An 82,735-nucleotide genomic window follows, 5' to 3' on the forward strand; every position below is an offset into this window, starting at 1 on the left:
AGCCTCGGGACAACACAACCCGGTACCAGCCGAAGACCCGGCCCACCGGCCGGAACGACCAGACGAGGAAAGACACCCGTGCAACTCGAAGCGCACGCCCCGTCCGTACCGCCTTCCGAAACGATCCCCCCGTCCGGCCTCACGGAGGACCACACCTTGACCCCCCTGACATCGCTCACCGCGCTCGACGACGCCATCGAGAACCTCGGCGTCCCCGTCCCCTGCCGCGCCTACGACCCGGAGGTCTTCTTCGCCGAGTCCCCGGCCGACGTGGAGTACGCCAAGTCCCTCTGCAAGACCTGCCCGCTGGTCGCGGCCTGCCTCGCCGGTGCCAAGGAGCGCCGTGAGCCCTGGGGTGTCTGGGGCGGCGAGCTCTTCGTCCAGGGTGTCGTCGTCGCCCGCAAGCGGCCCCGTGGCCGCCCGCGCAAGAACCCGGTCGCGGCATGACCGCCCTCTCCTGGGAGGCACCCCACAAGGCCCCCAGGCGCACCGGAACGATCGACCACCCCCTCACGCACGATCCCCAGAAGCAGGCCCCGATGACCACGCCCGCCACCGAGCCCACCGGCTCCGCTACCCCCGTCTTCACCACCGCCGGCGCCCCCGCGCTGCGTCAGAACAGGACCCGTGACATGCAACTCATCCCAGAAGCCCTGGCCCGTGCTCATATGCACGAGCGACAGCGTGAGGCCGATGCGGAACGTCAGGCCGCGCGCCTGATCGCCGCCCGGCGCATGCAGCGCCGCGCCGAGCGCGTCTCGCTGCGCGCCCGCCGCGCGCTGGCCATGGCCGTCATGCACTGATCGCCCCACCAGGCGTCCCCGCGGGGGCCGGTCCGAACGGACCGGCCCCCGCGGTGCGTTGCGCCGCCGCGGAGCCCCCGCCGGGCTATCGTCACGAGGATGAACGAGCCCCGCACCGGGGAGGAGCCCGTCGCCTGCGCACGCTGCGGCAGGACCGCCGACACCCTCCCGATCACCTGGACCTGCTCCGTCGAGAACGGCCGCCGCCAGTACTTCTGCGAGGAGTGCGCCCGCACCCACATCCGGGCCATCGAGGGCCGCCTCGACTCCTCCTGGTGGTGACCGGCCCTCAGGCCCCGTCCGGCGCCGCCGGGTCGAAGCCGGGCAGCCAGGCGCTCAGCTCCTCCCGCAGCCGGACCGTCGCGTTCAGCTGGCACAGCACCCCGATCGTGGACAGCGTCACCCGGTGGATCAGCAGGTACGAGGGCGGCAGGTTCAACTGCCGCCCCAGCTGGTGCGCGGGGGAGCGGGGGTCGGCGATCCGGGCCGCCTGCGTCCGCATCCAGTTCCGGGTGAAGAGGAAGGACTCCGCCCCGGCCGGCTCGATGATCGGCCGCAGGTACTCCAGGACCTCGTCCGGGTCGAGCTCCACCGACTCCTTCACGAAGCCCTCCGCCCGCAGCAGCGCGTACACCGGCTCGGCCTCCCCGGCCAGCGCCATCCGCAGACAGGTCCCGATCGTCTCCGGCAGCCCGCCCGGCAGCCGGTCCACCGTGCCGAAGTCCAGGACCCCGAGCCGCCACCCCGCCGGATCGTCCGATCCGTCATCGGCGTCGGCGGGCAGCAGCCGGAAGTTCCCCGGGTGCGGGTCGGCGTGCAGCAGCCCCGTCCGGGCCGGACCGGAGAACAGGAACCGGGCGAGGAGCTGCCCTGCCCGGTCCCGCTGCTCCTGACCGCCCTCCGCGATCACCTCCGCGAGCGGGATCCCCTCCATCCACTCGGTCACCAGGACCTGCTCCGCCTGGTGCACCACCGCCGGCACCACCACGTCCGGATCGTCCGCGAAGACCTCGGCGTGCTCCCGCTGGGCCCGCGCCTCCAGCGCGTAGTCCAGTTCCTCCGCCACCCGCTCCCGCAACTCCGCGATCAGCGGCTTCACCTCGATCCCCGGCACCAGCGGCCCAAGCAGCCGGGCGAACCGGCTCAGTTGCGCCAGATCCGACAGCAGGGCCTCCCCGGCGCCCGGGTACTGCACCTTCACCGCGACCTCGCGCCCGTCGTGCCACACCGCCCGGTGCACCTGCCCGATCGACGCGGCCGCCGCCGGCTTGTCCTCGAACTCCAGGAACCGCTCCCGCCATCCGGCCCCGAGCCGCTCCTCCAGGACCGCGTGCACCGTCCGCACCGGCATCGGCGGCGCCGCGTCCTGAAGCTTCGTCAGCGCCGCCCGGTAGGGACCGGCGAGCTCCTCCGGCAGCGCCGACTCGAAGACCGACAGCGCCTGGCCGAACTTCATGGCCCCGCCCTTGAGTTCGCCGAGCACCTTGAACAGCTGCTCCGCCGTGCGCTCCTGGAGCTCCCGGGCGACGAACTCGGCCGACCTGCCCCCGATCCGCTTGCCCAGGCCCCAGGTCGCGCGGCCCGCGAAACTCAGCGGCAACGCGGCCAACTTGGCGGTCCGGGTGACCGCCTTCCGGGGAAGATCAGACATGCGCCCCTCCAATTCCCAGACTGCCGTGCCGCGCAGAGCCGCGCCCCGCCATTGTGGACCGCGCCTCCCCGGCTGCCGAGGCGCCCACCCCCACCCTGCCCTGTGCGGCTCCGCAGGGACAGGCCGGGTGCGGCACCAGCCGCTCCGACCGCCACTCCCACCACGGCAGCGCCACCTCCCAGCGGGTCCCCGTACAGGCCGGAAGCTCCCCGTCCAGGAAGGCCAGCGCGTGTCCGGCGGCAAGCCCGGCCACCGCCGTCGCCAGCGCCACGTCACAGGCCGGCAGCGGATGCGGCGCGCCCGAGCGCCACTGCGCGAGGAGCCGCGGCCACACCGGGTCCCGGTCCGTCGCCTCCTCCTGGAGACAGCGGGCGCACGCCGTCCCGCCCGGCAGCACCAGCGGCCCCACGAGCCCGGTCGCCTCAAGCACCCCCGCGTACAGATGGGGCACCCCCGCCGCCATCCACGGCTCCGCCGCCACCGGATCCGGCACCAGCACCCCGAGGCCGTCCCGGGGCGTCACCACCACGAGCGACACCGGTCCACCGCCGTCCCCGTCACCCGGTCCGGCCCGGCGGCCCGCCCGCCGCGCGGCCACCGGACCGCGCGCCCAGCGCCCCACGAGCCGCCGGGCCGCCGCCACCCGCCGCTCGCCGACCGCCTCGGCCGGCAGCCCGCCCGGCGCCGTCTCCCACGGCTCGACCCGGCCCCCGTCCACCACCTCCACCCCGCCCACGCCCGCCGCCGCGAGCAGCGCCGCCACCATCGCGCCCACCCGCCCGGCACCCCGCACCCGCACCCGCTGCTCCCGGCGGGCCGCCAGCGTCCGCAGCGCCCGGTCCGGCTCCGGGCACACCACCGACAGCGAGGCCAGATCCGCCCGCAGCGGATCCAGCGCCGTGTCCGCCGCCCCCGCCGCAGGCCCGGCCCGCCCCGGCCGCCCGGCCCCCGCCTCCACCAACAGCCCTGCCGCCGCGAGCCGCCCGAGCAGCGCGTCGAACCGTCCCTCCGGCAGCCCCAGCTCCGCCGCCTCCGCCCGCAGCAGCGCCGTCCCGCGCGTCCCGTCCATCAGCCCGAGCAGCCGGCCCGTCGCCGCGTCCACCTGATCCAGCACCACCGCGTGCGCCGGCGCCACCCCGTACTGCGCACACGTCAGACTCCGCCACGCCCGACGCAGCGCCGGCTTCACCATCGGATGCATCCCCGCTCCCGCTTCCTCGACCCGTCCCGCACGACGTCTCCCGTGACGCCCGCGGGACCAGGCTGCCCGGCCCCGCGGAAGCGCGCCGAGAGTTGTCCACAGGCAGTCGAGTAAGTCGTACTGATCACACGAAGGCGTCGAAAGTGCCGATGGACGTGCGGGGCGCCGGGCGATACGCGGCCGGTACCGTCGGGGGCGTGCCAGCCGACCCCAGCCTCCGCCCCACCGACCGCGCCCCGGGCACCGGGGAGGTCGAGATCCGCAGGAGCGCCCGCCGTACCCGTTCCGTCTCCGCGTACCGCGAGGGGGACCGCACGGTCGTCCTCATCCCGGCCCGGATGTCCCAGGCCGAGGAGCGCCGCTGGGTCGGGGTGATGCTGGAGAAGCTCGCCGCGAAGGAGAAGAACAGGGAGCGGCGCAAGAGCCTCGGCGACGGCGAGCTGGCCGAGCGCGCCCTGCGGCTCTCGGAGCAGTACCTCGACGGCCGGGCCCGGCCCGTCTCGGTCCGCTGGGTCACCAACCAGAACAGCCGCTGGGGCTCCTGCACCCCCGCCGAGGGCAGCATCCGGCTCTCCCACCGGCTCCAGCCGATGCCCGAGTACGTGGTCGACTACGTCCTCCTGCACGAGCTCGCCCACCTCCTCGTCCCCGGTCACGGCCCCGGGTTCTGGCGGCTCCTGGAGGCGTACCCGCGCACCGAGCGGGCCCGCGGCTACCTCGAAGGAGTGGACGCCGCCGCCCGGCTCCCGCACCCGGTGGACGGGGAGCCCGCGCCCTGACGCCCGATGTTCCCGATTCCGTACCGGAACCGTCCCGCCCTGTCTCGATGTCGTTCCCAGCGGTTAGCCTGGCGCGAGCACTCGCCATCGGGATGGGGGACGGTCGTTACGCATGGCCAGGGAATTCCAACGCGGCCACAAGGCCAGGATCAGTGATCTGACCGCGGGCACCGATCTGTACGTGGGCGTGCAGATCGCGGCTCCCGGGCTGACCTTCGACATCAGCTGCTTCGGGCTCGACGCCGACGAGCGCCTGTCCGACGACCGGTACTTCGTCTTCTTCAACCAGCCGAAGTCGCCGGAGGAGTCCATCCAGCTGCTCGGGGCGCAGGCGGGGGACACCGAGTCCTTCCGCGTCACCCTTGACCGGATCCCCCCGCAGATCCAGAAGCTCTCCTTCACCGCCACCATCGACGGCGACGGCCAGATGTCGCAGATCGGCCCCGGCTGGATCCGGATCGTCGCGGGCGGCGAGGAGGTCGCCCGCTACGCCTTCACCGGCGCCGAGTTCTCCACCGAGCGCGCGGTCATGCTCGGCGACTTCTACCTGAAGGACGTGTGGCGGTTCGCCGCCGTCGGCCAGGGCTTCGACGGCGGCCTGGAGGCGCTGCTCCGGAACTTCGGCGGCGAGGTCCTGGAGGAGGAGCAGCCCGCCGCCCCGCAGCCCGCCGCCCCCCAGCAGGCCGCGCCCCCCGCCTTCGGCGTCCCCGTCGAGGCCGCCGCGCCCCCGGCCTTCGGCGCGCCCGCCGCCCCGGCCCCGGCCCCCGTTTTCGGTGCCCCGCAGACCCCGGCCCCGGCCCCCACTCCCGCTCCGGCTCCGACCCCGAATCCGGCCCCCGGCTACGGCCCGCAGGCGCCGACCCCGCCGCCCGCGCCGCAGCCGGTGCACACCCAGCCCACCATGGTCGCGCCGCTCGCCCCCGCCCCGGTGCCGCCCCCGGCCCCCGCCCCGGGAGCCCCCGGCCCGTACGGGCAACCCCCGCAGGCCCCCTACGGGCAGGTCCCGGGCCAGACCCCGCCGCACGGCGCCCCCTACGGGCAGCCGCCGCAGGCCCCGTACGGCCAGCAGCCCGGATACGGCCAGCAGCCGGGTTACGGCCAGCCGGCCCCCTACGGGCAGCAGCCTGGCATGCCCCCCGGGATGCCCCCGGGCATGCCGCAGGGCGGCGTCCCGCAGGGCGCGCCCGCGGCCGGCGCCGGACTCGCCGCCGCGCTCGCGCCCTACAAGGAGACCGCCACCGGCACCCGCTGGGCCCCGCAGAACCAGCAGCTCATGCGGGTCGACCTCGGCATGGGCGGCACCCCCGTCCTCGCCCGCCAGGGCTCCATGGTCATGTACCAGGGCAAGGTCGACTTCTCCTACAAGGGCGCCGGTTTCGCCGGCCGGATCGTCGGAAACGCCACCGGCCAGGAGATGCAGCTGATGCGCTGCACCGGCCGCGGCCAGGTCTTCCTCGCCGAGAACGCCGCCCATCTGCACCCGATCGAGCTCCAGGGCGACGCCCTGTGCGTCTCCGCGGAGAACGTGCTCGCCTTCGACGAGTCCCTCCAGTACGAGGTCCGCCGCATCGAGGGCCACGGCATCCCCGGCGGCGCCCTGTTCACCATGCAGTTCCAGGGCACCGGCACCGTGGTCGTCAAGACCAACGGCGTCCCCGTCGTCCTGCCCGTCACCCCCACGACCTTCGCCGACTGCAACGCGGTCGTCGCCTGGTCGGCAGGCTCGCAGGTCATCCTCTCCAGCCAGGTGCGCCTCCGGCGCAACGCCTACCCGGGCCACAGCGGGGAGACCGTGAACCTCCAGTTCCGGGGCGCCCCCGGCAACTTCATCGTCGTCCAGCCGTACGAGGTCTGAGGGAGCCCGACACCATGAACCAGCAGCTCGCGGGCTACGCCCCGACCCCCATCGCGGCGCGCATGGAGAACCACGGCAGCGCCATGCTCAAGGTCGCCATGACCACCGGCCAGGACCTCTACGCCCGGGCCGGCTCGATGGTCGCCTACGAGGGCTTCGTCAGCTACGAGCCCAACCCGCCCGCCGTCCGTCAGGTCGCCAGGGACTGGCTCACCGGCGAGAGCGCGCCGCTCATGAAGTGCACCGGCGACGGCCTGCTCTACCTCGCCGACTACGGCGCCGACGTCGTCGTGATCAACCTCCAGAACGACGCGATCTCCGTCAACGGCACCAACCTCCTCGCCTTCGACGCCCACCTCCAGTGGGGCGTCGAACGGGTCAAGGGCCTCGCCAAGTTCGCAGGCCAAGGCCTGTTCAACGTGCAGATCAGCGGCACCGGCTGGGTCGCGCTCACCTCGCGCGGCACCCCGATCGTCGTCGACTGCGGCCGCGGCGAGGACGAGACGTACGTCGACCCCGACGCGCTCGTCGCCTGGTCGCCGAACCTCAAGGTCAAGGGCAAGCGCAGCTTCAAGGCGTCCTCCCTCATCGGGCGGGGCAGCGGCGAGGCATACCAGATGGCCTTCTCGGGCCAGGGCATCGTCGTCGTACAGCCGAGCGAGGACAGCACCGACCGCCTGCGGGTCCGGGGCTGAGGGGGAGCGAGAACACACCATGCAGAGCCCGCTTTTCAACCACGCCGAACAGCAGAGCCAGGAACGGTACGTCGTTCAGAACCCGCAGCTGCTGCGGGTCAGCCTCACCGGCCACGACGACGTCCTCGCCCGCAAGGGCGCCATGGTCGCCTACCAGGGCCTCGTCGACTTCGACGGCGAGTACCAGTCCGGCACCCAGCGGCAGACCCGCGCCCGCACCGGCGAGGGCCTCGACCTGATGCGCTGCTCCGGGCAGGGCACCGTCTACTTCGCCAACCTCGCGCAGTACATCCACGTCGTCGAGGTCGAGCAGGAGGGCCTCACCGTCGACAGCGCGTACGTGCTCGCGCTCGACAGCAGCCTCCACACCGAGGCCATCGCCGTCGACAGCCAGTACGGGGTCTCCGGCACCGGCAAGTACCAGCTCAACATCACCGGCCGCGGCAAGGTCGCCCTCATGACCTCGGGCCAGCCGTTGATGCTCCAGGTCACGCCCGACAAGTACGTCAGCGCCGACGCGGACGCGATCGTCGCCTGGTCCACCTCGCTGCGGGTGCAGATGCAGGCCCAGACGACGAACTCCAGTGTCCGCAGCCGCCGCGGCAACACCGGCGAGGGCTGGGAGCTGAGCTTCCTCGGCCAGGGCTTCGCCCTCGTCCAGCCCAGCGAGATCATGCCCCCGCAGAACGCGGTGATCGGCCAGGGCATCGCCGCCCAGTTCGGCGTCGGCCAGCACGGCGCCCACGGCCAGAACCAGAACAACGTCTGGAACTGAGCGGACCGAACGGCACGAAGGGCCCCGGGAGATCCCGGGGCCCTTCGCCGTCCGCGTCAGAGGTCAGAGGCGGGCCAGCGTGCCCTCGAGCAGGCGCACCACCGAGGTGTCCGCGACGGCGGCCACCTCCTCGTACGCGAACCAGCGCAGGTCCAGCGACTCCTCGCTGATCCGCTCCACCCCGTCCGCCGGGGCGAGCGCCGCGTACTGCACGTCCAGGTGCCAGTGGCAGGGCGCCGGGATCGGATGCCGGTCGAGCCGCACCGGACCGCCGGGCAGCAGCGTCAGACCCGCCATGCCCGACTCCTCCGTGGCCTCGCGCAGCGCCGCCGCCTCGACCGTCGGATCGCCCTCCTCGCAGTGGCCGCCCATCTGGAGCCACATGCCGAGCTTCTTGTGGAGGGTGAGCAGCACCCGCCCGCGCGAGGGGTCGATCACCAGTGCGCTGCTGGTGAGGTGCCCCGCCCCGCACGGCTTGTACATGCCGTCCGCGCCGTGCGCCGCGAGGTGCTCCAGATAGGCGTCACGCAGCTCCGGCTGGTCCTCGTACCCCTTGAGGACGAGGACCGCGTCGTCGTGCAGGCTCACTTCTCGGTGTCGTCCTTGCCCTCGTCCCCGGAACGGCCCTCGGCCGCCTCGCCGAGCATCTTGTCCAGCTCGGAGAAGTCCAGCTGCTCGCGGTGGACGAAGCCGTCCGGGTCGTCGAGGTCGGTCGCCGTCGGCAGCATGTCGGGGTGCTCCCACAGGCCGTCGCGGCCGTCCACGCCCCGCGCGTCGGTGAGCGACGCCCACAGGCGTGAGGCGTCCCGCAGTCGGCGCGGACGGAGCTCCAGACCGATCAGGGTGGCGAAGGTCTGCTCGGCGGGGCCGCCGGTGGCCCGCCGCCGCCGCAGCGTCTCGCGCAGCGCGTCCGCCGAGGTCAGCCGGGTCTTGGCGGCCTCGTGGACCACCGCGTCCACCCAGCCCTCGACCAGCGCGAGCGCCGTCTCCAGACGGGCCAGGGCCGCCTTCTGCTCGGGCGTGTCCTGCGGCTGGAACATGCCGGACTGGAGGGCTTCCTGAAGCTGCTCCGGGTGGGTCGGGTCGAGCTGGGAGACGGCCTCCTCCAGCTTCGAGGTGTCGACCTTGATCCCGCGCGCGTAGGACTCGACCGCGCCGAAGAGGTGCGCCCGCAGCCACGGCACGTGAGCGAAGAGACGCTGGTGGGCGGCCTCGCGCAGGGCCAGGTAGAGCCGCACCTCGTCGGAGGGCACGCTCAGGTCCTTGCCGAAGGACTCCACGTTCAGCGGCAGCAGCGCGGCCCGGCCGGCCGGGCCGAGCGGCAGGCCGACGTCGGTCGAGCCGACGACCTCGCCCGCGAGCGCGCCGATGGCCTGCCCGATCTGCTGGCCGAACATGGCGCCGCCCATCGACCGCATCATGCCGATCAGCGGGCCCGCCATGGCCTGCATCTCCTGCGGCAGCACATCGCCCATGGCCGTGCCGACCCGCTCGGCGACCGGGTCCACCAGCTCCTTCCACGCGGGCAGGGTCGCCTCGACCCACTCCGCGCGGCTCCACGCCACCGCCGTGTTCGCCCCGGAGGGCAGCGAGGTGGCCTGGTCCAGCCACAGGTCGGCGAGGCGGACCGCCTCCTCGACCGCCGACTTCTCGGCCGGGCCGACACTGGCGTCCTTGACGCCGTTCGCGGTGCCCTGGGCCACCACCTGGCGGGCGATCTGCTTGGCCATGTCCCAGTTCACGGGACCGCCCTCGTAGCTGAGCATCTGCCCGAGCTGCTGGAAGGCCGCGCCCAGGTCCGTCGGGTTCATCGACCCGAACATCGCGGCGAACGGATTGTCCGCGCCGCCCTGGCCGCCGCCCATGCCGGGGATGCCGAAGCCGAACGGGTTCGCCCCGAAGGGGTTGCCGCCGCCCTGGCCGCCGGACCCCTGGCCACCTCCGGCGGGGTCCTTCTTCTTGCCTTCGTCGCCGTCCTCCGGCTCCTCCGGCGGAAGGCCGAATCCGAATGGGGTGTCACTCACAGGTTTCCTCGGCTCCTAGGGCCACCGGCTTCCCGCCGGCGGCGACTGCCCGCTGCACAACACCAGCGTAGACATCCGCGTCGGATATGGGCTCAAGTCTCCGCAGGGCCGTGCCCTGCGGCAGGATGGACGCCACCTGGTCCGTACGCGTCATCCGCGTACGTACTGAAGACAACCACTGGAGTCGGTCGGTGAGTTCCCCAGATCCGCAGGTTCGCGGAGCGCGAAACCACTCAACCCGGTCCGCCGTGCGCGGTCCCGTCGTCGCGGTCACCGGCGCCGCCACCGGTGTCGGCGCCCTCCTGACCAGGCGTCTCGCCGATTCGGACGAGATCCGCCGGGTCATCGCCATCGACGAGCGGCTCGGCGAGGTCCCGGAGGCCACCTGGCACGTCCTCGACGTACGGGATCCGGCCATCGCGGAGAAGCTGCGCGGCGCCGACGTCGTCGTGCACCTCGCCGTCGACCTCGACCTGGAGACCGACCCCGCCGCCCGAACGGCCTACAACGTGCGCGGCACGCAGACGGTCCTCACGGCCGCCGCCGCGGCCGGCGTCCACAGGGTCGTCCTGTGCACCTCGGCCATGGTCTACGGCGCCCTCCCCGACAACGACATCCCGCTCTCGGAGGACGCAGAGCTGCGGGCCACCGCCGAGGCCACCGGCGTCGGCGACCTCCTGGAGATCGAGCGGCTCGGCCGCCGCGGCTCCCGCGCCCACCCCGGCCTCAACGTGACCGTGGTCCGCCCGGCCGTCCTCGTCGGCGGTACGGACACGGCGCTGACCCGCTACTTCGAGTCGCCCCGGCTGCTCGTCGTCGCGGGCTCCCGCCCCACCTGGCAGTTCTGCCACGTGGAGGACCTGGTCAGCGCCCTGGAGTACGCGGCCCTTGAGAAGGTCGACGGCGAGTTCGCGGTCGGCTGCGAGGGCTGGCTGGAGCAGGAGGAGGTCGAGGAGCTGTCGGGCATCCGCCGCATGGAGCTGCCCTCCGCCGTCGCCTTCGGCGCCGCCGCCCGGCTGCACCGGATCGGCCTCACCCCGTCCCCGGCCGGGGACCTCGCCTACACCATGCACCCGTGGGTGGTGAGCGTCGGCCGGCTCCACGACGCGGGCTGGCGGCCCCGGTGGACCAACGAGGAGGTCCTCGCGGCGCTCCTGGAGGAGGTCCAGGGCCGGCACACGGTCGCGGGCCGCCGCCTCGGCCGCAAGGACGCCACGGCGGCCGGCGCGGCGGGCGCCACGGTGGCCCTCCTGGGCACCGCGGCCCTGGTGCGGCAGATGAGGAAGCGGCGCGGCCTGTAGGACCCTCCTACGGAGGGTCCCGGTCCACCGGTCGAAAACGCTATTCCGGGATGTCGGCGGCGTGCGGCACCATGGACCGCATGACCACGACGCACGATCACCCCGGTGAGCAGGCCGCGGCCGACCCGATCAAGCTGCTCGCGATCCGCGACACCCCGCTCTCGGTCGACGAGGTCTTCCGGGCCGTCGGCGACGACGCCGCGGGTGGGACGACCCTGTTCGTCGGCACCGTGCGCAACCACGACGGCGGGGCCGACGTCGACAGGCTGGGCTACTCCTGCCACCCGAGCGCCGAGGCGGAGCTGCGCCGGGTCGCCGAGAAGGTCGTGGCGAACTACCCCGTCCGTGCCCTGGCCGCCGTCCACCGCGTGGGCGACCTCACGGTGGGCGACCTGGCGGTCGTCGTCGCCGTCTCCTGCCCCCACCGCGGCGAGGCCTTCGAAGCCTGCCGCAAGCTGATCGACGACCTCAAGCACGAGGTCCCCATCTGGAAGCACCAGACCTTCTCGGACGGCACAGAGGAGTGGGTGGGCGCCTGCTGAGCTCTCGCCCCGAGACTGGGGGTCCCCCCGGACGAAGTCTGGGGGAGGGGCGGCGCCTGCTGAAGCCCTGTACCCTGCTGAAGCCCTGTACGAGGATGCAAGGCGGCGCGCCGACGCCCTGTAGTCGAACGCCCGATTTGCGTAACCGGTCCCCAGGCCCGAGCGTTGTTGGCACAGATGAATAATCTGTTGATCGACTCACGGGGAAGGGAGGCCGGGATGGCGGTGCTGGTCTGGTTGTTGATTCCGCTTTTCGCAGTTGTCGGAGCGGCGATATGGGGAAGCTGGGTCCAGAGGAGCAAGACCATAGGCGACGTGGCCGAACTCGCCGGCTACGCCCGTTTCAGGGACGCCATGGAACGCGCCCACCCCGCCGCCCCCGATCCCGCCCCGCTCCGCCCGGTGGCCGAGGCGGCCTCCGCCGAGTCCTGACGACCCCGGCGACGTCCCGTACGGACCGCCCCAGGGGTACACGCACAGACGATTCCCGTACTGTCGTTCCATGCCACGCCGCACCGCGACGATGCTCGCCTCCACCCTGGTCCTGATCTGCCTGCTCATCGCCGGCGTCCTGATCCCGGTGCCGTACTCGGAGATGAGCCCCGGCCCCACGGTCAACACGCTCGGCGAGGCCCGCGGCGAGCCGGTCCTCCGGATCTCCGGCCGCAAGTCCTACCCGACCGACGGCCACCTCAACATGACCACGGTCAGGGTCACCAGCGCGGACTACAAGATGAACATCGTCGAGGCGGTCTACGGCTGGCTGACCCACGACAACGTGGTGGTGCCGCACGACACCCTCTACCCCGACGGGAAGACGGAGGAGGAGTCGAGCCAGGAGAACGCCGAGGAGTTCAGCCAGTCGCAGGAGAGCGCCAAGGTGGCCGCCCTCGACCAGCTCGGCATCCCCTTCACCACGCGCGTGGTCGTCGCCTCCGTCGTGAAGGGCTCCCCGGCGGAGGGCACCCTCCACGCGGGGGACGTGATCAGGGCCGTCGACGGCGTGAAGGTCGTCAAGCCGGCCGACGTCGCCGCCCAGGTGACCAAGCGCGAGCCCGGCGAGAAGGTGGAGTTCACCATCGTCCCGGCCAAGGAGGCGGCGGCCGCCGAGAAGGCGCACAAGGAGGCCACCGTCACCCGGAAGGTGGTCGTCACCACCGTGAAGTCCGAGGAAGGCGACCGGGCGATCGTCGGCATCCAGGCCGGCACCGACCACGTCTTCCCGTTCACCATCGACATCGAGCTGGCCGACGTCGGCGGCCCCAGCGCCGGTCTGATGTTCGCGCTCGGCATCGTCGACAAGCTGACCCCGGAGAGCCTGACCGGCGGCAAGTTCATCGCCGGCACCGGCACCATCGACGACGAGGGCAAGGTCGGCCCGATCGGCGGCATCCAGATGAAGCTGGTCGGCGCGCGGAACGCGGGCGCCACCCACTTCCTCACCCCCGCCGAGAACTGCGCCGCCGCGGCCGCCGACACACCCGACGGGCTCACCCTCATCAAGGTCGACACCATCGACGACGCGACGGCGTCGCTGGAGAAGCTCCGCAAGGGCGACACCGCGAACCTGCCGAGCTGCTCGAAGAGCTGACACCCCCGGTGCGCCCCCGGTACGCCCCCGGTACGCGGCGCCGGTACGGGACCCCGCCCGGGGGCCCCGTACCCGTACGGCTCAGCTCTCGAAGGTCGCCGCGAGCGCGTCGGCGAGCCCCGGCACCAGGTCCGGGCCGGTCAGCACCTCGGTCGGCGAGTCCTTCTCGCGCAGCCGGATCGCGGCCTCCCGGGCCCCGCTCCGCAGCACGGCCACCGTCATCCGGACCTCCTGGCGGTCCGGGTGGCGGGCGACCCACTTGTTCAGCGCCGCGCCGCTCAGGTCCTTGGGGACCTGGGCCTCCGCCGACGGCGGCAGCATCAGCCGCTCCACGGTCAGGGCGCAGCCGGCCACCGCGTCCGGCCAGGCGATCGTGCCGAGGAACTCGTCCAGCGGCTTGTTCGCCGGGATCTCCTCCTGCTCGATCGGGGTGTAGGCGGTGGCGTCCTCGCCGAGCTTCAGCGAGGGCGCCTGGGCCCGCAGCCGCGCGGTGTCGACCAGGGCGAAGAGACGGGCGGGCCGGTCCCAGCCGAGACCCGAGGCGTACTCGTCGATCTCGAGCACCGCACGGGTGAGGGGACTGGAGGCCATCGGCGGGCCCGAGGGGGAAAGGTTGGACATGGCCAATATCCTGCCTCCTCTTCCCCCGGAGACGGGAACTAGGTAAAGCGTCGGTAAGTTGCATCAGTGGGCCCTACGATCGCGGGGCCCGCTTTTCGACGCGTCAGCACCGGGCGCGTCAGCACCGATACGCATCAACACCCAGACGCATCAACACCGAGGGGCTCACGTTGGCTTTCCAGATGCCGGACCGTGGCGGAGGCCCGTCCGGGCCAAGGATCAGAGTCGGCCGGCCGTCCCGGCGGGCCCGCACCCTGCTCATGACACTGGGCGTGCTGGCCGTCCTGGCCATGGCGTTCGTCATGTTCGCCGGGTTCTGGACGGACTGGCTCTGGTACCGCTCGGTCCGCTACTCGTCCGTGTTCACCACCACCCTGTGGACCAAGATCGGCCTGTTCGCCGTCTTCGGCCTCCTCATGGCGCTCGCCGTCGGCCTCAACATCTGGCTGGCGTACCGGCTGCGGCCCCCGCTCAGCGCCATGTCGCTGGAGCAGCAGAGCCTCGACCGGTACCGGATGGGCGTCGCCCCCTTCAAGAAGTGGGTGCTGCTCGCGGTCACCGCCCTGGTGGGCCTGATCGCCGGTGCCTCCGCCTCCGGCCAGTGGCGCACCTGGCTCATGTGGGTCAACGGGGTGGACTTCGGGGAGAAGGACGCCCAGTTCGGCAAGGACGTCGCGTTCTACGCCTTCGACCTGCCCTGGTACCGCTTCCTGCTGGCCTTCGGCTTCGCCGCCGTGATCCTCTCCCTGATCGCCGCGGCGATCACGCACTACCTGTACGGCGGACTGCGCGTCACCAGCCCCGGCGCCCGCGCCACCGCCGCCGCCACCGGCCACCTCTCGGTGCTGCTCGGCGTCTTCGTGTCCCTGAAGGCCGTGGCGTACTGGCTCGACCGGTACGGCCTGGCGGTGAAGTCCAGCGACTTCAAGGCCACCGGCAACTGGACGGGCCTGAGGTACGTCGACGCCAACGCCTTCCTGCCGGCGAAGACGATCCTCTTCTGCATCGCCGTCATCTGCGCCGTGCTCTTCTTCGCCACCCTGTGGCGCCGCACCTGGCAGCTGCCCGTCATCGGCTTCGGCCTGATGGTGCTCTCCGCCGTGCTGATCGGCGGCCTGTACCCGGCGATCGTGCAGAAGTTCCAGGTCCAGCCGAACGAGCAGGCCAAGGAAGCCCCCTACATCCAGAAGAACATCGACGCGACCCGCAAGGCGTACGCGATCGACGAGACCAAGCTGGAGAACTACTCGGGCAAGTCGACGGTCAAGGCCAAGGACAAGCTCCGCACGGACGCGGACTCGGCGGCGGCCTACCGCCTCCTCGACCCGAACATCGTCTCGCCGACCTTCCAGCAGCTGGAGCAGAAGCGGAAGTACTACCAGTTCCCGACGACGCTCGACGTGGACCACTACAAGGGCCAGGACGTCGTCATCGGTCTGCGCGAGCTGAACATCCGCGGCATCCCGAAGCGGAACTGGATCAACGACCACTTCACCTACACCCACGGCTACGGCGCCATCATGGCCCGCGGCACCCAGACCGACGCCAACGGCTCCCCGGTCTTCACCGAGTCGGGCCTGCCGACCACCGGTGAGCTCGGGAAGTACCAGCAGCGGATCTACTACGGCGAGAAGACCGACCAGTACTCGATCGTGGGCGGCCCCCAGAAGGAGCTGGACTACGAGGAGAACGGCGAGAAGACCACCAGCTACGAGGGCGACAGCGGCGTCAGCCTCTCCAGCGCCTTCAACCGCGCCGCGTACGCGGTGGCCTTCAGCGAGCCGCAGATCCTCTACTCCGGGGCCATCGGCGACGGCTCCCGGATCCTGTACAACCGCACGCCCAAGGAGCGCGTCGAGGCCGTCGCCCCCTGGCTGACCATCGACGGCGACGCCTATCCGGCCGTCGTCGACGGGCGCATCCAGTGGATCGTCGACGCCTACACGACCACCAACGGCTACCCGTACGCCTCGCGGACCACGCTCGGCGACACCACGGCCGACTCGCTGACCGTCGGCAACCAGCAGCGCGCGGTCGTCGCCCAGCAGAACCAGGTCAACTACATCCGCAACTCGGTGAAGGCCACCGTCGACGCCTACGACGGCACGGTCAACCTCTACCAGTGGGACACCGAGGACCCGGTCCTCAAGACCTGGATGAAGGCCTTCCCCGGCACGGTGAAGCCCAAGGCCGAGCTCAAGGGCGACCTGCTCGCGCACCTGCGCTACCCGCAGGACATGTTCAAGGTCCAGCGCGAGCTGCTGACCCGCTACCACGTCACCGACCCGGCCCAGTTCTACAGCGGCTCGGACGCCTGGCAGGTGCCGGACGACCCGACCAACAAGGACAACGTGGCCGTGCCGCCGTACTACCTGAGCATGAAGATGCCCGGGGACACGGAGCAGCGCTTCTCGCTGACCACGACGTTCACCCCCAACGGCCGGCCCAACCTGGGCGGCTTCATGGCGGTCGACGCCGACGCCACCAGCAAGGAGTACGGCCGGCTGAGACTGCTCAGGGTCACCGAGGACGTGCCGGGACCGGCGCAGGTGCAGAGCAAGCTCAACGGTCTGCCCGACGTCGCCACCTTCGTCCGCGACATGAAGGGCGCCGACTCGGACATCCAGTACGGCAACCTGCTCACCGTGCCGCTCGACGGCGGGTTCCTGTACGTGGAGCCGGTCTACGCCCAGGGACGGAACGCGCTCTACCCGCTCCTGAAGAAGGTCGCGGTCTCCTACGTGGACGCCGACCAGCCGGGCGGCGACACCACCAAGGACATCACGGTCTTCCAGAACAACCTCACGGACGCGCTCAACGCGGTCTTCGGGGTGGAGGGCACGACCCCGCCGACGACCCCGCCGGACACCGAGCAGCCGCCGACCACCGAGCAGCCGCCGGCCTCGGCGGACGCGGCGCTGAAGCAGGCCATCGCCGACGCCCAGAAGGCGTACGACGCCGGTGAGGCGGCGCTCGCGAAGGGCGACTGGGCGGCCTACGGCAAGGCCCAGGAGGACCTCCAGGCCGCGCTGAAGCGGGCCGCCGACGCGGGCGCGAAGATCCAGCCGTCCGGTGAGGGCGGTGCCGAGAAACCGGAGTCGGGCGGTTCCGGCGGTGCCGAGAAACCGGAGTCGGGCAGCTGACCTGCGGGCTTCACCCCGCGTCGTGATAGTGTGACGTCACCGACGCGGGGTGGAGCAGCTCGGTAGCTCGCTGGGCTCATAACCCAGAGGTCGCAGGTTCAAATCCTGTCCCCGCTACTGAACCGAGGGCCCGGATCCATAAGGATCCGGGCCCTCGTCGCGTGTCGTGGTGACGGGGGGCACCGAAGAGCGGTACGGAAGGGGCGAGTTGAGGCGGAGCGTGTTTGACTTGTCTCTCTGTGGGCATGTCGACAAAACGCTGAGGTGACCTCACGGGCTGCGGTATACCGGGTGTGCGCGGGTTGCGGGTGGTGCGACGATGGTATTTATGGGGGACAGGGCAACTCTGTTGGAGACAGGGCGGTTTGTGCAGCGGCACGCCAGAAATGCCGCGGACGAGATCATCGAGGCAGTGAGGGCCGTCGATGCGGTCGCCCACACCACCGCCGGAACCGACACCACCGCCGGAGCCGGCAGCGTCCCGGACGCCGGACCGGAGACAGAGGCGGAGACCGAGGCCGAGACCGAGGCCCGGCACCGCAGGGCCGCCGAGCGCGGCGACACCGACGCGATGAGCGCCCTCGGCGCCCTGCTGCTGCGCCGCGGCGACCTCGACGCCGCCGAGCCCTTCCTGCGCGGCGCCACCGCCGAGGGCGACCGGGCCGCCGCCAACAACCTGGGCGTCCTGCTCCACCAGCGCGGCTACCCCGACGAGGCCGCCGGCTGGTGGCGGGTCGCCGCCGTCGCCGGCTCCGCGCCGGCCGCGCACGCCCTCGGCCGCCACCACCGCGAGCGCGGCGACGAGCCCGCCGCCGAGTACTGGCTGCGCCAGGCCGCCGAGCAGGGCCACGCCCTCGGCGCCTACGCCCTCGCCGACCTCCTGGAGCACCGCGGCGACATCGGCGCCGAGCGCTGGCTGCGCGCCGCCGCCGAACAGGGCCACCGCGAGGCCGCCTACCGCCTCGCCCTCTCCCTGGAGCGGCGCGCCACCGAGGTCCTCCGCGGCCCGCACGCCTACGGCCCCTCCGCGTCCGCGGGCCGCGCCGGCCACGCGTACGACACGGCAGGCCGCCTGCGCGCCGCCGACCCCCTCCGTACGGACGACGGCCCGCGGCCCGAGGCCGCCGAGCCCCGCACCGGGGAGACCCCCGGCACGGGGCTGCTCGGCGAGGCGGAGCAGTGGTTCCGGCAGGCCGCCGCCCGGGGGCACCGCAAGGCCGCGCTGCACCTGGGGGCGATCCTGGAACAGCGCGGCGAGCTGAAGGAGGCCGGACGCTGGTACCTCAGCTCCGCCAAGGAGGGCGAGGCCAAGGCCGCCTGCGCCCTCGGCTTCCTGCTGCGCGACGCCGGCGACGAGGAGAGCGCCGCCGTCTGGTGGCTGCGCGCCGCCCAGGACGGCGACGGCAACGCCGCCAACGCCCTCGGCGCGCTGCACGCCGCCCGCGGCGAGCAGCAGACCGCCGAACGCTGGTACCGCACCGCCATGGACGCCGGCGACGTCAACGGCGCCTACAACCTCGGCCTGCTCTGCGCCGCCCAGGACCGGCTCCCGCAGGCCGAGCAGTGGTACCGCCGCGCCGCCTACGCCGGCCACCGCGAGGCCGCCAACGCGCTCGCCGTGCTGCTCCTCCAGGCCGGCGACGCGAACGGCGCCGAGCCGTGGTTCTCCAAGGCCGCCGAGGCCGGATCCGTGGACGCCGCCTTCAACCTGGGCATCATCCACGCGGGCCGCGACGACGACCGCACCGCCCTCGTCTGGTACGAGCGGGCCGCCGCCGCCGGGCACACCGAGGCCGCCCTCCAGGTCGGCATCGCCGCCCTGCGCGACGGCGACGAGCAGACCGCCGAGCGGCACCTGCGCTGCGCGGCCGGCGGCGGCAGCGCCGAGGCCGCCTTCCGGCTCGCCACCGTCCTCGACGCCCGCCGCCCCGACCCCGGCCCGGTGGTCCTCGGCGCCCCCGTGGACCAGAAGACCGAGTGCGAGGAGTGGTACGAGCGCGCCGCCGAGCAGGGCCACCGGCGCGCCCAGGTCCGGGTCGGGATGCTCGCCGCGGGCCGCGGCGACCTCACCGAGGCCGCCCGCTGGTACCGGGAGGCCGCCGAGGCGGGCAGCCGCAACGGCGCCTTCAACCTGGGGCTGCTCCTGGCCCGCGAGGGCAGCGAGCGGGAGGCCGCCCTCTGGTGGACCCGGGCCGCCCGGGCCGGGCACGGCCGTGCCGCGCTCCGGCTCGCGCTGCTCGCCGCCCGCCGGGGAGAGCTGTCCGAGGGCCGCGGCTGGTGCGCCCGCGCCGTGGAGCTCGGCCCCGCCGAGGTCGCCGAGCGGGCCGCGCGGCTCAGCGAGGCGCTGCACCAGGAGCTCACGGCGTAGAAGCGATTTGCTCCTGTCACAGGGGTCCCGTAAGGTGGTGTTCACCGACGCGGGGTGGAGCAGCTCGGTAGCTCGCTGGGCTCATAACCCAGAGGTCGCAGGTTCAAATCCTGTCCCCGCTACTCAGTAGCCCGAAGGCCCGGATCGTCTCCGTACGATCCGGGCCTTCGGCGTTCCCGGAAGCAGGCGCCGTAACGGGCGCACGAGAAAAGGGCGCCCCGCGGGACGCCCTTTCCGTCGAGTCGTTACGCCTTCGCCGCGCAGTCCGGGCAGAGGCCCCGGTACGTGACCTCGACGTTCGAGATCGTGAAGCCGAAGCGCTCCGCGGCCGGCAGGTCGCCCAGCGGGTCGCCCGCCGGGTGGACGTCGCGGATCGCGCCGCAGCCGGCGCAGACCAGGTGCTGGTGCGGCCGGTGGGCGTTGGGGTCGTACCGCTTGGCGCGGCCGTCGGTGGCGACCTCGATCACCTCACCGAGCGTCACCATCTCGCCCAGCGTGTTGTAGACGGTCGCACGGGAGATCTCGGGCAGGCGCTCGACGGCGCGGGCGTGCACCTCGTCGGCGGTGAGATGCACGTGGTCGCCGTCGAGGACCTCGGCGACGACACGGCGCTGGGCGGTCATCCGCCAGCCGCGTCCGCGCAGTCGTTCCAACAGGTCGCTCATGGAGGTCAGCGTAACAGCGGGGGGAAACGGGGCGGAGCGGGCTTCCAGCCCGTGGACGGGGCCGTGGGACAGGCCCCGGACCGGCTCAGTCGGCCGCGCTGTGGGCCGGGAGATGGGCCGGGAGCCAGCAGCGGATGATGTCGCGGACCGAGACCATGCCGACCGGGCCCGAGCCGTCGAGGACGACCAGATGGCGGAAGCCGCCGCGGGTCATCGCCTCCGCCGCCTCCTCCAGGGTCCAGCCGGGCGCGGCGAAGACGACCTCGTGGGTGGTGTGGGCGCCGGCCGTCTCGCGGTCCGGGTCCTCGCCGCGGCCGAGGGAGTTCAGGACGTCACGCTCGGTGAGGATCCCGATGCCGGTGTCGCCGTCGAGGACGACGGCCGCGCCGACCCGGCGGACGGACATCAGCCGGGCGGCCTGTCGGAGGGTGTGGGTGGGTCCCACGGTGAGGATCAGCGTGCTCATGGCGTCACGGACGAGCATGGATGTCGGCCACCTCCTCGGTGAACCGCTCCGAGAAGCGGTTCACAAGCGCACAAGCGGGGGGCTCCCAGAGTCGCACCGAGGGAGGGGGTCGGCAAGAGGGCGCGCGAGGCGCTCGGAGAGGCGGCCGGGGGCGCACTCGGGCGCCATGGCTTTCCTCGGTGTCCGCGCTTCCCTCGCGGCCCGCGCTTTTCTCGGGGGCCGTGGCTCCGCTCGGGCAGCCCGCGCTTTTCCCGGGTGTCCGTGGCTTTCCTCGGGTGGCCGTGCTTTCCTCGGCCGCCCGCGGCTTTCCCCAGGCGCCCGCCCGTTCTCCTCGGGCGCCAGCGCCTCCCTTCCTCAGGCGCCCGTGGGCCCCTCGTACCCCAGGCGGCTCAGCAGTTCCTCGTGCAGCAGGCCGTTGGAGGCCGCCGCGTTCCCGCTGTGCGGGCCGGGGAGGCCGTCGAGGCCGGTGTACGAGCCGCCGGCCTCCTGTACGACGATCGCCACCGCCGCCATGTCCCACAGCGACAGCTCCGGCTCGGCGCACAGGTCCACCGAGCCCTCGGCGACCATCATGTACGGCCAGAAGTCGCCGTACGCCCGGGTCCGCCAGCACGCGCGCGTGAGGTCCAGGAAGGCGTCGAGCCTTCCGCGCTCCTCCCAGCCGCTGAGCGAGGAGTACGCGAACGAGGCGTCGGCCAGCGAGGCCACCCGGGAGACGCCGATCCGGGTCCCCGACGCCAGGCCGGCGCCGGTGAAGGCGCCCAGGCCCTTCGCCGCCCACCAGCGGCGGCCGAGCGCCGGCGCCGACACCACGCCGACCACCGGCTGGAAGCCGGTCTCGCCCTCCTCCATCAGCGCGATCAGGGTCGCCCACACCGGCACCCCGCGCACGTAGTTCTTGGTGCCGTCGATCGGGTCGATCACCCAGCGGCGCGGGCCGGTGCCCTCGACGCCGTACTCCTCGCCCAGGATCGCGTCCTCGGGCCGCTCCTTCTGGAGCCCGGCGCGGATCAGCTCCTCGGCGGCCCGGTCCGCCTCGCTCACCGGGGTCATGTCCGGCTTCGTCTCGACCTTGAGGTCCAGGGCCTGGAAGCGGGCCATGGTGGTCGCGTCGGCGGCATCCGCGAGGGCATGGGCAAGGCGCAGGTCATCGTGGTAATCGGCCATGCCCGGCACTCTAGCGCCGCCCGCACCCCGCCCGGCGGACCGTCTCACCCGCCCCGGCGTACGGCCTCCCGCTTCCCGGCCCACCACCTCACCCGCCCGGCGAACGCCCTCCCGCTCCCCGGTGGCCGTGCGCCCTCACCCTTGACAGCACCCGCGCCCCTGCCGACGCTGGGGGGCCATCGTCCGGTCCGGAGGCGCGTATGCCGACCGCCCGCGAGGCCCTCCTCGACGCCGCTCTCGCCGCGCTGGAGCGGCAGCCCTGGTCCGTCGTCCGGATGGCCGACCTCGCTGCCGCCGCCCGGGTCTCCCGGCAGACCCTCTACAACGAGTTCGGCAGCAAGGAGGGGCTGGCCCGGGCCCTCGCCCGCCACGAGGCCGACGCCTACCTCGACGGGGTACGCGGGCTGCTCGCCGCCGCCGGCCCGGCCCCGCACGACCTCGTGGCCCTCGCCGAGTGGACCGTGGACAGGGCCGGCGACCGGCCGGTCCTGCGCTCGCTGCTCACCGGCGCCTGGACCGAGGGCCTGCCCCGGCCCCGCCCGGCCCGGCCGGGCGCCCGCCCCGCCCCCGTACCGGCCCAGCGGCGGGCCGACGCCGGGCCGCCGGCGCCGGGGGAGCTGCTCGCGGCGGCCGCGCTCTGCGCCGGGGAGGAGCGGGCGGCCGACTGCGAACTGGCCCTGCGGCTCGCCCTCTCGTACGTCGTGGCCCCTTCGGGCGGTATGCGGCCCGGCTGGACGGTCCGTGCCGAGCTGTCCAGGATTCTCAGTCAATAACCCTGTGCGTCACCGCGGTTACCACCGGGAAACCTCAAGTTTCGCTCTGAACACCTCAGTTGCTCCTGTGCACGCCGACACGCCCGGTGGAAGATCGCTCCGCGTTCCTTGGCATGCATCAGCCAGCGAGGAGAAGCGGTGTCGCACCATTCGTGGGACCATCCCGCGTACAACGAAAGTCCCCCCGAAGAAGGCTCGTTGGGCCTGCCGAACCCCTCCCGCGGCAGAGCCAGAGCCAGACGGCTGACCGCGGTCGCCGGAGTGCTCGCGGCGGCCCTCGTCGCCGAGACCGCGCTCATCGTGGGCACCAGCGGCGAGGCCGTCGCCGTCTCCCTGTCCACGATGGCGGTCGAGCAGCCCGTGCGGGAGCCCGTCAAGGCTCCCGCCGCGACCGAGGCGGCCGACCTCCCGTCCGCCCAGGTCGCCGCGAAGCTCTCCGGCAAGCGGGTCGAGGCGCTCTCGGAGCGCACCGAGACCACGAGCACCTGGGCCAACCCGAACGGCACCGTGACCCTGGAGGCCGCCTCCGGCCCGCAGCGGTACCGGGACGCCCTCGGCACCTGGCGCGACATCGATGTCGACCTCGTCAAGCTCCCCGACGGCAGCGTCGGCGCCCAGGCGCACCCGCTGGGCCTGAAGCTCGCCGGCCGCACGCCCGCCGCCACCGTCTCGAAGATCGAGGCGTCCGGCGGCCGCGCGGGGGAGAAGAAGACCCCCGCCGTGCCCCTGGTCAGCCTCGACGACGGCCACGGCAAGCGCATATCCGTCCACTGGCGCGGCGCCCTCGCCGAGCCGACCCTCAAGGGGACCGAGGCCCGGTACGCCGACGCCCTGCCGTTCACCGACCTGATCGTCGAGTCGACCCGTACGGGCTACGAGCAGTTCCTGGAGCTCAAGGACAAGCGGGCCGTCGCCGCCAACGGGTCGGTCACCCTGACCCTGGACGCCAAGGGCGTCACGGCACGCAAGAACGCCGACGACTCGGTCTCCTTCCTCGACGACAAGACCGGTCGCGTCGTCGGCACCATCCCGGCCCCCGTCATGTGGGACGCGCAGGTCGACCCGAACAGCGGCGAGCACACCCACACCGCCCCGGTCGGCCTCGCGCTCACCCAGAACGGGAACAGCGTCGACATCACGCTCACCCCCGACGCGGCCTTCCTCGCCGACCCGAAGACGCGGTTCCCGGTCACCATCGACCCCGCGGTCAGCATCGGCGCCAGCTTCGACACGTTCGTCCAGCAGGGGTACGGCACCGACCAGTCGGCGGCCACCGAGCTCAAGCTCGGCAACAACGGCTCCGGCCAGGTGGCCCGTTCCTTCCTGCACTTCCCGATGGCCAAGATCACCGGGAAGGTCATCGAGTCGGCCAAGCTCAACCTGTGGAACTTCCACTCCTGGTCGTGCACGGCCAAGAGCTGGGAGGTCTGGGACACCGGCAACGCCTCCACCTCCACCCGCTGGACCGCCCAGCCCACCTGGTTCAACAAGTGGACGACCAGCACCTCCACCAAGGGCTACTCGTCCTCCTGCGCCGACGGCTGGGTCAGCGCCGACGTCAAGACCCTCGTGCAGGGCTGGGCCAACAACGGCAAGTCCACCAACTCCCTCGGCATCCGGGCCACCGACGAGTCCGACCCGTACGGCTGGAAGCGCTTCAACTCGGGCAACGCCGCCTCCAGCACCCCGTACCTGTCGGTCACGTACAACACCAAGCCGGGCGCCGCCGTCCCGGTCTCACCGCTGTCCGGGGCGTCGACCAACGACACCACCCCGACCATCACCGGCAAGGCCACCGACGCGGACGGCAACACCGTCCAGCTCACCTACGAGATCTGGACGTCGAACGGCACCGCCGCCCTCCTGACCGGCAAGTCGGCCTTCGTCGCCTCGGGCACCAACGCCCCGTGGACCCCGACGACCGCCCTCGCCCCCGGCGCCTACAAGTGGCGCGCCGCCGTCTACGACGGCTCGGCGTGGAACGGCTCCTGGTCCGCCTGGCAGAACTTCACCGTCGACACCACCGCCCCGGCGGCCACGAAGATCACCTCGACCGACTTCCCGGCCGAGACCTGGTCCGGCACCCCGGACGCCAGCGGCGACATCTCCGGCGCGTTCACCCTCACCCCGCCCACCAGCGACGTGAAGGACGTCCAGTACGCACTGGACGGCGGCGCCTGGACCACGCTCGCCACCACCGGCTCCCCGGTCACCGCGAACGTCAAGGTCACCTCCGGCAGGCACACCCTCACCGCGCGCACCCGGGACGCGGCCGGCAACGTCTCCGCCGTCGCCACCCACGTCTTCTACGCCGGTTCGGGCGCCGCCCTGATCGCACCGGCCGAGGGCGACCGCCCCGCGCGCCGCACCGCGCTCACCGCGCAGGGCAAGGACACCTACACCGGGGTGACCTACCAGTACCGGCGCGGCGAGACCGACACGTGGAAGAACGTGCCGCTCGCCCACGTCACCAAGGCCGCGGACGGCTCCGCCGTCACCGCCTGGCCGCTGGCCGCCCCGGCCGGCAAGCCGGCCGCGCTGAACTGGGACATCACCGCCACCCTCGCCGAGGACGGCCCGGTCGACGTCCGGGCGCTCTTCACCGACGGCACCACGTCGGCGGGCTCGCCCGCCAACACCGTCGCCGTCGACCGCAACGCGGGCACCGCGCCCACCGAGAACGTCGGCCCCGGCGAGGTCAACCTGCTGACCGGTGACTTCGTCCTCTCGGAGACCGACACCTCGCTCTTCGACCTGACGGTCACCCGCACCGCCTCCTCGCGGCGGCCGAGCACCGGCGCCTCGCAGGAGGGCCAGGCCGCGATCTTCGGCAAGGAGTGGACCGCGGGCACGGCCGCAGAGGAGAGCGACTCCGACTGGGCGTACCTGAAGCAGACCTCCGCCACCTCCGTCGCCGTCGTCGACGCGGAGGGCGAGGAGCTCGGCTTCACCGCCACCACCGGCGGCGGCTGGAAGCCGGAGCCCGGCGCCGAGGACCTGTCCCTCACCGGGGCGCTCAGCGGATCCCTCACCCTGAAGGACACCGAGGGCGCCGTCACCGTCTTCAGCAAGCCGGACGCCGCCGCCACCGCGTGGCAGGTCGCGACCACCGGCATGGACGGTCTGGCCAACTCCACCACCACGGTGGTCTCCGAGACCGTCACCGTCGACGGCAAGAAGCTGGCCCGCCCGAAGCTGGTCGTCGCCCCGACCTCCGCCGTCTCGGCCACCACCTGCGCCGCCACGCCGTCCACCAAGGGCTGCCGGGCGCTCGAGTACGTCTACGCCACGACCACCACGGCCACCGGCTACAGCACCGGCGCCGACTTCGGCGACTTCGCCGGCCAGGTCAAGGAGATCCGCGCCTGGTCCACCGAGCCCGGTGCCGCCACCGCGACCTCCAAGGGCGTCGCCGTCTACCGCTACGACGCGGCCGGCCGGCTGCGCCAGCAGTGGAACCCCAACCAGGGGCAGGCGACCCAGATCCAGTACTCGTACGACAGCGCCGGACGGATCTTCTGGATCCAGGCCCAGGGCGAGCTGCCCTGGAACTTCGACTACGGCAAGGCCGGCGCCAACCCCACCTCCGGTGAGGGGATGCTCCTCAAGGTCCGCCGTCCGGCCCTCGTCCAGGGCTCGGCCGATCAGACCAGCGGCGAGGCCGCGACGAGCATCGTCTACGACGTCCCGCTGACCGGCGCCTCCGCGCCGTACCAGATGGGCGTGCAGGACGTGGCGGCCTGGGGCCAGACCGACGTCCCGACCGATGCCACCGCCGTCTTCCCGGCCGACTCCGTGCCGGCCGCGCACGCCGGATCCGGTCTTGCCGGCACCGCCTACCGCCGGGCCACCGTCACGTACACCGACGTCTCCGGGCGTCAGGTGAACACCGCCGTCCCGGGTGGGCACATCAGCACCACCGAGTTCGACGAGCACGGCAACACCGTCCGCGAGCTCTCCCCGGGCAACCGGGCCGTCGCCCTCGGACTCTCGGCGAACGACCGGGCCGTGCAGGCCGAGCTCGGCATCGCCCAGCTCGCCTCCGCGGAGCGGGCCGACCTCCTCGCCACCCGCTCGGTCTACAACGAGTCGGGCACCCGCGAGCTCCAGGAGCTCGGACCCCTGCACCGCGCCACCCTGACGGAGGACCTCGTCTCCGGCGGCACCGCGGTGCTGAAGGCCGGTGACACCGCCTCCGTCCGCTCCTGGACCGTCAACGAGTACGACGCCGGCCGCCCCACGGACGGCACGGCCAAGGTCGAGGACAAGGTCACCAAGGTCACCATCGGCGGCCAGGTCCCGCAGTACCCGTCCGTCCACGTCGGCGCCCAGGTCACGCAGACCGTGTACGACTGGGTCAAGGGCCTGCCGGTCAAGGTGATCCGGGACCCGTCCGGGCTCGCCCTGACCACGTCCATGGAGTACGACGCCCAGGGCCGCGTCACCAAGGAGATGCTGCCCGGTGCCACCGGCACCGACGCCGGCACCCGCGTGACCACCTACTGGTCCGCCACCGGCACCGGTACCTGCCAGGGCCGCCCGGAGTGGGCCGACAAGGTCTGCTCCACCGGACCGGGCGGTGCGATCACCGGCGGCGGCACCAACCCGTCCCAGCTGCCCACCGTCACCACCGAGTACAGCTGGTGGGGCTCCGAGGCCAAGGTGACCACGGCCGCCAACGGAGTCACCCGTACCGTCACCACCACCTACGACGGCGCCGGACGGCCGTCGCGCACCGTCACCTCCGGTGGCGTCGGCACCGCCGTGCCCGAGGTCACCACGGAGTACAACGGTGAGACGGGCCGTGAGGTCAAGACGTCCTCGACGACCGGCGGCACGATCTACAAGGCGTACGACAAGCTCGGCCGCCTGATCTCGTACGTGGACGCCGACGGCGGCGAGACGAAGACCGAGTACGACCTGCTCGACCGCCCCGTCAAGGTCACGGACTCCGTGCCCTCGACCGTCACCTACACCTACGACCACGCCGTGGAACCCCGCGGCCTGCCCACCCGGACGACCGACTCCGTCGCCGGTGCCTTCGAGGCCCGGTACGACGCCGACGGCAGCGTGACGAGCGAGAAGCTGCCCGGCGGCTACACCCTCACCGTCACCGAGGACACCACCGGCGCCGCCACCTCCCGGGTCTACACCCGGGACAGCGACGGCCTCGTCGTCGTCACCGACAGCGTCGACGAGTCGGTGCACGGCCAGGTGGTCAACCACTCCGGCTGGTCCACCCAGTCCTTCTCCTACGACAAGGCCGGCCGGCTCACCACGGCCCTCGACACCGTGGGCGACGCCTGCACCCGGCGCTCGTACGCCTTCGACAAGCGCACCAACCGCACCGGCCTGACCACCGCCGAGGGCGCCGCGGGCGCGGCCTGCCCGACCACCGGCGGAACCACCACCACCCACACCTACGACAGCGCCGACCGGCTCGTCGACAGCGGATACGTCTACGACGCCCTCGGCCGCACCACCGCCCTGCCGGGCACCTCGCTGGCCTACTACGCCAACGACCTGGTCCGCCAGCAGACCGCCGGGAACCTGCGCCAGACCTGGAGCCTCGACGCCGACCACCGCTTCCGCGGCTGGACGGTCGAGTCCCTGGCGGACGGGGTCTGGACGCAGACCGAGTCCAAGACCAACCACTACGACGGCGAGGGTGACAATCCCCGCTGGATCACCGAGGACACCGCCAAGGGCATCATCACCCGCAACGTCGACTCGGCCTCCGGCGACCTCACCGCCACCACCGGCTCCACCGGCAACGTCGTCCTCCAGCTGACCAACATCCACGGCGACGTCGCCCTCCAGCTCCCGCTGGACCCGGCCGAAGCCCCGCAGGTGCTCGACAGCGACGAGTACGGCAACGCGCGGACCGGCCAGCCCGTCACCCGGTACGGCTGGCTCGGCGGCAAGCAGCGCTCCAGCGAGACCCTCACCGGTCTCACCCTGATGGGCGTCCGCGTCTACAACCCGGCCACCGGCCGCTTCCTCTCCCTCGACCCGGTCTACGGCGGCAGCGCCAACGCCTACGACTACGTCAACGCCGACCCGGTCAACGCCTATGACCTGGACGGCAAGTGGGGCTGCGGTTGGTGCAAGAAGGGCTGGAACAAGTTCAAGAAGAGCCGCATCGGCAAGCACATCCGCCGTCACCGCAAGATCTACGGCTGGGCCGCGGGCATCGGCATCGGCGTGGTCGGCGCGGCGTGCGTCGCCGCCACGGCGGGCATCTGCGCCGGAGCCGGCGGTCTGATCATCGGCGCCGCGTTCGGCGCGGCCGGTGGTGCGGCCAAGTACCGCATCGGCAACGCACGGCGCAGCCGCTCCGGCTACTACAAGCGGATGGCGCTGGGCGCGGCCGGTGTCCTCGGACGCGGTGTGTACGCCCGCTGGCGGCTGCGCGGCGCGCCGCAGAGCCCCAAGCGCTGGCTCGACAACTTCCGGCGCGAGAAGAGCTGGGGCAAGCACCGCCGCAAGGTCCACGTCAGCTGGGGATTCGGCACCCGCTGGATCCGGTGATCACTGACCGATGACCGCCCGACGCGAGCGGTGACCCGCTAGCGTCACCCCCGGGGGGCCGACCGACCGTGGTCGGCCGGCCCCCCTCTCGTACCGCACAGGGAGAACCCATGACCGACGCCACGCCCTCACGGTTCCTGCGCCTCGTCCTGCGCGCGGACGCCTTCGCCTCGTCCAGGGCCGGGACCATGACGCTGATCCCGGTCCTGCTCGCTCTGGTGTTCACCGAGACCCTCGTGGGCTACGTGGCCGCGGGCGTCCTCTTCGCCGCCTCCGTGGCCGTCGGCGCGGTCGGCCTCCGCCACGAGCGGCTCAGTGGGCGGACCCGGACAGCTGAAGACCGATGACGCCCACGATGACGAAGGTGATCGAGACGATCTTGAGCACGGAGACCAGGTCGCCGAGGAACACCATGCCGTAGATGGCGGTGCCGGCTGCCCCGATCCCCGTCCACACCGCGTACGCCGGACCCACGTCGAGCTTCTTCAGGGCAAGCGTCAGCAGACCGAAGCTGCCGAGGGCGAAACAGGCGAAGGCGATCGTCGGCCACAGCCGGGTGAACCCGTGCGAGAGCTTCAGGCAGACCGCGAAACCCGTCTCCAGGAGCCCCGCGACCACCACCAGCAGCCACGCCATCGTCCCTGCCTCCCACCCGCTCGGATTCATCGCACTTGTGCGGTTATGTCCTTACCGGCCTGGGGAGAGGCGTAAACACCTCACCGCCGCCCGGGCGGATCAGTCGCCCTCGCGGCGCTCCCGGGTGGCGAGCAGCCGCCGCAGCGAGAACAGGCGCGCCGGATCGGCGTGCCCCTCCGCCACCCAGGCGTCCAGGGCGCAGTCCGGCTCGTCGTGGCTGCACGCGCGCGGACAGTTCTCCGTGCCCGGCTCCAGGTCGGGGAAGGCGTGGATGACCCGCGACGGGTCGACGTGGTGCAGACCGAAGGAACGCACGCCCGGCGTGTCGATGACCCAGCCGTCCACCTCGTCCAGCGGCAGCGCCAGCGCCGAGGTGGTGGTGTGCCGGCCACGCCCCGTCACCGCGTTCACAAGTCCGGTGCTCCGCCGCTTGTCTTCCGGCACCAGCGCGTTCACCAGCGTCGTCTTGCCGACGCCGGAGTGGCCGACGAAGGCCGTCACCCGGCCGTCCAGATGCTCCCGCACCCGGTCCGCGGCCCCGCCGTCGTACAGCTCCTCCCGGTTCACCACCACATGCGGGATGTCCAGGTCGCCGTAGAGTTCGAGCAGCTTCTCCGGGGGGGCCAGGTCCGACTTGGTCATCACCAGGAAGGGCTCCAGGCCGCCGTCGTACGCGGCCACCAGGCAGCGGTCGATCAGCCGGGGGCGCGGCTCGGGGTCGGCGAGCGCGGTGACGATCGCGAGCTGGTCGGCGTTGGCGACCACCACCCGCTCGTACGGGTCGTCGTCGTCGGCCGTACGGCGCAGCACCGAGCTCCGCTCCCCGATCCGTACGATCCGGGCCAGGGTGTCCTTCTCGCCGGAGAGGTCGCCCACCAGGGAGACCCGGTCGCCGACCACGGCCGCCTTGCGGCCCAGCTCGCGGGCCTTCATCGCGACCACGATCCGGTCCTCGACCAGACAGGTCAGCCGGCCCCGGTCCACGGTGAGGACCATGCCCTCGACGGCGTCCTCGTGCTTCGGGCGGATGGAGGTCCGCGGCCGGGTGCCCTTGCGGTTGGGCCGCTGGCGGATGTCGTCCTCGTCGGTGTGCCTGCCGTAACGCCGCATGGTTCAGGCTCCGAGTCCGAGCATCTCGGTCCACATCCCCGGGAAGTCCGGCAAGGTCTTCGCCGTGGTCGCCACGTCCTCGATCTCCACGCCCTCCACGGCGAGCCCGATGATCGCGCCCGCGGTCGCCATCCGGTGGTCGTGGTACGTGTGGAAGACGCCGCCGCGCAGCGGACGGGGACGGATGCGCAGGCCGTCCTCGGTCTCGGTGACGTCGCCGCCGAGCCCGTTGATCTCCCGGGTGAGCGCGGCCAGCCGGTCGGTCTCGTGGAGCCGCAGGTGCGCCACCCCGCGCAGGGTCGACGGGGAGTCGGCGAGGGCCGCGACCGCCGCGATGCCGGGGGTCAGCTCGCCGACCTCGCCCAGGTCCACGTCGATGCCGTGGATCCGGCCGGTGCCGGTGAAGGTGAGCCCCGCACTCGTCAGCTCGCAGGAACCGCCCATCTCGGTGAAGATCCGGCGCAGCTCGTCGCCCGGCTGGGTGGTACGGGCCGGCCAGTCCGGCACCGTCACCCGGCCGCCGGTGACCAGGGCCGCCGCCAGGAACGGCTGCGCGTTCGACAGGTCCGGCTCGATCACCAGGTCCCGGCCGCGCAGCGCCGACGGGGTGACCCGCCACACGTCCGGCTCCCCGCCGTGCTCCGGCTCGTCGACCTTCGCGCCCACCGCCCGCAGCATGTCCACGGTCATCCGGATGTGCGGCATCGACGGCAGCCGGCCGCCCACGTGCCGGACCTCCACGCCCTGGTTGAAACGGGCTCCGGAGAGCAGCAGGGCGCTGACGAACTGCGAGGACGAGGAGGCGTCGATCTCGACCGTCCCGCCGTCCAGGCCGCCGGCGCCGTGCACGGTCATCGGCAGGGCGCCGCGGCCCTCGTCGTCGATCCGGGCGCCGAGCGCGCGCAGCGCGTCGATCACGCCGTGCAGCGGGCGCTCGTGGGAGCGGGGGTCGCCGTCGAAGCGGACCGGGCCGTCGGCGAGGGCGGCGACCGGCGGCAGGAAGCGCATGACCGTGCCCGCGTTGCCGACGTCCACCGCGGCGGGGCCGCGCAGCGGGGCGGGGATGATCCGCCACGCCTCACCGGTGCCGTCGGGGCCGACGCCCTCCTCGATCCTCACCCCGAGGGTGCGCAGGCCCTCGGCCATCAGGAGGGTGTCGCGGGAGCGGAGCGGGCGGCGCACCCAGCCCGGCTCGGCGGCGAGCGCGGCGAGCACCAGGGCACGGTTGGTGACCGACTTCGAGCCGGGCACGGTCACGGTCGCGTCGACGGGGCCGCGCGCGTACGGGGCGGGCCAGAGGTCCGGGCCGACGGGGGCGGCGGGCTGCGACGGATCGGGGTGCGCGGGGGAGGCTGCGGTCATGCCCTCACTGTACGGGGGTGTCAGAGACCGAGAAGCCAGGTGGCGCCGCCGATCAGGCAGCAGAGGGACACCGTGTGGAAGAACGCCAGCCACACCCCGGCGGGCACATGGGTGAGCCGGGTCAGCTGGTCGGCGTCCGAATCGGGCGCCCCGCCGTGCCGCCGCTTCGCCTGGAGCTCGAAGGGCGGACGCACCCCGCCGAGCAGCAGGAACCACACCACCGCGTAGGCGAAGACGGCCTGGACCTCCGGCGCGGCCAGCCAGGACACCAGGACGAACAGCGCGCCGGTGAGGACCACGCTGAGGATCCCGTACGCGTTGCGCACCATCACCAGCATGGCGAGGAGCAGCGCGGTCGCCACCCACAGCAGCACGGCCACCAGGCCCGCGCCGAGCAGCGCCGCCCCGCCGAGCCCGAGCAGCGGGGCCGCCGTGTAGCCGGCGGCCAGGGTGAGGACGACGCCGAGACCGGTCGGGCGGCCCCGGGTGACGGTGAGGCCGCTGGTGTCCGAGTGCAGCCGGATCGCCTGCAGACGGCGGCCGGCGGCGAGCGCGACCAGGGCGTGACCGCCCTCGTGGGCGATGGTGATCGCGTTCCTGGCGAACAGCCAGATCCGGCGGGGCACGGTGACCGCGAGGGCGGCCACCCCGGTGGCGATCACCAGCCATTCGGCGGGCGCCGCCTGTGGGCTGAAGAGGTCCATCCTCCGGTCCGCTCCTCTCGGGATCGGGAATCGTGGCAGTGTGGCACGTATGTGCGGACGTTTTGCGGCGAGCCGGTCCCCCGAGGAGCTCGTGGAGATCTTCGACGTGGAGATGGGGGTCCCCCCTGTTCGAGCGAAGTCGAGAACTTGGGGGAGGGAGCCGGAGGAGACCCTGGACCAGGACTGGAACGTGGCCCCCACCAAACAGGTCCACGCGGTCCTCGAACGCCCTCTGAAAGACGCGGAGACGCCCCGGCCGGTTCGCCAGCTGCGGACCCTGCGCTGGGGACTGGTCCCGTCCTGGTCGAAGTCGCCGGAGGGCGCCGCCCGGATGATCAACGCCCGGGCCGAGACCCTGCACGAGAAGCCGTCCTTCAAACGCGCCTTCCGGTCCCGCCGCTGCATCGTGCCCGCCGACGGCTATTACGAGTGGGTGACCGGCGCCGCCGAGCGCGACCTGGAGGTCGAGGGGAAGAAGAAGCGGCCCCGCAAGCAGCCGTACTTCGTGACCCCGGCGGACGGCTCGGTCTTCGCCATGGCGGGCCTCTACGAGTTCTGGCGCGACCCCACCCTGCCGCCCGAGCACCCGAACGCCTGGTGGGCCACCTGCTCGGTGATCACCACCGAGGCGGAGACCGGACCGCTCGGCGTGGCACCCGCCGAGGGCCCCGGCTCGCTCGCCGAGATCCACCCCCGGATGCCGCTGATGCTCACCGAGGACCGCTGGGACGCCTGGCTCGACCCGGCCACCACCGGCCTCGACGAACTGCGCGCCCTGCTCGCCCCGCCGCCGGAGGGCCTGATGCGGGCCTACCCGGTCTCCACCGCGGTCAGCAACGTCCGCAACAACGGGCCCGAGCTGCTCACCGAGCTGGAGGGTCCGGAGGTCGGCACGCTGTTCTGAGGCCGGTGTCCGGGGCGGGCGCGGCGGGGGACGGCAGGATGGGGACGTGACGAAGACCGAGACCGTCCCCACCGACGCGGGTGAGGCCCGTATCACCTGGCACACCGCCGTCCGGCCCCGCCGCGTCCTCGCCCTCGGCCACGGCGCCGGCGGCGGCATCGAGGCCCGCGACCTGGCCGCCCTCGCCGCCGCCCTGCCCGCCCGCGGGGTGACCGTCGCCCTGGTCGAGCAGCCCTGGCGGGTCGCCGGCAAGAAGGTCGCTCCCGCCCCGAAGACCCTCGACACCGCCTGGCGCGGCCTCTGGCCCGCCCTCGCCGCGCCCGGCCTCCCGGTGGTCGCGGGCGGCCGCAGCGCCGGCGCCCGGGTCGCCTGCCGCACCGCCGCCGAACTCGGCGCCGCCGCCGTCCTCGCCCTCGCCTTCCCCCTCCACCCCCCGGGGAGGCCCGAGCGCTCCCGCGCCGGGGAACTCCTCTCCACCGGCCTGCCGACCCTCGTCGTCCAGGGCGGCAACGACCCCTTCGGCAGACCCGACGAGTTCCCGGAGGGCCCGTACGGGCTCGTCGGGATCCCGTACGGCGACCACGGCCTCGCCGTCCCCAAGCGGGCGCCCCTCGGCCAGGACGAGGCCCTCGCCCGTGTCACCGGCGCGGTCGGCGACTGGCTCGACGGCCTCGGCTGAACCCCGCCCGGGCCCCGCCGCCGCCCCGGGAATGCGGCGGCGGGCAGCGCTGTTGTGCTGGGCGTCGGTGTGAGAAGCGAGAGAGGGAGTCCGTCGCATGGGTTCGACCATCTGCCCGGAGCGGGCCAGGTCCGCGGAGCTCGACTGGACCGTTCTGCCCGCCCCCAAGGCCGCCCCTATTCGGGCGGCGGGCGGAGCCGTTCCTCGTCTATCCTCCGAGACGAGCGGGTCCGGCACCGGCCCCGTCACCGCGCTGGAGGAGGTGGGTCCGGTCACTGGGACCGACACAGGGACCGACGACGGCCCCGAGGAGACGACCGGGGAGCGCAACGCGCGCTTCGAACGGGACGCCCTCGGCTACCTCGACCAGCTGTACTCGGCCGCGCTGCGGATGACGCGCAACCCCGCGGACGCCGAGGACCTCGTGCAGGAGACCTACGCGAAGGCGTACGGCTCCTTCCACCAGTTCCGCGAGGGCACCAACCTCAAGGCGTGGCTGTACCGCATCCTCACCAACACCTTCATCAACTCGTACCGCAAGAAGCAGCGTGAGCCCCAGCGCAGCGCCGCCGAGGAGATCGAGGACTGGCAGCTCGCCCGCGCCGAGTCGCACATGTCGACCGGTCTGCGCTCCGCCGAGTCGCAGGCCCTCGACCACCTCCCCGACTCGGACGTGAAGGAAGCGCTCCAGGCGATCCCCGAGGAGTTCCGCATCGCGGTCTACCTCGCCGATGTCGAGGGCTTTGCCTACAAGGAGATCGCCGACATCATGGGGACACCCATCGGTACGGTGATGTCCCGGCTGCACCGGGGCCGCCGCCAGCTCCGCGGCATGCTCGAGGACTACGCCCGCGAGCGCGGCCTCGTCCCGGCCGGCGCCGGGGAGTCGTCCCAGGATCGGAAAGGCGCGGACTCATGAGCTGCGGAGAGCCGCACGAGACGGATTGCGCGGAAGTCCTGGACCATCTCTACGAGTTCCTCGACCGTGAGATGCCCGACAGCGACTGCACCAAGTTCGAGGTGCACTTCGAGGAGTGCTCCCCGTGCCTGGAGAAGTACGGCCTGGAGCAGGCGGTGAAGAAGCTCGTCAAGCGCTGTTGCGGAAGCGACGAGGTCCCCACCGACCTGCGCGCCAAGGTCATGGGCCGGATCGACCTGATCCGCGCCGGGCAGCTGGTCCCCGGACAGGACGCGGCCGCCCCGGAGGTCGCCTTCACCCCGGAGACCGTCCTCCCGGAGAAGGCCGCCTTCCACCCGGAGAACACCCCGCCCAAGGAGGCCGCCGTCACCCCGGAGAGCCCGGCCCCCCAGGCCCCGGCCACCCCGGAGTGACCGCGCGGGTGTGCGGACCCCTCCTCGCGCACCGGTCAGCTTGTATCACCCGATGGTAGGAACGGACGGCGGCCCGCCTCCCGCGGCCGCCGTCCTCGCTAGCGTGACCGCGTGACGGTCGTGCAGCCCCTCCCGCGAACGGCCCGCGCGTACATCCTCTGCGCCGCCCTCGGCGCCGGAGCGTGCGCCCTGCCCGCACTTCTCCCCCCGTCGCCCACCCCCTGGGCGACGGCCGGACTCCTCGCCGCCCTGTACGCGCTCGGCGAGCTGCCCGCCCGCTGCCGCCTCCTCGGCCGTTTCCCCAGCGGCTCCGGTGGCTCCGGCGGTTCCGTCCCCGTGGGCGCGGGCTCCTTCTTCCCGGTCCTCCTCGCCGCCGCCCTGCTGCTGCCCCCGGCCGCCGCCGCGCTCACCGCCCTCCCCGGCTGCCTCCTCGCCCGCGTCGACGAAGCCCCCGCCGGCTGGCGCCGCACCTGGCGCACCGCCGCCACCGCCCTCGCCACCTGGGCCGCCGCCCACACCGCCGCGGCCCTGCACGCCCCCGCCGCCCTCGCCACCGGACCCGGCGCCCCCGACGTCCCCCGCGCCCTGGCGGCCGCCCTCGGCGCCGCCCTCGTCCTCTGCCTCGTCCTCACCGCCCTCGACACCGGCGTCCGCGCCCTCGCCGACGGGCTCCCGCTCCGCGCCGCCCGGCGCGGGCACCTCGGCCGCGCCCTCGCCCCGCACCTCGTCCACGGCCTCGCCGGACTCATGATGGCCGTCCTCTGGCGCAGCCCGTACGGCCCCGCCGCCGCCCTCCTCGTCCTGCTGCCCATGTACCTCTCCTGCTGGGTCTTCGCCCAGTACCACCGTGAGCGCGCCGCCCACCAGTCCACCATCCGGGCCCTCGTCCAGGCCGTCGACATCAAGGACAGCTACACCCGCGGCCACAGCGAACGCGTCGGCCACGCCTCCGTCCTGATCGCCCGTGAGCTCGGCATGGACGGCGACCGCCTCGACACCGTCCGCTTCGCCGGCATCCTCCACGACGTCGGCAAGCTCGGCGTCCCCACCCGCGTCCTGCGCAAGGACGGCCCGCTCACCCCCGAGGAGCGCCGGATCATCGAACTCCACCCCGAGTACGGCCACGAGATGATCCGCGGCATCGGCTTCCTCGGCGAGGCCCGCGAGGCCGTCCTCCACCACCACGAGCGGATCGACGGCAGCGGCTACCCGTACGGGCTGCGCGGCGAGGAGATCCCCGAGTGCGCCCGGATCGTCGCCGTCGCCGACGCCTTCGACGCCATGACCTCCACCCGCTCCTACAGCCGTGCCCGGCCCGTCGCGACCGCCCTCGCCGAACTGGAGCGGTGCGCGGGCAGCCACTTCGACCCCCGGATGGTCGACGCGCTCACCCGCGCCCTCGGCAGGTTCTGCCGGAAGCCGGCCGTCACCGCCGACGAACCCGCCGGGCCCGGCGCGCAGGTCCCCGCGCCCCGTACCTCCGCCGCCCAGCCCAAGGAGCCCGCATGAGACCGGGGGCGGTCACCGTCGGCGCCGTCCACACCGCCGCCCTCCTCCTCGCCCTGGCCGGCCTCGTCGGCACCCTCTGGCACGGCGTCGCCGAACCCGGCAACGCCCTCGCCTTCGGCGCCCTCATCGCGCTGGGCGAACTGGCCCGCCGGGGCGCCCGCCCGGGAGAACGCGAACCCGCCCCGCTCGCCGCCGCAGGAGCCCTCGCCTACGCCCTCCTCGGCCACGACGCCGGAGCCGCCACCACCCACGGCGTCCTCCAGACCGTCGCCGTCACCGTCGCCGGCGGGCTCGCCGGGATCGTCCCCCACACCGCCCGCGGCCACGGCCCCGACCGCGACCAGCTCGCCCGTCGGGTCCTCACCGTCGGCTTCGCCGCCCTCTGCTTCCAGCCGCTCTACAAGTCGGACGCTCTCACCGGCCACCTCGGCCTCGGCGCCCCCTACGTCCTCTTCCTGCTCCTCGTCCTCGGACTGACCGGCCTGTGCGACGCGGTCCTCGCCGCCCTGCTGCTCCGCGCCCGCACCGCGTACCCGTACGGCCCCCTCCTCCGCGACGAACTGCGAGCCCTCCTCGGCATCGGCTCCGCCGTCTGCGCCACCGGCGTCGTCATGGCCCTCGGTGTCGCCGCCGCCGGCCTGTGGGCACTGCCCGTCCTCGCCGTGCCGCTGCTGCTCACCCAGGTCTCCTTCCGGCGGTACGCGGCCGTCCGCACCGTCAACCGGCAGACCATCGCCTCCCTCGCCCGGGCGACCGAGATCGCCGGCTGCACCCCGCCCGGCCACGCCCGCCGGGTCGCCGCCCTCTCCACCGCCGTCGGCCGCGAGCTGGGCCTCGGCGGCGACCGGCTGACCGTCCTGGAGTACGCGGCGCTCATGCACGACATCGGCCAGCTCTCCCTCGTCGACCCGGTCGCCGGCGGCGCCACCGCCCTCCTGCCCGCCGAGGAACAGCGCAGGATCGCGCTCCTCGGCGGCGAGGTGGTGCGGATGACCGGCGTCCCGGCGGCCGTCGCCCACATCGTCGAGCGGCAGGCCGACCCGTACCGCGACCAGCCGCTCCCGGCCCGGATCGTCCGCGCCGTGAACGCCTACGACGACCTCGCGGGGGAGGGCGCGGCCGCCGCCCTGGAGGCCCTGGAACAGCTCAGGCTCGGCACCGCCCGCGACTACCACCCGGAGGTCGTCGCCTGCCTGGCCAGGGTCCTCGCCCGCGGCGGGACCCCGGGGGTGACCTCCGTCCCCACGGGGTAACCCATGGGTAATGAGCGCGCGTCCGACCCGGCATGGTTGGATGCGAACAAGAGGGTGAAGCGACCGGCAGGCGGGAATCGTGAGGATCTTCGGGAAGGTACGGCATCGGCCCTCCGCCTCGTGGCGGCAGGCCACCGACCGCGCGTTCACGCTGATCGGCGACGGCCGGTACGAGGACGCGGGCGCGCTGCTCACCCGGGCGGCGGATCTGGAGCCCTGGCTCTCCGAGTCCTGGTTCAACCTGGCGCTGCTGCACAAGTTCCGGCACGACTGGGAGCAGGCGCGGGCCGCCGGACTGCGGGCCGTGGCCCTGCTCGACAAGGAGACCGGCGCCCCCGACTGGTGGAACGTGGGCATCGCCGCCACCGCCCTCCAGGACTGGCCGCTGGCCCGCCGTGCCTGGCAGGCGTACGGGCTCAAGGTCCCCGGGGCCTCCGCGGGCACCGGTGAGCCCGCCGGGATGGAGCTCGGCAGCGCCGCCGTGCGGCTCTCGCCGGAGGGCGAGGCCGAGGTGGTGTGGGGCCGCAGGCTCGACCCGGCCCGCATCGAGGTCCTCTCCATCCCGCTGCCCTCCTCCGGACGGCGCTGGGGCGAGGTCGTCCTCCACGACGGCGTGCCCAACGGCGAGCGCACCACCACGGCGGGCCCCTCCTACCCGGTCTTCGACGAGATCGAGCTGTGGGCCCCCTCCCCGGTCCCCACCTGGGTGGTCCTCCTGGAGGCCGCCACCGAGGCCGACCGGGACGCCCTGGAGCAGCTGGCCGCCGAGGCGGGCTTCGCCGCCGAGGACTGGTCGTCCTCGGTACGGCTCCTCTGCCGGGCCTGCTCCGAGTCGACCATGCCCAGCGCCGAGGGCGAGGGCGACCACGTCGACCCGCACGACCACAGCGAGCCCGGCCACCCGGGCCCGCTCGGCCACCGCTCGCCCGGCGAGCTGTGGGTGCCCGAGCGCGAGTGCGGCATCGCCGCCCCGGCGGACCTGGTCCGCGGCCTCCTCGACGGCTGGGTGGCCGACAGCCCGGACAGCCGCGAGTGGCGTGATCTCGAAGAGGTCTGCTGAGGCCCCCGGTCCCGGCCCCGTAGGCTGTCCCCCGACGGAATCGGGTTTTGCAGGAAGGCGCGGCGGCACATGGCGCAGCAGGAGACGGGCGAGCAGATCTTCACGGGCTACGCCCTGGACGACGACGGCTACATCGTGGACACGGAGGACTGCGAGGCGCGCGAGCTCGCCCACCGCGAGCGCGGCACCTCCCGCCCGATCACGGTGGTCGGCAACCCGGTGCTGCACCACGAGTGCAAGGACGTCACCGAGTTCGGCCCCGAACTCGCGGCCCTGGTCGACGACATGTTCGCCAGCCAGAAGACCGCCGAGGGCGTCGGCCTCGCCGCCAACCAGATCGGCGTCGGCCTGAAGGTCTTCGTCTACGACTGCCCCGACGACGAGGGCGTCCGCCACACCGGCCACGTGATCAACCCGGTCCTCGTCGACCTGCCGGCCGAGCGGCGCCACCTCGACGACTCCAACGAGGGCTGCCTCTCGGTCCCCACCGCCTACGCCTCCCTGGCCCGCCCGGACTACGCCGAGGTCCACGGCCAGGACCTGCACGGCAACCCCATCAAGGTCCGCGGCACCGGCTACTTCGCCCGCTGCCTCCAGCACGAGACGGACCATCTGTACGGCTTCCTGTACATCGACAAGCTCTCCAAGCGCGACCGCAAGGACGCCCTCCGCCAGATGGAGGAGGGCACCCCGCGCTACGAGACCGTCCCGAACGACTGACGCTCCCGTACGTACGCGAAAGGGCCCCGCACCGGCGACGGTGCGGGGCCCTTCCCCGTACGACGACCGCGTCTGCCTCCGGACCGTCCTCGCGGTCCCCCTGGTCCTGCTCACCCTTGCCGCCGCCTCCTTCTGCTACCTGGCGGTGACCATCCGCCCGTCCGGCCCTTGGGAGGACGACGCCCGCGCCGGATTCCACGGCCGTCGCCGGTCAGGGCGTTCCATGCCGTGACGGTGGCACAGGGAAGGGTCTCTGCCTCGGCGTAGGAGAGGAATCCGGCGAAGGACGCGAGGTCGAAACGGCCCCAGTGCAGCATGCCGCCGGCCGTGCCCGCGTCCAGGACGAGCGCGGCCGCGGTGGCCGTCACTCCCACGCCGGTGAGGAAGGCGCGCCCGCTCCGGGTCGCACTCCCGAACCCGAGAGAGCCGGGGCTCGCGAAGCGAAGAACCAGCGGTACGGCGAGCGCGGTGACCAATGCCGCCGGGATCAGTCGTGCGAGCAAGCCACCGACACCGAGGGCGTCTGCCGACGCGGGACCGAGCGCGGTGCCTGCGCCGAGTGCCACAGCCATGACCAGGCCACCGCCCAGCGCCCGGGCCAAGGCCCGGTTCCGTCCGGATGCGGGTGCGGGAGCGGACGCGCGGAGACGAAGAGCTGGCACGATATCTCCCGGCTCGGTGGCTGGTATCGATTTCAGGTACCTGTCCAGTCTCGCCTGCCGCTCCCGCCACCATCTCGTAGTCGCGGAGGAGTTGCCGGTACATCCTTTGACGGAGCACGGTCGCCCGGGTAGCTGCTTCCCCCGCGCCAGGTCCGGCCTTTCTCGCTGCTGGCCCGCCCCGGCCACGCCGAGGTTCGCTCACGGCCGGGATCCGCTCCGCCAGATGACGGAGGGCACCCCGCGCTACAGGGTCGTCCCCAACGACTGATCCTCGCCCCCGCGCGCACCCACGGCGCGGTGGGCGGCCCAGCCGGCCGCCGCGCCGGTCGCGTACCAGAAGAGGTCCGGCGCGTTGAACGTCGTGCCGAGCACGAGGCGCGCGAGGGTGCTGCGCGCGGCCAGTTCCGCCGGTACGCCGGTCAGCTGGAACAGCTCCACGGCGCAGCTGAACCCGAGGGCGACCCCGGCCGCCACGACCGGCCGCACGCGGGGCGCGACCAGGACGACCAGGGTCAGGACCAGGATCGTGTAGAGGGCGTCCCCCGCCTACTTGGCGGCCACGCCCGGCGCCGCGGCCCTGATTCCCAGGCCCGCGGCGACGGTGAGCAGTGCGGCGGCGCACGCCGTGAGCCGCGTCCGCAATCAGAAGTCCTCGTCCAGGTCCACCGAGCCCTCGACCGCCACCTGGTAGGCGGACGGGCGGCGCTCGAAGAAGTTGGTGAGCTCCTGGACGCCCTGGAGCTCCATGAAGGCGAAGGGGTTCTCGGAGCCGTACACCGGGGCGAAGCCGAGGCGCTGGAGGCGCTGGTCGGCGACGCACTGGAGGTACTCGCGCATCGACTCGGTGTTCATGCCGGGCAGGCCGTCGCCGCACAGGTCGCGGCCGAACTGGAGCTCCGCCTCGACGGCCTCCTTCAGCATGTCCGTGACTTGCCGCTGGAGTTCGTCGTCGAAGAGCTCCGGCTCCTCCTTGCGGACCGTGTCCACGACCTCGAAGGCGAAGTTCATGTGCATGGTCTCGTCGCGGAAGACCCAGTTGGTGCCGGTCGCCAGGCCGTGCAGCAGGCCGCGGGAGCGGAACCAGTACACGTAGGCGAAGGCGCCGTAGAAGAACAGGCCCTCGATGCAGGCGGCGAAGCAGATCAGGTTGAGGAGGAAGCGGCGGCGGTCGGCCTGGGTCTCCAGGCGGTCGATCTTCTCCACCGAGTCCATCCAGCGGAAGCAGAACTGCGCCTTCTCGCGGATGGACGGGATGTTCTCGACGGCCGCGAAGGCCGCCGCGCGGTCCTCCGGGTCGGGGAGGTAGGTGTCCAGGAGGGTCAGGTAGAACTGGACGTGCACCGCCTCCTCGAAGAGCTGGCGGCTCAGGTAGAGCCGCGCCTCCGGGGAGTTGATGTGCTTGTAGAGCGTGAGGACCAGGTTGTTCGCCACGATCGAGTCGCCGGTCGCGAAGAAGGCGACCAGGCGGCCGATCATATGCTGCTCACCGGGGGTGAGCTTGGCGAGGTCCGCCACGTCCGAGTGGAGGTCGACCTCCTCGACCGTCCAGGTGTTCTTGATGGCGTCCCGGTAGCGCTCGTAGAAGTCCGGGTAGCGCATCGGCCGCAGGGTCAGTTCGAAGCCCGGGTCGAGCAGGTTGTTCTTGCGGGTGGTCGGGCTGGTCACTGGCAGGCCTCGCAGGACTCGGGGTTTTCCAGGGAGCAGGCGACGGCGTCGGCGTCGGGCGTCGCCTGCTGGACGGGGATGGTGGTGGCCTGGGCGGCGCGGGCGATCCTCGTCGCCGGGCGCGAGCGCAGGTAGTACGTGGTCTTCAGGCCCTGCTTCCAGGCGTACGCGTACATCGACGACAGCTTGCCGATGGTCGGCGTCTCCATGAACAGGTTCAGGGACTGCGACTGGTCGAGGAACGGCGTGCGGGCCGCCGCCATGTCGATGAGGCCGCGCTGCGGGATCTCCCACGCCGTGCGGTACAGCGCGCGGACCTCGGCCGGCACCCAGGTGAAGCCCTGTACCGAGCCGTTGGACTCGCGCAGCGCCTCGCGGGTCTGCGCGTCCCACACGCCGAGCTTCTTGAGGTCCTCCACCAGGTAGCCGTTGACCTGGAGGAACTCGCCGCTCAGCGTCTCGCGCTTGAAGAGGTTGGAGACCTGCGGCTCGATGCACTCGTACACGCCCGCGATCGACGCGATCGTCGCGGTCGGGGCGATGGCGAGGAGGAGGCTGTTGCGCATGCCGACGGCGGCGACGCGCTCGCGCAGCGCGGCCCAGCGCTCCGGCCAGGTGAGCTCCACGTCGTAGTGGTCGGGGTGGAGGACGCCCTGCGCGGTGCGGGTCTTCTCCCAGGCCGGGAGGGGGCCGTTGCGCTCGGCGAGGTCGGCGGACGCCTCGTACGCGGCGAGCATGATCCGCTCGGCGATCCGGGTGGACAGGGCGCGGGCCTCGGCGGAGTCGAAGGGCAGCCGCAGCTTGAAGAAGACGTCCTGGAGGCCCATCGCGCCCAGGCCCACCGGGCGCCACTTGGCGTTGGAGCGGCCGGCCTGCTCGGTCGGGTAGAAGTTGATGTCCACGACCCGGTCGAGGAAGGTCACGGCGGTGCGGACGGTGGCGTCGAGGCGGTCCCAGTCGATGTCGCCGGTCCCGGTGTCGACGAACGCGCCGAGGTTGACCGAGCCGAGGTTGCAGACGGCCGTCTCGCCGTCGTTCGTGACCTCGATGATCTCGGTGCACAGGTTCGAGGAGTGGACGACCGTGCCGGGCTCGGCGGTCTGGTTGGCCGTACGGTTCGAGGCGTCCTTGAAGGTCATCCAGCCGTTGCCGGTCTGGGCCAGGGTCCGCATCATCCGGCCGTACAGGTCGCGGGCCGGCATCGTCCTGCGGGCCAGGCCCTTGGCCTCGGCGGCGCGGTAGGCGGCGTCGAACTCCTCGCCCCACAGGTCGACGAGCTCGGGCACGTCGGCGGGGGAGAAGAGCGACCACTCGGCGTCCGCGTTCACCCGGCGCATGAACTCGTCCGGGATCCAGTGGGCGAGGTTCAGGTTGTGGGTGCGGCGGGCGTCCTCGCCGGTGTTGTCGCGGAGCTCCAGGAACTCCTCGATGTCGGCGTGCCAGGTCTCCAGGTAGACGGCGGCGGCGCCCTTGCGGCGGCCGCCCTGGTTCACGGCGGCGACCGAGGCGTCCAGGGTCTTCAGGAAGGGCACGATGCCGTTGGAGTGGCCGTTGGTGCCGCGGATGAGGGAGCCGCGCGAGCGGATCCGCGTGTAGGACAGGCCGATGCCGCCGGCGTGCTTCGACAGGCGCGCGACCTGGTGGTAGCGGTCGTAGATCGAGTCCAGCTCGTCCAGCGGGGAGTCGAGCAGGTAGCAGGAGGACATCTGCGGGTGGCGGGTGCCCGAGTTGAAGAGCGTGGGGGAGGAGGGCAGGTAGTCCAGACGGCTCATCAGGCCGTACAGCGCCGCCACCTCGTCCAGGGCGCGGGCGCTGTCGTCCTCGGCGAGGCCGGCGGCGACCCGGAGCATGAAGTGCTGCGGGGTCTCGATGACCTTGCGGGTGATCGGGTGGCGCAGCAGGTAGCGCGAGTAGAGGGTCCGCAGGCCGAAGTAGCCGAAGCGGTCGTCGGCGGCCGGGTCGATCAGCGCGTCCATCCGGTCCGCGTGCAGCGCCACGAGGGCGGCGGTGCGGTCGGCGATCAGGCCCTCGCGGTGGCCGGTGGCGACCGAGGCGGAGAAGGAGACCGCGCCCTGCGAGGCCGCTTCCTCGGCGATCGTGAGCGTCAGCAGCCGGGCGGCGAGCCGGGAGTAGGCGGGGTCCTCCGCGATGAGGCCCGCGGCGGCCTCGGTGGCCAGTTCGCGCAGCTCCGCCTCGTCCGACCCGGCGTGCCGGCCGCGCAGCGCGGCGGCGGCGACCCGGCCGGGGTCGGTGTCGGTGAGGTCGGCGGTGAGGTCGGTCAGGGTCCGCAGCAGTACTGTCCCGGGGCCGTCGCTCTCGCTCGCGGTGGCCTCGGCGGCTGACGGACCCGCAGGCGCGATGGTCACGTGGGGGCTCTCCCTCGCTCGGTTCGGGGCCATGGCGGGGAGGGGTGGGCGGGCACCCGTACGCGCGGAAGTGCCCGTGTCCACCGGCCCATTCCGCGAGGCCCGGACGTCGTCGGCACCCGGAACGGACGGACCGGGCGCGCTGTCGGCAGGTGCTCGGACTCGCCTCGTACGAAAGCGTATGAAGCACACCGTTGCGGGACAGTTCCGGATTCGCACCGGATTCCCCTGCGGTGACAGCGAGGACGAGCATACATGTGGGGGGCGCCGATCTCGGCACCCCCCACATGTTGTGTCCCCGCTCGCTTCCTCGGTCGCTTCTCCGGCTGCTTCTCCGGTCGTTCCCGGCTTCCGCGTTCAGAGTTCCAGGGCGTACGTGAGCAGGAGCAGGCCGGGGACCGGCGACCAGTCCCGCTCCGGGGTGCGGACGAAGCCGAGGCGCTCGTAGATCCGGTGGGCCCGGACCATGCCGGGCTGGGTGGAGAGCACGAGCCGCGTACTGCCCAGGGCCCGGGCCCGGTCGACGCAGGCCCGTACCAGCGCCTCGCCGACGCCCCGGCCGCGCGCCGCGTGGGCGACCGCCAGCATCCGGAACTCGGCCTCGCCCTCGACGGCGATGTCGGCGTACTCCCGCCCGCCGGCCGTGAAGGCGACCCCGCCGAGCACCGTCCCGTCCTCGTCGTCCACCGCCACGAGCACCTCGGCCTCGGCGGCCCTGTGCGCCACGTCCCGCAGGACGTGCAGGTAGTCGTCGTCCTCGCCGAGGTCGAGGTGCCCGTCGTCGAGGTAGGCCCGTGCGGTGACCTCGCCCAGCTCCTCGTACTCTTCCGGCCGTACGGGCCTGATCGTGAAGTCCATGTCCGGCAGTCTGCCCCGCTCAGCCGCTCGCGCCCACCGCGTTGTCCGGCGCCCCGTCGCCGACGGGCGGCAGGTCGCCGCGCTCGACGGGCGGGCCGCCGCCGGTGGACTTCGGCAGGACGGCGTCGAGTTCGGTGTCGTCGGCGCGGTGGGCCTTCGCCGCCGCCTGCCGCAGGAGGTCGCGGGGGACGGTGAGCGGGGCGGCGACCTCGACGCGGAGCCCGTTCTCGTTCCGCAGGTAGGCGTGCTGCTCGCCGGTGCGCCGGTACCAGCCGTCGCCCTCGGCCACGCAGGAGTCGCCCTTGGCGGGGCCCGCGACGCACTCCTCGGCGCGGAAGGGCCGCCGTTCGGCGGTGAGCGTGAGGTTGCCGCCGCCGTCCTCGCGTACGTACACGATCTGGAAGCCGTCGTCGCCGACGACCCCGGCGGACTGGAGCGCCGGCGCGTACCCCTCGGCCTCGGTGACGTAGACGTGCTCGACACGGATCTGGGCGTGCCGGGCGCGGGCCTCCAGGGCGCTCCGGTCGGGCGGCGGCGGGGGTGTGCCGCCCGCCGTCACGGTGCCGCAGCCGGTGACGGCGAGCAGGAGCAGCAGGAGGGGCGCGGTCCGGGGGCGCATGGGGGCCTTTCCGTGGTGGGTACGCGGCAAGGCCGCCCGGCCTGGGAGGCGGGCGGCCCGTGGGATGGTACGGCGGGGCTCAGTGGCTGCCGGCGCCGACCTTCGGCAGCTCGGTGCGGACCCCGGCGTCGCCGGCGTCGGCCGTGTAGTCCGAGGGCGAGGTCTCGTCGACGCCCTCGGGGGCCTTGGCGGCCTTGAGGACGAAGGTGAGGACCACCGTCACGAGGACGTTGAGCACGAAGGCGGTGAGGCCGATGTAGCCGATCTCGCCGATGCCGGGGATCTCGGCGGAGGAGCCGCCGAAGTGCTTCTGCTTCGGCGTCGACACGTTGTACGCGGCGATCGTGCCGTACACCATGCCGACGGCCCAGCCGGCGAGCAGCGCCCAGCGGTGGAACCAGCGGGTGAACAGGCCGCCGACCAGGGCCGGGAAGGTCTGGAGGATCCAGATGCCGCCCAGCAGCTGGAAGTTGATGGCGACCGTCTTGTCCATGGTGAGGACGAAGACGAGGGCGCCGACCTTCACCAGGAGGGAGACCAGCTTGGAGACCTTGGTCTCCTGCTCGGGAGTGGCCCCGGGCTTGAGGAAGTCCTTGTAGATGTTCCGGGTGAAGAGGTTGGCGGCGGCGATCGACATGATCGCGGCCGGGACGAGCGCGCCGATGCCGATGGCGGCGAAGGCCACGCCCGCGAACCAGGCGGGGAACATGTTCTCGAACAGCTGCGGGATGGCGAGCTGCCCGTTCTCGACCTGGACCCCGGCGGCGATCGCCATGAAGCCGAGCAGCGCGAGCAGGCCCAGCATCAGCGAGTAGAGCGGCAGGATCGTGGTGTTGCGGCGGATGACCTCGCGGCTCCTGGACGACAGGGTCGCCGTGATGGAGTGCGGGTACATGAAGAGCGCGAGCGCCGAGCCGAACGCCAGCGTCGCGTACGTCCACTGCCCGGCCTCCGACGGGATGAGCCCGCCCACCTTGTTGGCGGTGAACTTCTCGTTCGCCGCGCCGAAGATCTCGCCGAAGCCGCCCAGTTTGATCGGGATGTAGATGATCGCCACGGCGATCACCAGGTAGATCAGGGTGTCCTTGACGAAGGCGATGAGGGCGGGCGCGCGCAGACCCGAGGAGTAGGTGTACGCGGCGAGCACGCCGAAGGCGATGAGCAGCGGCAGGTCCTTGACGAACCAGTGGGTGTCCTCGCCGCCGCCGACGCCCATCACGTCCAGGACGGCCTGGATGCCGACGAGCTGGAGCGCGATGTACGGCATCGTGGCGAGGATGCCGGTGACGGCGACCGCGAGGGAGAGGCCCTTGGAGCCGAAGCGGCCGCGGACGAAGTCGGAGGTGGTCACGTACCCGTGCTTGTGCGAGACCGACCAGAGGCGGGGCAGGAAGGTGAAGATCAGCGGGTAGACGAGGATGGTGTACGGGACGGCGAAGAAGCCGGCCGCGCCCGCCGCGTAGATGGCGGCGGGGACGGCGACGAAGGTGTACGCGGTGTAGAGGTCGCCGCCGAGCAGGAACCAGGTCACCCAGGTGCCGAACGAACGGCCGCCCAGGCCCCATTCGTCGAGACTGTTCTCGTTCTCCGCCTTTCGCCATTTCGCGGCGAGAAAGCCCATGACCGTGACGGCCAGGAAGAAGAAGACGAAGACGGAGAGCGCGACGACGTTGACGTCCTTCATCGCCCCTCACCCCCCTGGGCGGCGCGGCGGGCGCGCTGGTCGCGCTGCCAGAGCTTGTACGCGACGGCGGTGAGCGCGGTGGCGATCAGCACCCACAGCATCTGGTACCAGTAGAAGAACGGGATTCCGGCGAGAAGCGGTTCGGTCTTCGCGTACGAACCCACCCACAGCATCGCGACGAACGGGGCGATCAGGCAGAGCGCGATGACGATTCTGACCGGTGTGACGACTGGTGCTTTTCCTGTGGTGGTCTGTGACATGGTGAATGGGAGTCCCCTCGTTGCACACCGGTTGACGCCGACGAAATGTAGGGGACCCTTCGTCTTCGCGGAACCCCCGACCTCCTCACGGATGGCGGGAGCCGTCGGTTCGGTTCAGAGCCAGCCTTCCTTCACCGCCCGTGCGCCGGCCTCGAAGCGGCTGCGGGCGCCCAGCCGGGACATCAGCTCCGAGCTCATCCGGCGCACGGTCCGCAGCGAGACGCCGAGCCGCCGGGCGGCGATGTCGTCGGTGCAGCCGATGCCAAGCAGCATGACCAGTTCCCGTTCCTGCGGGGAGAGGTCGTGCGCGTCGCGGCGGGGTGTCTCGCCGAAGGGGGTGCCCACCGCCCACAGGCGCTCGAAGAGGACGACGAGGGCGTGGACGAGGCCGGGGCTGCGTACTTCGAGGGCGCCGGCCCGGCCGTCCTCCGGGTCGACCGGGACGAGCGCGGCCTCCCTGTCGACGATCACCATGAGCAGCGGGACGACGGGCACCGTCCTTGCCTCGCCGCCGAGTTCGCAGTACCAGCGTACGTAGTCGACGGTCGGCTGGTCGTTGCGGAGGCTCTCCTGGTAGACGGAGCGGATGCGGACCCCGCGCTCCAGGGCGAGCTGGTCGAGGGGTCGGCTGGCGTCCATGGTGTCGGGGAGCTGGGCGCCTCCCACGAGGAGGGAGAGGCACTCCTCGCGGGCTCCCGAGGCGAGGGCTTCGAGCCGGTCGCGTACGGCTTCCAGGCCCACCACGCGCTCCACCACGTCGTGGGTGGGGCCGCCTCCTCCGGGGCCCCCGGGGAGTGTGGCGAGGATGTCGGCCACCGCCCGCTCGGCCCGTTCGACCTCTCGGCGGCGCCGGTTCAACTCGGCCTCGGCGCGGGCGAGCAGGAAGGAGAAGCTGACCTCGGGGTTGAAGGGCGTGGGGTCGTCGCCGCCGTCCTCCATGGCGACGAGGCGGGCCTCGGCGAGCCGCCCGATGGCCTCGCGGACCCGGTCCTCCGTCCAGTCGAGCCGGGCGGCCAGCTCCGCCACCCCGTCCTCGGGCCGTTCCAGCATGAGCCGGTAGACGGTCTCCGCGGACCGCTGAATTCCCAGCGCCTCCAACAACGCGTCATCCCCCCAGGTATGGCCTGTGTGCGTCGCGTGCGTGCGGTGATCGTAGGCTGCCGCCCGTCTTCAGGTCTAGTCCAATGGGGGGGTGCCGGGAGTTCGTCAGGTCGGCGGTGCCGGCGCCGACGAAGCGCTGCGGGGCGGGAGTTCGTGATCCAAGATGGAGAGAGTTGGTCTAGTCCAGCACCCGTTCGACTTCTCTTCTCCTTCCGTCTTCCACCGTTCCAGCGAAAAGGACCACGCCCCATGACGATCCCGCGGCGCACCGTCGTCCTCGGCGCCCTCCCCTTCGGCACGACCGTCGACGAGGCCACCTCGTTCGCGATCCTCGACCGCTTCACCGAACTCGGCGGCACCGTCGTCGACACCGCCAACAACTACGCGTACTGGCTCGACGGGGCCACCGGCGACGAGAGCGAGGCCACCGTCGGACGCTGGCTCGCCGCCCGCGGCAACCGCGACGGCCTCGTCCTCTCCACGAAGTGCGGCGCCCGCCCCCGCCCCGGCACCGACGTGTGGGAGGGCCTCTCCGAGAAGGCCGTCAAGACCGCCCTCGACGACAGCCTCACCCGCCTCGGCACCGACCGCGTCGACCTCTACTGGACCCACGTCGAGGACCGGACCGTCCCTCTGGAGGAGACCGTCGGCGCCCTCGCCGACCTCGTCGAGGAGGGGAAGGCCGGCGAGCTCGGCGCCAGCAACCACGCCGCCTGGCGGGTCGAGCGCGCCCGCAGCCTGGCCGGCGACCGCCCCCGCTACACCCACCTCCAGAACCGTCACTCCTACCTGGTGCCCCGCTTCGACAAGGCCCTGCCCTCCCCGGCGCACGTCCACGTCACCCGTGAGCACCTCGACTACGCCCGTTCCGAGCAGCTCCCGATCTGGGCCTACAGCGCCCTGCTCTCCGGCGGCTACACCCGGCCCGAGGTCGGCATCCCCGAGGCGTACGACCACCCCGGCACCCCGCCCCGGCTCGCCGCCCTCGCCGAGACCGCCCGCGAACTCGGCGCCACCGTCAACCAGGTCGTGCTCGCCTGGCTGCTCGGCGGCGAGACGACCGTCCTGCCGATCGTCGGCGCCAGCCGCGTCGAGCAGATCGAGGAGGTCATGGACGCGCTCACGCTGACCCTCGACCCGGAGCAGCGCCGCCGCCTCGACGAGGCCGGCGCCTGACCGTCCCGCTCAGTCCGCCACCGGAGCCGGAGAGACCAGCAGCTCCTGGCCCCGGTGGTCGGACAGCCCGGCCGGATCGGTCAGCGCGTAGCGGTGCACCCGCAGCGGCCCTCCCGTGAACGTCCAGTCCAGCCGCCACAAGGGCAGCGGCCCCTCGCTGTCCCAGCTCACCGGCAGCACCGACGACGAGGCCGACGCCGCGTCCTCGAAGGCGCCTCGCAGCCCGTCGAGATCGCCCATCGCCGGGGTCGTGTTGAAGTCCCCCGAGATCAGCAGGGGGTACGGGTTCGCCCGGGCGTCCGCGAGCAGCGCCGCGTAATGCTCCTTGCGCACGGCGTCGGTGTCCCGGACCACCCGGTAGAAGTCCCGGCTCAGCCAGTCGCGCTCGATGTCCAGCTGCACCGGGATGTGCACGTTGTAGAACGAGACCACCCGGCCCCGCACGTCCACGTCGGTGCGCAGCACCTTGTTCCGCTCGAACCGCTCCCGCCACGGGACCGACCGGTCGTCCGCCGCCTGCCCCCGGCCCACCGGGGGAACGGCCACCACCGGGAAGCGCGAGAGCGTCACCAGCTCCCCGCGCACCACCACCCGATGGCCGGGGAAGGCCGCGCGCAGCCGGGCCAGCCGGTCGATCTCCGTGTGGGTGCCGTCCACCCACGCCAGGTACTCCTGGAGCAGGTACACGTCGGCGTCCTTCGACCGCAGGAAGCGGTGGAACTCCTCCGGGTCGTCGGTGGTGTCCCAGTACAGCGTGTTCCAGGAGAAGACCCGCACCGCGCCCGCCGGCGCCGGCCCCGGGCCCCCGCCCGGCAGCAGCGCCCCCCAGTGCACCCCGGCCCGGCCCGCCCCGGCGAGCAGCAGCACCACCAGCGCGCCCGCCAGCCACCGCCGCCGCACCGGGTCCCGTACCGCGGGGCAGAGGGTGAGGAGTGCCGGCGGCACGGCGAGGAAGAGAGGCGGGGGAGCGAGGTCCGGCAGCAGCCACGGCCACCACTTCCCGCTGAGGAGGAGACCCGGCAGCACCAGCAGGGCCCACCCCGCCACGGCGACGGCGAGCAGGCGCGGAAAGGTCGTCTGGGGATTCACGACCGGGAACGCTAGCAGCCGTCAACTGGCTTGCAGGACGGTCGAGTTGACCGTCTCGAACTGCGAGAGGAGGCGATACGGGAACGATACGCGACCCATACAGCGACCCGGTGTGCTCTTCCCATGACGCAAACCGTGTCGGTCGTCATCCCGGCCCACAACTCCGCACGCACCCTCGACGCCTGCCTCAGATCCGTCTACGCCCAGACCCACCCGCCCCACGAGGTCATCGTGGTCGACGACGGCTCCACCGACGCCACCGCCGAGATCGCCCGCCGCCACCCCTGCACCCTCCTCGGCGACGGCGTCAACCGGGGCGTCTCCGCCGCCCGCAACGCCGGCATCGCCGCAGCCACCGGCGAGGTCCTCTTCTTCCTCGACTCCGACGAGGCCCTCACCCCCGACTCGGTCGCCAACGCCCTGGAACTCCTGCGCGCCGACCCCGGCTGCGGATGCGTGCACGGCGTCATCGCCCCCGAACCGCTCTACGACGACGGACCCGTCGAGTGGTACAAGACCCTCCACGCCCACTGGTGGCGGGCCCGCGGTGCCGGAGTCGTCGAGACCGCCTTCTTCGCCCAGGCGGCCGTGCCCCGCGAGGTCTTCGAACGGCTCGGCGGCTTCGACGAGACGCTGCGGGACTCCGAGGACCTGGAGTTCAGCGACCGGCTCGCCCCCCACTACCGGATCGTCCTCACCGAGAAGGTGGCCGCCCGGCACGACGAGGAGCACCGTCTCGGTCCGCTCCTCGCCGAGACCTACCGCCGCGCCCTCCTCCTCGTCCCCGCCCTGCGCTCCGCCCGCGCCGGAGGCCGTACCAACCTCACCGCCAACACCCCCGCCTCCGTCCTCACGGCGGCCCTCCTGCTCGGTTCCGTCCCTCCGGCACTCCTGCTCGGCGGACCGTTCCCCTGGCTCGTGCCCGCCGCCGGCCTGCTCGCCTTCTGCCTCGCCAACGCCGGGCTCATCCGTTTCGCCGCCCGACGCAAGGGCCCCGCCTTCGCCGCCTTCTTCACCGGAGTCCACCTCACCTGCCACGCCGCCCTGCTCGCCGGCGCCGCCGTCGGGGCCCTCCGCTCCCTCCGGTCCAGGCCCGCCGCCGGGCGTCCGCGGGAGGAGGCGGGCGTCCGATGACCGCACTGCGCCGCCTCCTCACCCCCGTCGTGGTCCTCGCCGCCCTCGTCGGCGTGTACCTTCTCGTCCGGGACCAGGGCGCCGAGGCCGCCCGGGCCTTCGCCCGCGCCGACGCGGCCCCGCTGCTCGCCGCCTCCGTCCTCGCCAACATCGCCGGACTCGTCCTCGCCGTGCACGCCTGGCGGGTCCTCATCCCCGGCGACCACCCGATCCGGGGCCTGCGCGCCGCCAAGATCTACTTCCTCGGACAGCTCAGCAAGTACGTGCCCGGCCGCGTCTGGGGCGTCCTCACCCACATCGCCCACGGACGCGAGGCCGGGGTGCCCGCCGCGCGGATGACCTCCGCGTACGTGCTCAGCCTCGCCCTCACCCTGCTCACCGGCGCCGCCGTCGGGCTCGCCGCCGCTCCCGCCGCCCTGCCCGGGCAGTGGTACTGGCTCTGCCCGCCCGCCCTCCTCTTCCTCGCCGGGCTCGTCCGGCCGGCCCTCCTCACCCGGCCCGTCACCGCCCTGACCCGGCTCGCCCGCCGGCCCGTCGACCCACCGCCGGACACCGCCGTCCGCCGGGCCGTCCTCCTCGCCCTCGCCTCCTGGACCGCCTCCGGCCTCCACCTGTGGTTCCTGCTCCTCGCGATCGGCGCGCCCCCCTGGGCCGGACTCGGCGCGGCCGTCGGCGGCTTCGCCCTGGCGACCGTGGTCAGCAGCCTCGCCGTGATCGTCCCCGACGGCTGGGGGGTACGGGAGCTGACCCTCACCGCCGCCCTCGCCACCGTCCTGCCGGGCGGGCTCGCCGCCGCCGCCGCGATCGCCAGCCGACTGGTCTGCGTGCTCGCCGAACTCGGCAGCTCGGCCGTGGTCCTGGCCTGGTCCCGCCTCCGGGACCGGACGCCCCGGACCGTCGCGCCCCCGACCCGTACCCCGTCCCGGGCCTCGACCCCCGTTCCCACCCCGCACCCGTACGCCCTCACCGCACCGATCGGAGAAGAAGTCCGTGTACACCCTTGACGACGCCGAGCGGCTCGACGTGGACCAGGTCCACTCCCTCTACCGCCGTTACGTGAACAAGAGCCAGGTCTCCCTGATGACCTCCTTCGGCTTCGGCCGCGAGCTGGTCAGGAGCGCCGAGGGCGCCCATCTCACCCTCACCGACGGGCGCCGGATCCTCGACCTCACCGGCGGTGTCGGCGTCCTCAACCACGGTCACAACCACCCCCGCATCCTCGCCGCCCGCGAGCGCTTCGCCCGCGACAAGCGGATGGAGGTCCACAAGACCTACTTCTCCCCCTACCTCGCCGCCCTCGGCCACAACCTCGCCGAGATCCTCCCCGGCGACCTGAACATGGCCTTCCTTCCGAACTCCGGCGCCGAGGCCGTCGAGGGCGCGGTCAAGCTCGCGTACAAGTACCACGGCGGGAAGCGGAACACCGTGCTGCGTGCCGACCGCGCCTTCCACGGCAAGCTGCTCGGCTCCGGCGGACTCACCGGTCAGGCCCAGTTCGCCTTCCCCACCATCCCCGGAGTCGACACCTTCCGGTACGGCGACCTCGACTCGGTCCGCCGGGCCGTCGCCGCCCACCGGGGCGACGTGTACGCCCTGCTCGTCGAGCCGTTCAGCGCCTCCACCATCCAGTGGTGCTCCGAGGAGTTCCTGCGCGGACTGCGCGAGATCTGCGACCGGGAGAAGATCGTCCTGATCTTCGACGAGATCTACACCGGCTGGGGCAAGACCGGCTCCCTCTTCCACTTCATGCGCTACCCGGGCCTGATCCCGGACGTCCTCACCACCTCGAAGTCCTTCGGCGGCGGCAAGTCCTCCATCTCCGCCTACGTCGCCCGCGAGCCGGTCTTCCGCAAGGCGTACGACAACCTCGGCGACGCCCTGATGAACTCCACCTCCACCACCTACTACGGCTTCGGGGAGGAGTGCGCCACCGCCCTCGAAGCCGTCAACATCGCGGTGGAGGACGACTATCCGGCCCGTGCCCGCGCCCTCGGAGCCGTACTCGAACCCGGTCTCGAACGCCTCGCCAAGCAGTACCCCGACGAGATCGGACGGGTCGCCGGCGCCGGCGCCCTGTGGGGCGTCTTCATCGAGGGCGGGCCCCGCATCCTCGACCTGGTCGCCAAGCTCGCCCCCGGCGGCATGGCCCGCGACCCCCGCTTCAAGACCAAGCTCGTGACCTGCGCCGTCATCAACGCGCTCTACCAGGACCACGACATCTACACGTACTACACGCTCAACGGGGACAACCCGCTGATCATCGGCCCCTCCCTGGTGACCGAACCCGAGGAGGCCGAGCGCGCGGTCGACGCCCTCGACGACGTCCTCTCCCGCGGCCTCACCGGCCTCGTCGCCCGTTTCATCAAGCAGAAGGTGAGCTCCCAGTGGTGATCACGATCACCGGCGCGGCCGGCATGCTCGGCTCCCGCCTGGCCGAACGACTCCTCGCGGAGGGCCACGAGGTGCGCGGCGTCGACCTGCGCCCCGGCCCCGGCGTCGTCCTCACCGGCGACATCCGCGACCGCGAGCTGATGGACAAGGCCCTCGACGGCGCCGACGTCCTCGTCCACGCCGCCGCCGCCCTGCCCAGCTACCCCGACGAGCAGATCCGCTCGATCATCGTCGGCGGCACCCGGAACGTCTTCGCCGCCGCCGCGGCGGCCGGCACCCCCCGGGTCGTGCACATCTCCTCGACCGCCGTCTACGGCCTGCCGACCGTCGTGCCCACGCCCGAGGAGTACCCGCGCGAACCCGTCGACACCTACAGCCGCGCCAAGGCCGCCGCCGAGGAGATCGCCGAACGGCACCGGGCCGAGGGCATGTGCGTGCCGATCCTCCGGCCCAAGACCTTCGTGGGCCCCGGCCGGATGGGCCTCTTCTCGATGCTCTTCGAATGGGCCGAGGAAGGCCGCAACTTCCCCGTCCTCGGCAAGGGGAACGTCAGGATCCAGATGTTCGCCGTGGACGACCTCGTCGACGCCGTCGTCACCGTCATCCACGCAGAGGACGAGGTCGCCAACGACACGTACAACCTCGCCGCCGCCGAATTCGGCACCCTCCGCGAGGACTTCCAGGCCGTCCTGGACGCCGCCGGGCACGGCAAGCGGGTCGTCGGCCTGCCCGCCAGGCCCGCGCTCGCCCTGCTCAGCCTCCTCCAGAGGGCGAGGCTCTCACCGGTGTACGGGCGGCTGCTGCACAAGCTGATGGACGACTCGTACGTCTCCATCGACAAGGCCAGGGCCCGCCTCGGCTTCACCCCCCGGCTCTCCAACGCCGAGGCCGTCCTGCACACCTACGCCTGGTGGCGCACCGCCCGGCACGCCACCCCGGCGGCGGGCGCGACCGGCCGCACCAGCAGGGACCCCTGGAAGCAGGGGCTGCTCTCCACCGCGAAGATCTTCTTCTGAGGGGCCGCGCCATGACTCAGCTCACCAGCGACACCGTCCGGACCACCCGGGAGGTCCCCGAACCGCCGGAGACCGGGCCGCCCGCGCGCCGCCGGCGCGGCCTTCCCGCACCGCTCGCCCTCCTCCGCCCCGGCCAGTGGCCCAAGAACCTGCTGGTCGTCCCGCTGGCGCTGCTCGGCGGCGGCTGGCACGGAGGCGGCGCCGCCCGCGTCGGGCTCGCGCTCGGCGCCTTCATCCTCGCCTCCTCCCTCGTCTACGTCCTCAACGACGTGGCCGACGTGGAACGCGACAAGCGCCACCCCGTGAAACGGCACCGCCCGCTCGCCTCCGGCCGGATGAGCGTCACCGCAGCCTGGACCACGGCCGCCGTCCTCGCCGCCCTCCTCGCCCCCGCCCTGTACGTCCTGGGCCCCGGCGGCGCCCTCGTCGTGGGCGCCTACCTCGCGGTGAACGGCGCCTACAGCTGGAAGCTCAAGCACGTCCCGCTGATCGACGTCTTCGTCGTCGCCACCGGCTTCGTCCTGCGCCTCCTCGGCGGGTACGAGGCCACAGGGCGGCCCGCCGAGATGTGGCTGGTCCTCACGGTCCTCGCCTTCTGCCTGGTCCTCATCCTCGGCAAGCGGCGCCACGAACTCAGCGTCTCCGGCACCGGCCACCGCCCGGCGCTCGTCGGCTACTCGGCGCACTTCCTCGACCTGGTCCTGGTGCTCTGCTCCGGCCTCGCCCTCGTCGGCTACCTGCTCTACCTCCGCACCGAGTCCGGCTTCGGCCCGTACGCGCCGCTCACCGTGGTCTGCGCGCTCCTGGCCCTCTTCCGCTACCTCCAGGTCGTGGTGGTGGACGGCGGTGGGGGCGAACCGGTCAGGACGCTGCTGCGCGACCGGGTCATGCTCGCCAACTCCGCCGTGTGGGGCGCCCTGCTGCTGCCCCAGCTCACCGCCTGACCTCCGCCGCCTGGCCCCCCGTCAGAGCAGCCGCTCCCTTCCCACCCTCCGATCGCCGAGGAACCCATGTCCGCACCCCTCGTGTCCGTGGTCGTCCCCATGTACAACGACCGCCGCACCGTCGACCTCTGCCTGCGCTCCGTCCTCGCCCAGACCCATCCGCACATCGAGGTGATCGTCGTCGACGACGCCAGCACGGACGGCTGCGCCGAGATCGCCGCCCGGCATCCCGTCCAGCTCGTCCGCGTCACCGAGAACGGCGGCCCCGGCGCCTCCCGCAACGAGGGCGTCCGCCGCGCCAAGGGCGAGATCGTCTTCTTCCTGGACGCCGACCTCACCATGCACCCGGAGGCGGTCGCCGAGGCGGTGGCCCTCTTCGACGAACACCCCGAGTACGGAGCCGTCTTCGGGGTCCCCGACAAGGAACCCCTCTTCCCCGAACCGCTCGTCGGGCAGTACCGCATCCTTCAGTACCACTACTGGCGCAAGAGCGCCGAAGGCGAGGTCAGCGGCGGTTTCTACGCCCTCGGCGCGGTCCGCAGGTCGGCCTTCATGGAGGCGGGCTGGTTCAACACGGCCCTGCGCCAGACCGAGGAGATCGACCACGCCGAACGGCTCGCCGCGCGGTGGCCGATGCTGCTGACCTCCCGGATACGGGGCCGGCTCTCGGACGAGAGCCGGATGCGGCCCCTGCTGCGGAAGGCGTTCGTACGGAGCCGGCTGCGGGTGCCGTTCTACTTCGACCGGGGCCGGGCCATGCAGGGCATGGAGACCGGCGGGCGGGCCGCCGCCTCCGCGCTCGGCGGCCTCGCCGTCGCGGCCCTGCCGCTCGCGGCCGTCCACCCGGGCGCGCTGCTGGTCTCGGCGGCGGCCCTCGGCGGCTCGGTCCTGGCCGACCTGGGCCAGTACCGCTTCGTCAGGAAGGAACGGGGCCTCGCCTTCACGGCCTTCTTCACAGGCGCCCACCTGCTGGTCAACACCGCCGTCGTGGCCGGCCTCGCCACCGGCCTGGCCCAGTACGCGACCAGCGTCCGCTTCCGCCGCATGTACCAGCCGGGGGAGGCCCTGACATGACGACGACGCTTCCCCCGGCCGGGACCGACGTACCGGCCGGGACCGGCGACCCGACCGGGACCGGCGCCCCGGCAGCGGTGCCGGAGCGGGTGTCCGGCCGGGCCCGGCGCACCGTCCGGGTCCTGCGCCTCTGGTATGGCAGGGCCGTGCTCGGTGCGGCCGTGGTGTGGCTGGCGTACGCCGTCCTGCGGTGGCTGGTCAGCGGGCGTTGGCACTGGTCGATCGTCCTCGACGTCGTCCCGCCGCTCTTCCTCCTCGGCGCCCCGCTGCTGCTGCTCGTGGCCGCCGCCGCGGCCTGCGGGCGCCGTCGCCCGCTCGCCGCGGTCGCCTCCGGCCTCGCTCTGGCGCTCGCCCTGACCACCGGGTCAGGCCTCAACTGGCCGGCGCTGTGGCGCGAACCGGGGCCGGCGCCGGCCGGCGCCCTGCGGGTGGTCTCGCTCAACACCCAGTACTGGGCCATGGCGACCGGCTCCGACCGGCTGATCGCCCTGCTCAGGTCCCGTGACGCCGACGTCTACCTGCTCCAGGAGCACGTCGGCTGGACCCCCGGTCTCGGAGAGGACGGCTACTGGCGGATCGACGACGACGCCGCCCTGCGCCGGGCCTTCCCCGGCTACCACGTGGCCCGGCGCGGCGAGCTGCTGACGCTCTCCCGCTTCCCGATCGTCGCCCAGCGGCTGGTGGGCCCCGGTCCGCGCCTCACCTTCGGCCGGAAGCCCGACTTCGGGCAGGAGTTCGCGCGGGAGAAGGTGCTCCGCACCGACATCGCGGTCGGCGGCCGGGTGCTGAGCACGTACAACGTGCACATCACCGTGCCGCTCGCCCTCGACAATCTGAACCCGTTCTCGGGCTTCGACCACGACGGCTATCTGCGTCGCAAGCACGCCTGGCGGCAGGAGGAGTTCGAGGGCCTGGAACGGGACGTACGGGCCAACGACCGGCCGCTGCTGATCGCGGGGGACTTCAACGCCACCGCTTCCATGCGCCCGCTCCGCCGACTGGCGGAGGTGGCCGAGGACGCCACCCCGGCGAATCCCTCGTTCCTGCCCCTGAGCTGGAAGTTCGCCTCGTTGGGGGAGTTCGGCGAGGACGTCCTCTTCAACCGGGACCTGCCGTTCTTCCGGGTGGACTGGGCCTTCACCAAGGGCGGCACCACGGTCCACCGCTACGACCTCCTGCCCACGGACGGGATCTCCGAACACCGCATGCAGGAACTGCGGATCATGCTGTGAGCGCGCCCCGGGCGGGGTGGGGACGGCGCACGGACGGGGCAGGGGCGGCGCACGGGCGCGCCCGGCCTCAGGCCGAGAGGGGCTCCGGTCGTTCGCCCAGCAGGATCGACCGCTCCAGGTCGCTGAGCTGTGGCCCGGGCTCGATGCCCAGCTGGTCGACGAGCGTCAGCCGGATCCGCCGGTACGCGGCCAGCGCCTCGGCCGTCCGTCCGGCGCGGTGCAGCGCCAGCATCAGCTGTCCGTGCAGCTGCTCCCGGAAGGGGTGCGTGGCGGCCAGCGCCATCAGCTCGCCGATCACGTCCGCATGGCGGCCGAGTGCCAGCTCCAGGCGGAGCCGTTCCTCGGTCGCCCGGATCCGCAGCTCCTCCAGGCGCAGCACGCCCGGTTCGAGCGCGGGGCCGCTCTCGCCGGCGAGAGCGGGACCGGTCCACAGGGCGAGCGCGTTGCGCAGCTCAAGCACGGCCTCGGCACGGCGGCCGTGCCCGGCCAGGACCCGGGCCCGTCCGACGCGGGCTTCGAAGACCGCGGAGTCGAGCTGTTCGGGGGCGATGCGGAGCCGGTAGCCGTAGGCCAGGGTCTCGATCGTGTCCGGCGCCCCGGCACCGGCGAAGGCCCGGCGCAGGGCGGAGACGCAGATGCGGATCTGGGTGCGGGCGCTGGCCGGCGGGCGCGGCCCCCACACCGCTTCGACCAGGCTCTCGACGGAGACGGCCCAGTCGGGCTCCAGGGCGAGGGCGGCCAGGACGGTCCGCGCCCTCCGGCCGCCGAGCGGCACCGGGCGGGCGTCGACGGTGGCCCGCAGCGGGCCGAGGACATGCAGGAACACGGCAGGTCTCCCCGTTCGTCGTTCGGAGGTTCGGTCACAGGAGGCGGCAGTCGGCCACGCGGTGGTGGCGCAGTTCGGGCGCCCGGTCCAGGAGTCGGTGGCAGATGGCCAGGGCCACACCGATGGCGTCGAGTTCGTCCGGTCCGTCGACGCAGAGCGCGATGCGGACGGTGGTTCCGGTGACGAGCGCGCGGGTGGCCTCGACGGGGTCCGCGGGCCGGAGGGCCTGGTGCAGGGTGCGCAGGACGCCGCTGGGGGTGGGGCGGGCGGTGTCCGCGGCGGCGGGCGCGGACAGCGTGATGCCGATGAGGTAGATGGCCGGATCCGGTGGTGGGTGGTCGGTCAGCCCCAGGAGAAGCCGTCGCCGGAGTCGGTGGGGGTGGGCGCCGGCGCGGCGGCCGGGGCGGTGAGGGGCTCCGGGGCGGTGGGGGTGTCGGCGGCGGCCTGCGGGCCGGCGAGCAGAGCGGCGAGGGCGGCGAGCGGGGCGGCGGCGAGGGTGAGGCCGAGGGCGCGGCGGGCGGAAGAGGACATGGCGGGGGGACCTCCGGTGGGAGCGGTTCGCGGGATTCACGTCGTATCGCCCCTTGGTGGGGCCCTTTCGACGTGTTCCAGCTTGCTCGACCGGCTGCGGTCTGTCAGCGCTCCCGGGGTGGCAGCAACCGTCCGGGCGGGTTGGTGCAAGGTGCCGTCCACCGCCCGCGTACGGCTCCGACCAGAGGATTCGTGGGGGGTGTCACGTTGCTGCCGTGCGGAAGGTGCAAGGCGGTGGCGCGGCTTCCGCGGGGCCGCGGGAACGCGGAAGGGGCCCGCTGGCGGACCGGCGGGCCCCTTCGCGGGGTGGTGCGGTGCTCAGCCGTTGGGGCGCTGGAGCCTCGCGACGAACTTGTACCGGTCGCCGCGGTAGACCGAGCGCACCCATTCGACCGGTTCGCCCTGGGCGTCCAGGGAGTGGCGGGAGAGCATCAGCATCGGCAGGCCGACGTCGGTGCCGAGCAGTCCGGCCTCGCGTGGGGTCGCGAGCGAGGTCTCGATGGTCTCCTCGGCCTCGGCGAGGTGCACGTCGTAGACCTCGGCCAGGGCGGTGTAGAGCGAGGTGTACTTGACCAGGGAACGGCGCAGCGCGGGGAAGCGCTTGGCCGAAAGGTGGGTGGTCTCGATCGCCATCGGCTCGCCGTTCGCCAGCCGGAGGCGCTCGATGCGGAGCACCCGGCCGCCGGGGGAGATGTCGAGCAGTCCCGCGAGGGTGTCGTCGGCGGTCACGTACCCGATGTCGAGGAGCTGCGAGGTGGGTTCGAGACCCTGGGCGCGCATGTCCTCGGTGTACGAGGTGAGCTGGAGGGACTGGGAGACCTTGGGCTTCGCCACGAAGGTGCCCTTGCCCTGGATGCGTTCGAGGCGGCCCTCGACGACCAGTTCCTGGAGCGCCTGGCGCACGGTCGTGCGCGAGGTGTCGAACTCGGCCGCGAGCGTCCGCTCCGGCGGCACCGGGGTGCCGGGGGGAAGGGTCTCCGTCATGTCGAGGAGATGCCTCTTCAGCCGGTAGTACTTGGGCACGCGCGCGGTACGGGTCGCCGCCCCGCCCTCTGTCTCCGTGCTGCCCGCCTCCGTGGCCATGGCCTGCCTTCCCGACTGTGCTGCTGCCGTCACCGGCTCCTCCGTCTGTCGCGGCTCACATGGTGGCACGGACCGGTCACGGGTCGTCGCCCTCCCTCAGGTGTCGGTCCGGTAACGGACCCGACTGCCCTTCTTATACACCCTTGACACCCCTAAAGGTCTAGGCCAAGCTCCGGGTACTGGTCTAAACCATTAAAGGCCAGGTCCCAGCCCCACGAGCACTACCTGACGTATGTCTTCGCGCGGTGGGCAGGGGTTGCAGGCATCCCTGAGGAGGGTGGCGTGAAGCGCAAGCTCATCGCGGCGATCGGCGTCGCGGGCATGATGGTCTCTATCGCTGCGTGTGGTTCCGACAGCGGCAAGGGCGACAAGGGCGGCAAGGCGGAGGGCGGCGACAAGACGCTCACCGTCTGGGTCATGGACGGCTCCGCCCCCGACGCCTGGATGGAGGGCGTCAACAAGGAGTTCGAGGCCAAGCACCCGGGCGTCAAGGTCAAGGTCGAGAAGCAGGTCTGGAACGGCATCCAGGAGAAGATCACCACCGCCCTCTCCGAGGACACCCCGCCGGACGTCCTTGAGCTCGGCAACACCCAGACCGCGGGCTACGCCGTCACCGGCGGCCTCGCCGACCTCACCGGCGACAAGGACAAGCTCGGCTACGCCGGCTGGAACAAGGGCATGGTCGCGTCGTCCGAGCTGGACGGCAAGCTCTACTCCGCCCCGTGGTACGCCGCCAACCGCGTCGTCGTCTACGACAAGGCCGCCTTCAAGAAGGCCGGTGTCACCCCGCCGAAGACCCGCACCGAGTGGATCGAGGGCCTGAAGAAGCTCAAGGCCTCCGACCCGAAGTCCCAGGCGATCTACCTGCCCGGCCAGAGCTGGTACGTCCTCGCCGGCTTCATCTGGGACGAGGGCAGCGACCTCGCGGTCAAGGACGGCGACAAGTGGAAGGGCAACCTGTCCTCCCCCGAGGCCGTCAACGCCATGAACTTCTACAAGGAGCTGGCGTCCTACTCCACCGCTCCGAAGGACAAGGACGAGGCGACCCCGCAGCAGTCCACCGACATCATCCCCAAGGGCGGCGTCGCGTCCTGGATCGGTCTCGGCTGGGAGGCCGGCGGCGCGATCGAGGCCATGAAGAAGGCCGGCAAGACCGCCGACTTCGGCTACTTCCCGATCCCGGGCAAGACCGCCGACAAGCCGGGCTCCGTCTTCTTCGGCGGCTCGAACCTCGCCATCTCCGAGCGGTCCCAGAACAAGGACCTCGCCAAGGAGTGGCTGGCCCTCGCCGCCGGCAAGGAGCAGATGGCCAAGTACGCCGAGGCCACCGAGGGCGGTCTGCTCCCGAACAACGACGCCGCGCAGTTCAAGCCGGCCGCCGGTTCCTTCGCCGAGGCCATGGCCGCCGCCTCCGGCTCCGGCAAGATCACCCCGGTGACCCCCGGCTGGGCGAACGTCGAGACCGCCCCGAACCCGATCAAGGACTACATGACCAAGGTCCTGAAGGGCGAGGACGCCAAGGCCGCCGCCGAGGCCGCCGACAAGGTCATCAACGAGCGCATCAACCAGCAGTAAGGCGCACAGCCCGGCGGTGCGGCCCGGTCGCACCGGACCGCACCGCCGGCTCCGCAGTTTTCAGCGGCCCGCTCCCCCGGGCCGCGCCCCGGTGGGCGCGGGAGCCCCAAGAACCGCGAGGAAGAAGACCATGACCGTGGACTCCCAGGGGACGGCGAACGCCGCTCCTCAGGACGCGCCCGGGAGGGCGGCAGGGAAGTCTCAGACCCCCCCGTCGGCCACTTCCGGCCCGAAGGAAGTCCTTCAGCCTTCGCGCGGCAGACGCTCCCTGCCCCGAGGGCTCATGCCGTACCTGCTCGTCGCCCCGGCCCTGCTGTCGATGGCGGTGCTGCTCCTCTACCCCCTGATCCGCAATGTGGTCCTCTCCTTCCAGGAACTGAACCGGAAGGAGTTCATCACCCGCCAGACGGTGTGGACGGGCTTCGACAACTACACCGGCCTGCTGAGCGACGCGCACTTCTGGACCGTCGTGGTCCGCTCCGTCGTCTTCACCGCGGTCAACGTCCTCCTGATCATGGCGATCGGCGCCGGCATCGGCCTGCTCCTGGACCGCCTCGGCAAGAAGATGCGCCTCCTGCTCTCGCTGGCCCTCGTCTTCGCCTGGGCCATGCCGATCGTCGCCTCCGTGACCGTCTTCCGGTGGCTCTTCGACGAGCAGTTCGGCGTCATGAACTGGCTGATGCGCACGCTCGGCTTCTCCGGCTACGAGCAGCACAACTGGTTCGAGTCCGGCTTCTCCACCCTCGTCATCGTGCTCGTCCTGCTGGTCTGGGGCTCCGTCCCCTTCGTCGCGCTCAACATGTACGCGGGTCTGACGACCATCGGCTCCGAGCTGTACGAGGCGGCCAAGATGGACGGCGCGAGCGGCTGGCGCACCTTCTGGGCCGTGGTCTTCCCGAACCTCAAGCCCTTCTTCATGGTCACCACGTTCCTGGAAGTCATCTGGATCTTCAAGGCGTTCACGCAGGTCTACGCGATGAACCTCGGCGGCCCCGACCGCGCCTCGGAGACCCTCCCCGTCTTCGCCTACATCGAGGGCGTCGGCCAGTTCCACTACGGAGTCGCCGCGGCCATCTCCGTCCTCACGATCGTGATGCTCGTCGCGATCATGTCCTTCTACTTCCGCCTGATCCTGAAGCAGGAGGATGAGCTGTGAGCAGTACCACCGCCCCCGCTCCGCAGAAGCTGCGCACCCGCAAGAAGCTCACGGCCGGCGCCGTCGTCAAGAACGTCACCGCGCTCTTCGTCGCCGCCGTGTTCATCTTCCCCGTCTACTGGATGTTCTCGTCCTCGCTGAAGCAGCAGCACGAGATCATGACGAAGGACCCGGTCTTCCTCTTCACGCCGACCTTCGAGAACTACACCACCGCCACCGGTGTCGACCTGTTCTGGACCTACGTCCGCAACAGCCTCACCGTCACCCTCGGCGCCGTCCTCCTGGCCCTCCTGATCGCCCTCGCGGCGAGCTTCGCGCTCGCCCGGCTCCGGTTCAGGGGCCGCAAGGCCGTGCTGCTCGTCGTGATGATGGCCCAGATGGCCCCCTGGGAGGTCATGGTCATCGCGATGTACATGATCTCGCGCGACAACGACCTGCTGAACAGCATCCCGATGCTCACCGCGATCTACTTCGTGATGGTCCTGCCCTTCACGATCTGGACCCTGCGCGGCTTCATCGCCGCCGTCCCGGCCGAGCTGGAGGAGGCCGCCCAGATCGACGGCTGCACCCGCGGCCAGGCCTTCCGCAAGGTCATCTTCCCGCTGCTCGCCCCGGGCCTGATGTCGACCTCGATCTTCGGCTTCATCACCGCCTGGAACGAGTTCGCGATGATCCTGATGCTCAACAAGGATCCGGAGTCGCAGACCCTGACGCGCTGGCTGATCTCCTTCCAGACCGCGTTCGGCAACGACTGGGGCGCCACCATGGCCGCCTCGACCCTCTTTGCTCTCCCCGTGCTGATCGTCTTCATCATCGTCCAGCGCAAGGCCGTCGGCGGCATGACCGCCGGCGCGGTGAAGGGATAAAGGCGCCCCATGACCACACTCCTGCACGGCTCGGACACCCTGACCCGTGACGCGCTCACGGTGCTCCAGCCCGGCTTCGAAGGCACCACCGCCCCCGACTGGCTGCTCCGCCGGATCGGCGAGGGCCTGTCCTCCGTCGGCCTCTTCGGCCGCAACGTGGCCGGCCCCGACCAGCTCGCCCGCCTCACCGCGCAGCTGCGCGCCGAGCGGGAGGACGTCCTCGTCGCCATCGACGAGGAGGGCGGCGACGTCACCCGCCTGGAGGTCAACGAAGGCTCGTCCTTCCCGGGCAACTACGCCCTGGGCCGGGTCGACGACGTCGAACTGACCCGGGCCGTCGCCCGCGAGCTCGGCCGCCGCCTCGTGGCCTGCGGCATCGACCTCAACTGGGCCCCCTCGGCCGATGTGAACTCCGACGCGGAGAACCCGGTCATCGGCGTCCGCTCCTTCGGCTCCGACCCGGACCTGGTCGCCCGCCACACCGTGGCGTACGTCGACGGCCTCCAGGGCGTCGGGGTCGCGGCCTGCACCAAGCACTTCCCCGGACACGGCGACACCAACGTCGACTCGCACGACGCGCTGCCCCGGATCGATGTGGACCTCGCCACACTGCACGCCCGTGAGCTGGTGCCTTTCCGCGCGGCCGTCGCCGCGGGTACCAAAGCGGTCATGAGTGCGCATATTCTGCTCTCCGCGCTCGACACCGAACGCCCGGCCACCCTGAGCCCGCAGATCCTCACCGGTCTGCTCCGTCAGGAACTGGGCTTCGACGGTCTGATCGTCACCGACGGCGTGGAGATGCAGGCCGTCGCGGCGACGTACGGCATCGAGCGCGGATCCGTCCTCGCGATCGCCGCGGGCGCCGACGCCATCTGCGTCGGCGGCGGGCTGTGCGACGAGGGCACCGTACTGCGGCTGCGCGACGCGCTGGTCACGGCGGTACGGGCCGGTGAACTGCCCGAGGAGCGGCTGGCCGACGCCGCGGCGCGCGTGCGCGCCCTGGCGGCCTGGACCCAGGCGCACCGGGCGAGGGGGGCTGGATCGGTGCCGGGCGCGGCAGTGCAGGAGGGGACCGCGCCCGGCGCCGACATCGGACTCGTGGCGGCCCGCCGGGCCCTGCGGATCACCCGGGGCGCCGAGCCCCACACCCCGGTGACGAGCGCCCCCTTCGTCGCCTCCTTCACCCCGGTCGCCAACTTCGCCGTCGGCGACGAGACCCCCTGGGGCGTCGCCGCCGAGCTGGACCGGCTGCTGCCGGGCACCGCCTCCGGCTCCTTCGGCGCCGAGGCCACCGTCGGGTCCGTGCTCGCGGCGGCGGGGGAGCGGCGGATCGTCGCGGTCGTCCGCGACCTCCACCGGCACCCCTGGATGACCGCGGCCCTGGACGGCCTGCTGTCCGTCCGCCCGGACACCGTGGTCGTCGAGATGGGCCTCGACGAGGCCGAGCCGCGGGGCGCCCTGCACATCGCGACCCACGGTGCCGCCCGCGTCTGCGGCCGCGCCGCCGCCGAGGCCGTGGTCGGCACCGGCGTCTGAGGCACGGGAAGGGGCCCGGCACCTGATCCAGGTGCCGGGCCCCTTCCCGTACCGACCCGGGCGGGCTCAGATGCCCTGCCAGGAGGGCTTGTTCGCGTAGGTGTGGCGGAAGTAGTCCGCGAGCTTCAGCTTGGAGGCGGCGGCCTCGTCCACGACCACGGTGGCGTGCGGGTGGAGCTGGAGCGCGGAGGCCGGTACGAGCGCCGCCACCGGGCCCTCGACGGTCTGCGCGACGGCCTCGGCCTTGCCCTCGCCGGTGGCGAGCAGCACCAGGTGGCGGGCCTCCAGGATGGTGCCGATGCCCTGGGTGATGACGTGGTGCGGGACCTGCTCGATGTCGTCGTCGAAGAAGCGCGCGTTGTCGATCCGGGTCTGCTCGGTGAGCGTCTTGATCCGGGTGCGGGAGGCGAGCGAGGAGCACGGCTCGTTGAAGCCGATGTGCCCGTCGGTGCCGATGCCGAGGATCTGGAGGTCCACGCCGCCGGCCTCGGCGAGCGCCCTGTCGTACGCCTCGCAGGCCGCCTGGACGTCCTCGGCGGAGCCGTCCGGGCCCATGAAGTGGTCCTCGGGAAGCCCGAGCGGCTCCACGACCTGTCGCAGGACGGTCGAGCGGTACGACTCCGGGTGCCCGGCGGGCAGCCCCACGTACTCGTCCAGCTGGGCGATGCGGGCCCGCGAGGCGTCCACGGAACCGGCGCGGACCCGGGCGATCAGGGCGTCGTAGATCGGGATCGGGGTCGAGCCCGTGGCCACGCCGAGCAGCGCGTCGGGCTTGCGGCGCAGGAGGCCGGCGATGCCGTCCGCGATGAGCTCGCCGCCCGCCTTGGCGTCCTTGACGATGACAACTTCCACGCTGTGCCTGCCGATCTGGTGAGGGGCTGGGGGAGGGCCATGTGGTATAGACCAATCAAGCCCCAAATCTAGCAGAGGGACCCCCTTCTTCTCATGCCGTTCCGCCCCCCGGACGGTCCACGCCTCCCGGCCTCTTCATGGTCGGCCGCGCGTCATCCGCCGGCCACTCGGGCCCTGTCGGGGAGGGGGGGGGATCTTCGGGCAAGGGCTCCGGAAAAGGGGGAGGGGGTCTCCGGGGAAGGGTCCCGGAGAGGGGGAGGGGGATCTCCGGGGAAGACCCCCGGAAAAGACCGCGGGCCGCGGCGCCTGGCGGGACCCTCAACCCGCCCGGCACCGCAGCCCGGGTATGCCCGGCCGGGGGTGTGCGGTCCCTCGGCCGTGAAGGGAGGTCTCGGCGCAGTCAGGGCAGAGAGCGCCGGGTACCTCGTCCGTCCTCCTGTGCGGGGAGGGCGGAGGCTCTGTGAAATTCGATGCGTTCATTGTGGACTAGACCATTCTTGTCTGTCCATCCATCTGAACGCGGTGTTTCCGGGCCCATCCTCCAACACGAAGCCCCGGAGATCCAGGTTCACCGGCTGTTAATTCCGCGGGTACGCTCGCACCGTGCCCTCCATGAACGACCTCGTCCGCCAGCACACCGCCCTGAGCGACTCCGACCTGGAGTGGCTCCACCTGCTGGTGTCGGAGTGGCAGCTGCTCTCCGACCTCTCCTTCGCCGACCTCGTCCTGTGGGTCCCCACCCTCGACGGTACCCGGTACGTCTCCGTCGCCCAGATGCGGCCGAACACCGGACCCACCTCCTACCAGGACGACATGGTCGGCCACCTGGTCCCGCGCGGCCGCCGCCCGCTCCTGGACGCGGCCCTCGACGAGGGGCGGATCGTCCGCGAGGGCGACCCCGAGTGGCGCGAGGAGGTCCCGGTCCGGGTCGAGTCCATCCCGGTCCGCCGTGACGGCCGGGTTCTGGGCGTGATCGCCCGGAACACCAACCTGCTGACCGTCCGCACCCCCTCCCGCCTCGAACTCACCTACCTCCAGTCGGCCTCCGACCTCGCCCAGATGATCGCGGCCGGCTCCTTCCCCTACCCCGGCGAGCAGTCCGACATGGACTCCCTGCCGCGCGCGGGCGACGGCCTGGTCCGCCTGGACGCCGAGGGCTTCGTCCAGTACGCCTCGCCCAACGCCCTCTCCGCGTACCACCGGCTCGGCCTCGCCGCCGACCTGGTCGGCCAGCACCTCGGCCAGATCACCGCCGACCTGGCCCCCTCCCGCGGCCCGGTCGACGAGGCCCTGGTCAAACTCGCCTCCGGCTACGCCCCCCGGAACTTCGAGGTGGAGGGCAGCGGCGGGGTGATCCAGCTGCGGGCCATCCCGCTCAAGCCCAAGGGCAGCCGGATCGGCTCCCTGGTCCTGCTCCGGGACGTCACCGAACTGCGCCGCCGCGAGCGCGAGTTGATCACCAAGGACGCCACCATCCGGGAGATCCACCACCGGGTGAAGAACAACCTCCAGACGGTGGCGGCCCTGTTGCGTCTCCAGGCCCGCCGGATGGACTCCGACCGCGGCCGAGAGGCCCTCAACGAGGCGGTCCGGCGCGTCGGTTCGATCGCCATCGTCCATGAGACGCTGTCCCAGAACCTGGACGAGCGGGTCGAGTTCGACGAGATCGCCGACCGGGTGATCGCGATGGTCGCCGAGATCTCCCCGGGCAAGGTCACCTGCCGGCGCAACGGCCGCTTCGGCATCCTGGACGCCGAGGTCGCCACCCCGCTCTCCATGGTCCTCACCGAGGTCCTGCAGAACGCCCTGGAACACGCCTTCGCCCCCGGCGAGCACGGAACGGTCGAGGTCAGCGCGGTCCGCGGCGAGCCCCGCGCCGACGCGCGGCTCCTCATCACCGTCCGGGACGACGGCCGCGGCCTGCCCGAGGGCTTCGACCCGCAGAAGGCCGGCAACCTCGGCCTCCAGATCGTACGGACCCTGGTGGAAGGGGAGTTGGGCGGCACCTTCGACATGCGACCGGGCCCCGAGGGCGGCACGAAGGTGGTCCTGGACATCCCGGTCCGCCCGCAGAAGTGACGCGAGAGGCGGCGAGCGAGGTGACGCGCGTCGCGCGGTGACACACAGCAGCGAGCCCCGGACCGACGTACTCGGTCCGGGGCTCGAATGCTGTGGGGTACTGCTGTGGTGCTTGACTGCTGCGCGCTGCGGCTCGGGGGGGCGGTGAATGCGTACACGGTGTACGCGCCGCGGACCTCAGGCTGTGCAGGTGGCTCAGGCGCTGGCGTTGCGCGCCCGGTTGCGGGCGGCGCGGCGCTTCATCGCGCGGCGCTCGTCCTCGCTGAGGCCACCCCAGACGCCGGAGTCCTGGCCGGACTCGAGCGCCCACTGCAGGCACTGCTCCATGACGGGGCAGCGGCGGCAGACGGCCTTGGCTTCCTCGATCTGCAGCAGCGCAGGACCGGTGTTGCCGATGGGGAAGAACAGCTCGGGGTCTTCCTCACGACAAACGGCGTTGTGACGCCAGTCCATGGCTGCTACCTCTCTCGGTGTTACGTGCGAATTGCTTGTGAATGTGAACGCTTTCACGAATCCCTCAACAAGTGAAGGGCCGACTGCCGGATGAACCGGTGTGGTCCTTGGTGTGAGGAGGGGTTCTGGCTCTCAGTGGAGGCCGGTCTTGCGGGCCGTCCCGATCGCCAAGAAGAGACTCGCAAACCTCGGCAGCGGATACAACCCCTTCCGGAAAGTTTTTTTTGATTCCTCGGTGTCGGCTAGGTCACAGCCGTACTTCTAAGGGGTGGATGCGCGCCTAAACGTTCGAGTGCAAGGACTTTGGGCCCTTCCGCTCACACAATCACACGCAGTGCACGGCGTACGCCTGTGAACGTCACGCTCGTACGCAGTCCGAGGTGGTCTCCGTCCATCTGGAGCGGGAGGGGAACCTTCGAATGCAAGGTGAAGTCGGTCAGGTCGTGCAGAGCCGTGGCGTGCTTGCCGCGGGGGCCCCGTTCGGGGCTGGAAGTGAGCAGCTGGGTGGCGTACCGGGCCACCGCCGGGGTGGAGAGCCGGCTCAGTCCGAGGACGTCGAGCGCGGTCTCGAAGGACGCCTCCGGGGACGCGTACACCGGGCGATTGCCCAGGTAGGTCCAGGGGGAGGTGTTGCAGATTATGGAGAGGACGAGATCCTGGACCGGCTCGGCGCCGGGCCGCTCCAGGGTGATCGTCCCGTGCCTCCGGTGCGGCTCCTCCAGGAACTGGCGCAGCACCTGGCGCAGATAGAGCGCATGGGTGGACCGCTTGCCGCGCTCGCGCTGCTGTTCGACCCGGCCGATCACGCTCGCGTCGAAGCCGAGCCCGGCGCAGAAGGTGAACCAGCGGGGCGGCACCTCCTCGTCCGGGGTGCCCGGCGTCCCCGAGGCGAGCCCGAGGCTCACCGTCCGGGCGCTCCGCTCGCGCAGCGCGTCAAGGAGGGCGCCGGTCGCCTCCACGGCGTCGTTCGGCAGCCCGAGCGCGCGGGCGAAGACATTGGTCGAACCGCCCGGCACGACCGCGAGCCCCGGCAGCCGGTCCGGATCGGGCCCGTCGTGCAGCAGCCCGTTCACGACCTCGTTCACGGTGCCGTCGCCGCCGAGGGCGACGACCAGATCGATCTCCCCGGACTCGGCGGCCCGCCGCCCGAGGTCCCGTGCGTGCCCCCGGTACTCGGTGCTGACGGCCTCCAGCTTCATCTCGCTCGCCAGCGCGTGGATCAGCACGTCACGGGTGCGGGCACTGGTGGTGGTGGCTGCCGGGTTGACCACGAGAAGTGCGCGCATGCCCGCCAGCGTACCTACCCGGCGGTACCGATCCCAGCCCGCCCGCCCCCACCGGCCCCTGGCCCGGTCCCCTGGTCCGGTCCCCTGACCCGGTCCCCTGACCCGGTCCCCTGACCCGGTCCCCTGGTCCGGTCCCCCGGCCCGGCCTCCGGTTCTGCGCCTCGGCCCCGTCGGTCCTGCGTCTCGCTTCCGTGCCCCGCCCCCCGTCGGCCCTGGCTCCCCGCCTCCCCGGGCGTCCCCGTTACGCTGCCCCTCATGAGCAGTACGGAGCAGACCCCCCGTCCCACCCGCCTGGCCGTCGCCGCGGGGGTGGCACTCGTCGAGGCCCTCGGGCTTCTCGTGGGTGGTGTCTACATGCTGGTGAGGGTGCTCACCGACGGGGGCGGGGACCTGACGGGCGGGGTGACCCTCGGGGTGACCGTGCTGGCGCTCGGACTGATCCCGCTCGCCGCCGCCCGCGGCCTGTGGCGGATGCGCTCCTGGAGCCGGGGCCCGGCCGTGATCACCCAGATCCTCGCCCTCCCGGTCGCCTGGCAGATGCTCCAGAGCGAGGGAGTGATCCCCTACGGCATCGCGCTCGCCGTGCTCGCCGTGACCGGGCTCGTCCTCCTGGTGAACCCGGCCACGACCGAGGCGCTCGGCATCCGGCGCCCGGGCCAGGAGAGCTGACCCCGGCACCCCGGCGATCCGGGCCCGCCTCACTCCTCCACGAGGAGCTTCTCCCGCAGCTGCGCCAGGGTCCTGGCGAGCAGCCGGGAGACGTGCATCTGCGAGATGCCGACCTCCTGCGCGATCTGTGACTGGGTCATGTTCCCGAAGAAGCGCAGCAGCAGGATCCGCTTCTCCCGCGGCGGCAGGTCCTCCAGGAGCGGCTTGAGCGACTCCCGGTACTCGACCCCCTCCAGGGCCTCGTCCTCCGCCCCCAGCGTGTCCGCGACCGCCGGCGACTCGTCGTCCGTGTCCGGCACGTCCAGGGAGAGCGTCGAGTAGGCGTTCGCCGACTCCAGCCCCTCCAGGACCTCCTCCTCCGAGATCCCGAGCCGCTCGGCCAGCTCGTGCACGGTCGGTGACCGTCCGTGCAGCTGCGACAGCTCCGCCGTCGCCGTGGTCAGCGACAGCCGCAGCTCCTGGAGCCGGCGCGGCACCCGGACCGCCCAGCCCTTGTCGCGGAAGTGCCGCTTGATCTCGCCGACCACCGTCGGCGTCGCGTACGTGGAGAACTCCACGCCCCGCTCCGGGTCGAACCGGTCGACCGACTTGATCAGGCCGATCGTCGCCACCTGCGTCAGGTCGTCCAGCGGCTCGCCGCGGTTGCGGAAGCGCCGCGCCAGGTGCTCCACCAGCGGCAGGTGCATCCGTACCAGCCGGTTGCGCAGCTCGGCCTTCTCCGGGGAACCCTCCGGCAGCGACCGCAGCTCCACGAAGAGCGCGCGGGCCCCGGTGCGGTCCTGCGGGTCGTGGCCGCGCGGGCCGGCACCGGCCGCGCCGTCCACCGTCCCGTTCGCCGCGGTCCCGTTCGCCGCGGTCCCGTCCGGGGCGTGGGTCGATGCCGGGGGAGCCTCGTCGTGCTGCTGCTCGTGCTCGCTCATCTGGTCCGCCTGCTGCTCCGTAGCGACCTCATGCGACCGTGCCTGCTGACCGGGGAGGCCGGCCGTCGCGTCCCCGCTCCTCACGCCGGTCCTGGTCCCGCGCCGCGCTGTTTGTACAGGCTGATCGAGACCGTGTTGTCGTCCGCGACCGAGGACTCCACCTTCCCGGCCAGTGCCGACAGCACCGTCCAGGCGAAGGTGTCCCGCTCGGGGGCCCGGCCGTCCGTGGTCGGCGCGGACACGGTCACGTCGAGGGAGTCGTCCACCAGCCGGAAGACGCAGCTCAGGACCGAGCCGGGCACCGCCTGCTGGAGCAGGATCGCGCACGCCTCGTCCACCGCGATCCGCAAGTCCTCGATCTCGTCGAGGGTGAAGTCCAAGCGCGCCGCGAGACCGGCCGTGGCCGTACGCAGCACGGACAGATAGGCACCCGCAGCGGGCAGCCGGACTTCCACGAAGTCCTGGGTCCCGGGCTCGCCTGCGATCTGGGACACCCTCACCTCCAAGGTGGCACAAGCTCATTCGGGGCCCGGGGAAGGCCCCCGGACCGGGCGGCTCACGCAGGGGCTGCGCGGTCCGCCGTGACGCTATCGCGATCCATCCTGCCGTGTCGCCGCAAGCCTCCGGGCCCCCGATCCCGGACCGTCACCCATGGTAGGCCCATGGGTGCGGAACGTGGCCAGGGGTGCGTGGAGGGCAAAAGCCGACCGGCGGAGGGGTGACGTACCCAACGGCCCGCCCGTCGAACCGCCCCGACCCCAGGAGACCGGTCCGGCCCGAGGAGACCGCCCCGGCCGGGACCACCGCCTGAGACCTCCGCCTCAGACCAGCACCTCGTCCACGAAACACCACCGCCAGGCCTCGCCCGGCTCGAAGGTCCGCATCACCGGGTGTCCGGTCGCGGCGAAGTGCCCGGTCGCGTGCCGCCCCCGCGAGGAGTCGCAGCAGCCCACGTGCCCGCAGGTCAGGCAGAGCCGCAGCTGCACCGGGTGGGTGCCGTCGGCCAGGCATTCGGGGCAGGTCTCGTGGAGCGGGGCCGGCTCGGGGTGCGGCGTTTCCGCTACGTGCGGGCACTCGATCATGATGGCCAGGGTACGGGGCGGACGGCCCGGACGGCCCGGCCCGGTCGTGGGCCGCGTACCGCGGCCACGAGACGGGACGGCGGAGGGACGGCATGGACGCACTGCGGCTGGTGGCACTGGTGGCGGCGAGCACGGCGGTGGCGGGCCTCGCCCGCCGCACCCCCGTACCGGCCCCGCTCCTCCTCGTCGCGGTCGGTCTGGCCGCCTCGTACGTCCCCGGCGTCCCCGACTACACCCTCGACCCGCACGTCGTGCTGCCGCTGATCCTGCCGCCGCTGCTCTACACGGCCGCCGTCGACTCCTCCTACCTGGACCTTCGGGCCAACGTCCGGCCCGTCGCGCTGCTCTCCGTCGGGTACGTCCTCTTCGCCACCGTCGCCGTCGGCTGGCTCACCCACCTCCTCGTCCCCGACCTGCCGCTCACCGCCGCCCTCGTCCTCGGCGCGGTGATCGCCCCGCCGGACGCGGTGGCCGCCACCGCCATCGCCCGCCGCCTCGGCCTGCCCCACCGGATCACCACGATCCTCCAGGGCGAGTCCCTGGTGAACGACGCCACCGCGATCACCGCCTACAAGGTCGCCCTGGCCGCCGCCGTCGGCGAGGGCATCGGCTGGGCCGGCGGCCTCGGCGAGTTCGCCCTCGCCGCGGTCGGCGGCGTCGGCGTCGGCCTGGTCCTCATGGTGCCCATCCACTGGCTGCGGACCCGGCTCACCGAGCCCCTGCTCCAGAACACCCTCTCCCTGCTCATCCCCTTCATCGCCTACGCGGCGGCCGAGGAGGTCCACGCCTCCGGCGTCCTCGCCGTCGTCGTGGTCGGCCTCTTCCTCGGGCACAGGGCGTGGAAGGTCGACTTCGCCACCCGCCTCCAGGAGGAGGCGGTGTGGAAGATGGTCGCCTTCGTCCTGGAGTCCGCCGTCTTCGCCCTCATCGGTCTCCAACTGCCCTACGTCGTCCGGGGGCTCGGCCAGTACGGCATCGGGGAGGCCCTCTGGTACGCCACCGGGGTCTTCGTCTTCGTCGTCGTGGTCCGTTTCGTCTGGGTCTTCCCCGCCACCTTCCTGCCCCGCCGGCTCTCCGCCGGCATCCGGGAGCGCGAGCCCGGCGTCGACTGGAAGGCGCCGGTGGTCGTCGGCTGGGCCGGGATGCGCGGAGTGGTCTCCCTCGCCATCGCCTTCTCGATCCCGGTCGTCACCGACGGCGTCGAGTTCCCCGCCCGCAACCTGGTCCTCTTCCTCACCTTCACCACCGTCATCGCCACCCTCGTCGTCCAGGGCCTCACCCTGCCCCCGCTCATCCGCGCCCTGAAGCTCCCCGGACGCGACCGCCACCAGGAGACCCTGGCCGAGGCGCAGGCCCAGAGCCAGGCGTCCCGGGCCGCCCAGGCCCGCCTCGACGCACTCCTCGCCGACGAGCGCAACACCCTCCCCGACCCCCTCGCCGACCGCCTCCGCGCGGTCCTGGAGCGCCGCCGCAACAGCGTCTGGGAACGGCTCGGCGCGGTCAACGAGCTCACAGGGGAGACCGCCGACGACACCTACCGCCGCCTCGCGCGCGAGATGATCGACGCCGAGCGCGAGGTCTTCGTCCGACTGCGCGACGAGCGCCGCATCGACGACGAGATGATGCGCACCCTCCTGCGCCGCCTGGACCTGGAGGAGGCCGCCGCCTACCGGGAGGAGACGGCGTAGCCCCCTCAGGGCGCCCCGGTGAGCACCTCAGGGCGCCCCGGTGATCACCGCGGCGATCCGGGTCCCCGGCGCGAAGGCGCCCTCCTCGGCGAGGGACACCAGTGCGAGGAGCATTTTGGCGACATACAGCCGCTCGATGGCGAGTCCATGCCGCGCCTCGAAGTCCTGTGCGAACGCGTCGAGTCCGGGGTTCGTCCGGCCGTAACCGCCGCAGTGGAAGCGCTCGTCCAGCCACCAGTCGCCGCGCGGGCCGCCGAAGGCGGCCTCCTGGAGGGCCCGGACCTCGCTGCCGAGGAACCCGCCTTTCAGGACCGGCACCCCCAGCGTCCGGCCGCCGAAACCGGCCGCCAGGCCCGCCAGGGTGCCGCCCGTGCCGCAGGCCACCGCGGCCACGTCCGCGCGCCCGGTCAGCTCCCTCCCCAGCGCCGCGCACCCCTCCACCGCGAGCGCGTTGCTGCCGCCCTCGGGGACCACGCAGGTGCCCTCCGGGGCCCGGCCGAGGAGCTCCGCGAGCACCGCTGGATCGTGCTTCGCCCGGTACGCGGCCCGGTCCACGAACTCCAGCCGCATCCCGTCCGCCGCGCACCGCGCAAGCGAGGGGTTCAGCGGCCGCCCGGCCAGCTCGTCGCCGCGTACGACCCCGATCGTGGGGAAGCCGAGCAGCCGGCCCGCGGCGGCGGTGGCCCGCAGGTGGTTGGAGTACGCCCCGCCGAAGGTCAGCACCGGACGCCCGCCCGCCGCCCGCAGGTTGAGCGCGAGCTTGCGCCACTTGTTGCCGGGCAGGTCGGGGTGGATGAGGTCGTCCCGCTTCAGCAGCAGCGTCAGCCCGTACCGGCCGAACCGTTCGTCCTCCACCGGCTCCAGGGGCGAGGGGATCCGGGGCCGCAGGGCGGAGAGGTCGTACGTGTCCACCCGGCCATTCTCGCGGGTGACGGGCGCGAGGGGCCGAGGGCCCCGCCACGCGCGCGTGCGGCGGAGCGGACCGGGGAGGCCGCCACGCGCGCGTGCACCGGCGCCGGCGCGGCAGAGGCGCCGGCGCGGCAGAGGCGTCAGCGCAGCAGGTCGGCGATCCGCTCGCGCATCGAGGCCATGGTGAAGCCGCGCGGGTCCACCTTCCCCGGCTGCCACTCCCGGTGCCCGATCACCGAGCGGTGGGTCCAGCCGTGCGCCCGGCAGATCGCCGCCGACGCCTTCGCGATCGCCTCCAGCTGGACCTTGGGCCAGGGGTCCTCGCCGTCGCCGAGGTTCTCGCACTCGAAGCCGTAGAAGTGCCGGTTGCCGTCGACGGTGGCCTCGTCGTCCGGCGGCAGGCCCCGCTCGGCGATCACGGCCCGCAGCACCTCGTCGTCGCCGAGCCCCGCGTGGTTGGCGCGCCCGTGGCCGACCAGGTGGACCGTGCCGTCCTTGGCGACGACGCCGTGGCAGAGCGGGCCCGGCAGCCCCTCGTAACCGTCGCGGCAGATGCGGACGGTGTGCGCGGTGCCCCGGGTGACGGTGTGATGGATCATCACGCCGTGCACAGGGCCCCAGGGGCCCTTGTGGTTCCTGTTGTGGGTGGACCAGTTGCCGACCTCGACGACCGACAGGCCCTCGCCGCGCAGGGCGCCGAGGATCCTGCTCGCGGACAGCGGAACCGCCATGGCGGGCTCCTTCCAGCGGAACGGACCGGGCTTCCGGAGTACCGGAGTCCGGCCCTCCGCCGCCATCCGTTCGGATCGTGTGCGAGTCGATCCGGACAAACCGGCCGGGTCGCGCGCTCCGCCGTTCGAGCGGAAATCGGATGGCATGCCCCGAAGATCACCGAACAGTCCCACCCGATTGTGTAATGGCGCGGACACAGTCCGTACTGAAAGGCTTCCCTCGCAAACCAGACGTACGAGAGGGAGTTCCATGTCCGTTGGTTCGGTTGGCGACGAGGTCCTCGCGGAGCGGCGGCCCCCGCAGCAGAGTCTCGGCACCGCCGCCGCGCGGAACCTCGCCTCGACCACCAAGTCGGCCCCGCAGATGCAGGAGATCACCTCCCGCTGGCTGCTGCGGACGCTGCCCTGGGTCGAGGTCAAGGGCGGTGCCTACCGGGTCAACCGGCGGCTCAGCCACACCGTCGGCGACGGCCGCGTCACCTTCGTCCAGACCGGCGAGCGGGTCGCCGTGATCCCCGCCGAGCTCGGCGAGCTGCCCGCCCTGCGCGGGTACGAGGACGAGGAGGTGCTCGGCGAGCTCGCGGCCCGCTGCACCCAGCGCTCCGTCGCCGCCGGCGAGGTCATCGCCGTCGCGGGCACCCCCGCCGACCGCGTCCACCTCCTCGCGCACGGCCGCGTCGAGCAGGTCGGCGAAGGCCCGTACGGCGACGAGGCCGTGCTCGGCGTCCTCGCCGACGGCTCCTACTTCGGCGAGGACGCCCTCCTCGCCGGGGACGCCACCTGGGAGTGGACCGCCCGCGCCGCCACCGCCTGCACGCTCCTGGAGCTCACCCGCGCCGACGTGACGGCCCTGGCCGCCCGCGCCGGCTCGCTCGCCTCCCACCTCGCCGGCGTCGCCGCCCGCCCGGAGCGGCCCGTCAACAGCTACGGCGAGGCCGCCATCGACCTCTCCGCCGGCCATGTCGGCGAGGCCGTCGTCCCGCACACCTTCGTGGACTACGAGGCCGCGCCGCGCGAGTACGAACTGAGCCTCGCCCAGACCGTGCTCAAGGTCCACACGCGCGTGGCGGACCTCTACAACCACCCGATGAACCAGACCGAGCACCAGCTGCGGCTCACGGTCGAGGCGCTGCGCGAGCGCCAGGAGCACGAGCTCGTCAACAACAAGGAGTTCGGCCTCCTCGCCAACTGCGACTACGGCCAGCGGATCCAGCCGCACGACGGCGTCCCCGGCCCCGACGACCTCGACGAGCTGCTCTCCCGCCGCCGCGGCTCCAAGCTCTTCCTCGCCCACCCGAAGACCATCGCCGCCATCGGCCGCGAGCTCAACCGCCGGGGCCTGGTCCCCGACACCGTCGACGTCGCCGGGACCCGGATCACGACCTGGCGCGGGGTCCCCATCTACCCCTGCGACAAGATCCCGGTGACCGCCGCCGGCACCAGCTCGATCATCTGCATGCGCACCGGCGAGTCCGACCAGGGCGTCGTCGGCCTGCACCAGACCGGCCTCCCCGACGAGGTGGAGCCCGGCCTCTCCGTCCGCTTCATGGGCATCGACGAGCAGGCGATCATCTCCTACCTCGTCACGACCTACTACTCCGCCGCCGTCCTCGTGCCCGACGCCCTCGGCGTCCTGGAGAACGTCGAGATCGGCCGCCGCCGCTGAACCCCGGCCGGGCCGGAACCCCACCCCCCGGCCCGGCCGGCCCCGACGACCCGGCCCCACCGACGGTCCGCCGACCCAGGAGGGCCGGGGCCGAACCCGCCCGCGCACCCCGCTGCGCGACCCAACGCGAAGAAGGACGACCAAGACCGTGACGCTCACGAGCGCGGACCCCGTCACCGAGGGGCCGGGCGCCGTGGCGCTCCTCGACCGGACGAGGACCGCCGTCGACCCCCAGATCCGCTCCACCGTCGAGACCCTGCCCGGCCCGATACGCCGGGTGGCCATGTACCACTTCGGCTGGGAGGAGGCCGACGGCACCCCCGCCGCCGCCCAGGCCGGCAAGGCGATCCGGCCGGCCCTGGTGCTCGCCGCCGCCCGCGCGCTGGGCGCCCCGGAGGGCAGGGCGGTGAAGGCGGCCGCCGCCGTCGAGCTGGCTCACAACTTCACCCTCCTCCACGACGACATCGTCGACGAGGACCCGACCCGACGGCACCGGCCCACCGCCTGGACCGTCTTCGGCGTCCCCGACGCCCTCATGGTCGGCGACGCCATGAACGCCCTCGCGCTCCGGCTGCTCGCCGAGGACCCGCACCCCGCCTCCGCCGCGGCCACCGCGCGCCTCGCCGCCTGCGTCATCGAGCTCTGCGCCGGCCAGCAGACGGACTGCGCCTTCGAGAGACGCGGCCCCCGCGAGGTCTCCCTCGACGAGTGCCTGGCCATGGCCACCGCCAAGACCGGTGCTCTGCTGGGCTGTTCCTGCGCCCTCGGCGCGCTCTACGCGGGCGCGGGGGAGGAGGAGGTCGCGGCCCTCGATTCCTTCGGCCGCGAGGCCGGGCTCGCCTTCCAGCTGATCGACGACCTCATCGGCATCTGGGGCGACCCGGAGCGCACCGGCAAGCCGGCCGGCGCCGACCTCGTCGCCCGCAAGAAGTCGCTGCCCGTCGTTGCGGCGCTCACCTCCGGCACCCCCGCCGGTGACGAGCTGGCCGAGCTGTACTCCCGTACGACCCTGGACGAGCGGGCGGTGCGGGCCGCGGCCGACGCCGTGGAGCGGGCCGGCGGCCGGGACTGGGCGCAGGCCCAGGCCGCCGAGCGGATGGGCCGGGCCGTCGAGCACCTGGCCCGGGCGGTGCCGGACCTCTCGGCGGCCGGGGACCTGCTCGCGCTCGCGGAGTTCGTGACCCGCAGGAGCCGCTGAGAACCAGGAGCCGCCGAGAAGGAGGACGCTTTTCGGGGTTGCGCGACCACTACAGATGAAGCACTATATCTGTCGTGGTCGCGCTCGCGGCCGCGCCCCGAGAGAAACAGGACCCGGTTTGCGCAAGCTCACCTATACTTCGTCGCCTGCACGATCGACGGCTTCATCGGCGATCCCGAGGGCGACGCCGGCTCCACGTACTCCTATGTCATGGGCGAGTTCCTGGACTTCCTCAAGACCGAGTACCCCGAGACCATCGCCGCCCAGGGGTGGCCCCTGCTCGGCGTCGAACCAGGCACCCCGAACCGCCACTTCGACACCGTGATCCAGGGCCTCGGTTCGTACCGCATCGGCCTGGACGCCGGCGTCACCAGCCCGTACGCCCACCTCCGCGAGTACGTCGCCACCCGCTCGCTCACCGAGTCGCCCGACCCGAACGTCGAGCTGATCGCCGACGACCTCGTCGGCCGGATCCGCGCGCTCAAGGCCGAGGAGGGCGGGCTCGGCATCTGGCTCTGCGGCGGCTCCACCATCGCCGGTGAACTCATCGACGAGGTCGACGAACTGATCATCAAGACCTACCCGCAGGTGTACGGCTCCGGCATGCCCATGTTCGGCGCCGGCTTCGAGCCCCGGGACTTCACGCTGGGGGCCGTCCGCGCCTTCGACAACGGCGTGCTGGTCCGTACGTACACCAGGAAGCGGTAGCGGGCGCCCCGCCGCGGGGCGGCCTACCCTGGAGGCATGGGTGAAGAGACGCCCCGCACCGTGAGGGACCCGATGGCCGAGCCGCCCTGCCCGGCCTGCGGACGCCCCCGCGCCGTGACGGCCACCCGGCACAAGGTCCTCGGGGCCTGGGTGCCCGAGTGGGAGGTCCAGCCCTGCCGGAACCCGGACTGCCCGCTGTACGAGCAGCCGGTCACCGCGGCCGACCACGCGAGCACCGGTCGCGCGAGCACCGGGAGCGGCGGCCGCGAGGGGGAGGCGGCAGGCGGCACGGAAGCCACTACCACGCAGGTCACCGGCAAGAACGGTGAGAACGGGAGAAGTCCGGCCACTGGGTGACCGGCCGCGCGCCGGAGCCGGTCATACCGCTACAGTCCGCGCATGTCATCGGAGTCGACAGAAGTCTGGACCGGTTGGTACCGGGACCGCCGTGGTGCGGAAGCGATCGTCATCACGGCCGACGGCGGGCACGTCACCGTCCGCGTCAGGGGAATCGAGTACACGGGCGCGGGCTTCGCCGCGCTCACCGCCGGCGAGGGCCGGGAGCCCCTCACCGGCTGCGTCCTGGAGTGGGACCTGCCGCTCCCCGTCGTCACCGGCGGCACCACCCAACAGGCCACGCTCAGCTGCCTGCTCACCCTCGGCGAGCGGGCCGACCTCAGCCTGACCCTGCACTACGGCGGCACCGCCTTCGAAGCGGTCGTCGCCGGCGGTGATTTCGAGGAAGCGCTGACCCGGCTGCGCGGCCAGCTCCCCGAGGGCGCCGACTTCGGCCGACGGCTCCTGTCGGCCGCGTGACGACTCGGCCGGGTAACGACTCGGCCGCGTGGCGGCGGTGCCCCGGGGCGCCGCCGCCACGCACCGTTTCAGCCCTTGAAGGCGGAAGCGAGCCCGTAACGCCACAACTGGTCGACGCGGGCGCGCTCCTGGCTGTTCGGTACGGCGTTCTGGCAGGACGTACCGGGGCCGCCGCCCGACATCAACTCACTGCACGGACCGCTGTAGTGGTCCGGGAGGCCGAGCACGTGCCCCGTCTCGTGGGCCGTCACCCGGGTGGAGTTGTACAGCTGGTTCTGCCGGTAGTCCAGGAAGATGTAGCCGCGGCCGTGCCCGTCGGTGCTCGCGTACGAGCCCCGGGAGTCGTTCCCCTCGTAGTAGCGGAAGTCCGGGTTGCTGCCCTCGACGAGCCGCACGTTGACCACCGAGCTGTTCCATATCTGGGTGGAACGGGCGATCTGGGTCCGGAAACTGGGCGCGTTGGCCGCGCTGTAGACGACGGTGACGGCCGCGGCGGCGGTGGGGTCGGCGGCCCGCTTCTTCGCCACGGACCGCATCACGGCGTCGAAGAACGGGTCTGTCAATCGAACGGTGTAACCGGGGTGTTCGGGGTTACTGACGGGCTGCGGAGAGGC

General features: G+C 72.6%; 77 protein-coding genes, 2 tRNA genes, 1 pseudogene and 1 riboswitch. Of the genes and pseudogenes, 46 read left to right on the forward strand and 34 right to left on the reverse strand.

The window, feature by feature from the left end; all coding sequences use genetic code 11:
• Positions 1-78: 78 nt before the first annotated feature.
• From QK442_RS13800 to QK442_RS13810, 3 genes are all read left to right on the forward strand, one after another.
• Entirely contained in the window at positions 79-447 is a 369-nt protein-coding gene (locus QK442_RS13800) for a WhiB family transcriptional regulator (protein WP_030498052.1), read from the forward strand.
• Complete coding sequence (locus tag QK442_RS13805; RefSeq protein ID WP_282694213.1) at positions 444-803, forward strand: hypothetical protein; 360 nt, start codon at positions 444-446, stop codon at positions 801-803. The genes QK442_RS13800 and QK442_RS13805 overlap by 4 nt, the downstream gene beginning before the upstream one ends.
• A 99-nt stretch (positions 804-902) precedes the next feature.
• Positions 903-1,085, forward strand: a complete 183-nt coding sequence (locus tag QK442_RS13810; RefSeq protein WP_282694214.1) for a hypothetical protein — start codon at positions 903-905, stop codon at positions 1,083-1,085.
• A 7-nt stretch (positions 1,086-1,092) separates the two neighbouring features.
• Here QK442_RS13810 and QK442_RS13815 read toward each other — a convergent pair whose 3' ends face one another.
• Positions 1,093-2,454, reverse strand: a complete 1,362-nt coding sequence (locus QK442_RS13815) for an AarF/ABC1/UbiB kinase family protein (protein WP_282694215.1) — start codon at positions 2,452-2,454, stop codon at positions 1,093-1,095.
• On the reverse strand, positions 2,447-3,655 hold the full coding sequence (locus QK442_RS13820) for a TOMM precursor leader peptide-binding protein (protein ID WP_282694216.1): 1,209 nt from the start codon (positions 3,653-3,655) through the stop codon (positions 2,447-2,449). The genes QK442_RS13815 and QK442_RS13820 overlap by 8 nt, the downstream gene beginning before the upstream one ends.
• 197 nt (positions 3,656-3,852) lie before the next feature.
• On the opposite strand from QK442_RS13820, the gene QK442_RS13825 reads away from it, so the two are divergent.
• The 4 genes from QK442_RS13825 to QK442_RS13840 all read left to right on the forward strand — a co-directional run bounded on the left by QK442_RS13825 (position 3,853) and on the right by QK442_RS13840 (position 7,759).
• Complete coding sequence (locus QK442_RS13825; RefSeq protein WP_282694217.1) at positions 3,853-4,434, forward strand: M48 family metallopeptidase; 582 nt, start codon at positions 3,853-3,855, stop codon at positions 4,432-4,434.
• A 112-nt stretch (positions 4,435-4,546) separates the two neighbouring features.
• Positions 4,547-6,289, forward strand: coding sequence for a TerD family protein (locus tag QK442_RS13830; RefSeq protein WP_282694218.1), 1,743 nt, complete (start codon positions 4,547-4,549; stop codon positions 6,287-6,289).
• A gap of 14 nt (positions 6,290-6,303) precedes the next feature.
• Entirely contained in the window at positions 6,304-6,984 is a 681-nt protein-coding gene (locus QK442_RS13835) for an AIM24 family protein (RefSeq protein ID WP_282694219.1), read from the forward strand.
• A gap of 19 nt (positions 6,985-7,003) precedes the next feature.
• Positions 7,004-7,759 (forward strand): AIM24 family protein, encoded by a 756-nt coding sequence (locus QK442_RS13840; RefSeq protein WP_282694220.1) that lies wholly within the window; start codon positions 7,004-7,006, stop codon positions 7,757-7,759.
• A 63-nt stretch (positions 7,760-7,822) separates the two neighbouring features.
• Here the strand turns inward: QK442_RS13840 and QK442_RS13845 are convergent, their stop codons facing one another.
• Both QK442_RS13845 and QK442_RS13850 read right to left on the reverse strand, forming a co-directional pair.
• Positions 7,823-8,347 carry an NUDIX hydrolase gene (locus QK442_RS13845; protein WP_282694221.1) on the reverse strand — a complete coding sequence of 175 codons (525 nt, stop codon included), beginning with the start codon at positions 8,345-8,347 and terminating at the stop codon, positions 7,823-7,825.
• Entirely contained in the window at positions 8,344-9,783 is a 1,440-nt protein-coding gene (locus QK442_RS13850) for a zinc-dependent metalloprotease (RefSeq protein WP_282694222.1), read from the reverse strand. The genes QK442_RS13845 and QK442_RS13850 overlap by 4 nt, the downstream gene beginning before the upstream one ends.
• Positions 9,784-9,974: 191 nt before the next feature.
• Between QK442_RS13850 and QK442_RS13855 the strand changes: the two genes are divergently transcribed.
• From QK442_RS13855 to QK442_RS13870, 4 genes are all read left to right on the forward strand, one after another.
• Positions 9,975-11,084, forward strand: coding sequence for an SDR family oxidoreductase (locus QK442_RS13855; protein ID WP_282694223.1), 1,110 nt, complete (start codon positions 9,975-9,977; stop codon positions 11,082-11,084).
• Between the two features lie 80 nt (positions 11,085-11,164).
• Entirely contained in the window at positions 11,165-11,626 is a 462-nt protein-coding gene (locus tag QK442_RS13860) for a molybdenum cofactor biosynthesis protein MoaE (RefSeq protein ID WP_282694224.1), read from the forward strand.
• Positions 11,627-11,845: 219 nt separating this feature from the next.
• The gene (locus tag QK442_RS13865) at positions 11,846-12,058 is read left to right on the forward strand and encodes a hypothetical protein (RefSeq protein ID WP_282694225.1); all 213 of its coding nucleotides are present in this window, start codon (positions 11,846-11,848) and stop codon (positions 12,056-12,058) included.
• A 70-nt stretch (positions 12,059-12,128) separates the two neighbouring features.
• Positions 12,129-13,217, forward strand: a complete 1,089-nt coding sequence (locus QK442_RS13870; RefSeq protein ID WP_282694226.1) for a PDZ domain-containing protein — start codon at positions 12,129-12,131, stop codon at positions 13,215-13,217.
• Positions 13,218-13,298: 81 nt separating this feature from the next.
• On the opposite strand, the gene QK442_RS13875 is transcribed toward QK442_RS13870, so the two are convergent.
• Entirely contained in the window at positions 13,299-13,838 is a 540-nt protein-coding gene (locus QK442_RS13875) for a PPA1309 family protein (protein ID WP_282694227.1), read from the reverse strand.
• A 182-nt stretch (positions 13,839-14,020) separates the two neighbouring features.
• Between QK442_RS13875 and QK442_RS13880 the strand changes: the two genes are divergently transcribed.
• From QK442_RS13880 to QK442_RS13895, 4 genes are all read left to right on the forward strand, one after another.
• Complete coding sequence (locus tag QK442_RS13880) at positions 14,021-16,981, forward strand: UPF0182 family protein (protein ID WP_282694228.1); 2,961 nt, start codon at positions 14,021-14,023, stop codon at positions 16,979-16,981.
• A 43-nt stretch (positions 16,982-17,024) separates the two neighbouring features.
• A tRNA-Met gene (locus QK442_RS13885) sits at positions 17,025-17,098 on the forward strand.
• 202 nt (positions 17,099-17,300) lie between these two features.
• Positions 17,301-19,349, forward strand: a complete 2,049-nt coding sequence (locus tag QK442_RS13890) for a tetratricopeptide repeat protein (protein ID WP_282694229.1) — start codon at positions 17,301-17,303, stop codon at positions 19,347-19,349.
• 48 nt (positions 19,350-19,397) lie between these two features.
• A tRNA-Met gene (locus tag QK442_RS13895) sits at positions 19,398-19,471 on the forward strand.
• Between the two features lie 123 nt (positions 19,472-19,594).
• Here the strand turns inward: QK442_RS13895 and QK442_RS13900 are convergent.
• From QK442_RS13900 to hisN, 3 genes are all read right to left on the reverse strand, one after another.
• Entirely contained in the window at positions 19,595-20,014 is a 420-nt protein-coding gene (locus tag QK442_RS13900; RefSeq protein WP_282694230.1) for a Fur family transcriptional regulator, read from the reverse strand.
• A gap of 85 nt (positions 20,015-20,099) precedes the next feature.
• A complete protein-coding gene (locus QK442_RS13905) occupies positions 20,100-20,498 on the reverse strand; it encodes a CBS domain-containing protein (protein WP_282694231.1) in 399 nt (132 codons plus the stop codon).
• 336 nt (positions 20,499-20,834) lie between these two features.
• Positions 20,835-21,647 (reverse strand): histidinol-phosphatase, encoded by an 813-nt coding sequence (gene hisN, locus QK442_RS13910; protein ID WP_282694232.1) that lies wholly within the window; start codon positions 21,645-21,647, stop codon positions 20,835-20,837.
• Positions 21,648-21,847: 200 nt separating this feature from the next.
• On the opposite strand from hisN, the gene QK442_RS13915 reads away from it, so the two are divergent.
• The 3 genes from QK442_RS13915 (at position 21,848) to QK442_RS13925 (ending at position 29,298) form a co-directional block, all read left to right on the forward strand.
• The gene (locus tag QK442_RS13915) at positions 21,848-22,420 is read left to right on the forward strand and encodes a TetR/AcrR family transcriptional regulator (protein WP_282694233.1); all 573 of its coding nucleotides are present in this window, start codon (positions 21,848-21,850) and stop codon (positions 22,418-22,420) included.
• Between the two features lie 198 nt (positions 22,421-22,618).
• The gene (locus tag QK442_RS13920) at positions 22,619-28,951 is read left to right on the forward strand and encodes a DNRLRE domain-containing protein (RefSeq protein WP_282694234.1); all 6,333 of its coding nucleotides are present in this window, start codon (positions 22,619-22,621) and stop codon (positions 28,949-28,951) included.
• 110 nt (positions 28,952-29,061) lie between these two features.
• The gene (locus QK442_RS13925; RefSeq protein ID WP_282694235.1) at positions 29,062-29,298 is read left to right on the forward strand and encodes a hypothetical protein; all 237 of its coding nucleotides are present in this window, start codon (positions 29,062-29,064) and stop codon (positions 29,296-29,298) included.
• Here the strand turns inward: QK442_RS13925 and QK442_RS13930 are convergent.
• The 4 genes from QK442_RS13930 to QK442_RS13945 all read right to left on the reverse strand — a co-directional run bounded on the left by QK442_RS13930 (position 29,264) and on the right by QK442_RS13945 (position 32,763).
• Positions 29,264-29,587: a multidrug efflux SMR transporter gene (locus QK442_RS13930; protein ID WP_282694236.1), complete on the reverse strand. Its 324-nt coding sequence runs from the start codon at positions 29,585-29,587 to the stop codon at positions 29,264-29,266. The two genes, QK442_RS13925 and QK442_RS13930, sit on opposite strands and share 35 nt — an antisense overlap.
• Positions 29,588-29,686: 99 nt before the next feature.
• The gene (gene rsgA, locus QK442_RS13935; RefSeq protein WP_282694237.1) at positions 29,687-30,697 is read right to left on the reverse strand and encodes a ribosome small subunit-dependent GTPase A; all 1,011 of its coding nucleotides are present in this window, start codon (positions 30,695-30,697) and stop codon (positions 29,687-29,689) included.
• A gap of 3 nt (positions 30,698-30,700) precedes the next feature.
• On the reverse strand, positions 30,701-32,059 hold the full coding sequence (gene aroA / locus QK442_RS13940) for a 3-phosphoshikimate 1-carboxyvinyltransferase (RefSeq protein WP_282694238.1): 1,359 nt from the start codon (positions 32,057-32,059) through the stop codon (positions 30,701-30,703).
• 20 nt (positions 32,060-32,079) lie between these two features.
• On the reverse strand, positions 32,080-32,763 hold the full coding sequence (locus QK442_RS13945; protein WP_282694239.1) for a M50 family metallopeptidase: 684 nt from the start codon (positions 32,761-32,763) through the stop codon (positions 32,080-32,082).
• Positions 32,764-32,812: 49 nt separating this feature from the next.
• On the opposite strand from QK442_RS13945, the gene QK442_RS13950 reads away from it, so the two are divergent.
• The 8 genes from QK442_RS13950 (at position 32,813) to def (ending at position 40,220) form a co-directional block, all read left to right on the forward strand.
• Positions 32,813-33,667, forward strand: coding sequence for an SOS response-associated peptidase (locus QK442_RS13950; protein WP_282694240.1), 855 nt, complete (start codon positions 32,813-32,815; stop codon positions 33,665-33,667).
• A gap of 46 nt (positions 33,668-33,713) precedes the next feature.
• Positions 33,714-34,346, forward strand: coding sequence for an alpha/beta family hydrolase (locus QK442_RS13955; protein ID WP_282694241.1), 633 nt, complete (start codon positions 33,714-33,716; stop codon positions 34,344-34,346).
• 262 nt (positions 34,347-34,608) lie between these two features.
• Positions 34,609-35,265: a sigma-70 family RNA polymerase sigma factor gene (locus tag QK442_RS13960; RefSeq protein WP_282694288.1), complete on the forward strand. Its 657-nt coding sequence runs from the start codon at positions 34,609-34,611 to the stop codon at positions 35,263-35,265.
• Positions 35,262-35,678, forward strand: coding sequence for a mycothiol system anti-sigma-R factor (rsrA, locus tag QK442_RS13965; protein WP_282694242.1), 417 nt, complete (start codon positions 35,262-35,264; stop codon positions 35,676-35,678). Before QK442_RS13960 ends, rsrA begins: the two co-directional genes overlap by 4 nt.
• A 120-nt stretch (positions 35,679-35,798) precedes the next feature.
• A complete protein-coding gene (locus QK442_RS13970) occupies positions 35,799-37,187 on the forward strand; it encodes an HD-GYP domain-containing protein (protein WP_282694289.1) in 1,389 nt (462 codons plus the stop codon).
• The gene (locus tag QK442_RS13975) at positions 37,184-38,440 is read left to right on the forward strand and encodes an HD domain-containing protein (RefSeq protein WP_282694243.1); all 1,257 of its coding nucleotides are present in this window, start codon (positions 37,184-37,186) and stop codon (positions 38,438-38,440) included. The genes QK442_RS13970 and QK442_RS13975 overlap by 4 nt, the downstream gene beginning before the upstream one ends.
• Before the next feature lie 79 nt (positions 38,441-38,519).
• Complete coding sequence (locus QK442_RS13980) at positions 38,520-39,500, forward strand: hypothetical protein (RefSeq protein ID WP_282694244.1); 981 nt, start codon at positions 38,520-38,522, stop codon at positions 39,498-39,500.
• A gap of 69 nt (positions 39,501-39,569) precedes the next feature.
• Complete coding sequence (gene def / locus QK442_RS13985) at positions 39,570-40,220, forward strand: peptide deformylase (protein ID WP_282694245.1); 651 nt, start codon at positions 39,570-39,572, stop codon at positions 40,218-40,220.
• A 110-nt stretch (positions 40,221-40,330) separates the two neighbouring features.
• On the opposite strand, the gene QK442_RS13990 is transcribed toward def, so the two are convergent.
• The 9 genes and pseudogenes from QK442_RS13990 to QK442_RS14030 form a co-directional block, all read right to left on the reverse strand.
• On the reverse strand, positions 40,331-40,792 hold the full coding sequence (locus QK442_RS13990; protein ID WP_282694246.1) for a hypothetical protein: 462 nt from the start codon (positions 40,790-40,792) through the stop codon (positions 40,331-40,333).
• A 333-nt stretch (positions 40,793-41,125) separates the two neighbouring features.
• A pseudogene (locus QK442_RS13995) lies at positions 41,126-41,524 on the reverse strand (DUF2809 domain-containing protein).
• A complete protein-coding gene (locus tag QK442_RS14000; RefSeq protein WP_282694247.1) occupies positions 41,525-42,547 on the reverse strand; it encodes a ribonucleotide-diphosphate reductase subunit beta in 1,023 nt (340 codons plus the stop codon). It abuts the pseudogene before it with no gap.
• On the reverse strand, positions 42,544-44,913 hold the full coding sequence (locus QK442_RS14005) for a ribonucleoside-diphosphate reductase subunit alpha (protein WP_282694248.1): 2,370 nt from the start codon (positions 44,911-44,913) through the stop codon (positions 42,544-42,546). Before QK442_RS14005 ends, QK442_RS14000 begins: the two co-directional genes overlap by 4 nt.
• A 129-nt stretch (positions 44,914-45,042) precedes the next feature.
• A riboswitch (cobalamin riboswitch) is annotated at positions 45,043-45,200 on the reverse strand.
• A 70-nt stretch (positions 45,201-45,270) separates the two neighbouring features.
• Positions 45,271-45,771 (reverse strand): GNAT family N-acetyltransferase, encoded by a 501-nt coding sequence (locus QK442_RS14010; RefSeq protein WP_282694249.1) that lies wholly within the window; start codon positions 45,769-45,771, stop codon positions 45,271-45,273.
• A gap of 19 nt (positions 45,772-45,790) precedes the next feature.
• On the reverse strand, positions 45,791-46,390 hold the full coding sequence (locus QK442_RS14015) for a hypothetical protein (protein WP_282694250.1): 600 nt from the start codon (positions 46,388-46,390) through the stop codon (positions 45,791-45,793).
• A 79-nt stretch (positions 46,391-46,469) separates the two neighbouring features.
• A complete protein-coding gene (locus QK442_RS14020; protein WP_282694251.1) occupies positions 46,470-48,074 on the reverse strand; it encodes a sodium:solute symporter family protein in 1,605 nt (534 codons plus the stop codon).
• Positions 48,071-48,334 carry a DUF3311 domain-containing protein gene (locus QK442_RS14025; protein WP_282694252.1) on the reverse strand — a complete coding sequence of 88 codons (264 nt, stop codon included), beginning with the start codon at positions 48,332-48,334 and terminating at the stop codon, positions 48,071-48,073. Before QK442_RS14025 ends, QK442_RS14020 begins: the two co-directional genes overlap by 4 nt.
• A 114-nt stretch (positions 48,335-48,448) precedes the next feature.
• Positions 48,449-49,435 carry a helix-turn-helix transcriptional regulator gene (locus QK442_RS14030; RefSeq protein ID WP_282694253.1) on the reverse strand — a complete coding sequence of 329 codons (987 nt, stop codon included), beginning with the start codon at positions 49,433-49,435 and terminating at the stop codon, positions 48,449-48,451.
• Between the two features lie 249 nt (positions 49,436-49,684).
• Here QK442_RS14030 and QK442_RS14035 point away from each other — a divergent pair, with 249 nt between their 5' ends.
• Entirely contained in the window at positions 49,685-50,611 is a 927-nt protein-coding gene (locus QK442_RS14035; protein WP_282694254.1) for an aldo/keto reductase, read from the forward strand.
• A 9-nt stretch (positions 50,612-50,620) separates the two neighbouring features.
• Here QK442_RS14035 and QK442_RS14040 read toward each other — a convergent pair whose 3' ends face one another.
• Positions 50,621-51,700: an endonuclease/exonuclease/phosphatase family protein gene (locus QK442_RS14040; protein ID WP_282694255.1), complete on the reverse strand. Its 1,080-nt coding sequence runs from the start codon at positions 51,698-51,700 to the stop codon at positions 50,621-50,623.
• A 123-nt stretch (positions 51,701-51,823) separates the two neighbouring features.
• Here QK442_RS14040 and QK442_RS14045 point away from each other — a divergent pair, with 123 nt between their 5' ends.
• The 7 genes from QK442_RS14045 (at position 51,824) to QK442_RS14075 (ending at position 59,491) form a co-directional block, all read left to right on the forward strand.
• Positions 51,824-52,834 (forward strand): glycosyltransferase, encoded by a 1,011-nt coding sequence (locus tag QK442_RS14045; RefSeq protein ID WP_282694256.1) that lies wholly within the window; start codon positions 51,824-51,826, stop codon positions 52,832-52,834.
• The gene (locus tag QK442_RS14050) at positions 52,831-53,838 is read left to right on the forward strand and encodes a lysylphosphatidylglycerol synthase domain-containing protein (RefSeq protein ID WP_282694257.1); all 1,008 of its coding nucleotides are present in this window, start codon (positions 52,831-52,833) and stop codon (positions 53,836-53,838) included. The genes QK442_RS14045 and QK442_RS14050 overlap by 4 nt, the downstream gene beginning before the upstream one ends.
• Positions 53,825-55,225 (forward strand): aspartate aminotransferase family protein, encoded by a 1,401-nt coding sequence (locus tag QK442_RS14055; protein WP_282694258.1) that lies wholly within the window; start codon positions 53,825-53,827, stop codon positions 55,223-55,225. The genes QK442_RS14050 and QK442_RS14055 overlap by 14 nt, the downstream gene beginning before the upstream one ends.
• Positions 55,219-56,241: an NAD-dependent epimerase/dehydratase family protein gene (locus tag QK442_RS14060; protein WP_282694259.1), complete on the forward strand. Its 1,023-nt coding sequence runs from the start codon at positions 55,219-55,221 to the stop codon at positions 56,239-56,241. Before QK442_RS14055 ends, QK442_RS14060 begins: the two co-directional genes overlap by 7 nt.
• An 11-nt stretch (positions 56,242-56,252) precedes the next feature.
• Positions 56,253-57,185 (forward strand): UbiA prenyltransferase family protein, encoded by a 933-nt coding sequence (locus QK442_RS14065; protein WP_282694260.1) that lies wholly within the window; start codon positions 56,253-56,255, stop codon positions 57,183-57,185.
• A gap of 66 nt (positions 57,186-57,251) precedes the next feature.
• Complete coding sequence (locus tag QK442_RS14070) at positions 57,252-58,259, forward strand: glycosyltransferase family 2 protein (protein WP_282694261.1); 1,008 nt, start codon at positions 57,252-57,254, stop codon at positions 58,257-58,259.
• Positions 58,256-59,491: an endonuclease/exonuclease/phosphatase family protein gene (locus QK442_RS14075; protein ID WP_282694262.1), complete on the forward strand. Its 1,236-nt coding sequence runs from the start codon at positions 58,256-58,258 to the stop codon at positions 59,489-59,491. The genes QK442_RS14070 and QK442_RS14075 overlap by 4 nt, the downstream gene beginning before the upstream one ends.
• Before the next feature lie 67 nt (positions 59,492-59,558).
• Here the strand turns inward: QK442_RS14075 and QK442_RS14080 are convergent, their stop codons facing one another.
• The 3 genes from QK442_RS14080 to QK442_RS14090 form a co-directional block, all read right to left on the reverse strand.
• Positions 59,559-60,317 (reverse strand): AfsR/SARP family transcriptional regulator, encoded by a 759-nt coding sequence (locus QK442_RS14080; protein ID WP_282694263.1) that lies wholly within the window; start codon positions 60,315-60,317, stop codon positions 59,559-59,561.
• A 342-nt stretch (positions 60,318-60,659) separates the two neighbouring features.
• Positions 60,660-60,848: a hypothetical protein gene (locus QK442_RS14085; RefSeq protein WP_282694264.1), complete on the reverse strand. Its 189-nt coding sequence runs from the start codon at positions 60,846-60,848 to the stop codon at positions 60,660-60,662.
• A 318-nt stretch (positions 60,849-61,166) separates the two neighbouring features.
• The gene (locus tag QK442_RS14090; RefSeq protein ID WP_282694290.1) at positions 61,167-61,931 is read right to left on the reverse strand and encodes a GntR family transcriptional regulator; all 765 of its coding nucleotides are present in this window, start codon (positions 61,929-61,931) and stop codon (positions 61,167-61,169) included.
• Positions 61,932-62,213: 282 nt separating this feature from the next.
• Here QK442_RS14090 and QK442_RS14095 point away from each other — a divergent pair, with 282 nt between their 5' ends.
• From QK442_RS14095 to QK442_RS14110, 4 genes are all read left to right on the forward strand, one after another.
• Positions 62,214-63,506 carry an extracellular solute-binding protein gene (locus QK442_RS14095; RefSeq protein ID WP_282694265.1) on the forward strand — a complete coding sequence of 431 codons (1,293 nt, stop codon included), beginning with the start codon at positions 62,214-62,216 and terminating at the stop codon, positions 63,504-63,506.
• A 130-nt stretch (positions 63,507-63,636) separates the two neighbouring features.
• The gene (locus QK442_RS14100; RefSeq protein ID WP_282694266.1) at positions 63,637-64,662 is read left to right on the forward strand and encodes a sugar ABC transporter permease; all 1,026 of its coding nucleotides are present in this window, start codon (positions 63,637-63,639) and stop codon (positions 64,660-64,662) included.
• A gap of 98 nt (positions 64,663-64,760) precedes the next feature.
• Positions 64,761-65,528, forward strand: coding sequence for a carbohydrate ABC transporter permease (locus QK442_RS14105; protein WP_282694291.1), 768 nt, complete (start codon positions 64,761-64,763; stop codon positions 65,526-65,528).
• 9 nt (positions 65,529-65,537) lie between these two features.
• On the forward strand, positions 65,538-67,064 hold the full coding sequence (locus QK442_RS14110) for a glycoside hydrolase family 3 N-terminal domain-containing protein (protein ID WP_282694267.1): 1,527 nt from the start codon (positions 65,538-65,540) through the stop codon (positions 67,062-67,064).
• A 66-nt stretch (positions 67,065-67,130) separates the two neighbouring features.
• On the opposite strand, the gene nagB is transcribed toward QK442_RS14110, so the two are convergent.
• Positions 67,131-67,916 (reverse strand): glucosamine-6-phosphate deaminase, encoded by a 786-nt coding sequence (gene nagB, locus QK442_RS14115; protein ID WP_282694268.1) that lies wholly within the window; start codon positions 67,914-67,916, stop codon positions 67,131-67,133.
• A 612-nt stretch (positions 67,917-68,528) separates the two neighbouring features.
• On the opposite strand from nagB, the gene QK442_RS14120 reads away from it, so the two are divergent.
• A complete protein-coding gene (locus tag QK442_RS14120; protein WP_282694292.1) occupies positions 68,529-69,995 on the forward strand; it encodes a PAS domain-containing sensor histidine kinase in 1,467 nt (488 codons plus the stop codon).
• 195 nt (positions 69,996-70,190) lie between these two features.
• Here the strand turns inward: QK442_RS14120 and QK442_RS14125 are convergent, their stop codons facing one another.
• Together QK442_RS14125 and QK442_RS14130 are read right to left on the reverse strand one after the other, a co-directional pair.
• The gene (locus QK442_RS14125; protein WP_003953983.1) at positions 70,191-70,448 is read right to left on the reverse strand and encodes a WhiB family transcriptional regulator; all 258 of its coding nucleotides are present in this window, start codon (positions 70,446-70,448) and stop codon (positions 70,191-70,193) included.
• A gap of 317 nt (positions 70,449-70,765) precedes the next feature.
• Positions 70,766-71,734: a diacylglycerol kinase family protein gene (locus QK442_RS14130; protein ID WP_282694269.1), complete on the reverse strand. Its 969-nt coding sequence runs from the start codon at positions 71,732-71,734 to the stop codon at positions 70,766-70,768.
• A 255-nt stretch (positions 71,735-71,989) separates the two neighbouring features.
• On the opposite strand from QK442_RS14130, the gene QK442_RS14135 reads away from it, so the two are divergent.
• Positions 71,990-72,403: a hypothetical protein gene (locus QK442_RS14135; protein WP_282694270.1), complete on the forward strand. Its 414-nt coding sequence runs from the start codon at positions 71,990-71,992 to the stop codon at positions 72,401-72,403.
• Between the two features lie 29 nt (positions 72,404-72,432).
• Here QK442_RS14135 and QK442_RS14140 read toward each other — a convergent pair whose 3' ends face one another.
• The 3 genes from QK442_RS14140 to QK442_RS14150 all read right to left on the reverse strand — a co-directional run bounded on the left by QK442_RS14140 (position 72,433) and on the right by QK442_RS14150 (position 74,405).
• Entirely contained in the window at positions 72,433-73,515 is a 1,083-nt protein-coding gene (locus QK442_RS14140; protein WP_282694293.1) for an RNA polymerase sigma factor SigF, read from the reverse strand.
• Entirely contained in the window at positions 73,404-73,817 is a 414-nt protein-coding gene (locus tag QK442_RS14145; protein ID WP_189946643.1) for an anti-sigma regulatory factor, read from the reverse strand. The genes QK442_RS14140 and QK442_RS14145 overlap by 112 nt, the downstream gene beginning before the upstream one ends.
• Before the next feature lie 327 nt (positions 73,818-74,144).
• Positions 74,145-74,405 carry a UBP-type zinc finger domain-containing protein gene (locus tag QK442_RS14150; RefSeq protein ID WP_282694271.1) on the reverse strand — a complete coding sequence of 87 codons (261 nt, stop codon included), beginning with the start codon at positions 74,403-74,405 and terminating at the stop codon, positions 74,145-74,147.
• A gap of 92 nt (positions 74,406-74,497) precedes the next feature.
• On the opposite strand from QK442_RS14150, the gene QK442_RS14155 reads away from it, so the two are divergent.
• Positions 74,498-76,093: a Na+/H+ antiporter gene (locus QK442_RS14155; RefSeq protein ID WP_282694272.1), complete on the forward strand. Its 1,596-nt coding sequence runs from the start codon at positions 74,498-74,500 to the stop codon at positions 76,091-76,093.
• Between the two features lie 27 nt (positions 76,094-76,120).
• On the opposite strand, the gene QK442_RS14160 is transcribed toward QK442_RS14155, so the two are convergent.
• Positions 76,121-77,005 carry a pyridoxal-phosphate dependent enzyme gene (locus tag QK442_RS14160; protein ID WP_282694273.1) on the reverse strand — a complete coding sequence of 295 codons (885 nt, stop codon included), beginning with the start codon at positions 77,003-77,005 and terminating at the stop codon, positions 76,121-76,123.
• A 137-nt stretch (positions 77,006-77,142) separates the two neighbouring features.
• Positions 77,143-77,733: a peptidoglycan recognition family protein gene (locus QK442_RS14165; RefSeq protein WP_282694274.1), complete on the reverse strand. Its 591-nt coding sequence runs from the start codon at positions 77,731-77,733 to the stop codon at positions 77,143-77,145.
• A gap of 250 nt (positions 77,734-77,983) precedes the next feature.
• On the opposite strand from QK442_RS14165, the gene QK442_RS14170 reads away from it, so the two are divergent.
• The 5 genes from QK442_RS14170 (at position 77,984) to QK442_RS14190 (ending at position 82,121) form a co-directional block, all read left to right on the forward strand.
• Positions 77,984-79,399 (forward strand): family 2B encapsulin nanocompartment shell protein, encoded by a 1,416-nt coding sequence (locus QK442_RS14170; RefSeq protein ID WP_282694275.1) that lies wholly within the window; start codon positions 77,984-77,986, stop codon positions 79,397-79,399.
• 148 nt (positions 79,400-79,547) lie between these two features.
• A complete protein-coding gene (locus tag QK442_RS14175; protein ID WP_282694276.1) occupies positions 79,548-80,597 on the forward strand; it encodes a family 2 encapsulin nanocompartment cargo protein polyprenyl transferase in 1,050 nt (349 codons plus the stop codon).
• A gap of 210 nt (positions 80,598-80,807) precedes the next feature.
• Complete coding sequence (locus tag QK442_RS14180; RefSeq protein WP_282694277.1) at positions 80,808-81,305, forward strand: dihydrofolate reductase family protein; 498 nt, start codon at positions 80,808-80,810, stop codon at positions 81,303-81,305.
• Between the two features lie 36 nt (positions 81,306-81,341).
• The gene (locus tag QK442_RS14185; protein WP_282694278.1) at positions 81,342-81,662 is read left to right on the forward strand and encodes a hypothetical protein; all 321 of its coding nucleotides are present in this window, start codon (positions 81,342-81,344) and stop codon (positions 81,660-81,662) included.
• A 42-nt stretch (positions 81,663-81,704) separates the two neighbouring features.
• Positions 81,705-82,121, forward strand: a complete 417-nt coding sequence (locus tag QK442_RS14190; RefSeq protein WP_282694279.1) for a DUF6304 family protein — start codon at positions 81,705-81,707, stop codon at positions 82,119-82,121.
• Between the two features lie 68 nt (positions 82,122-82,189).
• Here the strand turns inward: QK442_RS14190 and snpA are convergent.
• Positions 82,190-82,735: snapalysin (gene snpA / locus QK442_RS14195; protein ID WP_282694280.1), on the reverse strand; the 546-nt coding region annotated here is incomplete at its 5' end.

Source organism: Streptomyces sp. CC208A, from assembly GCF_030010625.1.
Classification (GTDB): domain Bacteria; phylum Actinomycetota; class Actinomycetes; order Streptomycetales; family Streptomycetaceae; genus Streptomyces.

What these genes read in the sequence shown, in the direction of transcription:
- QK442_RS14165 (WP_282694274.1), bottom strand. Translation starts at nt 77,733, where the DNA reads ATGGCGGTTCCGCTGTCCGCGAGCAGGATCCTCGGCGCCCTGCGCGGC.
- QK442_RS14135 (WP_282694270.1), top strand. Translation starts at nt 71,990, where the DNA reads ATGAGCAGTACGGAGCAGACCCCCCGTCCCACCCGCCTGGCCGTCGCC.
- QK442_RS13860 (WP_282694224.1), top strand. Translation starts at nt 11,165, where the DNA reads ATGACCACGACGCACGATCACCCCGGTGAGCAGGCCGCGGCCGACCCG.
- QK442_RS13950 (WP_282694240.1), top strand. Translation starts at nt 32,813, where the DNA reads ATGTGCGGACGTTTTGCGGCGAGCCGGTCCCCCGAGGAGCTCGTGGAG.
- QK442_RS13840 (WP_282694220.1), top strand. Translation starts at nt 7,004, where the DNA reads ATGCAGAGCCCGCTTTTCAACCACGCCGAACAGCAGAGCCAGGAACGG.
- QK442_RS13870 (WP_282694226.1), top strand. Translation starts at nt 12,129, where the DNA reads ATGCCACGCCGCACCGCGACGATGCTCGCCTCCACCCTGGTCCTGATC.
- QK442_RS14190 (WP_282694279.1), top strand. Translation starts at nt 81,705, where the DNA reads ATGTCATCGGAGTCGACAGAAGTCTGGACCGGTTGGTACCGGGACCGC.
- QK442_RS14125 (WP_003953983.1), bottom strand. Translation starts at nt 70,448, where the DNA reads ATGGACTGGCGTCACAACGCCGTTTGTCGTGAGGAAGACCCCGAGCTG.
- QK442_RS14180 (WP_282694277.1), top strand. Translation starts at nt 80,808, where the DNA reads ATGGGCGAGTTCCTGGACTTCCTCAAGACCGAGTACCCCGAGACCATC.
- QK442_RS13810 (WP_282694214.1), top strand. Translation starts at nt 903, where the DNA reads ATGAACGAGCCCCGCACCGGGGAGGAGCCCGTCGCCTGCGCACGCTGC.
- QK442_RS14045 (WP_282694256.1), top strand. Translation starts at nt 51,824, where the DNA reads ATGACGCAAACCGTGTCGGTCGTCATCCCGGCCCACAACTCCGCACGC.
- QK442_RS13930 (WP_282694236.1), bottom strand. Translation starts at nt 29,587, where the DNA reads ATGGCGTGGCTGCTGGTGGTGGTCGCGGGGCTCCTGGAGACGGGTTTC.
- QK442_RS13835 (WP_282694219.1), top strand. Translation starts at nt 6,304, where the DNA reads ATGAACCAGCAGCTCGCGGGCTACGCCCCGACCCCCATCGCGGCGCGC.
- QK442_RS14185 (WP_282694278.1), top strand. Translation starts at nt 81,342, where the DNA reads ATGGGTGAAGAGACGCCCCGCACCGTGAGGGACCCGATGGCCGAGCCG.
- QK442_RS14020 (WP_282694251.1), bottom strand. Translation starts at nt 48,074, where the DNA reads ATGAAGGACGTCAACGTCGTCGCGCTCTCCGTCTTCGTCTTCTTCTTC.
- QK442_RS14170 (WP_282694275.1), top strand. Translation starts at nt 77,984, where the DNA reads ATGTCCGTTGGTTCGGTTGGCGACGAGGTCCTCGCGGAGCGGCGGCCC.
- QK442_RS14025 (WP_282694252.1), bottom strand. Translation starts at nt 48,334, where the DNA reads ATGTCACAGACCACCACAGGAAAAGCACCAGTCGTCACACCGGTCAGA.
- QK442_RS14120 (WP_282694292.1), top strand. Translation starts at nt 68,529, where the DNA reads ATGAACGACCTCGTCCGCCAGCACACCGCCCTGAGCGACTCCGACCTG.
- QK442_RS13905 (WP_282694231.1), bottom strand. Translation starts at nt 20,498, where the DNA reads ATGCTCGTCCGTGACGCCATGAGCACGCTGATCCTCACCGTGGGACCC.
- QK442_RS13925 (WP_282694235.1), top strand. Translation starts at nt 29,062, where the DNA reads ATGACCGACGCCACGCCCTCACGGTTCCTGCGCCTCGTCCTGCGCGCG.
- QK442_RS13820 (WP_282694216.1), bottom strand. Translation starts at nt 3,655, where the DNA reads ATGCATCCGATGGTGAAGCCGGCGCTGCGTCGGGCGTGGCGGAGTCTG.
- QK442_RS13875 (WP_282694227.1), bottom strand. Translation starts at nt 13,838, where the DNA reads ATGTCCAACCTTTCCCCCTCGGGCCCGCCGATGGCCTCCAGTCCCCTC.
- QK442_RS14130 (WP_282694269.1), bottom strand. Translation starts at nt 71,734, where the DNA reads ATGCGCGCACTTCTCGTGGTCAACCCGGCAGCCACCACCACCAGTGCC.
- QK442_RS13865 (WP_282694225.1), top strand. Translation starts at nt 11,846, where the DNA reads ATGGCGGTGCTGGTCTGGTTGTTGATTCCGCTTTTCGCAGTTGTCGGA.
- QK442_RS14070 (WP_282694261.1), top strand. Translation starts at nt 57,252, where the DNA reads ATGTCCGCACCCCTCGTGTCCGTGGTCGTCCCCATGTACAACGACCGC.
- QK442_RS13815 (WP_282694215.1), bottom strand. Translation starts at nt 2,454, where the DNA reads ATGTCTGATCTTCCCCGGAAGGCGGTCACCCGGACCGCCAAGTTGGCC.
- hisN (WP_282694232.1), bottom strand. Translation starts at nt 21,647, where the DNA reads ATGGCCGATTACCACGATGACCTGCGCCTTGCCCATGCCCTCGCGGAT.
- QK442_RS14110 (WP_282694267.1), top strand. Translation starts at nt 65,538, where the DNA reads ATGACCACACTCCTGCACGGCTCGGACACCCTGACCCGTGACGCGCTC.
- QK442_RS13900 (WP_282694230.1), bottom strand. Translation starts at nt 20,014, where the DNA reads ATGAGCGACCTGTTGGAACGACTGCGCGGACGCGGCTGGCGGATGACC.
- QK442_RS13805 (WP_282694213.1), top strand. Translation starts at nt 444, where the DNA reads ATGACCGCCCTCTCCTGGGAGGCACCCCACAAGGCCCCCAGGCGCACC.
- aroA (WP_282694238.1), bottom strand. Translation starts at nt 32,059, where the DNA reads ATGACCGCAGCCTCCCCCGCGCACCCCGATCCGTCGCAGCCCGCCGCC.
- QK442_RS13990 (WP_282694246.1), bottom strand. Translation starts at nt 40,792, where the DNA reads ATGGCTGTGGCACTCGGCGCAGGCACCGCGCTCGGTCCCGCGTCGGCA.
- QK442_RS14085 (WP_282694264.1), bottom strand. Translation starts at nt 60,848, where the DNA reads ATGTCCTCTTCCGCCCGCCGCGCCCTCGGCCTCACCCTCGCCGCCGCC.
- QK442_RS13880 (WP_282694228.1), top strand. Translation starts at nt 14,021, where the DNA reads ATGCCGGACCGTGGCGGAGGCCCGTCCGGGCCAAGGATCAGAGTCGGC.
- QK442_RS14035 (WP_282694254.1), top strand. Translation starts at nt 49,685, where the DNA reads ATGACGATCCCGCGGCGCACCGTCGTCCTCGGCGCCCTCCCCTTCGGC.
- QK442_RS14015 (WP_282694250.1), bottom strand. Translation starts at nt 46,390, where the DNA reads ATGCGCCCCCGGACCGCGCCCCTCCTGCTGCTCCTGCTCGCCGTCACC.
- QK442_RS14090 (WP_282694290.1), bottom strand. Translation starts at nt 61,931, where the DNA reads ATGGCCACGGAGGCGGGCAGCACGGAGACAGAGGGCGGGGCGGCGACC.
- QK442_RS14010 (WP_282694249.1), bottom strand. Translation starts at nt 45,771, where the DNA reads ATGGACTTCACGATCAGGCCCGTACGGCCGGAAGAGTACGAGGAGCTG.
- rsgA (WP_282694237.1), bottom strand. Translation starts at nt 30,697, where the DNA reads ATGCGGCGTTACGGCAGGCACACCGACGAGGACGACATCCGCCAGCGG.
- QK442_RS14155 (WP_282694272.1), top strand. Translation starts at nt 74,498, where the DNA reads ATGGACGCACTGCGGCTGGTGGCACTGGTGGCGGCGAGCACGGCGGTG.
- QK442_RS14100 (WP_282694266.1), top strand. Translation starts at nt 63,637, where the DNA reads ATGACCGTGGACTCCCAGGGGACGGCGAACGCCGCTCCTCAGGACGCG.
- QK442_RS14050 (WP_282694257.1), top strand. Translation starts at nt 52,831, where the DNA reads ATGACCGCACTGCGCCGCCTCCTCACCCCCGTCGTGGTCCTCGCCGCC.
- QK442_RS13915 (WP_282694233.1), top strand. Translation starts at nt 21,848, where the DNA reads ATGCCGACCGCCCGCGAGGCCCTCCTCGACGCCGCTCTCGCCGCGCTG.
- QK442_RS13945 (WP_282694239.1), bottom strand. Translation starts at nt 32,763, where the DNA reads ATGGACCTCTTCAGCCCACAGGCGGCGCCCGCCGAATGGCTGGTGATC.
- QK442_RS13830 (WP_282694218.1), top strand. Translation starts at nt 4,547, where the DNA reads ATGGCCAGGGAATTCCAACGCGGCCACAAGGCCAGGATCAGTGATCTG.
- QK442_RS14075 (WP_282694262.1), top strand. Translation starts at nt 58,256, where the DNA reads ATGACGACGACGCTTCCCCCGGCCGGGACCGACGTACCGGCCGGGACC.
- rsrA (WP_282694242.1), top strand. Translation starts at nt 35,262, where the DNA reads ATGAGCTGCGGAGAGCCGCACGAGACGGATTGCGCGGAAGTCCTGGAC.
- QK442_RS14065 (WP_282694260.1), top strand. Translation starts at nt 56,253, where the DNA reads ATGACTCAGCTCACCAGCGACACCGTCCGGACCACCCGGGAGGTCCCC.
- QK442_RS13975 (WP_282694243.1), top strand. Translation starts at nt 37,184, where the DNA reads ATGAGACCGGGGGCGGTCACCGTCGGCGCCGTCCACACCGCCGCCCTC.
- QK442_RS13890 (WP_282694229.1), top strand. Translation starts at nt 17,301, where the DNA reads ATGGTATTTATGGGGGACAGGGCAACTCTGTTGGAGACAGGGCGGTTT.
- def (WP_282694245.1), top strand. Translation starts at nt 39,570, where the DNA reads ATGGCGCAGCAGGAGACGGGCGAGCAGATCTTCACGGGCTACGCCCTG.
- QK442_RS14150 (WP_282694271.1), bottom strand. Translation starts at nt 74,405, where the DNA reads ATGATCGAGTGCCCGCACGTAGCGGAAACGCCGCACCCCGAGCCGGCC.